At 64.9% G+C, this 115,343-nt stretch carries 99 protein-coding genes (2 of these 99 running past the window's edge); 58 read left to right on the plus strand and 41 right to left on the minus strand.

The annotated features are described in order from the left end of the window. The 6 genes from BJG93_RS01660 to kdsD all read right to left on the minus strand — a co-directional run. Positions 1-1,436, minus strand: the 5' portion of a protein-coding gene (locus BJG93_RS01660) for an RNA polymerase factor sigma-54 (protein ID WP_027199629.1). Its footprint begins 82 nt before the window's first position; 1,436 of the gene's 1,518 nt are visible here — the first part of the coding sequence; the start codon lies at positions 1,434-1,436; its stop codon lies beyond the left edge, outside the window. 194 nt (positions 1,437-1,630) lie between these two features. Continuing rightward, complete coding sequence (gene lptB, locus BJG93_RS01665) at positions 1,631-2,407, minus strand: LPS export ABC transporter ATP-binding protein (protein WP_154671894.1); 777 nt, start codon at positions 2,405-2,407, stop codon at positions 1,631-1,633. A gap of 17 nt (positions 2,408-2,424) precedes the next feature. Next, positions 2,425-3,096 (minus strand): lipopolysaccharide transport periplasmic protein LptA, encoded by a 672-nt coding sequence (lptA, locus tag BJG93_RS01670; RefSeq protein WP_027199631.1) that lies wholly within the window; start codon positions 3,094-3,096, stop codon positions 2,425-2,427. 38 nt (positions 3,097-3,134) lie between these two features. After that, positions 3,135-3,722: an LPS export ABC transporter periplasmic protein LptC gene (gene lptC / locus BJG93_RS01675; protein WP_027199632.1), complete on the minus strand. Its 588-nt coding sequence runs from the start codon at positions 3,720-3,722 to the stop codon at positions 3,135-3,137. Next, the gene (locus tag BJG93_RS01680) at positions 3,719-4,279 is read right to left on the minus strand and encodes a KdsC family phosphatase (protein WP_027199633.1); all 561 of its coding nucleotides are present in this window, start codon (positions 4,277-4,279) and stop codon (positions 3,719-3,721) included. Before BJG93_RS01680 ends, lptC begins: the two co-directional genes overlap by 4 nt. Further along, complete coding sequence (gene kdsD / locus BJG93_RS01685; RefSeq protein WP_034479831.1) at positions 4,279-5,262, minus strand: arabinose 5-phosphate isomerase KdsD; 984 nt, start codon at positions 5,260-5,262, stop codon at positions 4,279-4,281. Before kdsD ends, BJG93_RS01680 begins: the two co-directional genes overlap by 1 nt. A 205-nt stretch (positions 5,263-5,467) precedes the next feature. Here kdsD and BJG93_RS01690 point away from each other — a divergent pair, with 205 nt between their 5' ends. From BJG93_RS01690 to purU, 5 genes are all read left to right on the plus strand, one after another. Further along, the gene (locus BJG93_RS01690) at positions 5,468-7,465 is read left to right on the plus strand and encodes a cation:proton antiporter domain-containing protein (protein WP_027199636.1); all 1,998 of its coding nucleotides are present in this window, start codon (positions 5,468-5,470) and stop codon (positions 7,463-7,465) included. A gap of 82 nt (positions 7,466-7,547) precedes the next feature. Next, positions 7,548-8,114, plus strand: a complete 567-nt coding sequence (locus tag BJG93_RS01695) for an adenine phosphoribosyltransferase (protein WP_027199637.1) — start codon at positions 7,548-7,550, stop codon at positions 8,112-8,114. Between the two features lie 109 nt (positions 8,115-8,223). Then, a complete protein-coding gene (locus tag BJG93_RS01700; RefSeq protein WP_027199638.1) occupies positions 8,224-8,838 on the plus strand; it encodes a LysE family translocator in 615 nt (204 codons plus the stop codon). A gap of 72 nt (positions 8,839-8,910) precedes the next feature. Beyond that, a complete protein-coding gene (locus BJG93_RS01705; protein WP_027199639.1) occupies positions 8,911-9,777 on the plus strand; it encodes an NUDIX hydrolase in 867 nt (288 codons plus the stop codon). Positions 9,778-9,841: 64 nt separating this feature from the next. Next, positions 9,842-10,711 (plus strand): formyltetrahydrofolate deformylase, encoded by an 870-nt coding sequence (purU, locus tag BJG93_RS01710; RefSeq protein WP_027199640.1) that lies wholly within the window; start codon positions 9,842-9,844, stop codon positions 10,709-10,711. Positions 10,712-10,771: 60 nt separating this feature from the next. Here purU and BJG93_RS01715 read toward each other — a convergent pair whose 3' ends face one another. From BJG93_RS01715 to uvrA, 3 genes are all read right to left on the minus strand, one after another. Next, positions 10,772-11,998, minus strand: a complete 1,227-nt coding sequence (locus BJG93_RS01715; protein WP_027199641.1) for a PepSY-associated TM helix domain-containing protein — start codon at positions 11,996-11,998, stop codon at positions 10,772-10,774. Positions 11,999-12,167: 169 nt separating this feature from the next. Next, positions 12,168-13,253, minus strand: coding sequence for an AI-2E family transporter (locus BJG93_RS01720; RefSeq protein WP_027199642.1), 1,086 nt, complete (start codon positions 13,251-13,253; stop codon positions 12,168-12,170). Positions 13,254-13,287: 34 nt separating this feature from the next. Continuing rightward, positions 13,288-16,161 carry an excinuclease ABC subunit UvrA gene (uvrA, locus tag BJG93_RS01725; protein ID WP_027199643.1) on the minus strand — a complete coding sequence of 958 codons (2,874 nt, stop codon included), beginning with the start codon at positions 16,159-16,161 and terminating at the stop codon, positions 13,288-13,290. Between the two features lie 265 nt (positions 16,162-16,426). On the opposite strand from uvrA, the gene BJG93_RS01730 reads away from it, so the two are divergent. Further along, the gene (locus tag BJG93_RS01730) at positions 16,427-17,614 is read left to right on the plus strand and encodes an MFS transporter (RefSeq protein WP_154671881.1); all 1,188 of its coding nucleotides are present in this window, start codon (positions 16,427-16,429) and stop codon (positions 17,612-17,614) included. A 146-nt stretch (positions 17,615-17,760) separates the two neighbouring features. Next, positions 17,761-18,312 (plus strand): single-stranded DNA-binding protein, encoded by a 552-nt coding sequence (locus tag BJG93_RS01735; RefSeq protein WP_027199645.1) that lies wholly within the window; start codon positions 17,761-17,763, stop codon positions 18,310-18,312. Positions 18,313-18,425: 113 nt separating this feature from the next. Here the strand turns inward: BJG93_RS01735 and BJG93_RS01740 are convergent, their stop codons facing one another. Next, positions 18,426-19,226, minus strand: coding sequence for a bestrophin-like domain (locus BJG93_RS01740; RefSeq protein WP_027199646.1), 801 nt, complete (start codon positions 19,224-19,226; stop codon positions 18,426-18,428). A 266-nt stretch (positions 19,227-19,492) separates the two neighbouring features. Between BJG93_RS01740 and BJG93_RS01745 the strand changes: the two genes are divergently transcribed. Then, complete coding sequence (locus BJG93_RS01745) at positions 19,493-21,139, plus strand: methyl-accepting chemotaxis protein (RefSeq protein ID WP_027199647.1); 1,647 nt, start codon at positions 19,493-19,495, stop codon at positions 21,137-21,139. 159 nt (positions 21,140-21,298) lie between these two features. Here the strand turns inward: BJG93_RS01745 and BJG93_RS01750 are convergent, their stop codons facing one another. After that, a complete protein-coding gene (locus BJG93_RS01750) occupies positions 21,299-22,186 on the minus strand; it encodes a LysR family transcriptional regulator (protein ID WP_027199648.1) in 888 nt (295 codons plus the stop codon). Positions 22,187-22,281: 95 nt separating this feature from the next. Here BJG93_RS01750 and BJG93_RS01755 point away from each other — a divergent pair, with 95 nt between their 5' ends. The 8 genes from BJG93_RS01755 (at position 22,282) to BJG93_RS01790 (ending at position 33,614) form a co-directional block, all read left to right on the plus strand. Next, the gene (locus BJG93_RS01755; protein ID WP_027199649.1) at positions 22,282-23,634 is read left to right on the plus strand and encodes an MFS transporter; all 1,353 of its coding nucleotides are present in this window, start codon (positions 22,282-22,284) and stop codon (positions 23,632-23,634) included. 223 nt (positions 23,635-23,857) lie between these two features. After that, positions 23,858-24,526 (plus strand): response regulator transcription factor, encoded by a 669-nt coding sequence (locus tag BJG93_RS01760; RefSeq protein WP_027199650.1) that lies wholly within the window; start codon positions 23,858-23,860, stop codon positions 24,524-24,526. A gap of 132 nt (positions 24,527-24,658) precedes the next feature. Further along, positions 24,659-25,348: a response regulator transcription factor gene (locus tag BJG93_RS01765; RefSeq protein WP_027199651.1), complete on the plus strand. Its 690-nt coding sequence runs from the start codon at positions 24,659-24,661 to the stop codon at positions 25,346-25,348. A 108-nt stretch (positions 25,349-25,456) separates the two neighbouring features. Further along, complete coding sequence (locus tag BJG93_RS01770) at positions 25,457-26,101, plus strand: response regulator transcription factor (protein WP_027199652.1); 645 nt, start codon at positions 25,457-25,459, stop codon at positions 26,099-26,101. A 203-nt stretch (positions 26,102-26,304) separates the two neighbouring features. Beyond that, on the plus strand, positions 26,305-27,051 hold the full coding sequence (aqpZ, locus tag BJG93_RS01775; protein WP_027199653.1) for an aquaporin Z: 747 nt from the start codon (positions 26,305-26,307) through the stop codon (positions 27,049-27,051). A 116-nt stretch (positions 27,052-27,167) separates the two neighbouring features. Beyond that, a complete protein-coding gene (locus tag BJG93_RS01780) occupies positions 27,168-31,634 on the plus strand; it encodes an ATP-binding protein (RefSeq protein WP_174566107.1) in 4,467 nt (1,488 codons plus the stop codon). 443 nt (positions 31,635-32,077) lie between these two features. Then, positions 32,078-32,512, plus strand: a complete 435-nt coding sequence (locus BJG93_RS01785; RefSeq protein WP_027199655.1) for a CHRD domain-containing protein — start codon at positions 32,078-32,080, stop codon at positions 32,510-32,512. Between the two features lie 133 nt (positions 32,513-32,645). Next, a complete protein-coding gene (locus BJG93_RS01790) occupies positions 32,646-33,614 on the plus strand; it encodes an alpha/beta hydrolase (RefSeq protein ID WP_027199656.1) in 969 nt (322 codons plus the stop codon). Here BJG93_RS01790 and BJG93_RS01795 read toward each other — a convergent pair. After that, the gene (locus BJG93_RS01795; protein ID WP_027199657.1) at positions 33,581-34,420 is read right to left on the minus strand and encodes an EcsC family protein; all 840 of its coding nucleotides are present in this window, start codon (positions 34,418-34,420) and stop codon (positions 33,581-33,583) included. The two genes, BJG93_RS01790 and BJG93_RS01795, sit on opposite strands and share 34 nt — an antisense overlap. Positions 34,421-34,558: 138 nt before the next feature. Between BJG93_RS01795 and BJG93_RS01800 the strand changes: the two genes are divergently transcribed. After that, positions 34,559-36,154, plus strand: coding sequence for an MFS transporter (locus BJG93_RS01800; RefSeq protein ID WP_027199658.1), 1,596 nt, complete (start codon positions 34,559-34,561; stop codon positions 36,152-36,154). Between the two features lie 29 nt (positions 36,155-36,183). After that, positions 36,184-36,693, plus strand: a complete 510-nt coding sequence (locus BJG93_RS01805) for a MarR family winged helix-turn-helix transcriptional regulator (RefSeq protein WP_027199659.1) — start codon at positions 36,184-36,186, stop codon at positions 36,691-36,693. Between the two features lie 21 nt (positions 36,694-36,714). Here BJG93_RS01805 and BJG93_RS01810 read toward each other — a convergent pair whose 3' ends face one another. Next, positions 36,715-37,992 carry an amino acid deaminase gene (locus tag BJG93_RS01810; protein ID WP_027199660.1) on the minus strand — a complete coding sequence of 426 codons (1,278 nt, stop codon included), beginning with the start codon at positions 37,990-37,992 and terminating at the stop codon, positions 36,715-36,717. 156 nt (positions 37,993-38,148) lie between these two features. Between BJG93_RS01810 and BJG93_RS01815 the strand changes: the two genes are divergently transcribed. From BJG93_RS01815 to BJG93_RS01825, 3 genes are read left to right on the plus strand one after another with little or no spacing between them, the layout of a single operon-like run. Further along, positions 38,149-39,039, plus strand: coding sequence for a MurR/RpiR family transcriptional regulator (locus tag BJG93_RS01815; RefSeq protein WP_027199661.1), 891 nt, complete (start codon positions 38,149-38,151; stop codon positions 39,037-39,039). 3 nt (positions 39,040-39,042) lie between these two features. Next, the gene (locus tag BJG93_RS01820) at positions 39,043-40,524 is read left to right on the plus strand and encodes an N-acyl-D-amino-acid deacylase family protein (protein WP_027199662.1); all 1,482 of its coding nucleotides are present in this window, start codon (positions 39,043-39,045) and stop codon (positions 40,522-40,524) included. Positions 40,525-40,545: 21 nt separating this feature from the next. Continuing rightward, positions 40,546-40,932 (plus strand): RidA family protein, encoded by a 387-nt coding sequence (locus BJG93_RS01825; RefSeq protein WP_008923846.1) that lies wholly within the window; start codon positions 40,546-40,548, stop codon positions 40,930-40,932. Between the two features lie 92 nt (positions 40,933-41,024). Here the strand turns inward: BJG93_RS01825 and queF are convergent, their stop codons facing one another. Genes queF through ilvA form a run of 3 tightly spaced genes read right to left on the minus strand, consistent with a single transcriptional unit; the run spans position 41,025 to position 44,295 of the window. After that, positions 41,025-41,849: an NADPH-dependent 7-cyano-7-deazaguanine reductase QueF gene (gene queF, locus BJG93_RS01830; RefSeq protein WP_027199663.1), complete on the minus strand. Its 825-nt coding sequence runs from the start codon at positions 41,847-41,849 to the stop codon at positions 41,025-41,027. Further along, positions 41,846-42,748 carry a 5'-nucleotidase gene (locus BJG93_RS01835; protein ID WP_027199664.1) on the minus strand — a complete coding sequence of 301 codons (903 nt, stop codon included), beginning with the start codon at positions 42,746-42,748 and terminating at the stop codon, positions 41,846-41,848. Before BJG93_RS01835 ends, queF begins: the two co-directional genes overlap by 4 nt. Before the next feature lie 23 nt (positions 42,749-42,771). Next, entirely contained in the window at positions 42,772-44,295 is a 1,524-nt protein-coding gene (gene ilvA / locus BJG93_RS01840; RefSeq protein WP_027199665.1) for a threonine ammonia-lyase, biosynthetic, read from the minus strand. A gap of 545 nt (positions 44,296-44,840) precedes the next feature. Here ilvA and BJG93_RS01845 point away from each other — a divergent pair. From BJG93_RS01845 to BJG93_RS01930, 18 genes are all read left to right on the plus strand, one after another. After that, positions 44,841-48,947: a DUF3683 domain-containing protein gene (locus BJG93_RS01845; protein WP_027199666.1), complete on the plus strand. Its 4,107-nt coding sequence runs from the start codon at positions 44,841-44,843 to the stop codon at positions 48,945-48,947. Positions 48,948-48,980: 33 nt separating this feature from the next. Beyond that, positions 48,981-49,409, plus strand: a complete 429-nt coding sequence (locus BJG93_RS01850; protein WP_027199667.1) for an HIT family protein — start codon at positions 48,981-48,983, stop codon at positions 49,407-49,409. A 97-nt stretch (positions 49,410-49,506) separates the two neighbouring features. Then, the gene (locus tag BJG93_RS01855) at positions 49,507-49,920 is read left to right on the plus strand and encodes a gamma-butyrobetaine hydroxylase-like domain-containing protein (RefSeq protein WP_027199668.1); all 414 of its coding nucleotides are present in this window, start codon (positions 49,507-49,509) and stop codon (positions 49,918-49,920) included. 66 nt (positions 49,921-49,986) lie between these two features. Next, positions 49,987-50,718, plus strand: coding sequence for a bifunctional demethylmenaquinone methyltransferase/2-methoxy-6-polyprenyl-1,4-benzoquinol methylase UbiE (ubiE, locus tag BJG93_RS01860; protein WP_027199669.1), 732 nt, complete (start codon positions 49,987-49,989; stop codon positions 50,716-50,718). Positions 50,719-50,755: 37 nt separating this feature from the next. After that, complete coding sequence (locus BJG93_RS01865) at positions 50,756-51,754, plus strand: Tim44 domain-containing protein (RefSeq protein WP_027199670.1); 999 nt, start codon at positions 50,756-50,758, stop codon at positions 51,752-51,754. A 173-nt stretch (positions 51,755-51,927) separates the two neighbouring features. After that, on the plus strand, positions 51,928-52,572 hold the full coding sequence (locus BJG93_RS01870; protein ID WP_027199671.1) for a ubiquinone biosynthesis accessory factor UbiJ: 645 nt from the start codon (positions 51,928-51,930) through the stop codon (positions 52,570-52,572). 15 nt (positions 52,573-52,587) lie between these two features. Beyond that, positions 52,588-54,165 carry a ubiquinone biosynthesis regulatory protein kinase UbiB gene (gene ubiB / locus BJG93_RS01875; RefSeq protein ID WP_027199672.1) on the plus strand — a complete coding sequence of 526 codons (1,578 nt, stop codon included), beginning with the start codon at positions 52,588-52,590 and terminating at the stop codon, positions 54,163-54,165. 6 nt (positions 54,166-54,171) lie between these two features. Continuing rightward, on the plus strand, positions 54,172-54,795 hold the full coding sequence (locus BJG93_RS01880; protein ID WP_027199673.1) for a methyltransferase domain-containing protein: 624 nt from the start codon (positions 54,172-54,174) through the stop codon (positions 54,793-54,795). Positions 54,796-54,976: 181 nt separating this feature from the next. After that, a complete protein-coding gene (locus tag BJG93_RS01885; RefSeq protein WP_027199674.1) occupies positions 54,977-55,300 on the plus strand; it encodes an FmdB family zinc ribbon protein in 324 nt (107 codons plus the stop codon). A gap of 75 nt (positions 55,301-55,375) precedes the next feature. Further along, the gene (locus BJG93_RS01890) at positions 55,376-56,032 is read left to right on the plus strand and encodes a DUF502 domain-containing protein (RefSeq protein ID WP_027199675.1); all 657 of its coding nucleotides are present in this window, start codon (positions 55,376-55,378) and stop codon (positions 56,030-56,032) included. A gap of 75 nt (positions 56,033-56,107) precedes the next feature. Then, positions 56,108-57,907, plus strand: coding sequence for an aspartate--tRNA ligase (gene aspS, locus BJG93_RS01895; RefSeq protein WP_027199676.1), 1,800 nt, complete (start codon positions 56,108-56,110; stop codon positions 57,905-57,907). A 222-nt stretch (positions 57,908-58,129) separates the two neighbouring features. Then, a complete protein-coding gene (gene nudB / locus BJG93_RS01900; RefSeq protein WP_027199677.1) occupies positions 58,130-58,645 on the plus strand; it encodes a dihydroneopterin triphosphate diphosphatase in 516 nt (171 codons plus the stop codon). Then, a complete protein-coding gene (gene clsB / locus BJG93_RS01905) occupies positions 58,642-59,901 on the plus strand; it encodes a cardiolipin synthase ClsB (RefSeq protein WP_027199678.1) in 1,260 nt (419 codons plus the stop codon). The genes nudB and clsB overlap by 4 nt, the downstream gene beginning before the upstream one ends. Positions 59,902-60,112: 211 nt before the next feature. Then, positions 60,113-60,712 carry a TetR/AcrR family transcriptional regulator gene (locus BJG93_RS01910; protein WP_027199679.1) on the plus strand — a complete coding sequence of 200 codons (600 nt, stop codon included), beginning with the start codon at positions 60,113-60,115 and terminating at the stop codon, positions 60,710-60,712. A 98-nt stretch (positions 60,713-60,810) separates the two neighbouring features. After that, positions 60,811-62,598, plus strand: coding sequence for an acyl-CoA dehydrogenase C-terminal domain-containing protein (locus BJG93_RS01915; RefSeq protein WP_027199680.1), 1,788 nt, complete (start codon positions 60,811-60,813; stop codon positions 62,596-62,598). Positions 62,599-62,684: 86 nt separating this feature from the next. Further along, positions 62,685-65,120 carry a 3-hydroxyacyl-CoA dehydrogenase/enoyl-CoA hydratase family protein gene (locus BJG93_RS01920; RefSeq protein WP_027199681.1) on the plus strand — a complete coding sequence of 812 codons (2,436 nt, stop codon included), beginning with the start codon at positions 62,685-62,687 and terminating at the stop codon, positions 65,118-65,120. Between the two features lie 23 nt (positions 65,121-65,143). After that, positions 65,144-66,343 carry an acetyl-CoA C-acyltransferase gene (locus BJG93_RS01925; RefSeq protein ID WP_027199682.1) on the plus strand — a complete coding sequence of 400 codons (1,200 nt, stop codon included), beginning with the start codon at positions 65,144-65,146 and terminating at the stop codon, positions 66,341-66,343. 117 nt (positions 66,344-66,460) lie between these two features. Beyond that, the gene (locus BJG93_RS01930) at positions 66,461-67,231 is read left to right on the plus strand and encodes an enoyl-CoA hydratase (protein WP_027199683.1); all 771 of its coding nucleotides are present in this window, start codon (positions 66,461-66,463) and stop codon (positions 67,229-67,231) included. A gap of 68 nt (positions 67,232-67,299) precedes the next feature. Here BJG93_RS01930 and fdhD read toward each other — a convergent pair whose 3' ends face one another. Continuing rightward, a complete protein-coding gene (fdhD, locus tag BJG93_RS01935) occupies positions 67,300-68,184 on the minus strand; it encodes a formate dehydrogenase accessory sulfurtransferase FdhD (RefSeq protein ID WP_027199684.1) in 885 nt (294 codons plus the stop codon). Positions 68,185-68,342: 158 nt separating this feature from the next. On the opposite strand from fdhD, the gene BJG93_RS01940 reads away from it, so the two are divergent. Together BJG93_RS01940 and BJG93_RS01945 are read left to right on the plus strand one after the other, a co-directional pair. Next, positions 68,343-68,819: a nitrate reductase associated protein gene (locus tag BJG93_RS01940; protein WP_027199685.1), complete on the plus strand. Its 477-nt coding sequence runs from the start codon at positions 68,343-68,345 to the stop codon at positions 68,817-68,819. A gap of 266 nt (positions 68,820-69,085) precedes the next feature. Beyond that, entirely contained in the window at positions 69,086-72,241 is a 3,156-nt protein-coding gene (locus BJG93_RS01945; protein ID WP_027199686.1) for a sensor domain-containing protein, read from the plus strand. 64 nt (positions 72,242-72,305) lie between these two features. On the opposite strand, the gene BJG93_RS01950 is transcribed toward BJG93_RS01945, so the two are convergent. Continuing rightward, complete coding sequence (locus BJG93_RS01950; RefSeq protein WP_027199687.1) at positions 72,306-72,917, minus strand: glutathione S-transferase family protein; 612 nt, start codon at positions 72,915-72,917, stop codon at positions 72,306-72,308. Positions 72,918-72,989: 72 nt separating this feature from the next. Then, positions 72,990-73,385 carry an acyl-CoA thioesterase gene (locus BJG93_RS01955; RefSeq protein ID WP_027199688.1) on the minus strand — a complete coding sequence of 132 codons (396 nt, stop codon included), beginning with the start codon at positions 73,383-73,385 and terminating at the stop codon, positions 72,990-72,992. 208 nt (positions 73,386-73,593) lie between these two features. Between BJG93_RS01955 and BJG93_RS01960 the strand changes: the two genes are divergently transcribed. Then, positions 73,594-75,492, plus strand: a complete 1,899-nt coding sequence (locus tag BJG93_RS01960) for an ABCB family ABC transporter ATP-binding protein/permease (protein WP_027199689.1) — start codon at positions 73,594-73,596, stop codon at positions 75,490-75,492. Positions 75,493-75,495: 3 nt separating this feature from the next. Here BJG93_RS01960 and murU read toward each other — a convergent pair whose 3' ends face one another. Both murU and BJG93_RS01970 read right to left on the minus strand, forming a co-directional pair. Next, positions 75,496-76,209, minus strand: coding sequence for an N-acetylmuramate alpha-1-phosphate uridylyltransferase MurU (gene murU, locus BJG93_RS01965; RefSeq protein ID WP_027199690.1), 714 nt, complete (start codon positions 76,207-76,209; stop codon positions 75,496-75,498). Between the two features lie 3 nt (positions 76,210-76,212). Next, positions 76,213-77,292 (minus strand): aminoglycoside phosphotransferase family protein, encoded by a 1,080-nt coding sequence (locus BJG93_RS01970; RefSeq protein ID WP_027199691.1) that lies wholly within the window; start codon positions 77,290-77,292, stop codon positions 76,213-76,215. Between the two features lie 224 nt (positions 77,293-77,516). Here BJG93_RS01970 and BJG93_RS01975 point away from each other — a divergent pair, with 224 nt between their 5' ends. The 4 genes from BJG93_RS01975 to rsmA all read left to right on the plus strand — a co-directional run bounded on the left by BJG93_RS01975 (position 77,517) and on the right by rsmA (position 83,294). After that, the gene (locus BJG93_RS01975; protein ID WP_027199692.1) at positions 77,517-79,889 is read left to right on the plus strand and encodes an LPS-assembly protein LptD; all 2,373 of its coding nucleotides are present in this window, start codon (positions 77,517-77,519) and stop codon (positions 79,887-79,889) included. Positions 79,890-79,954: 65 nt separating this feature from the next. Beyond that, complete coding sequence (locus BJG93_RS01980; protein ID WP_027199693.1) at positions 79,955-81,319, plus strand: peptidylprolyl isomerase; 1,365 nt, start codon at positions 79,955-79,957, stop codon at positions 81,317-81,319. A 13-nt stretch (positions 81,320-81,332) separates the two neighbouring features. After that, on the plus strand, positions 81,333-82,343 hold the full coding sequence (pdxA, locus tag BJG93_RS01985) for a 4-hydroxythreonine-4-phosphate dehydrogenase PdxA (protein WP_027199694.1): 1,011 nt from the start codon (positions 81,333-81,335) through the stop codon (positions 82,341-82,343). 108 nt (positions 82,344-82,451) lie between these two features. Next, positions 82,452-83,294 carry a 16S rRNA (adenine(1518)-N(6)/adenine(1519)-N(6))-dimethyltransferase RsmA gene (gene rsmA / locus BJG93_RS01990; RefSeq protein WP_027199695.1) on the plus strand — a complete coding sequence of 281 codons (843 nt, stop codon included), beginning with the start codon at positions 82,452-82,454 and terminating at the stop codon, positions 83,292-83,294. A gap of 68 nt (positions 83,295-83,362) precedes the next feature. On the opposite strand, the gene BJG93_RS01995 is transcribed toward rsmA, so the two are convergent. Together BJG93_RS01995 and gloA are read right to left on the minus strand one after the other, a co-directional pair. Next, a complete protein-coding gene (locus BJG93_RS01995; protein WP_027199696.1) occupies positions 83,363-84,310 on the minus strand; it encodes a DMT family transporter in 948 nt (315 codons plus the stop codon). A gap of 130 nt (positions 84,311-84,440) precedes the next feature. Further along, positions 84,441-84,836, minus strand: a complete 396-nt coding sequence (gloA, locus tag BJG93_RS02000) for a lactoylglutathione lyase (protein ID WP_027199697.1) — start codon at positions 84,834-84,836, stop codon at positions 84,441-84,443. A 315-nt stretch (positions 84,837-85,151) separates the two neighbouring features. Between gloA and BJG93_RS02005 the strand changes: the two genes are divergently transcribed. The 5 genes from BJG93_RS02005 (at position 85,152) to BJG93_RS02025 (ending at position 89,018) form a co-directional block, all read left to right on the plus strand. Next, the gene (locus BJG93_RS02005; RefSeq protein ID WP_027199698.1) at positions 85,152-85,988 is read left to right on the plus strand and encodes an ABC transporter substrate-binding protein; all 837 of its coding nucleotides are present in this window, start codon (positions 85,152-85,154) and stop codon (positions 85,986-85,988) included. A gap of 51 nt (positions 85,989-86,039) precedes the next feature. Continuing rightward, complete coding sequence (locus tag BJG93_RS02010) at positions 86,040-86,756, plus strand: amino acid ABC transporter permease (RefSeq protein ID WP_027199699.1); 717 nt, start codon at positions 86,040-86,042, stop codon at positions 86,754-86,756. A gap of 21 nt (positions 86,757-86,777) precedes the next feature. Then, a complete protein-coding gene (locus BJG93_RS02015; RefSeq protein WP_027199700.1) occupies positions 86,778-87,422 on the plus strand; it encodes an amino acid ABC transporter permease in 645 nt (214 codons plus the stop codon). Next, on the plus strand, positions 87,419-88,171 hold the full coding sequence (locus BJG93_RS02020) for an amino acid ABC transporter ATP-binding protein (protein WP_027199701.1): 753 nt from the start codon (positions 87,419-87,421) through the stop codon (positions 88,169-88,171). The genes BJG93_RS02015 and BJG93_RS02020 overlap by 4 nt, the downstream gene beginning before the upstream one ends. Before the next feature lie 97 nt (positions 88,172-88,268). Next, a complete protein-coding gene (locus BJG93_RS02025; RefSeq protein WP_027199702.1) occupies positions 88,269-89,018 on the plus strand; it encodes an IclR family transcriptional regulator in 750 nt (249 codons plus the stop codon). Between the two features lie 9 nt (positions 89,019-89,027). On the opposite strand, the gene BJG93_RS02030 is transcribed toward BJG93_RS02025, so the two are convergent. The 8 genes from BJG93_RS02030 to BJG93_RS02065 form a co-directional block, all read right to left on the minus strand. Further along, on the minus strand, positions 89,028-89,921 hold the full coding sequence (locus tag BJG93_RS02030) for a M48 family metallopeptidase (protein ID WP_027199703.1): 894 nt from the start codon (positions 89,919-89,921) through the stop codon (positions 89,028-89,030). Positions 89,922-89,969: 48 nt separating this feature from the next. Beyond that, a complete protein-coding gene (locus BJG93_RS02035) occupies positions 89,970-90,728 on the minus strand; it encodes a lysophospholipid acyltransferase family protein (RefSeq protein ID WP_027199704.1) in 759 nt (252 codons plus the stop codon). A gap of 41 nt (positions 90,729-90,769) precedes the next feature. After that, positions 90,770-91,324 carry a D-glycero-beta-D-manno-heptose 1,7-bisphosphate 7-phosphatase gene (gmhB, locus tag BJG93_RS02040; protein ID WP_027199705.1) on the minus strand — a complete coding sequence of 185 codons (555 nt, stop codon included), beginning with the start codon at positions 91,322-91,324 and terminating at the stop codon, positions 90,770-90,772. Positions 91,325-91,334: 10 nt separating this feature from the next. Continuing rightward, positions 91,335-93,434, minus strand: coding sequence for a glycine--tRNA ligase subunit beta (gene glyS / locus BJG93_RS02045; RefSeq protein ID WP_027199706.1), 2,100 nt, complete (start codon positions 93,432-93,434; stop codon positions 91,335-91,337). A 15-nt stretch (positions 93,435-93,449) separates the two neighbouring features. Beyond that, the gene (gene glyQ / locus BJG93_RS02050; RefSeq protein WP_082194688.1) at positions 93,450-94,457 is read right to left on the minus strand and encodes a glycine--tRNA ligase subunit alpha; all 1,008 of its coding nucleotides are present in this window, start codon (positions 94,455-94,457) and stop codon (positions 93,450-93,452) included. Positions 94,458-94,637: 180 nt separating this feature from the next. Beyond that, positions 94,638-96,248 (minus strand): FMN-binding glutamate synthase family protein, encoded by a 1,611-nt coding sequence (locus tag BJG93_RS02055; protein WP_027199707.1) that lies wholly within the window; start codon positions 96,246-96,248, stop codon positions 94,638-94,640. A gap of 261 nt (positions 96,249-96,509) precedes the next feature. Beyond that, positions 96,510-97,763 (minus strand): tRNA 2-thiouridine(34) synthase MnmA, encoded by a 1,254-nt coding sequence (mnmA, locus tag BJG93_RS02060; protein ID WP_027199708.1) that lies wholly within the window; start codon positions 97,761-97,763, stop codon positions 96,510-96,512. Between the two features lie 58 nt (positions 97,764-97,821). Further along, complete coding sequence (locus tag BJG93_RS02065; RefSeq protein ID WP_027199709.1) at positions 97,822-98,301, minus strand: NUDIX hydrolase; 480 nt, start codon at positions 98,299-98,301, stop codon at positions 97,822-97,824. Positions 98,302-98,537: 236 nt separating this feature from the next. Between BJG93_RS02065 and BJG93_RS02070 the strand changes: the two genes are divergently transcribed. The 3 genes from BJG93_RS02070 to BJG93_RS02080 are packed head-to-tail and all read left to right on the plus strand — an operon-like array spanning position 98,538 to position 101,486. Then, positions 98,538-99,680 carry a Re/Si-specific NAD(P)(+) transhydrogenase subunit alpha gene (locus BJG93_RS02070; RefSeq protein WP_071336568.1) on the plus strand — a complete coding sequence of 381 codons (1,143 nt, stop codon included), beginning with the start codon at positions 98,538-98,540 and terminating at the stop codon, positions 99,678-99,680. A gap of 12 nt (positions 99,681-99,692) precedes the next feature. Continuing rightward, the gene (locus BJG93_RS02075) at positions 99,693-100,031 is read left to right on the plus strand and encodes an NAD(P) transhydrogenase subunit alpha (RefSeq protein ID WP_027194308.1); all 339 of its coding nucleotides are present in this window, start codon (positions 99,693-99,695) and stop codon (positions 100,029-100,031) included. Continuing rightward, the gene (locus BJG93_RS02080) at positions 100,032-101,486 is read left to right on the plus strand and encodes an NAD(P)(+) transhydrogenase (Re/Si-specific) subunit beta (RefSeq protein ID WP_071336567.1); all 1,455 of its coding nucleotides are present in this window, start codon (positions 100,032-100,034) and stop codon (positions 101,484-101,486) included. A gap of 55 nt (positions 101,487-101,541) precedes the next feature. Here BJG93_RS02080 and BJG93_RS02085 read toward each other — a convergent pair whose 3' ends face one another. The 7 genes from BJG93_RS02085 to BJG93_RS02115 form a co-directional block, all read right to left on the minus strand. Then, entirely contained in the window at positions 101,542-102,285 is a 744-nt protein-coding gene (locus BJG93_RS02085; protein ID WP_027199712.1) for a helix-turn-helix transcriptional regulator, read from the minus strand. Positions 102,286-102,323: 38 nt separating this feature from the next. Continuing rightward, positions 102,324-102,707, minus strand: coding sequence for a VOC family protein (locus BJG93_RS02090; RefSeq protein ID WP_027199713.1), 384 nt, complete (start codon positions 102,705-102,707; stop codon positions 102,324-102,326). Between the two features lie 153 nt (positions 102,708-102,860). Then, positions 102,861-104,147, minus strand: a complete 1,287-nt coding sequence (locus BJG93_RS02095) for a THUMP domain-containing class I SAM-dependent RNA methyltransferase (protein ID WP_027199714.1) — start codon at positions 104,145-104,147, stop codon at positions 102,861-102,863. Positions 104,148-104,293: 146 nt separating this feature from the next. Next, positions 104,294-105,067: a PqiC family protein gene (locus BJG93_RS02100; protein ID WP_071336566.1), complete on the minus strand. Its 774-nt coding sequence runs from the start codon at positions 105,065-105,067 to the stop codon at positions 104,294-104,296. Further along, positions 105,064-106,725, minus strand: a complete 1,662-nt coding sequence (locus BJG93_RS02105) for a PqiB family protein (RefSeq protein WP_027196721.1) — start codon at positions 106,723-106,725, stop codon at positions 105,064-105,066. Before BJG93_RS02105 ends, BJG93_RS02100 begins: the two co-directional genes overlap by 4 nt. Continuing rightward, the gene (locus BJG93_RS02110) at positions 106,718-107,368 is read right to left on the minus strand and encodes a paraquat-inducible protein A (RefSeq protein ID WP_027196722.1); all 651 of its coding nucleotides are present in this window, start codon (positions 107,366-107,368) and stop codon (positions 106,718-106,720) included. Before BJG93_RS02110 ends, BJG93_RS02105 begins: the two co-directional genes overlap by 8 nt. 7 nt (positions 107,369-107,375) lie before the next feature. Further along, positions 107,376-108,179: a paraquat-inducible protein A gene (locus tag BJG93_RS02115; RefSeq protein WP_027196723.1), complete on the minus strand. Its 804-nt coding sequence runs from the start codon at positions 108,177-108,179 to the stop codon at positions 107,376-107,378. Positions 108,180-108,595: 416 nt separating this feature from the next. Between BJG93_RS02115 and BJG93_RS02120 the strand changes: the two genes are divergently transcribed. The 4 genes from BJG93_RS02120 to BJG93_RS02135 all read left to right on the plus strand — a co-directional run bounded on the left by BJG93_RS02120 (position 108,596) and on the right by BJG93_RS02135 (position 111,842). Continuing rightward, positions 108,596-109,156 carry a cytochrome b gene (locus BJG93_RS02120; protein ID WP_027196724.1) on the plus strand — a complete coding sequence of 187 codons (561 nt, stop codon included), beginning with the start codon at positions 108,596-108,598 and terminating at the stop codon, positions 109,154-109,156. Between the two features lie 8 nt (positions 109,157-109,164). Then, the gene (locus tag BJG93_RS02125; protein ID WP_027196725.1) at positions 109,165-109,728 is read left to right on the plus strand and encodes a YceI family protein; all 564 of its coding nucleotides are present in this window, start codon (positions 109,165-109,167) and stop codon (positions 109,726-109,728) included. Between the two features lie 111 nt (positions 109,729-109,839). Further along, positions 109,840-110,409 carry a YceI family protein gene (locus BJG93_RS02130; protein WP_027196726.1) on the plus strand — a complete coding sequence of 190 codons (570 nt, stop codon included), beginning with the start codon at positions 109,840-109,842 and terminating at the stop codon, positions 110,407-110,409. A 155-nt stretch (positions 110,410-110,564) separates the two neighbouring features. After that, positions 110,565-111,842, plus strand: a complete 1,278-nt coding sequence (locus BJG93_RS02135; RefSeq protein WP_027196727.1) for an MFS transporter — start codon at positions 110,565-110,567, stop codon at positions 111,840-111,842. A 93-nt stretch (positions 111,843-111,935) separates the two neighbouring features. Here BJG93_RS02135 and secF read toward each other — a convergent pair whose 3' ends face one another. The 3 genes from secF to yajC all read right to left on the minus strand — a co-directional run. After that, positions 111,936-112,886, minus strand: coding sequence for a protein translocase subunit SecF (gene secF / locus BJG93_RS02140; RefSeq protein ID WP_027196728.1), 951 nt, complete (start codon positions 112,884-112,886; stop codon positions 111,936-111,938). An 18-nt stretch (positions 112,887-112,904) separates the two neighbouring features. Beyond that, positions 112,905-115,010, minus strand: a complete 2,106-nt coding sequence (secD, locus tag BJG93_RS02145) for a protein translocase subunit SecD (RefSeq protein ID WP_027196729.1) — start codon at positions 115,008-115,010, stop codon at positions 112,905-112,907. Positions 115,011-115,126: 116 nt separating this feature from the next. Beyond that, a protein-coding gene (yajC, locus tag BJG93_RS02150; protein ID WP_027196730.1) for a preprotein translocase subunit YajC crosses the window boundary here: on the minus strand, positions 115,127-115,343 show its 3' portion. The gene runs 113 nt beyond the window's last position; only the last 217 of its 330 coding nucleotides appear in the window; the start codon falls outside the window, past its right edge — the gene reads right to left on this strand; the stop codon is at positions 115,127-115,129.

The raw sequence follows: 115,343 nt of genomic DNA on the forward strand, positions 1-115,343 counted from the left end.
CCCTGTTCCGCCAGCAGTTCGGCTATGCGACTGTCTGAAAGTGGCGATTTGGGGTTTTCCGCTCCTATCAGTTGTTTGATCAGCGCGCGGATGGCCGTGGACGAGGCTGCGCCGCCGGTGTCCGTCGAAACGTGTGAGCCGAAAAAGTACTTGAATTCCAGCGTCCCGAATGGGGTCAGCATGTATTTACCGGTTGTCACACGCGAGACAGTCGACTCGTGTAGGCCCAGCGTATCAGCAATTTCCCGCAAAACCAAGGGGCGCATGGCGATTTCGCCGTGCACAAAAAAGCTCTTCTGACGCTCGACAATTGCCTGTGCAACTCGCAGGATCGTCTCGAAACGCTGCTGGATGTTTTTAATCAGCCAGCGTGCTTCCTGCAGTTGCTGGCGCAACGATCCGCTGCCGAGATCGCCGCGGTTATTGCGCAGAATGTTCGCGTATAAATGGTTAATCCGCAGCTTCGGCACCACCTCCGGATTGAGCTCCGCCTGCCAGCCCTGTGCCGTTTTGCGCACCATGATGTCCGGCACCACGTAGTCGGCTTCGGCTTTGCCGTAGGCGGCCCCCGGAAACGGTTCGAGCGAGCGGATCAGTAGATGCGCGTCGCGCAGATCGTCGTCGCAGGCCTTCAGATGTTTTCGCAGCCGCGTGAAATCGCGCGCTGCGAGCAGTTCCAGGTAGTGGCCGACAATGTCTAGCGCGAGTGTGCGCGTGGGCGATGGATCGAGCCGCAACAACTGCAGCTTCAGGCATTCCGACGCCGACCGCGCGCCGACGCCGGCCGGGTCGAAGCTATGCAGCAGCGCAAGCGCGGCGTTCAATTCGTCGAGGTCGACTTCGAGCTCTTCGGGCAGATCGGCCAGCACTTCTTCGAGGGTGGCGGCCAGATAGCCGTCGTCGTCCAGCGATTCGATCAGGAACGTGACGAGCGCGCGGTCGCGCTGGCTCGCCTGGGTGACGCGCAGTTGCGCCATCAGGTGGTCGCGCAGCGACGTGCTCGATTCGTGGATCTGCAGCGGGGGCAGGTCGTCGTCGTCCGATGCGTTGCCAGAGCGGCCGTAGTCGTCGAGGTTCCACTGCGACGTATCGCCGCCGCCGTCGCCCGACAGGCCGTTGTATTCGTCGACACCCTGTGGCTCGCCGCTTTCGGCGCGCTCGCCGTTGCCCTCGGACGATGTTGAACCGTTTCCGGCCATCGGATCGGCCGGCCCCGACGAACCCGGCGTCTGGGCGATCACGGAACCATCGGCTGCCACCCGCAACGGGCTCGCGATCCATTCATCTTCGTTTTCGAGGAGCGGATTCTGCGAGATCGCCATGGCGACTTCCTGCTGCAGTTCGAGCGTCGACAACTGAAGCAGCCGGATGGACTGTTGCAGTTGCGGCGTCAGCGCAAGATGCTGCGATAGGCGGAGTTGGAGGCTGGCTTTCATGGCAAGTTGAGATTCATTGTAGAGAGTTTGCCACGACCGCGATACCTTGCGGCACTCGCAATTTGCGGATACGCGCCAATTGGCGCGCCGCGTGCCTGCACCGCCTGCGCTGCCTGAGAAAGGATGTGCGGGTGCCACAAAAACGGCGTCCCGGGGCCGCGCGAGCTCGCGCGCCCCCGGGACGCCGTGTGTGCTTACATGCGGAAGTGCTCGCCCAGATAGACGCGCCGCACGCTTTCGTTTTCGATGATGTCGCTTGGCGCGCCGGCGGCCAGCACGCTGCCGTCGCTGATGATGTACGCGTGATCGCAAATACCGAGCGTTTCGCGCACGTTGTGATCGGTAATCAGGACGCCGATATTGCGCTGCTTCAGGAATTTGACGATTTTCTGGATTTCCAGCACCGCGATCGGGTCGACGCCGGCGAACGGTTCGTCGAGCAGAATGAAGCTGGGGTTGGTTGCCAGCGCGCGCGCAATTTCGACCCGACGACGCTCGCCGCCCGACAGCGACAACGCCGGATTTTCACGCAGATGCGCGATCTGCAATTCGTCGAGCAGCGCTTCGGTGCGCGATGTGATGGCGTCTTTGCCGAGGCGCTTGCCGTTTTCGTCGTGCTGCAGTTCCAGCACCGCGCGAATATTCTGCTCGACGCTCAACTTGCGGAACACCGACGCTTCCTGCGGCAGATAGGACAGGCCGAGCGACGCGCGCTTGTGAATGGGCAGCAGGCTGATCGACTTGCCGTCCAGATCGATTTCGCCGGCGTCGAGCGGCACGAGGCCCACGATCATATAGAAGGACGTGGTCTTGCCGGCGCCGTTCGGACCGAGCAGACCGACCACTTCGCCGCTTTTGACGTCGAGCGACACATCCTTGACGACCGTGCGCGAGCCATAGCGCTTTTTCAGATTACGCACGACCAGAGAACTGCTGGTCCCCGCCGGCTTACGATGGGGCAGAGGCGCGATAGTGCTGCTGATGGTGCTCACTGGTTCGGCGCTCCCTGGATCGAGTTGGACGGCGCGAGCGCGGCCGATGCACCGGTCAGCGGCGCGGCTCCGCCGTTGCGCGGCGACAGCATCGCGCGCACGCGGCCGGTCGGGTTGCCCGGGCCTGCGACGTCCTTGCCCGCCTTCGCGGTGTAGAAGTCGTTCTGGCCATCGTAGGTAATCACGCTGCCGTGCACCTGGTCGAGCAGCGTCGTCATGCTCAGCAGGCGGCGCACCGTCGCGTTGGTAGTCAGCGTGGTCAGATCCTGTTTGCCGTCGTAGTCGATACGGATGGCCGTACCTTCGATGTATTCGTCCAGCCCCTCACGCTTCTGGCGGAAATACGACAGATTGCCGCCGCTCGAGGTGCCGGTCGCGTACTGGTAGCCCTGCGGGTCTTGCGACACTTCGACGCGATCGGCCTTGATCAGGATCGTCCCTTTGGTCGCCACCACGTGGCCGGTGAAAATGCTGACCTGCCGCAGGTCGTCGTAGGTCATGTTGTCCGCTTCGATGTTCAGCGGCTTGTCCTTGTCGGCGCGGTCCGCGTGCGCGAGCGGCGCGAAGCCGACGAGCGGCAGCGCGATCAGGAGCGCGGCGAGTCTGGCGCGGCACGCCGACAGCGCACGTCTACGGCCGGTATCAAAACGGGGGAGCGATTCGTTCATGCAGTCACGCCTGGAATGGATTACCCGGTTTGCTGGAATTAGCTGCCGGAATCGGACGCGGCGATTGCGCCTCTTACATTGCCGAACAGCTGCATAAACCGGGTGACATTGTTGTATTTCATGCCGCTGGCAGTCATTACCGACATGCCGCGCTGAAGTTTAACTGGCTTTTCAGTCTCGATCACATCGTCGTTGACGAGGACCCTGAAATGCTCGGAATCGGCCTGCATCTGCGGATCGCCGCCGCCGGGCGCGCGCACGATGCGCGCATTCTGGTACAGATTGACGATCGACGCATCCGCGTTGACCGTGCCCGTGTCGCCGGTTGCGGTGACGATCGGCTTGCCGGGTTGGAACGCACGCATCGCCGGCTTGACGAGGTCGCTCACTTCGTCGTCCTCGTAATGGACCAGGGACTGCGCGGTCAACCGGTACTGCGTCGCGCCCGACTGATCGAGCTCGGATACCGAGAAGTTGTCGGCGAAATAATCCGGTGTGTGTTCCTTCGGCCGGACCTCGTCGTCGGTCTTGCGCGGCAAGGTGGCTTGCAGCAGCCACCACGTGATGCCGGCGAGCGCCGCCATCGCGATCAGCGGGATCAGTGAAGTCAGGCGAAACTGGTTCATCCGACGAGGCCTCGTTGCTCGCCGCTGCACGCCGCTGCAAGCATTGCTTCATATTTGTGTTGCGCACGCAGCAGCGTGTCGCACACTTCGCGCGCCGCGCCGTAGCCGCCGCGCGCCTCGCTGACCCAGTGAGCGCGCGCGATCACTTCAGGATGCGAATTGGCCGGCGCAGCCGCGAAGCCGACGCGCAGCATCACCGCCAGGTCGACCCAGTCGTCGCCCATGTAGCCGCAGTCCTCGGCGGCGAGGCCGGTTTGCCGCAGCAGGTCGGCAAACGCCTGCGGCTTGTCCTGCACGCCCTGGTAGACATGCGCGATATTCATTTCCTTCGCCCGAGCCGCCACGATGCCGGACTTGCGCCCGGTGATGAGCGCCGTTTCGATGCCGGCCTGGCGCAGCAGTTTCATGCCGTGGCCGTCCATCGAATTGAAGCCTTTCATCGTGTCGCCTTCCGCGGTGAACAGCAGGCCGCCGTCGGTCAGTACCCCATCGACGTCGAAAATCATCAGCTTCACGCGGCTTGCGCGTTCGGTAGCGGTAGGCGGGGCAACGGCCATCAGATCACCTTCTTCGAAAACAGGTCGTGCATGTTGAGCGCGCCGATCAGCTTGCCCGTGTCGTCGACGACCAGCATCTGATTGATGCGATAGCGCTCCATCAGTTCCACGGCTTCGACCGCGAGATGGTCCGGGCCGATCGTGCGCGGGCCGGCGGTCATCACCGAGTCGATCGGCAACTGGCGAAAATCGCCGTCGCGTTCGAGCACGCGGCGCAGGTCGCCGTCGGTGAAGATGCCCGTCACACGCGCCTCGTGGTCGACGATCGCGGTCATGCCCATACGCTTCGCGGTCAGTTGGAAGAGCGCATCGCTGACGGTCGCCTCGGGAGTGACGTGCGGCAACTGGTCGCCGGTGCGCATTACGTCGCGCACGTAGGTGAGCAGGCGTCGGCCGAGCGCGCCGCCCGGATGCGAGCGCGCGAAGTCGTCGCGTCCGAAGCCGCGCGCGTCGAGCACCGCGACCGCGAGCGCGTCGCCGAGCGCGAGCGCGGCGGTAGTGCTGGCGGTGGGCGCGAGATTCATCGGACAGGCTTCCTTCGCGACGGCGGAATTCAGATGCACGTCCGCGAGCTGCGCGAGGCTGGAGCCCGGACGGCCCGTCATCGCGATCAGCTTCGCGCCGATCCGCTTGATGAGCGGCAGGATCGCCATCAACTCCTCGGTTTCGCCTGAATTGGACAGCGCGAGGAATACGTCGTCGGCGGTGACCATGCCCAGGTCGCCGTGGCTCGCTTCCGCTGGATGCACGAAGAACGCGGGGGTGCCGGTGCTTGCCAGCGTGGCCGCGAGCTTGCGGGCCACATGGCCGGATTTACCGATGCCGGAGACGACCACGCGTCCACGGCAACCCAGGATGAAATCGACTGCGCCGACGAAACTGCCGTCGAGCTGATCGCGAAGCGCGCGCACGGCGTCCGCTTCGATGTCGAGTACGTCGCGAGCAAGCGTGAGTGCCCTGTCGCCATTGATTTTCGCTATCATTCGCGGAGTATAACAAAGGCGCCTGTTCGCCGCGCCGGGCCTGCTGTGCCGAGCCGCTGTCCGCATCGGCCTGTCGACAATCCCTGTTTCAACTGCTTTGCCGCCTTTTGGCCGCTTTTTACCGGCCCCATCAATCATGTCGCACGGCGTTCTCGTGCGCGGTTCCGCTGACGAACGAGGACGCTTCACCCATGCGTTTTTGCCGATGATTTCCCCGCTCGAAATGACGCTGTTTCTGCTGCTGGCATCGGTGGCGGGCGTGGTGATCTTTCGCTTCCTGAATTTGCCGCCGATGCTCGGCTACCTGACGGTCGGCATCATCGTGGGTCCGCACGCGTTGGGGTTGATTCCGGACTCGGTGGGCGCGCAGAATCTCGCGGAATTCGGTGTCGTGTTCCTGATGTTCTCGATCGGGCTCGAGTTTTCGCTAGCCAAGCTGCGCACGATGCGCCGGCTCGTGTTCGGACTCGGCTTGCTGCAGGTGATCGGCACGGTCGCGGTGGCGGTCTCGGTGGGCTTCCTGCTCGAGCGTTGGGTGCACATTACGTGGCAGGCGAGCGTCGCGCTGGGTGGCGCGCTGGCGATGTCGTCGACGGCGATCGTCAGCAAGATGCTCGCGGAGCGGCTCGAAATCGAAACCGAGCACGGCCGCAATATCTTCGGCGTGCTGCTGTTTCAGGATCTCGCGGTGGTGCCGCTTTTGATCATCATTTCGGCGCTCGGCGGCCGCTCGGAGAATCTGGTCAGCGCGCTCGGCGTCGCGGCGATCAAGATCGTCGTGGCCCTCGCGCTGCTGCTGATCGTCGGCCAGCGCTTCATGACGCGCTGGTTCAACGTGGTCGCGCGGCGCCGCTCGCAGGAGCTGTTCGTGCTCAATCTGTTGCTGGTGACGCTCGGCGCGGCGTTCATCACCGACAAATTCGGGCTGTCGCTCGCGCTCGGCGCGTTCATCGCCGGCATGCTGATCGCCGAGACGCCGTACCGGCATCAGGTCGAAGAGGACATCAAGCCGTTTCGCGACGTGCTGCTCGGGCTCTTCTTCGTGACCACCGGCATGCTGCTCAATCCGCGCGTGATCTGGGAGCATCCGCTCGTCGTGCTGGCCTTTTTCCTCGGCCCGGTGCTGCTGAAAGCGGTCATGATCACCGGCCTTGCGCGGCTCTTCGGCGCGACGCCGGGCGTCGCGATGCGCACCGGTATCGGTCTCGCGCAGGCGGGCGAGTTCGGCTTCGTGCTGCTGAACCTGATCCTCGACCGGCACCTGGTCGACGCGACGTTGTTGCAGGCGATTCTCGCCGCGATGCTGCTGTCGATGCTCGCCGCGCCGTTCATGATCCAGAACGCGGACCGCGTCGTGCTGCGGCTGTCGTCGACCGAATGGATGATGCAGTCGCTGCAGATGACGCGCATCGCCACGCAAAGCCTGAAACAGAGCGGCCACGTGATTATCTGCGGCTATGGCCGCGCCGGGCAGAACCTCGCGCGCATGCTCGAGCATGAAGGGCTCTCGTATGTCGCGCTCGACCTCGATCCCGACCGCGTCGCGGCGGCCGCGGCGGCCGGCGAGTCGGTCGTGTTCGGCGACGCCGGGCGGCGCGAGTCGCTGCTCGCCGCGGGCTTGCATCGCGCGGCCGCGATCGCGATCACCTACGCGAACACGCCGTCGGCATTGCGCGTGCTGCACAACATTCACGAGATGGAGCCGACGCTGCCGGTCATCGTGCGCACCGTCGACGACGCCGATCTCGAGAAATTGCTCGCCGCCGGCGCGACCGAGGTGATTCCGGAGATCGTCGAGGGCAGCCTGATGCTCGCGTCGCATACGCTGGTCGTGATGGGCGTGCCGATGCGGCGGGTGGTGCGGCGCGTCGAGGAGATGCGCGACGAACGCTACTCGCTGCTGCGCGGCTATTTCCACGGCGCCGACGACATCGACGACGACGACGGCCACGAGCAGGTGCGGCTACAATCGGTGCCGGTCGACGAGAGCGCCGACGCGGTGGGCCGCACGCTCGCCGAGCTGGGCCTGTTCGAGCTCGGTGTCGACGTGACCGCGATCCGCCGGCACGGCATCCGCGGCGTCGAACCGGACCCGTCGACGAAACTGCGCGCGAGCGACATCGTGGTGCTGCGGGGTCTGCCCGAGCAACTGGCGCAAGCCGAGGAGCGGCTGTCGAAGCATCGCCGCGCGGCCGCGGCCTGAACATGGGAAGGGAGTCCGCTCTGTCGTGCCACCCTGATTCAAGGCTTTTCACCGGACCTGTCGAGGTCCATCCGGAGACATCATGTCCAACGCGCTCGCGAGCGCGCCGCTCGATGCGGCCGACTACATCAGAAGTCGCATTCGCACGGTGCCCGACTGGCCGCAGCCGGGCGTGCAGTTCCGTGACATCACGCCGTTGCTGCGCGAGCCGAAGTCGCTGCGCGTGCTAATCGACCTGTTCGTGCAGCGCTATATCGACGCGAAGCTCGACTACATCGCCGGACTCGATGCGCGCGGCTTCATCATCGGGCCGATCGTCGCGCACGAGCTGAGTATCGGCTTCATCCCGATCCGCAAGGCGGGCAAGCTGCCGTACAAGCGGATCTCGCAATCGTATGAGCTCGAGTACGGCACCGCGACCGTCGAGATTCACGAGGACGCGTGCGAGCCGGGCGATCGCGTCGTGATCGTCGACGATCTGATCGCCACCGGCGGCACGATGATGGCCGGCAAGCTGCTGCTCGAGCGGCTCGGCGCGGTCGTCGTGGAAGGCGCGGCGATCGTCGATCTGCCGGAGCTGGGCGGCTCGAAGCTGCTGGGCGAGGGCGGCCTCGCGCTCTACACCGTGACGAGTTTCGACGGGCATTGAGGCGGGAGGCGGTCGCCGCGCGCGCCGTCAAGCGCGCTCAGGTTTCCCGCGCTACGAGCAGCCAAAGCCGCACAAGCCCCAACAGCCGCCCAACCAGAAGACCATTCCGATGCCCAACTTCCTGCTGTTTCTCGCCACCTCGATCGCGATCACCGTGGCGCCCGGCCCGGATAATTTGCAGGTGCTCGCGCGCGGCATCTCGCAGGGCCGCGCGGCCGGCTTCGTCGCCGCGCTCGGCTTTGCCGCCGGCATCACCTTTCACACGACGCTCGCCGCGCTCGGCGTCGCCGCGCTGCTGCGTTCGTCCCCGCTTGCGTTCGAAGCGATCAAACTCGCCGGCGCCGCGTATCTGGTGTGGATCGGCGTCAAGGCGCTGCGCAGCCAGGGACTGGCTGCCGCGCACGAACGCGCGCGGCAGCCGCTGTCGACGGTGTTTCGCCAAAGCGTGCTCGGCAATCTGATGAACCCGAAGGTCACACTGTTCTTTATCGTGTTTCTGCCGCAGTTCGTGCAGCCTCACGGCGCGCAAAGCGTGACCGTGCAGATGCTGGAGCTCGGCGCGCTGTTCATGCTGCAGACCGTCGTCGTGTTTTCGCTGTTCGGCGTTTGCGCGGGAGTCATCGGCGGCTGGCTCAGACGGCGGCCGCGCGTGGGCTTGTGGCTGGATCGCGTGGCCGGCGCGACCTTCATCGCGATCGGAATTCGCGTCGCGTTGCGCGACTGACACGCATCCACGCACCACGCCCGCTTCCGATTTGCCCGGTTCGCCGCCACGGCGGACAGTTTGGAGTTTTCGATGATTTTGCCTTGCATCGCCGCTGCGCGCCGCTTCGACGCGAACGCGCATCGGCCGTTTCTGATCGGCGCCGAACAGGTCGGCTGGATTCGCGAGCGCGACGTGCCGCTGCTCGCGCGCTGGCCCGACGTGTTCGAGATTGCGAACGACGGCGTGACGCTCGCCGCCATGTTCGATACCGTCGATCTGCGCAGCGCGGCGCTCGCCTCCGTGATCGGCGCGCTCGCAGCGGATGGCCGCATCCCGGGCTGGCGCAACGAAACCTATGCGATCCGCAATGCATTCGACGCGCCGCCGCTCGCGTATATCGAGCGCGCGGCGTCGCGCTTCTTCGGCACGATGACCTACGCGGTGCATCTGAACGGCGTCGTAGAATGTGCGGATGGCGGAGCGCCCTTTGGCGGAGCGCCGCAGTTGTGGATCGCGCGCCGCAGCCACACGAAGGCGACGGACCCCGGCATGCTCGACAATGTCGTCGCGGGTGGGATCGGCTGGGGCTTCGGCATCGCCGAGACGATCGTCAAGGAGTGCTGGGAAGAAGCGGGCATTCCGGCGCAGGTCGCGGCGAGCGCGGTCGCGGGGCGCACCGCGCACGTGCTGCAATCGCTGCCGGAAGGCACGCAGGCCGAGCAGGTTTTCATCTACGACCTCGCGCTGCCCGCCGACTTCGCGCCGCGCAACCAGGACGGCGAAGTGGGCGAACACCGGCTCGCGCGCATCGACGAGGTCGCGCGCTGGATCGAGGAAGGCGCGCTTACCGTCGACGCCAGTCTCGCGACGCTCGATTGCCTGCTGCGCCGCCGCTGGATCGACGAGGACGCGTGCGAGGGCATCGACACGCTGTTTGCGCCGCCCGCGCTGGGTTAGCCCGGTCCTTGCAGCCGCATCCACTGAAACAAACCACGAATTGAAGAAGGGAGTCACCGAGGTCATGTCGACCGATCACAGCTTTATCCTCAAACTGTCGTGCGCCGACCGGCCCGGCATCGTTCACGCCGTGTCGGGCTTCCTGTTCGAGCGCGGCAGCAATATTCTCGACTCCGCGCAGTTCGGCGACAGCCGCACCGGCGAGTTCTTCATGCGCGTGCATTTTCAGCAGGTGGGCGGCGATCCGGGGCTCGACGCGCTGCGCGCGTCGTTCGTGACACTTGCCGAACAGTTCGGCATGAACTGGGAGTTGCACGACGCGAACGTGAAGCCGCGGGTCGTGATCATGGTGTCGAAGATCGGCCACTGCCTGAACGATCTGCTGTTCCGCTACCGCACCGGCCAGCTGAACATCGACATCCCGGCGATCATCTCGAACCACAAGGAGTTCTACCAGCTCGCCGCGAGCTACGACATCCCGTTCCATCACTTCCCGCTGCTCGGCGGCACGCCCGAAGCGAAAACCGCGCAGGAAGCGCGCGTGCTCGAAGTGATCAACGAGCATCAGGCCGACCTCGTGGTGCTCGCGCGTTACATGCAGATCCTGTCGCCGACTCTGTGCGAAGCGCTTGCCGGCCGCGCGATCAACATCCATCACTCGTTCCTGCCGAGCTTCAAGGGCGCGAAGCCGTACTATCAGGCGTTCGACCGCGGCGTGAAGCTGATCGGCGCGACCGCTCACTACGTGACGACCGATCTCGACGAAGGTCCGATCATCGAGCAGGAAGTCGAGCGCGTGGACCACAGCATGACGCCGGAACAACTGACGGCGATCGGGCGCGACGTTGAGTGCGTGACGCTCGCGCGTGCGGTGAAATGGCACGTCGAGCATCGCGTCGTGCTGAACGGCAGCAAGACGGTGGTGTTCCGCTAAAGAAATGGCGCTGGTGAAGACCCCGCCGGTCGAGGCCGGCGCGGTCTTTGCCTGTTTGCGCTACCAGCGCGCCGTCGCGCCGCCCGCGCTTCTCGCGAGATTGGCGTTTTGCGCCGAACGACGGCGCGCGTTCAGCTTTTTCAGCCAGATCAGCAGGCCCGTTACGCTCAGCATGGCGACCGCGACGCCTACCGAGCTAATCAGAATCCTCCCGCCGAGACCGAGGATGCGCCCCGAGTGCAGTGGAAACTGCACCTGCATGAAGATGTCGCCGGCCGTACCCCGGCCTGGGATCTGCGCGGCGAGCCGCTTGCCAGTGACGGCGTCCCAATACATCCACGGATTGCCGAGGCCGGTGTCGCCGTGATCGTTGCCGGGCGTGTAGAAGCCGACGCCATATGCGTGCATGAATTCGGCGTAGTAGAGCCCGCCCGGCGGCGCGGCGACATGCATCTCCTGGCGGGCCTGCTCGGCGAGTTCGACGATGCGCTCGCGGCTCAGCATCCGCTCGCCCGGTTGCGGCGTGCGCAGGATCTCGGGGTTGTTTAACGGATCGGGCGTCAGCGTCGACAGCCGCGACACGATCGGCCGCACGACCTGCGACGACAGATTCATCGAGATAGACGTCAGCGCGACGATCGTCAGCAGACCCCAGATCCATACGCCGCCGGAGCGATGCAGATCGAAGGTCAACGCATGGCCGCCGCGTTTCAGGCGGAACGCGAACGACTTGCGCCAGGCCTTCCGGCTCGGAAACGACAGGCACAGCGCAATCACGCTATCCACGAGCCACACGATACCGACGATCCCCATCAGCCATGTGCCGATGTCGACGCCGCCGGTAAACGGCAGCTGCAGCGTGTAGTGCAGCTTGTAGATGAACGGAATCAGATTGAGCCGTGCGAGCGACACGGCGCCCCATTCGCGGCGTCCCTGGATCTCCCCGGTGACGGGATCGACGGCGATCTGGTTGAAGTCGAGCGGGTAGGGTCGTTTCGTCGCCGGATCGGTGCGCGGCAGCACCATCATCTGCAGCGTGTGGCCCGGTTCGACGGCAAGCGGCAGATACGTCACCTGAAAACGCGGGTCGGCGGCTTCGACGCGATTCGCCAGTTCGAGGCTGGACAGTGTCGGCCCGGCCGTGCGGGCTCGGTAAAACGACGGGTTCAACGCAGCATCGAGTTCGTGGTCCCAGGCGATGATCGCGCCAGTGAGGCCGGCGACGAACAGAAACAGCGCCGTTGCGACGCCGAACCAGCGGTGCAGGCGGACGAGCTGGCGCCTCATGCGCGAGCCGGCAACCAGTACCAGGGACTCGGGCGCAAACCGGAGCGGTAAGTCAGGCGAAACGTCACGATGCGAGTCAACTGCAAATAGGAATTGTTCGCATCTTAGAGGTTCGCGCGGTCTACCGCAAGCCAGTGAGTGCTGACTTTTGCTGCTCGAGCCGCTGCGCTTACACCAACCGCAAATAGATCAGCTCGCGCTTGATATATGCGTAGAAAATCGGCGCCGCGACGACTCCGGCGAGACCGAACGCCGCCTCCATGACCAGCATCGCGACCAGCAGTTCCCACGCGCGCGCCTCGATTTGACCACCGACGATGCGCGCGTTCAGGAAGTACTCGAGCTTGTGAATCAGTATCAGGAACACGAGCGACATGATCGCCGCCGGAAAACTCACCGACAGCGCGACCGCGACGATGATCGTGTTCGAGATCAGATTGCCGATCACGGGCAGCAGACCGACGATGAACGTGACGAGAACGAGCGTCTTCGACAGCGGCAGCCGGTCGTGGAAGATCGGCAGGATCACCAGCAGGAAGATCGCCGTGAATACCGAGTTGAGCGCGGAAATCTTCACTTGCGCGAATACGATGCGGCGAAACGCGTCGGCAAAACGCGTAACGCGCGTGACGAACGCGGTGGACAGCGGCAGCCGCTGGATCTGCTTCTGCGCGCCGACCGCGATGATTGCGCCGATGATCATACCGAGCAGCACGTGCGTGAACGCGCGCGCCGCGGTCGTGCCGCTTTGCTGCAGCATGTTCGCGTGCGCGTGCATCAGTTCCGTGGCCTTCGTCTTCATCTGCTCGGTGTCGACTGGCAGATAGTTCGCGACGAATTGCGGAATCCTGCCGCGGGCCTCGTCGATCAGCTGCATCGCCTGATCGAGTAGCGCTTGCACGCTCGGCACGTCGTTCTCGAAATGCGAGGTGATGCCGAGGGTGAGCGCGGTCAGCGCGCCGACGATCACCGTCGACAGGATCACCACCGCGAGCCAGCGTGCCCGCTTGCTCGACATGTGACGCTCGATGCGCGGCGCGATCGTATGCACGAGCTGAAACACCAGCAGCCCGGAGAGCAGCGCGCCGAGCAGCTTCAGTTCGATCACCGCCCACATGCCGAACAGCATCACCACGTAGCTGCCGATTTCGACGGCCGACAGCTTCGGCAGGCTCATGTCGCTGGTCAGCCTGACCGGGCGCGGGCGCAGGTCCTGCACCCGATCTTCTTCACGCGCCTGATTACGCTTGGTCATGGCTTATCCCGTCTCCAACCTCGGTAGTGCAGCGTTACTTTATGCTGGCGGCGCGCTTGAGCAGCGGCGCCAGATATTTGCCGGTAAAACTGGCCTTCGACTTCGCGACCTGCTCGGGCGTGCCTTGGGCGATGATCTGCCCGCCGCCGGCGCCGCCTTCGGGGCCGAGATCGATGACCCAGTCCGCAGTTTTGATTACATCGAGATTATGTTCGATGATCACGACGGTATTACCCTGGTCGCGCAACCGGTGAATGACTTCCAGCAGCAGCGCGATATCGTGAAAGTGCAGGCCGGTGGTCGGTTCGTCAAGGATGTATAGCGTGCGACCGGTATCACGCTTGCTCAGTTCCAGCGACAGTTTCACACGCTGCGCCTCGCCGCCCGACAGCGTGGTCGCCGACTGACCCAGGCGGATATAGCCGAGACCCACGTCCAGCAGGGTTTTCAGCTTGCGCGCGACGACCGGCACGGCCTTGAAAAACTCGTACGCGTGCTCGACCGTCATGTCGAGCACTTCGCTGATGTTGCTGCCCTTGTACTGGATGTCGAGCGTTTCGCGGTTGTAGCGCTTGCCGTGGCATACATCGCACGGCACGTACACGTCGGGCAGAAAGTGCATTTCGACCTTCAGCACGCCGTCGCCCTGGCACGATTCGCAGCGCCCGCCTTTCACGTTGAACGAGAAGCGGCCCGGGTCGTAGCCGCGCTCCTTGGCGGCCGGCACGCCGGCGAACAACTCGCGGATCGGCGTGAAAAGGCCCGTGTAGGTCGCCGGATTCGAGCGCGGCGTGCGGCCGATCGGCGACTGGTCGACGTTGATCACCTTGTCGAAGTGCTCGAGGCCCTCGATCGACTCGTACGGCGCCGGCTCCGTAGCCGAACCGTACAGATGATGCGCGACCGCGTGATAGAGCGTGTCGTTGATGAGCGTCGACTTGCCCGAGCCGGACACGCCGGTCACGCAGGTCAGCAGACCCACCGGCAGATCGAGTGTCACGTTGTGCAGATTGTTGCCGTACGCCTCGACGATGCGCAGGCGCCGCTCGTCGGGTTCCTTGCGCTCGTCGGGGTATTCGATCGTGCGCGCGCCGGACATGTACTGGCCGGTCAGTGACGCCGCGTTCTTCAGCACCTCTTTCGGCGTGCCCTCGGCGATCACCATGCCGCCGTGCTCGCCGGCGCCCGGACCCATGTCGACCACGTAGTCGGCCATGCGGATCATGTCTTCGTCGTGCTCGACGACGATCACCGAGTTGCCGAGGTCGCGCAGATGCTTGAGCGTCGAGATCAGCCGGTCGTTGTCGCGCTGATGCAGGCCGATCGACGGTTCGTCGAGCACGTACATCACGCCGGTCAGGCCCGAGCCGATCTGGGAGGCGAGGCGAATGCGCTGTGCCTCGCCGCCGGACAGCGTTTCCGCGCTGCGTTCGAGCGACAGGTAATCGAGCCCGACGTTGTTGAGGAACATCAGACGCGCGACGATTTCCTTGACGACCTTGTCGGCGATCTCTCGCTTCGAGCCTTCGAGGCGCAGGGTCTGGAAGTAGCCGAGCGCATCGCGCAGCGGCCAGCCGCTGATCTCGAAGATGCCGCGCGCGTCGCCGTCCGCGCCGATGCGCACGAAGCGCGCCTCGCGACGCAGCCGCGTGCCCGCGCAGGCCGGGCATGGCTGGTTGTTCTGGTATTTGGCGAGTTCTTCGCGCACCGCGGACGAGTCGGTTTCGCGGTAGCGCCGCTCCAGATTCGGGATGATCCCTTCGAACACGTGCTCGCGCACCGACGTGCGGCCGCGCTCGTTGATGTACGAGAACGGAATCTCCTGCTTGCCCGAACCGTACAGCAGGATCTTGCGGACTTTCTCCGGCAGGTCCTCGAACGCGGTGTCGATGTCGAAGTCGTAGAACGCCGCGAGGCTCTGCAGCATCTGGAAGTAGAACTGGTTGCGCCGGTCCCAGCCCTTCACCGCGCCCGCCGCGAGCGACAGCGACGGATGCGCGACCACCCGCTTCGGATCGAAGAACGTGATCTGGCCGAGGCCGTCGCATTCGGGGCACGCGCCCATCGGATTGTTGAACGAGAACAGGCGCGGCTCGAGTTCCTGCAGCGAATATGAGCAGATCGGACAGGCGAACTTCGAGCTGAACAGGTGCTCCTTGTCGGTATCCATTTCGAGCGCGATCGCGCGGCCGTCGGCGAGACGCAGCGCCGTTTCGAACGATTCGGCAAGGCGCTGCTTCACGTCCGGGCGCACGCGCAGACGGTCGATCACGACGTCGATCGTATGCTTGTCGTTTTTCTTCAGCTTCGGCAGCGACTCGACTTCGTAGATTTTCGCGGTGCCTTCGTTGGCGGTGCCGCCGCCCGAGCGCACGCGAAAGCGCACGAAGCCTTGCGCCTGCATGTCCTCGAACAGATCCGTGTGCTCGCCCTTACGATCGCTCACGACGGGCGCGAGGATCATCACGCGCGTTTCCTCGGGTAGCGCGAGCGCCGCGTCGACCATCTGCGACACGCTTTGCGCTTCGAGCGGAATCTCGTGATCGGGGCAGTAGGGCGTGCCGACGCGCGCGAACAGCAGGCGCAGATAGTCGTGGATTTCGGTGACGGTGCCGACCGTCGAGCGCGGATTGTGCGAAGTCGCCTTCTGTTCGATCGAAATGGCCGGCGACAACCCTTCGATCAGGTCGACGTCCGGCTTTTCCATCAGCTGCAGGAACTGCCGCGCATAGGCGGACAGACTTTCGACGTAGCGCCGCTGTCCTTCCGCATACAGCGTATCGAACGCCAGCGACGATTTGCCGGAGCCCGAAAGCCCCGTGATGACGACGAGCTTGTGACGCGGTAGGTCGAGATTGACGTTCTTCAGGTTGTGGGTGCGAGCCCCACGAATACGGATTTGTTCCACGGATCTATTCCATGAACTGCGGAAAGGGAAAGAGGCTAAACCTGCTACTATAACGACTTTTCCAGACCGCCGTTACGGCGTGCTGACAGCGGGAAAGAGGCTTGGCAGCGGCCGTTTTCCGTGAGTACAAGACACTGCAAGGGGCGAGCGTCGGCGGGGACGGTACGCATGGACTAGCCGCCCGCCCGTTCGTCGTGCTCCACCGTGCTGGCGGCCAGGACTGTCCCCACGGGCTCGCCGCCCGGTTCATTCAAACAACGCTTCGATGTCCAATCCGTCCGCCATCTCCACACGTATGAGCGCGCCCGAATTGCGCGCGACCGTATCGCTTGCCGCGATCTTCGCGCTGCGCATGCTGGGTCTGTTCATGATCATGCCGGTGTTCTCGGTCTACGCGAAGACCATTCCCGGCGGCGAAAACGTGCTGCTCGTCGGCATCGCGCTCGGCGCGTACGGCGTCACGCAGTCGATGCTCTACATCTTCTACGGCTGGGTCTCCGACAAGATCGGCCGCAAGCCGGTGATCGCGACGGGCCTCTTGATCTTCGCGATCGGCAGCTTCGTCGCGGCGTCCGCGCACGACATGACGTGGATCATCGTCGGGCGGGTGATTCAGGGGATGGGCGCGGTGTCGTCGGCGGTGATCGCCTTCATCGCCGATTTGACCTCGGAAGAACATCGCACCAAGGCGATGGCGATGGTCGGCGGCAGCATCGGCGTGTCGTTCGCGGTGGCGATCGTCGGCGCGCCGATCGTATTCCACTGGCTGGGCATGAGCGGGCTGTTCACCCTGGTCGGCGTTTTCGCGATTCTCGCGATCGGCATCGTGCTGTGGGTCGTGCCCGATGCGCCGAAGCCGGTGCACGTGCGCGCGCCGTTCGCCGAAGTCCTGCACAACGTCGAGCTGCTGCGTTTGAATTTCGGCGTGCTCGTACTGCACGCCACGCAAACCGCGCTGTTCCTCGTCGTGCCGCGCATTCTCGAAGCGGGCGGGCTGCCGGTCGCGTCGCACTGGAAGGTGTATCTGCCGGTGATGGGGCTGTCGTTCGTGATGATGGTGCCGGCGATCATCGCCGCCGAGAAGCGCGGCAAGATGAAGATCGTGCTGCTGTCGGCGATCGCTCTTATCCTGATCGGCCAGTTGTTATTGGGCCTTGCTGCGCATACGATTCTGACTGTGGCGGCGATCCTGTTCGTGTACTTTCTTGGCTTCAATATTCTCGAGGCCTCGCAGCCTTCGCTGGTGTCGAAGCTCGCGCCGGGCACCCGCAAAGGAGCCGCGGCCGGCGTGTACAACACCACGCAGTCGATCGGTCTGGCGCTGGGCGGGATGGTCGGCGGCTGGCTGCTGAAGGTGAACGGTCAGAGCGCGGTTTTCTTCGCTTGCTCCGGGCTGGTATTTTGCTGGCTTATAATCGCCGCAAAGATGAAACCGCCGCCGCGCAAGGCATAACACAGCGTACTCGGGGCATCTCCCGAATCATCCAGAACTCACCCGGCGGCGGGCAGAGGCGCTCTTCTGGTCTCGGGCCTGCCGGCCGCGAGACGCGAACCGCGTAGTGCCGCGCCGCCTGCAACAGGAATCAACAGGAGAAATTCATGGCATCCGTGAACAAGGTCATTCTCGTCGGCAACCTCGGCGCCGATCCGGAAGTCCGCTATCTTCCGAGCGGCGACGCAGTCGCGAACATCCGCCTTGCCACGACGGACCGCTACAAGGATAAGGCGTCGGGCGAGATGAAGGAGGCCACCGAGTGGCACCGCGTCGCGTTTTTCGGCCGTCTCGCGGAAATCGTGGCGGAATATCTGAAGAAGGGCTCGTCGGTGTACCTCGAAGGGCGCATCCGCACGCGCAAATGGCAGGCGCAGGACGGCACCGATCGTTACTCGACCGAGATTGTCGCGGAGCAGATGCAAATGCTCGGCGGCCGTGGCGGCGCGTCGATGGGTGGGGGCGATGAAGGCGGCTATAGCCGTGCAGAGTCGTCGGAGCGCAGCGGCGGCGGTGGCGGCGGCGGTGGCGGTGGCGGTGGTCGCGCGACGTCGTCGGGCGGCGGCTCGCGTGGCGGCAGCGGCGGTGGCGGCGCGAGCCGTCCGAGCGCGCCGGCTGGCGGCGGGTTTGATGAGATGGATGACGATATTCCGTTCTAACACTGACTAAGGCAGTTTTTTGTTGGTAGAGAGGCCCGCTTTCCGTGAGGAAAGCGGGCCTCTCCGTTTCCGGGCATTTCTTACGTCATCCGCGCGGAGCATTCCCCAGAAGCTCACCGCCTCAAATGCTCCAACGTATCCCGCAACGGCAAACTCGACACCACGATCGGCCCGGTAAACGGCGTATCGAGATCGACGATCACATAAATTGCCGAAGCAATCGATACCGCCCCCAGCGATATCGTCACCAGCGCCAACGCATTACGCGGCGCGATCAATCCGAAACTCAGAAAAATCACGCATAGCCAGAACGTCAGCATCTTGAAGAACGGCTGCGAAATCGAGCTGTGCGCTTCCTCGATGATTTTCCAGCGCGCATCGATGACGCGCCGGTACTGCGTCAACGCGTCATCGAGCGCGCGTTCCTGCAACGAATCGTGCGTGCGCAGTTGCCGCAACTCGCGACCCACCGCGCTCAGCATGTCGCCGAGCCGTACATTTTCCAGTTGCTGCGGATTGCTCGGCGGGCCGAGTTCGCGCGGATAGTCGCCGCTCGGCGCAGGCTCCTGCGGCCAGGTCGACGCGATCGCCGCCGCCGTGTACTGGCGCAACAGACGCCGCGATTCGTCGGCCGCGCTGCCGAGCTCGCGCAGCGTCGAGTCGAATTCGATCAGTTCGGCCGCATAGGTGCGCATATCGTTCGACGCGGTATCGAAGCCCGCTTTCGCCGATGCGGTCATCAAACCCAGCACCAGCGCGGCGAACGTCACCAGCATGCCGATCACGAGTTGCACCAGCTGCACGGTCTCATGCGCCTTGTGCTCTTCCGGCAGCAGCGGCCGCACCGCAACGCCGAGGCCGGTGGCGATCAGCAGCAGCACGAACACGAGTATGGCCGAACCGATTTCCGACATGGACGCGCTCCGGGCGGCGGGAAGGGGCTTCGACAGAAGCGCCTTCAGAAAACGGGCTTCGAGACTTTATTGATTTAACGCAAGCCGCGCGAGCGATCAACCATAAAGTTTTCGAACGATACGCCGTTGACCTTCAATGTGCTGTTTGCTTAATTTCCAGCCAAGTTGCGGACCGGGCCGATCGGCGTGGGCGCAGCCTGCGTGGCCGTGCGGATATCGTGAACGATACCGAATCGTCGGTCGGGCAGCCCAAGGAGACCAGTCCGATGTTGAAAAAGCTGTCGATTCGCACCAGCCTCACCCTGATGATCGTATTCTTCGGCATCGTGCTGCTGCTCGGCGCGGCCGCGGGATTGCTCTCGCTGCGTTCGTCGAACGCGTCGCTGCAGCAGATGTACACGATCGACACGCCGGCCGTCGCCGACCTCGAAGGCAGCGCCGGCCAGCTGTTGCGTCTGCGTCTGGCGCTCGCGACGTACGCGTCGCTCGTCGCGCTGAACGATCAGGACGGCGCGAACGCCGTGCTCCATCGCTTCGATCAGTACCGCAAATCCTCCGATGAACGACTTGCCCACTATCTGAGCCACGCGGGTGCGGATGCCGATGAGCAGCGTCTGATCGCCGACATGCAGCACAAGCGCGACACCTTCCTGCACGACGGCGTCGAACCGACGCTCGCCGCGCTCAAGTCGAGCGACACCAACGCCTTCGAACAATTACAGGCGCACAAGCTGCCGTCGCTGTACAGCGCGTACGAGAAGGCGATGCTCGCGCTCGAGCAGTTGCAGCTCGATCACGGCGCGCAGCGCTATCAGGATGCGCAGGACCTGTTCTACGCGATTAGTACGGCGGTGGCGATCGGCATTGCGCTGTCGCTGGCCGGCGGCTTTCTCGCCCGCTTCATGCTCGCGCGTGCGATCGTCGCGCCGGTCGATGCGACCATCGCGCAGTTCCAGCGCATCGCCAACGGCGACCTGAGTGGCCGCATCGAAGTGCTCGGCGACAACGAAATGGGCCGTCTCGCGGCCGCGCTGCGCAGGATGCAGGAATCGCTGATCACGACCGTGAACGCGGTTCGTCAAGGCACCGAATCGATCGACACCGGCGTCAGCGAGATCGCGGCCGGCAACGCCGATCTGTCGCAGCGCACCGAGGAGCAGGCGGCGGCGCTGGAGGAAACAGCCGCGAGCATCGAAGAGCTGACGTCGACGGTCAAGCAGACGGCCGACAACGCGAAAGAGGCGAGCTCGCTCGCGCAGGGCGCCTCGACGCTGGCCGCGCAAGGCGGCGAGCTGACCGAGCAGGTGGTCGGTACGATGCACGGCATCGTCGACGATTCGCGGCGGATTGCCGACATCGTCGGCGTGATCGAGGGGATCGCTTTCCAGACCAACATCCTCGCGCTGAATGCCGCAGTCGAGGCGGCGCGCGCCGGCGAGCAGGGACGCGGCTTCGCGGTCGTCGCGAGCGAAGTGCGCTCGCTCGCGCAACGCAGCGCGGCGGCGGCCAAGGAGATCAAAGGCTTGATCGATGCGTCGACCACGCGGGTGGAGCAGGGCTCGCAACTCGTCGAACGCTCGGGCACGACGATGAACGACATCGTCGGGGCGATCGCGCGCGTCAGTTCGATCATGAACGAGATCGCGGCGGCGGCGCTCGAACAGAGCACCGGCATCGATCAGGTCAATCTGGCGGTCGGTCAGATGGACGAGGTCACGCAACAGAATGCGGCGCTCGTCGAGCAGGCGGCCGCGGCGGCGAGTTCGCTCGAAGACCAGGCGCGGCGCTTGTCGGCGGCGGTGGCGGTGTTTCGGACTGGCAGCGAGTCGCGCGGCAGTGCTTCGGCGCTCGGCGCGAAGCCGGCCGGTGTTGCCGGCGAGCGGAGACTGGATAGCGAGTTCGTCGCGGTGTGACGCGAGCCATTGCGCTGCGTCACCGCGCGGCTTGTCGCTGTCCCGGCACTGGATGGCCGCGCAATACGTCGCGACGGCATCGAGCGCTAGCGACGCGCAGCGTGCGGCCATTCGTTGGACGCGTCAATGGACGATGCTTTGCGCCAACGCCGGTGCGGGTCATGCAAAGAGCCGCACCAGCGCATCACGGGCATTGCTGACCAGTTCGCTTTCGCCCGGACGCCCCGGCAGCAGATGAAACTCGATGGCGGGCAGCGGCGGCAGGCCGATGTTCGCGGCGCACGCGACCACGCCGCCGCCGAGCGAGGACTCGTTCAGACAGGAAATGCCGAGCCCCGCCTTCAATGCGAGTTGCAGTCCCGCGACGCCAGACGCCGAATGTGACACCACGTAGGGCACCTTGTGTTCGTCGAGCAATTTGACGACGAAGCGCTGCAACTGACATGTCGAGGGCAGTAGCACCAGCCGGTACGGCGCGGCGGGGCGAGTGCCGGCATCGGCGCAACTGGCCCACAACAGCTTTTCGCGCCGCACGACGATGCTCGCGGCACCGGCACTCGCGCCGCGCGCGCGCGTTTGGCCGGTGACGAGCCGCGCCGACAAACCGATGTCGAACGACGCGTGATCGTCCGCGCTGCTGTCGATCAACGCGCTGGGCTGCACCGTCACATGCAGCTTCAGCCGCGGATGCTGTTCCGAAAACGTCTTGAGGATGCGCGCGATGTCGTGCGGCCGGAAGTAATCGGTAATCGCGATGCGCAGTTCGCCGTCGAGCGAGCGACCTTGCAGGTCGTCGAACGCCGCTTCGCTCATCGCGATGATGCGCCGCGCGTGCTCGAGCAGACGCTCGCCGGCAGGCGTCGGGCTCACGCCCTGTCGACCGCGCACGAAGAGCGGCTGGCCGGCGCGCTCCTCGAGCTTCTTTAGCTGCTCGCTCACCGACGACTGCGACAGGAACACGCGCTCGGCGCCTGCCGACACCCCGCCCGATTCGGCGACTGCGACGAAGGTCCGCAACTGCGCGAGGTCGAAACCGCGTTGGCTCATGATTCGGTTTTTCCGATGATGACGATCTGAATTTCCGGCTTTTCCGATGGAATGCCCACCCGTAGCATACCTCCGAACGATATGCGGAGGGTGTGATGGTAAATGGATCTATGACAGCGTCGCGCGGCGCCGGGGCACGCGGCGCGGAGCATCGCTGGAAGGTGCTGGGCGTGGGCTTTGCCGCGAATGCGAGCTTTTCCGCGGCGTTTTCGGGTATCCCGACGACCGCGGTGTTCCTGCGCTCGGACTACCATCTGGCCAACCATGGGCTCGGCCTCGTGCTCGGTATGCTCGGACTCGGCATCGCGGTTAGCGAGTTGCCGTGGGGGCTTCTGACCGACCGCTGGGGCGATCGTCGTGTGCTGCTGCTCGGGTTGCTGTCGACCGCGGCGGCGCTCGCCGGTCTGGCGCTGTTCGTCTCGCCGGGCGGCGCGCGTGCGCCGGGCATCGTGCCGCTCGCGCTCGGCTTGCTGCTGGTCGGGTTGCTGGGCGGCAGCGTCAATGGATCGAGCGGCCGAGCGGTGATGGCGTGGTTTCGCGAAGGCGAGCGCGGCCTCGCGATGAGCATCCGCCAGACCGCCGTGCCGGCGGGCGGTGGACTCGGCGCATTGGTGCTGCCGGTGCTCGCCTCGCGCTTCGGTTTTGCAAGCGCCTATGCGGTGCTGGCGTTGGCGTGCGCGGTCACCGCATGGTTCGCATGGTGCTGGCTGCATGAGCCCGCGCACGCGGGCGATGCGTCGGCGGCCAACGGAGCGCTCGCGAGTGCGGCGGCGCCCAGCGCGCGGTGCGTAGACGCCGCCAAGGTCAGCACGCCGCCGCCGAGCATGTCTCCGTTGCGCCACATCGCGATCTGGCGCGTCGCGCTCGGCGCAGGCACGCTGTGCGTGCCACAGATTGCCGTGATCACGTTCGGCACGGTGTTCCTGAACGACTTCTGCCGCGCTGGCGTGTTCGCGATCAGCGCGACGATGGCCGCGGTCCAGACCGGCGCCGCGATCGCGCGGGTCTGGAGCGGTGCGTGGACCGATCGACGCGGTAACCGTCGCGCGTACATGCGGGCCTGCAGTTTGTTGACCGCCGGGTTGTTCGTGCTGCTGGCGCTCGCGACCGCGCTCGTCGGCATGCATCGCGCCGGGGCGGTTGCGCTGTTCGCGCTGATGATCGTGCTCGGCGGAGTCAGCGCGTCGGCGTGGCATGGCGTCGCGTTCACCGAACTCGCTACGCTCGCCGGTCCGTGCCGCGCGGGCACCGCGCTCGCGATGGGCAACACCTGCGTGTTCGTCACGCTGTTCCTGACGCCGCTCGCGATTCCGGCGCTGCTGTCGATCGGAGCATGGCCGCTGGTGTGGGCGGTGACGAGCGCCTGCGCGTTGCTCGCGTTGCCGGTGTTTCCGCGCGCCGCGCCGACGCATGCGATGCGCGCGCCGCGTGCTTGTGATGCCGCGTAAAAGACCGGAGAACAGCGTCGGTGCCCGCGCATTGTTTGGTAGAACTATGAATTGTTCCGATTCTTGAGCCGGATTAGGAACGCTCCGATTGTCGTGAATTTTCGAGAATGCTCAGATGCTTTACCGGCACGTCGCTCGAGTACCGCGACGCAGATCGACGCATGCCGCATGACAGTCATTCCTGCGCACATTCCGACCATTCTTATGACGAGCGAGACTAATCGTGGCGAATCTTCGAATCATTCTGGCGGATGACCATCCATTCGTCCTGCTTGGCCTGAAATCGACTCTGGAGAGGCGCGAAGGTCTGTCTGTCGTCGGTCAGGCGCAGACGCCGACCGAGTTGATTGCACTGCTGCAACACACGAAGTGCGACGTGCTCGTCGTCGATCTTTCGATGCCCGATCCCGCCGGCGAGATTGGCGACGGACCCGGCCTGATCCGGCGCATTCGCGGCGAGTGGCCGTCATTGCGCGTCGTCGTCGTGACCGCGCAGACGAATGCCGCGATGTTGCGTGTCATCGCCGCCGATGCCGCGGTCAGCGTGCTCGGCAAAACCGACTCGCTCGAAGAACTGCCGCAAGCCGTCTACGACAGCGCGCGCGGCACGCGTTACCTGGGCCACTCGGTGGTCGAAACGCTCGCGCGTTCGGAGCAGGACAACGGTCTGTTCGTTTCGGCCCTGCTGCTGTCGAAGCGGCAGACCGACATCCTGCGCAGGCTGGTGAGCGGCGAGTCCATCGCGCAGATCGCTGCGGCGCTCGGTTGCCATCGCCGCACGGTGAGCCGGCACAAGCGCGAAGCAATGGCGCGGCTTGGCGTCAACGACGATCCCGCGCTTTTCTCTTGTGTGCGCGCATGCGGCACGCTGCTGCTCGAACCGGGAACCTAGGCTTCGCGCGTGTTGATTGGTCCATTTCAGAGCGCTCTTATGTTTGTCGCAAAAGAAATGCTCGACCATTGCGTGAGCGCCGGTCACACAAAACAAGGTGTCGGAAAATGAAACATCGAGGAGCGCCAGACGATGAACCTCTTGGCTGCATCAGGCACGCCTGTTCGAACGATCATCGCGGACGATCATCCGCTGGTTCTGCTGGCTATAGAAAATCTGATTTGCAATTATCCCAACCTGAAGGTGGTTGGCCGTGCGGCGGACGTCGCCGAACTCTTCATCGAAGTCGATCGCAGTCCTTGCGATCTCGTGCTGATGGACCTTTACATGCCGGGAGGGCACCACGACAACCGGTTCGACGTCGTCAGGCAGTTCAAGGCGCGCTATCCCAACGTGGCGCTCGTCATTCTGACAATGGAAACGGAGGCGGCGACGCTGCGCAAGGTGATATCGCTCGGCGTGGATGGGCTGCTGAGCAAGCGCGATCGCATCGACCTCATTCATGTCGCGGTGGTGATGGCGCTGGCGCGCGAGTGTTATGTCGGTCCCGCGGTGCGCGCCATGCTGACCGACGTCGCGCTGACGCAACGTCTCGACTTCGTGCGCGCCAGGCTGTCTCGCCGCGAGCTCGAGGTTTTTACGCAGTATGCGTCAGGACTTGGCGTCACGGAAATCGCTACGCGGCTCGGACGTAGTGTGAAGACGATCAGCGCGCAGAAGTGCATGGCCATGCGCAAGCTGTCGTTGAATAGCGACGCCGAACTTTTCCGCTTCGCCGTCGAGCATGGAGTAGTACCGGAAACGTGTGGCAACAACCGCTAACTGAGCGGCAACATGCCGCGCAGGGGCGCGGCGAATATATCGGCATAACCGGGGAGACACGTTTCGTGCGGTATGCCGATCGACATCATAAGAAAGTCGCGGGAAACAATGACAAACAAGATTCACGTCGTCGTGGCGGACGATCACGACTCTATTCGTGCGGGCGTCCGATTTTTGCTGCGCGATAAGCCGAATATCGAAATTGTCGGCGAAGCGGCCGACACCTCGGGTCTCGCGAAGCTGCTCGATGCCTGCGCATGCGACGTCGTCGTGTCGGACATTGGCATGCCGGGACTCGACGGAGACACTAGCGCGGTGCCGCTATTGCGTCGGCTGTTACGGCGCATGCCGCATCCGCAGGTGGTCGTGCTGACCATGATCGAGCGTGCGCATATGTTGGCCGGCTTGCGCCATATCGGTGTGACCGGAATCGTCGACAAGCGCGACGCCGTTGGCGGATTGATCGATGCAATCGAAGCCGTTGCGGCCGGGGGGACCCATCTATCGGAGCAGGTTCGGGCCGCACTCGCGGCTGCGGAACCTGCTCCGCCCGGGCGCGGCGGTGCGATGAGCGCGCGCGAGTGGGAGGTGTTCCAACTCTATGTACGAGGCCTCGCGGTGCACGAGATCGCCACGCGCCTGCGACGTAGCGACAAAACCATCAGCACGCAAAAACGCAGCGCGATGCGCAAGCTCGGACTGGAAACAGAAGCCGACCTGATCAACTACGCCAGTCAAATCGGGCTGATATGAGGCCAGTATCAGATTTTTCCGATTGGTGCGGCGTGGGGCGCACTCAATAATCCTGCCCGCCGCCGTTCATCGCGCCTTGCGCCGCAAGTGTCGCAGTGGCTAGTTCGTGATCCGATTAGTGGTGGATCAGGGAAATCCGGTGCAGACCTCGTCGCGCGACGGGGTTCGGCGTCTGTGCCTCGTACTTGACGGATGGGATAGAGATGGTTGCACTAGGCAAGCGATTGTGGAGCGAGAGTGTGGGTACGGCATGGCTGGTGTTCGTCGGCTGCGGCAGTACGGTGCTGGACACTACGGGCGTGCTGCAGGCCAGTGGCGCCATGCAGATGTCGTTGGCATTCGGTCTTGCGCTCGCTACCGGCAGCTATGCCTTCGGCAAGATTTCCGGTGCGCATTTCAATCCCGCCGTTACCGTTGGCCTGGCAGTCGCGCAGCGCTTTCCGGTGCGCGATCTGTTGCCCTATATTGCCGCGCAAATCGCGGGCGCAATCGTCGCTGCGGCGTTGCTCGCCTACCTCGCGAGCGGCCGGCCGGGTTTCGAACTCGCCGCGAGTGAATTCGCGGCGAACGGCTTCGGCGCTCATTCGCCCGCCGACTATCCTTTGCATTCGGCGCTGGTCGTGGAGTTCGTGCTGTCGGTCGTGTTCGTCGGGGCCTGCCTACTGGTCGTCGTTCGAAAAGAGCTGGCAACGATTGCGCCGTTCGTCACCGGTGCATGTCTGATGCTCGTCTACCTCGTGTCCATTCCGGTCACCAATGGAGCGGTCAATCCCGCCCGCTCGACCGCGCAGGCGCTGTTCGTCGGCAACTGGGCGCTGGACCAGTTGTGGCTGTTCTGGGCTGCGCCGTTGGCCGGCGCGATCGCGGCTGGCGTGCTGTTTTCGTTGCTGGGCGGCCGAGCCGATTCGTCCCCCGTGTCGTTAGTGGACGGGCAGGGTGACGTTTCGTGAGCGAAGGAAGGTACTCATCACTTCCGGTCAATGCGAGTTCTCAATGCGAAGCGGCACTAACCTTAGGACTGCGGTGCTTATTGCGGCGTCTGTGGCCGCGCTCGCTGCGCCGTTCAATGATGCATTGGCTCGCACTATGTCTGCTGGCGGCTATGCACGCGGTCTGCATGGCTGCGCCTGCCGACGCTGCGTCAGAGTCGCCCTTAGTCTCCGCGGTGAGATCCGGCTCTGCCGCGTCGTCACACCTTGAATTTCCTGTCAGATTGACCGTCGGCATACTCGAAGGCGGCTGGCCGCCGTTCGACATCCCGCAGACCGGCCGGCTCGCCGGCGTCAGCGGCGACCTGTTGCGCGCGCTCGTGGGGCCGAACGTCGTCATCGAGACAAAGAGCTTTCCCGACATGACCAAACTGGTCGCCGCGGCTTGCGCCGGCGAAGTCGACTTGCTGACGAGCGTAGCGCGCACGCCGGAGCGTGAGCGCTGCCTCCGTTTCACAGTCCCCTACTTCCGCTCGTTCGCTTCGGCTGTCGTGCGTCGCGATGACGCGCGCTATGTCAACGCCTCCGGCCTCGCCGGCGCGCGGATAGCGATCGAGCGTGGTTTTGCTCGCGAGCGTTTGTTGCGCGCTGGTTTCCCGCGCACGAGGATCGTCACGTTCGCGAGCACGCATGAAGCGCTGAACGCGCTACTACGTGGCGATGCCGACCTTTATTTCGGCTTCACGCCGGTCGTGCAATACGAACTGGCGACCGACGCGTATCGCAGCCTGCGCGTCGCGTTCGAGCAGGGCGGCAAGGCGCTCGACCTGCGCTTTGCCGTTTCGCCGCGCCAGCTTGCCTTGCGCGATCAACTGAATCGCGCGCTCGTATCGATGAACCCCGCCGAGGCCGCCGCGATACGCGCGCGCTGGCTGTCGGGCCACTTCAACACGGCGCCCGCGCCGGATGCGCCGCCCTTTACGCTAACGCCGGAAGAAAAGAACTGGCTGCGTGCGCTACCGCCGTTACAGATCGGCTTCGACAGCGACTGGGCGCCGTTCAGCTATGTTGACGCCAACGGTCGCCCGGTCGGTCTGACCGCCGATTACCTCGCGTACCTGAGCAGCACGCTCGGTATCGTGTTCAAGCGCGCGCACACGGCCGACTGGGCCACCACCGTCGAAGCATTCCAGCGCGGCGACCTCGCGATGCTCTCCTCCACATCGAGTCGCAGTGCGCTTCTCGAAGGCGCCGAGCGCAGCCGCGTGTACGCGAGCGATCCGCTGGTGATCGTCGGGCGCAGCGGCGCGCCGCCCCCATGCTCGTTCGACGATATCGCGTCGTGCCGCGTCGTGATGTCGCCGCACGTAGCCGGTTCGGTGCCGCTCGCGTTGCAAGCGGTGCCGGTCGATCACATCGTCGTCGCGGCGAGCCTTGGCGATGCGCTGCGCATGGTCGCGAGCGGCGAGGCTGATGTGCTGGTCGGCAACGCTGCCGCGATCAACGTGCGGTTGCCGCCGCACTACGCCGGCGCGCTTAGGGTAATCGACTCGCTCGGCGAATCCGACGCGTTATATTTCGCTGTGCGCGAGGATCTGAGCCCTCTGGTCAAGCTGATCGATCGCGCGTTGCAAGCGATGCCCGCAGCCGAAAAGCAGCGCATCCGGCGCAAGTGGGTGGCTCCCGCCGCGCCGGAGCACCCGATATGGACCGTGACCGCGGTGCGGTTGCTGCCGGTGCTGATCGGTATCGGCGTCGTGCTGCTGGTCACGTTGCGCGCATACGTGCTGCTGCAACGCGAAGTCCGCCTGCGCAAGCAGACCGAGCGCGAACTTGCGCTGCAACTGAACTTCCAGCAAACGATGATGGAGACGGTGCCATATCCGCTCGTCGCGAAAGGCCTGGATGGGCGGTACATCGCGATCAACGAGGCCTACGAGAAAGCGTGCGGGCTCGAGCGGAAAGACGTGCTCGGGCGTACGACGGCCGCGATCGGCACATGGGGCGACGCAAACAGCCGCGCGCTCGACGACATGACGCGCGAGATCCTGCGCGGCGGCGGCATCGCGAAAGCCGAACTGCAGTTCCATGACGGCGCTGGCGAGTTGCGCCATGGGATTTTCTGGACGAGCGTCTGCGCTGGCAGCGATGGACAGCCGGCGTATGTGCTCGGCACGATGGTCGACGTCACGGACATCCGGCGCGCCGAAATGCGCGCGCGGGAAACCGAACAGCGCCTGTTCGACGTCACGCGCTCGTTGCCGGCCGTCGTGTTCCAGTTGCGGCGATCGCCGACCGGCGCATATTCGTTTCCGTACATCGGCGGGGACACGCGGCATCTGTTCGGCGAGCGTGATGCCTCACATGAGGGGGCGAGGGTCGATTTCCAGCGCGTGTCGGAGCTGGATCGGCCGCACGTGCTCGCCGAACTCGAGCGTTCCGCGAGCTGCGCCACGCCGGTGCATATGGAGTTCCGCCTCGAAAGCGCCGGCCAGCTGAAGTGGGTGCGGGCCGAGCTGGTGCCTCGGCGCGAAGCCGATGGCAGCGCCGTGTGGAGCGGTTATTGGGTAGATGCGAGCATCGAGCGCGCGCGTTCGGAGGAACTCGCGCGAGCACGCGATATGGCCGAGGCAGCCTCGCGCGCGAAGGACAACTTCCTCGCGATGATGAGCCACGAAATCCGCACGCCAATGAACGGCGTGCTGGGTCTCGTCGAAGTGCTCGAGCGCACGCCGCTCAGTACCGATCAGAGCGAAATGCTCGGCATGATCCACGAGTCGGCGGGTGCGCTGCTGCAGATTCTCGATGATTTGCTCGATTATTCGAAGATCGAGGCGGGGCGGCTCACGCTCGAAGCCGAGCCGATCGATCTGCGCGAGCTCGTCGATAACGCGGTCGGCCTGCTCGCGGGGCGCGCCCACGAAAATGGGCTGAGAGTGCGCGTCGACATCGCGGCCGACGTCGCTGCGACGCTGCGCGGCGATAGCGTGCGTCTGCGGCAGATTCTGTTCAACCTACTCGGCAATGCGATCAAATTCACGCCGAAGGGCGAGGTCGGTGTGAGCGTAGCGGTCGTCGAAGATCGCGCGGATTCGCAGATGTTGGAGCTGACCGTGCAGGACACCGGCATCGGCATCGCGCCGGATGTGCAGGCGAGTCTGTTCGAGCCGTTCGTGCAGGCGGAATCGTCCACCACGCGGCGCTTCGGCGGCACGGGTCTTGGGCTGACGATCTGCCGCAAGCTGATCGATCTGATGGACGGCACGCTCGCGCTGCGCAGCGAACCCGGCCACGGCACGAGCATGATCGTGCGGGTTACGATGCCGATCGTCGCGCAGCGCTACTCGGTCAACGGTCTGCGCGGCAAACTCGGTGTGGTGATTACGCGCGATCCGCGCATCAGTCGAGCCCTCGCACACTTCGCAGAGGCGCTCGGGCTCGAATTGTGCAGCCTCGCGCCGGTTGCTGCGACGCTGGGCAGAAGCGCTGCGCTGAACCGCGCCGATCTTCTGTTCGTCGGCGAGGACGTCACCTTGCCCGTACATATCGGCGCGAATGCGCGCGTCGTCACGCTGACCGAAAATCCGAAGCCCACGGGTTACAGCATCCTCGACGACAAGGTGCGCTTGAGCATCAATCCGATTTCGTGGCGCGGGCTCGGCGCCGCATGCGCGGCCGCGATGACGGGGCTGCCGCCGATGGCGCCGATGACATCGCGCGCGGTAGGCGCGCCGTTCACGACCGATGGCGTCGCGACGCCGCCGGATCGCGATCGCGCAATCGCTAGCGGGCGGCTGATTCTTGTCGCGGAGGATCATCCAGTCAATCAGGAACTGATGCGCCATCAGCTCGCGCTGCTGGGTTTCGCGTGCGACGTCGCGAACGACGGCGCCGAAGCGCTTGCCGCGCTGGGGCGCACGACCTATGGCTGCCTGATCACCGACTGTCACATGCCGAACCTGTCGGGCTACGAACTGGCCCGCCGTATCCGCGAGGGCGAGACACTGCGCGGCGGCGTGCAGCGCCTGCCGATACTCGGCATCACGGCCAATACCGCGCCCGACGACCTAAGTCTTTGCCGCGACGCCGGCATGGACGACAGTCTGATCAAGCCGACCCGGCTCGCCACGTTGCGCGACTATCTGAGCCGTTGGTTTGACACCGACGGTGAGCGGTGCGCCGCGCCGGCGGAAACATCCGGTCGCGATTCGTCTGCACGAGCCGGCGAGCGGCCGGCCACGCAGCGTCTCGGTCCGGAACCGTTCGTGCCGGTCGAACTCGCACACATGACGCAGTTATGGGGAAGCGAGTCGACGGTCAAGGCGTTGCTCGGTTCATTCGTCTCGTCGATGCGCGACGACATCAGGGCGCTTGAGACGTTACTCGAACGCGCGGATGTGCGGCGGGTGCACGAGTGGCTGCATCGGGTGACGGGAGCGGCGAGCGTACTGCAGTATCCGCCGCTCGTACAGTTACTCGAAGCGTACCGTCGCGACATGGTTGCGAAGTCGCCCGAGCAGTTGCGTGACGAGGGCCAGGTGCTAATCCGCCAATGCGAGGCGATGCTCGATGGCATCGAGCGACAGGCGCAATTGCTCACTTAACCAGCGGCGCGACGTGACCTCGCGCAAATACGCGAGCGATTCAAATGCCCGACCACAGTCGAGACGAAAAAAAACGCGGCCGAAGCCGCGTTAAAGATTTGGAGACATCCTTCGATGAAGGAGTCACTTCTCGCAGGCAGAAGCATACCAGGAACGACGTGATTTATTCATTACAAAACGCGCAATTAACTTTTCGATTAAATCGATTGAAACGGTTTCGCATTCCGCATTCACCTGCATTTCAAGACATCTGACGAACGCTTGTGCGCGTTGGGACTTGTGCCATTAGGCCTTGCGTTTGAATCACATTCCGGCTCGAGCCAACTCGGCCTCGCTAGCTACCATCCCAACCCCGCCGGCTCCGAGCGATTTGCACTAGTATGTGGAAGCTCCGCACGGCCGACACTGGTGCCGCGGCGGCGCGTCAATGTCCGGAGAAGACCATGATTTCGCTGCGAAAATTGAATCTGACCGTGGTGTTGTGGGCGCTTGCGTCGGGCGCTGCATTTGCAGATACGGTTGCACTAAAGGCGGATCTAGAGCCGTCGAGCGAAGTGCCGCCGCGTGTGAGTCACGGGCACGGCATGCTGAATGCGACCTTCGACACGTCCACCCAATCGCTGCAGTGGACCATTAGTTACGAAGGCTTGAGCGGTCCGGCCACCGCCGCGCATTTCCATGGTCCGGCGCCGGTCGGCCAGAACGCGAAGGTCCAGGTGCCGATCGAGAAGAAGGCGCTCGCGAGCCCAATCAAAGGCACGACGAAGCTGTCCGAGCAGCAGGTCACCGATCTGATGGCGGGGCAGTGGTACTTCAATATTCATACCGCGCAGAATCCGACGGGCGAAATTCGCGGGCAGGTGTTGCCGGCGAACTAGGCGGGGCACTCGCCGGAGCCGGCCACGCGTGCCGCGGTCCACTATCACCGCCACGCGGTTGGAGCCCGGCATCCAACGGCACTCCCGTCAACGCACTTACCATGACGGGACTTCAACGACGGAGCATGTCCCGATGAGCTGGCAAAGAGCGCTCGCGTGCTGGTACTTGCGTAGGCAGTTCCGGCCCGAAACCCTCAAACCGTTTATCGACGTCGAACGGGCGCGCGCGCTGACCTCGAAGCGCGTCTGGTCGCCGCGCGTGCCTCGCGGCTGGCATCTGCGCGAAACGTATGGCGTGAGCGACGCGCCGCTCGTCGGCGAATGGCTGGAGCGGGTGCACGGCGGCACGGCCGGCGGCGCGGAGCCCACGATACTGTTTTGCCACGGTGGCGGCTATTACTTCTGCTCGCCGCGCACGCATCGGTCGCTGACGTTTGCTCTCGCGACGCGCGCGGGCGCGCGGCTCTTTTCCCTCGACTACCGCCTTGCGCCCGAGCATCGCTTCCCGGCCGCGCTCGACGACGCCACCGCAGCTTATCGACAGTTGCTCGCGATCGGCATCCCGCCGAGCTCGATCGTGATCGCCGGCGACTCGGCCGGTGGCGGTCTCGCGCTCGCCACGCTGGTCGCGCTGCGCGACGCCGGCGCGCCGATGCCCGCCGGCGGCCTGCTGTTTTCGCCGTGGACCGATCTCGCGACGACCGGCGCGAGCCTGCGTACCAACGACAGCGTCGATCCGATGTTCTGCGGCGCCTCGATCGAGCGCGCGGCCAAGGTCTATCTCGGCGACGCACCGGCCACGCATCCGTACGCTTCGCCGGTCTACGCGGACTTGCGCGGTCTGCCGCCGCTGTTCGTCCAGGTGGGCAGCACCGAGGTGCTGCTCGACGACGCGCGCCGCGTCGCGGGCAACGCGCACGCGGCGGGTGTCGATTGCGAATGCGAGGTGTGGAAAAACGTGCCGCACGTCTGGCCGATCTTCGCGCCGTTCATGCCGGAGGCGAACCGCGCGCTCGACCATGCGGCCACGTTCGTGCGACGCGCGACGAGCCGCGCCGCGAATAGGGCTCAGCTGTCGAGTGTGACATCGAGCGTCCGATAGACGGCTTCGATCGTTTGCTGGCCGTATTGCCGTTCGAGCCGCCGCACGGTGAAATGCCCGTGCGCGACCTGCTGGAAGTGATCGATAAACACGGTGTTGACCATCGCGCCGAGCACCGCGCCGATCGCCGGAATCGACTTGGCCGCGATCTGTTCGCTGACCTGCACCGAAAAGCGCGCGGCGATCGCGTTGAGCAGCCGCAGCAGCGCCGCCGAGCCGTGTGCCGTGAAGCCCTTGCTGGCCACTTCGGACGACGCCTTCGACACCGCCTGCGCTAGCGCGCCACGCATGAAGAAGTAGCCGAGGTCGGCGTCGTCGTCCTCGCTCGATGTGCCGCCCATGCCGAGCACGGTCAGGCATTGCAGTTGCGTCTCGACCGAGCTCAGGTCCTCGCCCTCGCTGCGCGCGATATCGCAGATCGAGCGGAACATCAGCGTGGTCGTGACCGGCAGTTCGACCGGCAGCGCGACCAACCCGAATGCACCGCCGGCCGCGCCGGTCGTCGCGACCGCGAATTTGTGCAGCAGATTGCTCGGCTTGTCGGGCGCGAGCAGCTTTGCGTCGTCGCGCCGGCCAAGCGTGCGCAGCGCGATCGACAAACATTTGCGCAACGCGGCCTGAGTCGCATCGGACACCTTTGCATTGGCGAAGGCCGGGATGCGCGACAGCAGCTTCTCGATCGGCGCGCCGACGACGCTCGCGAGCTTCATCGCGAGCGCCGGGCTTTCGAGCTGGTGTTTCGCGCGTCGCAGCGCGGTGAGATCCTGTTCCGATAAGGATGGTGCTGCGAGCGAACTCGGCTGCATGAGCCTCCCTGGCAATGTCGTGTCGTGGGTACGTCGAGCCAGTCTACCGCGTTGCAAGACGTGTTCCGTCCCGCTTGGAGCATCGCGCCGTGGTAAGATTCCGAATCTTTTGACACGTCAACTGTTGCCAGATCAAAAATGGCTGTCCATACCGCCGCCCATCATTCGAGTGGGCAAGTTCTACCGTTCCGCGAATCTCTGCTGGCCATGCTCGGCATTTCGTTCGTCACGATGCTGGTCGCGCTCGACCAGACCGTGGTGGGTACCGCGCTGCCCACCATCGTGTCCGAACTCCGAGGCTTCGAGCTATATGCGTGGGTCGCCACGTCGTACCTGCTGACTTCGGTCATCACCGTGCCGATCTTTGGGCGGCTCGGCGATTACTACGGGCGCAAGCCATTTGTGATTGTGTCGATCGTCGTGTTCACCGGCGCGTCGGTGCTGTGCGGCGCCGCCAACGACATGATGAATCTGGTGCTCGCGCGCAGCTTGCAAGGCATCGGCGGCGGCATGCTGGTCGGCACCGCTTTCGCGTGCATTCCCGATCTGTTCCCCGATTCCGTCGTGCGGCTGCGCTGGCAGGTGCTGATGAGTTCGGCATTCGGCATCGCGAACGCAGTCGGGCCGTCGCTCGGCGGTTTTCTGACGCAGTACTACGGCTGGCGTTCGGTGTTCTACGTGAATCTGCCGGTCGGGCTGCTGTCGCTGTTTTTCGTGTGGCGTTTCCTGCCGCATCTGCGGCACGTCGAGCATACCGGCAAGATGCGCCTCGACTGGCCCGGTGCACTGCTGATCGCGATCGCGCTCGGCTCGTTGCAGCTGTTCGTCGAATTGCTGCCGAAGCACGGCATCACGCTGAGCGCGTTCGCGCTGCTCGGGCTCGCCGTCGCGTCGGCCATCTCGCTGTGGAAATGGGAACAGCGCTGCCCGACCGCCATCCTGCCTGTCGACATGTTCCGCAACCGCAGTCTCGCCGCGCTGTTCACGCTGGCCGTGCTAGGCGGTTTCACGATGTTCTCTCTGCTGTTCTACGCACCGCTGCTGTTTCAGGGCGGCTTCGGCATGTCGCCGAAGGAGGCGGGCATCGTGATCACGCCCCTCGTCGTGTTCATCACGATCGGCAGTATCGCGAACGGGCGCGTCGTGTCGCGGGTGAAGAATCCGAACCTGATGCTGTACATCGGCTTTGCGATGGTCGCGCTGTCATGCCTTGGCGTCGTCGTCGCGACCCGTTCGATGCAGCAATGGGTGCTGATGTCGTTCATGGTCGTCGGCGGCCTCGGGCTCGGCTTCGTGATGCCGAACCTGACGATCTTCGCGCAGCAGACCGCGGGCCGCGAACATCTCGGCATCGCGACCGCGCTGCTGCAGTCGCTACGGATGATCGGTGGCATGATCGGCACGGCGTTGACCGGCACGCTCGTGACCCACATGTACAAAAGCGGCGTGCGCAGTGCGCTCGAAGGTGCGGGCGCATCGCACTGGTTCGCCGATCTCGGCGATCCGCAGATCCTGATCAACCGCGATGCGCAGACCACGCTCGTCAACCAGTTGACGCACGCCGGCCACAATGGCGCGATGTTGCTCGAAAGCGCGCGCGAGGCGCTGGTCGCGGCGATTCATCTGGGTCTCGCGCTGGCCGCGGTGATCGCCGTCGTGTCGGTGTGGCAAACCCGCCGTGTGCCGCCGGTCAAGCTGCAGCGCAAGCTCGAGCCGGTGATTCACGCAGACTGATTGTGGACTTGGCGTTGAACAGGCAGATTATGGAAGAACAGGACCGCGTCGCCATCATGCAGCAATTCGGCCGCACCTATCGGACGTTCATGTCGGCATTCGAGGCCCAGGTGGGTCATCCGTTGCCACGCTGGCGCATTCTGCTCGCGCTGCATGAACAGGCCGGCGAATCGTCGCAGAAGCGGCTCGTCGAGCGGTTGCGCGTCGATCCGGGCGCGTTGACGCGGCAATTGAAGGCGCTCGAAGGCATGGGCTGGATCGCGCGCAGCATGGATACGCGCGATAACCGCGTGACCAACGTGCGCCTGACCGAAGCGGGCCGCGCCGCGACCGAAGCGAGCCTGCCGCGTCGCAATGCGTTTTTGCACGACACGATGGCCGGCTTGCCGGATGAGGCGCTCGGGGCGTTGTCGAGCGCGTTGAAACTGCTGGAGACGCGCATCGGCGAAGTGACGGGCAACGCCGGCGCCGGGAGCGTGGCCGCCGTGGCGGCGCAACAGGCCACTGGTGACGAGGCGACGCAACGCGCGCTTCCATGAGCGCGGCGCAATCCAGGCCAATCAGAAAAACGTCTCGATCACTTCCTTCACGCGATACTGCGGATCGACGACCAGCACCTGCTTCCACTTGTCGAATGTCAGGCACGGATGCGAGATGTCGAACGCGATCATGTCGCCCACTTTCAGATCGGCGCCAGCGGGAATCCGCAGGTACGCGTGCTGATCCATCAGGCCGAAGATTTCCCAGCCCTCGCTCGCGGCGATGTCGCGCGGCGCTGGCTGGCCCGGACGATAGTGGCGCGCGGGCTCCGGCATGCCCGCGTCGAACGCGGAGTCGCGCTTGCCGAGGCCGATGATCGCGCGATCCGGCTCGGGAATCGACTGCACGTACGCCCACAACTGCAGCGCCGGCAGCAGCCCTTCGCCCATTTTCTTCGCGACCGGATTGCGCTTGAAGATGTCGGTCTGCGCCTTGCGATAGATGCCGACGTCGTGCGTCAGATAACAGCCCGGGCGCAGCACGACCTCGACCTTGCCGGTTTGCGTCGCCTGCGCGAACTCTTCGGCGACCACGTCGTACCATGCCGAGCCCGCGCCCGATAGCACCGCCGGCGAGCGCGCGAAACGCCCTTGTTCGACCAGTTCGCGCGTGACCGCGACCGCGCCTTGCAGGAACGCGCGGACCTCGGCTTCTTCCTTCAGCACGCCTTCGTACAGCTCGACGCCCGCGAGCTTGAGCACGTCCGGATAGCGCGCGATCGCGTCGAGCACGGCGTTGCGCTGCGCTTCATCGCGCACGCCGGTGCGCCCGCCCGGCACGCCGAGTTCGAGCAGCACCTGCAGCGGCTTCTTCACCGACGTGAAGAATTCGCCGAGCTGCTCGACGCCTTCGACCGAATCGACGAGGCAGAAGAATTCGAAATCGGCATCGCTGAGCAATTCGGCGATCATCATCATGTTGCGGCGGCCGACCAGTTGGTTCGCCATCAGGATGCGCGACACTCCGCCGTGGTACGCGGCGCGCACCTGATGAGCGGTGGCGAGCGTGATGCCCCATGCGCCGGTTTCGAGCTGACGGCGAAACAGCTGCGGCGCCATCGTGGTCTTACCGTGGGGCGCGAGCTTGACGCCGTACTCGGCGACGAACGCCTGCATCCATTTCAGGTTGTGCTCGACGCGATCCGCGTACAGCACAGCGGCCGGCAGGCTGACGTCTTCGGCGAGCAGATTCCACTCGAGGCGCGCGGCGTCCGTCAGTTGGATGCTCGTGCCCGGAACCATGCCCAAGCCCTTGCTATAAGGATCAATCGTCGCGCCCTGATAGTTTGTAACTTTCATGTCTCCGTGCTCCATCGTCCGGTTAAATTCAGTCAGATTTGACTTTATCATGTTACCGAAAGTACGATGTCTGAAGGAATGTTATTTAGTACCATGGGTTTCGAAGGCCGCCGGACAAGGCCGCGAAAGCCGTGCCGCGAAACCCCACCCTCCGCCATGAACCGTAGCGCCGAACCGCTCGCTTTCGACATCGTCGCGCGCATCGCCGAATGCGCGCCGGAGTTGCGTTCGGCCGAACGCAAAGTCGCCGCGCTGATCCTGGACGATCTGACCGGCGCGTCGCGCGCGAGCATCGGCGCGCTCGCGCAGCAGGCCGAGGTCAGCATCGCGACCGTGACGCGCTTCGCGAAAGCGGTGGGCTGCCGCGACGTGCGCGAGCTGAAGCTGCGGCTCGCGCAGGCGGCCGCGGTCGGTCAGCGTTTTCTCGAGCGCGACGCAGCAAGCGACGCACCCGAGCCGATCGCCACGCGCGTCTTCGACGAGCTGCAAACCGCGCTCGCGCACAATCATCAACTGCTGCGCCAGGCGCCGTTCGCGGAAGCGGCCGCCGCGCTGCGCAATGCGCGCATGATCTACGTATTCGGCATGGGCGGCGGCTCCACCGCGCTCGCCGACGAAATGCGCTTCAGGCTCGTGCGCCTCGGCCGCCCGGTCGCGACCTATCAGGACGGGCTGTTGCAGCGCATGGTGGCGAGCACGGTGTCGCGGGAGTGCGTGGTGATCGCGCTGTCTACGACCGGTCGTGTGCCCGAGATGGTCGAGAACTGCAAAATAGCCCGCAGCTACGGCGCCAAGGTGGTCGCGCTGACCGCCCCCGCGTCGCCTTTGGCGAAGCTCGCCGACTGGCTGATCCCGATCGTCGCGTTCGAAACCGATTTCATTTACAAGCCGTCGTCATCCCGTTACGCGCTGATGATGGCGCTCGATGTGCTCGTCACCGAACTTGCCGTCAGTCAGGGCGACGAGAGCCGCGAATTGCTGCGCCGCATGAAGCACGCGCTCGACGCGCACCGCGGCGGCGGCGATCGACAACCGTTAGGAGATTGATCCATGCACTCGCATCCCGAAGCCGCCGATACGCTGATCGTCGGCGCGCAACTGTATGACGGCACGGGCGCGCCGCCCGTCGAGCGCGACGTGGCGATTCGCGACGGGCGCATCGCCGCGATCGGCAATCTGTCGAACTGGCTCGCCGAAGAGGTGATCGAGGCCGACGGGCGCGCGCTCGCGCCGGGCTTCATCGACGTGCACACGCACGACGACACGCACGTGATCCGCTCGCCGCAGATGCTGCCCAAGATCACCCAGGGCGTGACGACGGTGATCGTCGGCAATTGCGGCATCAGCGCGTCGCCGGTGTCACTGAAGGGCGATCCGCCCGATCCGATGAACCTGCTCGGCGAGCGCGACGCGTTCCAGTACCCGACCTTCGCCGACTATGTGAACGCGGTGAACGCCGCGCGGCCGGCGGTGAACGTCGGCGCGCTGATCGGGCACACGGCGTTGCGCAATAACCAGATGGACCGGCTCGATCGCGCGGCGACTGCACACGAAATCGAAGGCATGTGCGCGCAGCTCGAGGAAGCGCTCGCGCACGGCGCGCTCGGTCTCAGCTCGGGGCTCGCGTACGGTTCGGCGTTTGCCGCACCGACCGAGGAAGTGATGGCGCTCGCCGAGCCGCTCGCCGCCGCGGGCGCGCTGTACACGACCCACATGCGCACCGAGTTCGATGCGATTCTCGACGCGATGGACGAGGCCTATCGCGTCGGCCGTCATGCGCGCGTGCCGGTCGTGATCTCGCATCTGAAGTGCGCGGGGCCGTCGAACTGGGGACGCAGCATCGAGGTGCTGAAGTCGCTCGAAGGCGCTCGCGGCGCGCAACCAGTCGGTTGCGACTGCTACCCGTACAACCGCAGCTCGTCGACACTCGACCTGAAGCAGGTGACGGGCGACATCGACATCACGATCACGTGGTCCGAGCCGCATCCGGAAATGGCGGGCAAGCTGATCAAGGAAATCGCGGCCGAATGGGGCGTCTCGCAGCAGGAGGCGGGCAAGCGCCTGCAGCCGGCCGGCGCGGTCTATCACAACATGTCCGAAGACGACGTGCGACGCATCCTGTCGCATCCGGCGACGATGGTCGGCTCGGACGGGCTGCCGAACGATCCGCTGCCGCATCCGAGGCTGTGGGGTGCGTTTCCGCGCGTGCTCGGGCACTACGCGCGCGATGCCGCGTTGCTGCCGCTCGAGGAAGCGGTGCGCAAGATGACGGGCCTGTCCGCGCGCCGCTTCGGACTCGCGCAACGCGGCGAAGTGCATATCGGCTATCACGCCGATCTGGTGCTGTTCGATCCGGCGAAAGTCCACGACGTGGCAACGTTCGACAAGCCGCAGCAGCCCGCTGCCGGCATCGACGCGGTTTGGGTCAACGGCGTGCTGTCGTATCGCGACGGCGCGGTGACGGGCGAACGGGCCGGCCGGTTCGTCTCGCGCGGCGCGCCGTCGAAGGGCGATGCGCAGGGCGCGTTTTAATTTTTTCTAAGGAGTGTGACGATGAAGCGATATGGCGTGGAAGGCGGAAAGGGAACGGGCGGTCAGGTCATGCCGTTCGCGCGTGCAGTCGAAGCGGACGGCTGGTTGTTCGTGTCGGGCCAGACGCCGATGGAAAACGGCGAAGTGATCAACGGCGGCATCGTCGAGCAATCGCACAAGGCGATCCAGAACGTGTTCGCGATCCTGAAGGAAGCGGGCTATGGCGCCGAGCACGTGGTGCGCTGTGGCGTGTGGCTCGACGATCCGCGCGACTTCGCGTCGTTCAACAAGGTATTTCGCGAGTATTTTGGCGAGAATCCGCCGGCGCGCGCGTGCGTGGTGTCGTCGATGGTGATCGACTGCAAGGTCGAGGTGGACTGCGTCGCTTATAAGAAGCCGGCGGCCTGATTGCTTTGATGGCTTTCATGTGACGAGGGCGCCGCAGGCCGTGATGGCCTGCGGCGCCCTCGTCGCGTTCACCACTGTTTTTTGTGCTGCGGTTATTGCCGCGCAAGCCGCATGTTGTCCGGCATCGGCAGGTTGTAGTTGGTGCGGAACGGATTGATATCGAGCCCGCCGCGGCGCGTGTAGCGCGCGTACACCGCGAGCTTCAGCGGTTTGCACATCTTCATGATGTCGACGAAGATCCGCTCGACGCATTGCTCGTGAAAGCCGGTGTGATTGCGGTACGAGATGATGTAGCGCAACAGGCCCGCGTGATCGATCTGCGGGCCGGCGTAGTGGATCTGCACGCTGCCCCAGTCCGGCTGACCGGTCACCGGGCAGTTCGACTTCAGCAGGTTCGAGAACAGCGTTTCCTCGATCGGCGCTTCGTCGTGCGCCGCGCCGAGCAGCGACGCGTCCGGCTGATAGACGTTTGCCTCGAGTTCGAGCCGGTCGAGCGACAGGCCGTCGAATTCTTCCATTTTCAGCTTGCCGAATTCGTGCGGTGTGCTCAGATGTACCGACACCGTCGCGCCGCACGACGCGGAAACGTCGCGCTTGATCGTGTCGCGCACGCTCTCGGTCGATTCGAAAGCCGTCTGCGCGAACGAGCCCAGATACAGCTTGAACGATTTCGACTCGACGATGTTCGGCGAGTCGGCCGGCACGAAGAACGTCGCGACCGCGATCTGCGGCTTGCCGCGCGCGTTCAGCCACGACAGTTCGTAGGCGTTCCAGATATCGGTGCCGAAAAACGGCAGTCGCGCGCTGATGCCGATCGCCTCGCGGGCGTGGCTGCGCGCGATCGGAAACAGCAGCGTCGGATCGTATTGTTCGGTGTAAGTCGAGGACTTGCCGAGCGGAGATTGTTCGGGTGTCATGATGCGTTCACGATGCCACTGAGCACGTGCCCGGTCGCCGTGACGAGGCGGGCCGATTCGCAGTGGCCGATCTGGTCGTCGAAGAAAAAGTCGGGCTCGAACTCGCGCAAAAATGCGCTCTTGTCGAGGCCGCCGAGGAACATCGCTTCGTCGATTTCGATGTTCCATGCCATCAGCGTGCGGATCGCGCGCTCGTGCGCGGGCGCCGAGCGCGCGGTGACCAGCGCCGTGCGAATGCGCATCGGCGCGGCCGCGTCCGCGAGTTTTTGCAGCCGGTGCAATGCTTCGAGCAGCGGCTTGAGCGGACCGTCCGCGAGCGGTAGATGCTTGTTGTCGATCTCGTGACCGACGAAGGCACGCAGGCCGTCGGTCTGGAAGATGCGTTCCGCTTCGTCGGAAAACAAGACTGCGTCGCCGTCGAACGCAATGCGGATTTCGTCCGGGTACTTGCTCGCCATTTTCGCCGATTCCGGCAATACGCGTGCGGCCGGGAAGCCGGCGGCGAGCGCGTCGCGCACGTCCTGCTGATTCGCCGACAGAAACAGCGACGCGTTCAGCGGCTTCAGATAACCGAACGGCGCGCGGCCGCGCGTGAACACGCCGCGCTCGATCGCGAGGCCGTGTTCGCGGCACGAATGAAACGCGCGCAGACCGCTGATCGGATCGCTGCGCGACAGAATCACCACTTCGACGCGATGACCGCCGGCGTTCAGCGCGAGCAGCTTGCGGATCAGCGCGAACGCGACGCCCGGTTTCGCGGGCACGTTCAGGCGCTCGCGCTGCAATGTTTCATAGGCCTTCAGGTCGCCCGCCTCGTAGACGCGGTTTTCTTCCTCGAAGTCGAACAGCGCGCGCGACGAGATTGCGACCACCAGTTTGTCGACAAGCGAAAGCGCCATCGGTACGTTCCGGTCCGAAGAGATCAGGCGAGGAAGAGGCGATAGACGGGATTTTTCGTCTCTTCCCAGCACGGATAGCCGAGCGTTTCGATGAAGCGCTCGAACGCATGGTGGTCGCTCCCGGGCACCTGAATGCCGACCAGAATCGAGCTGTAGTCCGCGCCCTGGTTGCGGTAGTGGAACAGGCTGATGTTCCAGTTCGGCGCCATCGACGACAGGAATTTCATCAGCGCGCCTGGGCGCTCGGGAAACTCGAAGCGAAACAGCCGCTCATCGCGCGCGAGCGGCGAGCGGCCGCCGACCATGTAGCGGATGTGCTGCTTCGACAGTTCGTCGAAGGTCAGGTCGACGGTGGCGAAGCCGTGCGCCTCGAAGGCGCCGGCGATCTGCGCGGACTCGCTGCGATTGCGGATCTGCACGCCGACGAAGATATGCGCCGAGTCCGCGTCGGCGATCCGGTAGTTGAATTCGGTGACGCTGCGCGTGCCGACCAGCTCGCAGAACCGCCTGAAGCTGCCGCGCTCTTCGGGAATCGTCACCGCGAACACCGCTTCGCGTGCTTCGCCCACCTCAGCGCGCTCGGCGACGAAGCGCATGCGGTCGAAGTTCATGTTCGCGCCCGACGTGATCGCGATCAGCGTCTGGTTCTCGATGCCTTCGCGTTCGGCGTACTGCTTGGCGCCCGCCACCGCGAGCGAGCCGGCCGGTTCGAGCACGCTGCGGGTGTCCTGGAACACGTCCTTGATCGCCGCACACAGCGCATCGGTATTCACGAGCAGCACTTCGTCCAGATATTCGCTGCACAGGCGGAAGGTTTCTTCGCCGACGAGTTTCACCGCGGTGCCGTCGGAGAACAGACCGACCTCGTTCAGGGTCACGCGCTCGCCTGCCTTCAACGAGGCGGCCATCGCGCATGAATCGTCGGTCTGCACGCCGATCACCTTGATCTCCGGGCGCACCGATTTCACGTATGCGGCGACACCGGCCGCGAGACCGCCACCGCCGATCGGCACGAAGATCGCGTGAATCGGCCCCTGGTGCTGGCTGAGGATTTCCATCGCGACGGTGCCCTGGCCTGCGATCACGTACGGATCATCGAACGGATGCACGAAGGTCAGGCCGCGTTCTTCCTGCAGCTTGACCGCGTGACCATACGCGTCGCTATACGATTCGCCGAACTGCACGATCTCGACGGTCGGGCCGCCATGCGTGCGGATCGCGTCGACCTTGAGCTGCGGCGTCGTCACCGGCACGACGATGATCGCCTTCACACCCATGCGTGCCGCCGACAACGCCACGCCCTGCGCGTGATTGCCCGCCGATGCGGTGATCACGCCGCGTCCGAGCGCCTCGGCCGGAATATGCGCCATCTTGTTGTACGCGCCGCGCAGCTTGAACGAGAACACCGGCTGGTTGTCCTCGCGCTTCAGGTAGACCGGATTGCGCAGGCGTGCGGACAGGTTCGGCGCGCGTTCGAGTTCGGTCTCGCGCGCCACGTCGTAGACGCGCGCGGTCAGGGTCTTTTTCAGGTAGTCGTGGGAAGCCATGCGGGTGGCGCGGTGCGCTGTGTAAGACGGGAAAGGGTCAATGATAGCGCCAACGGTGCCCGCTCTGGCCGTTCGCGCACGGCGGGGCAGGGTGCCGCGCCGCCGACCCGGGCATTTCGGGACCGCGTGATCGCAGTTGGCCAAACCGTCCGGACGGTCAATCGGGCGGCAGGCGAATCGCCGCCGGATTCCCCCGCCAAAACCCCCGAATTGCCGCCGCCGCCTCGCTTCCCGCCGTCAACGCGTGGCGGAATGATGCGGTAGAATTCCGTTTTGGAATAAGGATCGGAAGATGCACTGGCAGCCTCGGATCGCCCACTTAATGCCCATTCCGCGCGAATCGTGCCCCGCGGCGGAGCGGCATGTCCGCCACGCGCGATCGTGTAGCTGTCTCTGAGTGCCGCGAAGCGACCGCCGTGAGTTGGCCGCCGGTCGTGTTCGCTCCCCTGGAAGCCCTAGAAGATTTCAAGCATTGCGCCCCACGCGCACTGTCGGCCGACGCCTCGTGACGAGCGCGTCAGGCTGACCTACCGAGTCGTCCAAACATGAACGCACCTCAAGTTTTCGATCCGCACGGCGCCGTCGCTGCGGTGGCCGCCGATCCCGAAGCGCGTCTGCGCGAAATTCCCTACAACTACACGTCGTTCTCCGACCGCGAAATCGTCATCCGGCTGCTCGGCAACGACGCTTGGAACGCACTCGCCGAACTGCGCGCCGAACGCCGTACCGGCCGCTCGGCGCGCATGTTGTATGAAGTGCTCGGCGACATCTGGGTCGTGCGCCGCAATCCGTATCTGCAAGATGACCTGCTCGACAATCCGAAGCGCCGCGCGCTGCTGATCGAGGCGCTCAATCACCGCCTCGCCGAAATCGAGAAGCGCCGCCGCGCCGATCTGCGCGAACACGGCGACGAAGCCGGCGTCGATCGCGCCGCGCGCGTCGAAAAGCTGGTGCAGGCCGCGCGCCGCGCGATCGACCAATTCGCCAGCGAATTCCAGCAGACCTACGACCTGCGCCGCCGCGCTACGCGCGTGCTCGGCAAGGTCACGCAGAAAGACAACATCAAGTTCGACGGCTTGTCGCGCGTCTCGCACGTGACCGACGCGACCGACTGGCGCGTCGAATACCCGTTTGTCGTGCTGACACCGGACTCCGAGGCCGAAATCGCCGGCATGATCAAGGCCTGTTTCGAGCTTGGCCTGACCGTGATTCCGCGCGGCGGCGGCACGGGCTACACGGGCGGCGCGGTGCCGCTCACGCCGTTCTCGGCCGTCATCAACACCGAAAAGCTCGAACAGCTCGGCCCGGTCGAAATGACCCAACTGCCGGGCGTCGATCGCAAGGTGGCGACGATCTTCTCGGGCGCGGGCGTCGTCACGCGCCGCGTGACCGAGGCGGCCGAGCAGGCCGGCTTCGTGTTCGCGGTCGACCCGACCTCGCTCGACGCGTCCTGCGTCGGCGGCAACGTCGCGATGAACGCGGGTGGCAAGAAAGCGGTGCTGTGGGGCACGGCGCTCGACAACCTCGCGTGGTGGCGCATGGTCGACCCGGAAGGGAACTGGCTCGAAGTCACGCGTCTCGAGCACAACATGGGCAAGATCCACGACATCGAAGTCGCGCGTTTCGAGCTCAAGTGGTTCGACGGCAACTATGCGCCGGGCGAGAAACTGCTGCGCACCGAAGCGCTGGACATCAAGGGGCGTGTGTTCCGCAAGGAGGGTCTCGGCAAGGACGTCACCGACAAATTCCTCGCCGGTCTGCCGGGCGTGCAGAAGGAAGGCTGCGACGGGCTCATCACGTCGGCGCGCTGGGTGCTGCACAAGATGCCCGCGCATACGCGCACCGTCTGTCTCGAGTTCTTCGGCCAGGCGCGCGAGGCGATTCCGAGCATCGTCGAAATCAAGGACTACCTGTTCGAGACGTCGCGCCAGGGCGGCGCGATTCTCGCGGGTCTCGAGCATCTGGATGAGCGCTATCTGCGCGCGGTCGGCTATGCGACCAAGAGCAAACGCAACGCATTTCCGAAGATGGTGCTGATCGGCGATATCGTCGGCAACGATGCGGACGCGGTCGCGCAGGCCACGTCGGAAGTCGTGCGCATGGCCAACGGCAAGAGCGGCGAAGGGTTCGTCGCGGTGAGCGCCGAGGCCCGCAAGCGCTTCTGGCTCGACCGCAGCCGCACCGCCGCGATCGCCAAGCACACCAATGCGTTCAAGATCAACGAAGACGTCGTGATTCCGCTCGACCGCATGGGCGAGTACACGGACGGCATCGAGCGCATCAACATCGAGCTGTCGCTGAAGAACAAGCTGCAACTGGTCGACGCGCTCGAAGCATTCTTCAAGGGCGGCAAGCTGCCGCTCGGCAAGAGCGACGACGCGAACGAAATCCCGAGCGCCGAGCTGCTCGAAGACCGCGTGCAGCAGGCGCTCGATCTACTCGCGCGCGTGCGCACGCGCTGGCAATTCGTGCGCGACAAGCTCGACCTGTCGCTGCGCGAGGCGCAGCACTATCTCGTCGGCCTCGGCTACGAATCGCTCGCCGAAAAGTTCGCCGATCGCGTCGACGCGCAAGCCGACGCAACCGTGTTCCACCTCGCGCAGGACCGCACCATTCGCGTGTCGTGGAAGCAGGAAATCCGCGCCGAATTGCGGCAGATTTTCAACGGCGGCGAGTTCAAGCCGATCCTCGACGAAGCCCAGGCGATCCACAAGCAGGTGCTGCGTGGCCGCGTGTTCGTCGCGCTGCACATGCACGCGGGCGACGGCAACGTCCACACGAACCTGCCGGTCAACTCCGACAACTACGAGATGCTGCAGGACGCGCATACGGCGGTCGCGCGCATCATGAAGCTCGCGCGTTCGCTCGACGGCGTGATCTCCGGCGAGCACGGCATCGGCATCACGAAGCTCGAGTTCCTGACCGACGACGAGATCGGCGAATTCCGCAAGTACAAGCAGCGCGTCGATCCGCATGGCCGCTTCAACGCGGGCAAGTTGCTCGAAGGCGCGGACCTGCGCAACGCGTACACGCCGAGTTTCGGCCTGATGGGCTACGAATCGCTGATCATGCAGCAGTCCGACATCGGTGCGATTTCGGAGTCGATCAAGGACTGCCTGCGCTGCGGCAAGTGCAAGCCCGTCTGCGCGACGCACGTGCCGCGCGCGAACCTGCTGTACAGCCCGCGCAACAAGATTCTCGCCACGTCCTTGCTGGTCGAGGCGTTCCTGTACGAAGAGCAGACGCGCCGCGGCGTGTCGATCAAGCACTGGGACGAATTCAACGACGTCGCGGATCACTGCACCGTGTGCCACAAGTGCGTGACACCGTGCCCGGTGAAGATCGACTTCGGCGACGTCTCGATGAACATGCGCAACCTGCTGCGCAAGATGGGCAAGAAGAAGTTCAACGCGGGCAATGCGGCGGGCATGTTCTTCCTGAACGCGACCAATCCGCAGACCATCAACCTCGCGCGCACCGCGATGATGGGCGTCGGCTACAAGGCGCAGCGTCTGGGCAACGAGGTGTTGAAGAAGTTCGCGAAGAAGCAGACCGCGCATCCGCCCGCCACGGTCGGCAAGCCGGTGATCACGCAGCAGGTGATCCACTTCATGAACAAGAAGATGCCGGGCAATCTGCCGAAAAAGACCGCGCGCGCGTTGCTCGATATCGAGGACAACAAGATCGTCCCGATCATCCGCAATCCGAAGACGACCACCGCCGACACCGAAGCGGTGTTCTATTTCCCGGGCTGCGGCTCCGAGCGGCTGTTCTCGCAGGTCGGTCTGGCGACCCAGGCGATGCTGTGGGAGGCGGGCGTGCAAACCGTGCTGCCGCCGGGCTACCTGTGCTGCGGCTATCCGCAGCGCGGCTCGGGCCAGTACGACAAGGCCGAGCAGATCGTCACCGACAACCGCGTGCTGTTTCACCGTGTGGCCAATACGCTGAACTATCTCGACATCAAGACGGTGGTGGTGTCGTGCGGCACGTGTTACGACCAGCTCGCCGGTTACGAATTCGAAAAGATCTTCCCGGGCTGCCGGATCATCGACATCCACGAGTATCTGCTGGAAAAAGGCATCAAGCTCGATGGCGTGAACGGCGTGCGCTACATGTACCACGACCCGTGCCATTCGCCGATCAAGACGATCGACCCGGTCAAGCTGGTCAACCAGCTGATGGGCTCGGAGAACGACGGCTACAAGATCGAGAAGAACGATCGCTGCTGCGGCGAATCGGGCACGCTCGCGGTCACGCGTCCCGACATCTCGACCCAGGTGCGCTTCCGCAAGGAAGAAGAAATTCGCAAGGGTGCGGCCAAGCTGCGCGGTATTCCACTCCTCGCCGAAGCGGGCGCGAACGCGATCAATCCGGCCAATGCATCGGCCGGCGCCGCGGGCGCGCCGAACGGTTCCGTGCTGAAGGCCGGCGACGGTCCGCAGCCCAATCACGGGAACGCGGGCGCGACCGACGTGAAGATCCTCACGAGCTGCCCGTCGTGCCTGCAAGGGCTGTCCCGCTACAACGAAGACGCGGGTACCGAGGCCGACTACATCGTCGTCGAAATGGCACGCCACGTGCTAGGCGAGAACTGGATGGCGGATTACGTTCAACGGGCGAACAATGGCGGAATCGAGCGCGTGCTGGTTTAATGGCACGACCAACGATTTTTGCCGAGGACGACGATGGACTGCGTTTTTTGCCGTGAAGACGGCGGCGATGTGCTGTGGCAGGACGACTCGTTGCGGGTCGTCCTCGCCGACGAACACGACTACCCGGGCTTTTGCCGGGTCATCTGGAATGCCCACGTCGCCGAGTTTTCGGATCTTTCGGTCGACGAGCGCGATCACGTGATGAAGGCCGTGTACGCGGTCGAGCGAGCGCAGCGACGCGTGATGCAGCCCGCGAAGATCAATCTCGCGAGCCTCGGCAACCAGGTGCCGCACGTGCACTGGCACGTGATTCCGCGTTTTTCGAACGACGCCCACTTCCCACTGCCGATCTGGGCGCCGCGCCAGCGCACGGTGTCCGAGGCGATGCTGTCGTCGCGCCGCGCGCAAGCCACGCTGCTGCGCGAAGCCGTGCGGCACGAAATCGAACAGGCGCTGGGCTGAGCGCTGCTGAAAGCCGTCGCCGCGCACCGCCGGGCTTCCGTCGGCGTGTGGGCGGCCGACCCGCCGTTATCACCCGCCGTTATCTGATGAGGCCAACATGAGCGGATTGACTCCCGAGACGCCGGTGCCGACCGGCGTGGTCGTGCATTCGAAGTCGCGCGTTCTCGAACTGCAGTATGCGAACGGCGAAGCGTATCGGCTGCCGTTCGAGCTGCTGCGCGTGTATTCGCCGTCGGCGGAGGTACAGGGCCACGGGCCCGGCCAGGAAACGCTGCAAACCGGCAAGCGCGACGTGACCATCACGATGATCGAAGGCGTCGGCAATTACGCGCTGCAGCCGACCTTCTCCGACGGACACGCCACCGGCATCTACTCGTGGGACTTGCTGTACGACATGGCGGTGCGTCAGGATGAACTGTGGCGCGCGTATCTCGGCAAGCTCGCAGCGGCCGGCATCGACCGCGACACGCCGATGGTGCCAGCCGCCGCTACACACGGGCACTGTCACTGATACGATTCGCCCCCGAACGCCGCTCGAGCGGCGCAACATTCAAGAACACGCGAAAGGACGAGCGCGATGAGCAAAACCCACTTCGGCTTTCAATCGGTCGACGAACAGGACAAGGCGCAGAAAGTGGCGGGGGTGTTCCACTCGGTGGCCGCCAACTACGACCTGATGAACGACCTGATGTCGGGCGGATTGCACCGGGCGTGGAAGGTGTTCACGATCGCCCAGGCGAACGTGCGGCCGGGCTACAAGGTGCTCGACATCGCGGGCGGCACCGGCGACCTGTCGAAGGTGTTCGCGAAACAGGCGGGCGAGACGGGCGAGGTCTGGCATACCGACATCAATGAATCGATGCTGCGCGTGGGCCGCGACCGGCTGCTCGACAGGGGCATCATCACCCCGACGCTACTCTGCGATGCCGAGAAAATCCCGTTTCCGGACAACTACTTCGACGTCGTGACCGTGGCGTTCGGGCTGCGCAACATGACGCATAAAGACATCGCGCTCGCCGAGATGCGTCGCGTGCTGAAGCCGGCCGGGCGGCTGCTCGTGCTGGAGTTCTCGAAGGTCTGGGATCCGCTGAAGAAGGTCTACGATGTGTATTCGTTCAAGGTGCTGCCATGGCTCGGCCAGCGTTTCGCCAAGGACGCTGAAAGCTACCAGTACCTGGCGGAGTCGATCCGCATGCATCCGGACCAGGAAACCTTGAAAACGATGATGGAACAAGCTGGTCTCGACGGCGTCAAATATTACAATTTGTCAGCTGGCGTGGTAGCTTTGCATATGGGAACCAAGTACTAGGTTTCCTAACCCATCGTTTTTTAAAGGAAAGTGTGAAATGTCCGATTCAAATTTGTTATCTACTCGTAAGGTCAAGGGGTCGCTGGCGAGAAGAATCGGACTGATCGCGATGGTCGGTCTGCTGATGGCCGGCACGCTTGCCTCCCTCGACGCCGAGGCGCGCCGCATGGGCGGGGGTCGCAGCTTCGGCCGTCAATCGAATAGTTTGCAGCAGCGCCAGACAACCCCGCCGACCCAGCCGGCGCAGAACAATCAGGCCACGCAGCAGCGCGCGCAACCGGCACCCGCGACTACGCCCACACCGCCCGCCGCGCCGAACCGTAATCGCTGGCTCGGGCCGATCGCCGGCATTGCGGCGGGCCTCGGCATCGCCGCGTTGCTGTCGCATTTCGGGCTCGGCGACGCATTCGCCGGCATGTTCGCCAATGTGATCGTGATCGCGTTGATCGCGATCGTGGTGATCTGGCTGATCCGCCGCTTCACCGCCCGCAAGCGCAATGCGGCACAGCCGGCCTACGCGGGCACGGCGCCATCGCTGAACGCCAACAGCACCGGGTATATGCAGGAGCCGCAGTACACCGCGCCGCCCACCGGCTCGTATCTCGAGCCGCAAGGCAATCCGTTGACCACGCCGTCGGTCGGCGCGACGCCGTCGGTGCCGGCCGGCTTCGATTCCGAAGCGTTCCTGCGTAACGCGAAGGTGTACTTCGTGCGCCTGCAGGCCGCATGGGACGTCGGCAACGTCGAAGACATCCGCGAATTCACGACGCCGGAGATGTTCGCCGAAGTGCGCGTCGATCTGGCGTCACGCGGTACGCAGCCGAATCAGACCGATGTCGTGCAACTGAACGCAGAGCTGCTCGGCGTCGAGGAGCGCGCGAACGAGCACTTCGCGAGCGTGCGCTTCTCCGGTTTGATCCGCGAGGAGCCGGGCGCGGCGGCCGAGCCGTTCGTCGAAATCTGGAATCTGTCGAAGGCGAACCGCGCTGGCGAAGGCTGGCTGCTTGCCGGCATTCAGCAGGTCGAGCAGCACTGACATGCCTATGCATCGAGTCGCGCCTGCTCGTGAAAAAGCCGTCGCGGCGGGGCGATGCCTAGCCTCGCGCATGGCTTAGGCCGTTCGGCATAGCAGGCCGCGAAGCGAACGGACGCTACAATGGGAACCCGCGCAAGCACCTCGCTCGCGCGGGTTTTTTCTTGCCACTTTCGATGACCCTCGCCGCCAAGCCCTTCGCTGCTGCTGTCAATCATCTGCTCGCCCGCGAATCGTGGGCCCGCGAGCGCCTCGCCCCGTACGCGGGCAAGACCGCTCACCTGTCATGTCCGCCGGTCGTCCTCGCGCTGCTCGTGCAGCCCGACGGTTACCTCGGCACGCTCGACGAAGCCGATGCGCGACAGTTCGACGTGACGATTTCGGTGCCGTCCGACGCACTGCCGGCCTTCCTGCAAGGTGGCCAGGCCGCGGTGATGAAGCACGTGAAGATCGAGGGCGACGCCGAGTTCGCGACCGTGATCGCGAAGCTCGCCGAGCATCTGCGCTGGGAGCCGGAGGAAGATCTCGCGAAGCTGATCGGTGATGGGCCCGCGTGGCGCGTCACGGCGCTCGTGCGCTCGATCGGCGAGCATGTGCAGCGCACCGGCCGCAACCTGCTCGACACCGCCGCCGAGTATCTGCTCGACGAAAATCCACAGCTGGTACGCCGCACCGCGCTCTCGGACTTCAACATCGAGCTGGCGCGCGCACGCGATTCGCTCGCGCGCGTCGAAAAGCGCATCGAGCGTCTCGAACAGAAGGTCGTAGCCCGCGGCGCGCAAGCGCCGGGCGGCCCCGCCACGTCGCGCGGCACGCGCTAGTCAACGGGCCCAGCCATGCGTTTCCTGCGTTTCCTCAAGATATTCTTTACGGTCATCCGCTTCGGCCTCGACGAAATGATGTTGAGCCGCATCAACGACCGGCGCGTGCGTCTGCTGCTGCGTATCACGACGCTCGGCCGCAAGTTCGACGCGCCGCCGGGCGTGCGTCTGCGGCTCGCGCTCGAAAGCCTCGGGCCGATCTTCGTCAAGTTCGGCCAGGTACTGTCGACGCGCCGCGATCTGCTGCCGGTCGACATCGCCAACGAACTCGCCAAGCTGCAGGACCAGGTCCCGCCGTTCGATTCGGCCGTCGCGATCGCGCTCGTCGAGAAGTCGCTCGGCGCGCCGGTCGACGTGCTGTTCGACGATTTCGAGCGGGTGCCGGTCGCGAGCGCATCGATCGCGCAGGTGCATTTCGCGAAGGTGAAGGCCGGCCAGCATGCGGGCAAGGCGGTCGCGGTCAAGGTGCTGCGCCCGAACATGCTGCCGGTGATCGATTCGGACCTCGCGCTATTGCGTGACATCGCTGTATGGGCCGAGCGTCTGTGGGCCGACGGCAAGCGCCTGAAGCCGCGCGAGGTGGTCGCCGAATTCGACAAATACCTGCACGACGAGCTCGATCTCATGCGCGAGGCCGCCAACGGCAGCCAGTTGCGGCGCAACTTCCAGGGGCTCGACCTGCTGCTCGTGCCCGAGATGTACTGGGAGTTCTGCACGCCCACGGTGCTCGTGATGGAGCGCATGGTCGGCGTGCCGATCAGCCAGGTCGATACGTTGCGCGCGGCCGGCGTCGATATCCCGAAGCTCGCGCGCGAGGGCGTGGAGATCTTCTTCACGCAGGTGTTTCGCGACGGCTTTTTTCACGCCGACATGCATCCCGGCAATATCCAGGTGAGCCTCGATCCCGCGCACTTCGGCCGCTATATCGCGCTCGACTTCGGCATCATCGGCGCGCTGTCGGACTTCGATAAAAACTACCTTGCGCAGAACTTCCTCGCGTTCTTCAAGCGCGACTACCATCGCGTCGCGACGCTGCATCTGGAATCGGGCTGGGTGCCGCCGACCACGCGTGTCGAGGAGCTCGAAAGCGCGATCCGCGCGGTCTGCGAACCGTACTTCGATCGCGCGCTGAAGGACATCTCTCTGGGCCAGGTGCTGATGCGCCTGTTCTCGACGTCGCGGCGCTTCAACGTCGAGATCCAGCCGCAGCTCGTGTTGCTGCAAAAGACGATGCTGAACGTCGAAGGCCTCGGCCGTTCGCTCGATCCCGAACTGGATCTGTGGAAGACGGCGAAGCCTTACCTCGAGCGTTGGATGAACGAGCAGATTGGCTTGCGAGGCTGGTACGAGCGTCTGAAGATCGAGGCGCCGCAGTGGAGCAAGACGCTGCCGCAACTGCCCCGCCTCGTCCATCACATGCTGGCCGAGCGTCACCATCCGATGGGCGGCGCGAACGACGACGTGATCCGCCAGATCCTGCTCGAGCAGAAGCGCACCAACCGTCTGCTGCAAGGCCTGCTGCTGTTCGGCGTGGCGGTCGGCATCGGCGCGATGCTCGCGCGTGCGTTCCTGGCGCTGGCTTATGGTGGATAGAATCCGATGAGCGATCCAACCCAACCCTCGGCGCCCGATTTCGCCACCCGCGACCCCAACTCGCCCGAGTTCTGGGACGAACGCTTCGAGCGCCGTTTCACGCCGTGGGATCAGGCGGGCGTGCCGTCCGCGTTTCGCGCGTTCGCTGAACGACACCGCGACGCCGCCGTGCTGATCCCGGGCTGCGGCAGCGCGCACGAAGCGGTATGGCTTGCGCGCCAGGGCAACCCGGTACGCGCGATCGATTTCTCGCCGGCCGCTGTCGCGGCGGCGCGAGAGCAGCTCGGCGCGCAGCATGCGTCGCTCGTCGAGCAGGCGGATTTTTTCACTTATGCGCCGCCGTTCGCACCGGCGTGGATCTACGAGCGCGCGTTCTTCTGCGCACTTTCGCCGACGCGCCGCGCCGACTACGCACAGCGCATGGCCGCACTGCTGCCGGCCGGCGGGTTGCTCGCGGGCTTGTTTTTTATCGGTGCGACACCGAAAGGGCCGCCGTTCGGCATCGAACGCGGCGAACTCGACGCGCTGCTCACGCCACACTTCGAACTGCTCGAAGACGAAGCGGTCGACGACTCGATCGCCGTCTTCGCCGGACGCGAGCGCTGGCTCACCTGGCGGCGTCGCGCATAACGACACGCGCGCCGCGCGCCTCTCTTGACAAGTCCGTGGGGCGTCCCCATCTGGCGCGGTGGCGGGCGCGGCACGCGCCCGCTCCCCGAAATCCGGGGGAACGGACATCGTTTGCGGCTATAATTCAAGGCTTTGCGAGCGTTTACAAGATTTCAGTAGGGATTTGGAGTAGGAAAGGATCATGCCGATCTACGCTTATCGTTGCGGGTCATGCGGCTTCGGGAAGGACGTGCTACAGAAGATGAGCGACCCCCAGTTGACGCAGTGTCCCGAGTGCGGAAAAGACACCTTTAGCAAACAACTCACCGCCGCCGGCTTCCAGTTGAAAGGCTCTGGCTGGTACGTGACCGATTTCCGCGGCGGCACGAGCGCGCCGGCCGCGTCGGAAGCGAAGTCCGAGCCGGCGGCAGCCGCTGCGCAAGCAGCGCCGGCTGCCCCGGCCGCGCCTGCGGCCCCTGCCGCTGCGCCTGCCGCCACGAGCCCGAGCGGTTCCCGCAGCGCCTAGTGGGACTGCCGCCCCGCGCGGGCGGCGTATCTACCGCGCATGGGCCTCGCCCCGCGCAGCTTTCTGGCGGTACAGATGACGACGAAGAAATTCACGCTCAAATCGGTGTTTCTAACTGGCCTGCTGGTGCTGGTGCCTCTGGCCATCACGTTGTGGGTGCTCGGCCTGGTCATCGGCACGATGGACCAGACACTGTTGCTGCTGCCCACCTCATGGCAGCCGGAACGGACGATCGGCTATCGTCTGCCAGGCCTCGGCGCGGTGCTCACGCTCGCGTTCATCTTCGTCGTCGGGCTGTTGACGCAGAACTTCGTAGGGCAGAAGCTCGTGAAGTGGTGGGAACTGCTGGTCGCGCATATTCCGGTGGTCGGTCCGCTTTACACCAGCGTCAAGCAGGTGTCAGACACGCTGCTGTCGAGCAGCGGCAATGCATTCCGAAAGGCTCTGCTGATCGAGTACCCGCGCCGTGGTTCCTATACGATCGCGTTTCTGACCGGCATGCCCGGCGGTGACGTGGTCAACCATCTGAAGGAAGACTACGTCAGCGTCTACGTGCCGACCACGCCGAACCCGACCTCCGGCTTCTTCCTGATGGTGCCGAAAAGCGAAGTGATCGAACTCGACATGACGGTCGACGCTGCGCTCAAGTACATCGTGTCGATGGGCGTCGTGGCGCCGTCCGCGCCGCCGGCGGCGCCGGTGCGCCGCACCGCCGTCGAGCCTCCGCTGTAATGCCTGCGCGCAACGCTTCATTTGGGATCGTCTGCGGCGCGCCGTTCAACTAATGCAAAACGAAAGACAAACATCATGTCCATGAGATCTGAATACTGCGGTCTGGTTACCGAAGAACTGCTGGGCCAATCCGTCTCGCTGTGCGGCTGGGTAAGCCGCCGCCGCGACCACGGCGGCGTCATCTTCATCGACCTGCGCGATCGCGAAGGACTCGTTCAGGTCGTCTGCGATCCGGATCGCGCGGACATGTTCAAGGTCGCCGAAGGCGTGCGCAACGAGTTCTGCGTGCAAGTCAAGGGCGTCGTGCGCGGGCGTCCCGAAGGCACGACCAATGCCTCGCTGAAGAGCGGCAAGATCGAAGTCCTGTGCCACGAGCTGATCGTGCTGAACGCGTCGGTCACGCCGCCGTTCCAGCTCGACGACGACAACCTGTCGGAAACCACGCGCCTCACGCATCGCGTGCTCGACCTGCGCCGTCCGCAGATGCAGCACAACCTGCGGCTGCGCTACCGCGTCGCGATCGAAGTGCGCAAGTACCTCGACGAGCAGGGTTTCATCGACATCGAAACGCCGATGCTCACGAAGAGCACGCCGGAAGGCGCGCGCGACTACCTCGTGCCGTCGCGCACGAACCCGGGTCAGTTCTTCGCGCTGCCGCAGTCGCCGCAGTTGTTCAAGCAGCTGCTGATGGTCGCGAACTTCGACCGTTACTACCAGATCACCAAGTGCTTCCGCGACGAAGACCTGCGCGCCGACCGTCAGCCGGAATTCACGCAGATCGACTGCGAAACCTCGTTCCTGTCGGAACAGGAAATCCGCGATCTGTTCGAGGCGATGATCCGTCACGTGTTCAAGACGACGATCGGCGTCGAACTCGACGAGACATTCCCGGTCATGGAATACGCGGAAGCGATGCGCCGCTTCGGTTCGGACAAGCCGGACCTGCGCGTGAAGCTCGAATTTACCGAGCTCACCGACGCAATGCGCGACGTCGACTTCAAGGTGTTCAGCACCCCGGCCAACACGAAGGACGGCCGCGTCGCGGCGCTGCGCGTGCCGAAGGGCAGCGAGCTGTCGCGTGGCGACATCGACAGCTACACCGAATTCGTGCGCATCTACGGCGCGAAGGGTCTCGCATGGATTAAGGTCAACGAAGCGGCGAAGGGCCGTGACGGCCTGCAAAGCCCGATCGTCAAGAACCTGCACGACGAAGCGCTGAAGGCGATCATCGAGCGCACCGGCGCACAAGACGGCGACATCATCTTTTTCGCGGCGGATCGCGCGAAGGTCGTCAACGACAGCCTCGGCGCGCTGCGTCTGAAGATCGGTCATTCGGAATTCGGCAAGGCCAACGGTCTCGTCGAGTCCGGCTGGAAGCCGCTGTGGGTCGTCGACTTCCCGATGTTCGAATACGACGAGGAAGACAACCGCTACGTCGCCGCGCACCACCCGTTCACGAGCCCGAAGGACGAGCATCTCGAGTATCTTGAATCGGACCCGGCACGCTGCCTCGCGAAGGCCTACGACATGGTGCTGAACGGCTGGGAAATCGGCGGCGGCTCGGTGCGTATCCATCGTGAGGAAGTACAGAGCAAGGTGTTCCGCGCGCTGAAGATCAACGCGGAAGAAGCGCAGGCCAAGTTCGGCTTCCTGCTCGACGCGCTGCAATACGGCGCGCCGCCGCACGGTGGCATCGCGTTCGGTCTGGACCGCATCGTCACGATGATGGCCGGCGCCGACTCGATCCGCGACGTGATCGCGTTCCCGAAGACCCAACGTGCGCAGGATCTGCTCACGCAGGCGCCGAGTGAAGTCGACGAGCGTCAGCTGCGCGAGCTGCATATCCGTCTGCGTACGCCGGAACCGAAGGCGTAAAACCGCGAACGCTTCGCACGGCCGGCAAGCGCTCTCGCGCCTGTGCCGGCCATCGGCGGGCGGCGGCAAAAATGCCACACGAGCGCAACGAAAAGGCGTTGAGGTGATCTCCACCTCAGCGCCTTTTTCATTTTTTGCGTTACAGTGAAGCCACCGCTTTGCAGAGCCTTTCGACCGTCATCCGACATGTACCGCGCGTATCGTCGCGCCCAGTTCTGAGCCATGCCGAAACCGCCGAAAATTCCGCAGTCCGTCCTCGTCATCATTCATACGCCCGCGCTCGACGTGCTGCTGCTCGAGCGCGCCGATCATGCGCAGTTCTGGCAGTCGGTGACGGGTTCGAAGGACCGGCTCGACGAACCGCTCGCCGACACGGCGGTGCGCGAAGTCGGCGAGGAAACCGGCATCATGATCGGCGGCGCGCTGGTGCCGCGTAGTGCATTGTTCGACTGGCAGTACTCGATCGACTACGAGATCTACCCGGAATTTCGTTACCGCTACGAAGCGGGCGTGCTCTACAACACCGAGCACTGGTTCAGCCTGCGAGTGCCCGAGCGCATCGACGTGACGCTCGCGCCGCGCGAACACACCGCCTATATGTGGCTGCCGTATGAAGAGGCCGCATCGCGCTGCTTTTCGGCGTCGAATGCCGATGCGATCCTGCAATTGCCACGCCGGCTCGCCGCGCGCCCCTACGATCTCGAATCCGGCCCGCTGGCCGGGGAGCGTGGCCAGTGAGCGCAGGCGGCTCGGGCCGCTTCGCGCGTCTGCGGCACACGTTGCTCGGCCGTCGCTACTGGCAGCGCTACCGCTTCACCAGTAACAACGAGGTCGAGCTGCTGCGCTCCGGCGACGATTTCTTCGACGCACTGATCGAGCGCATCGACGCCGCCGAGCACGATGTCGCGCTCGAAACCTACATCTTCTGCGACGACGAAGCCGGCCACGCGGTCAGCGAGGCGTTGTTGCGCGCTGCCGCGCGCGGCGTCAGGGTGCGCGTGATCACCGACGGCGTCGGCACCGCGCGTCTCAAGATGTTCGAGCAATGGCCGGCTGGCGGCATCGAGCATCGCATCTATAACCCGCACCTATTCGGCCGTTTCGGCTTTTCGCGCACGCATCGCAAGCTCGCGGTGATCGACGATCAGATCGCGTATTGCGGCGGCATCAATATCGTCGACGATTACGAGAACAACGGCGAAAAGCTGCCGTACCGGCGCTGGGACTTCGCGGTCGAGCTGCGCGGGCCAGTAGTCGCCGACGTGCGCGACGCCATCGAGGTGCAATGGCGGCGGATTCGCCTGGGCCATCGGCCGCTCGATTCGATGAAGCCCGACTTGTCGCCGCAGGACGCCAACTCGCTCGGCAGCCTGCGCAGGCGCCGGCGGCGCCGCAACGAAGAGCTGTGGGCCGGTGGCGAGCCGTGCGTCGCGTTCGTCGCGCGCGATAACCTGATCAACCGCCGCGCGATCGAAAAAGCCTATCTGGCCGCGATTGGCCGGGCGCGCCACGAGGTCCTGCTTGCCAATCCGTACTTCATGCCGGGGCGCAAGCTGCGTCGCGCGTTGGTGTTCGCGGCGCGGCGCGGCGTGGTCGTGAAGCTGATCATCGGGCGCAAGGAGTTCAAGGCGCTCGATTACGCGGTACCGTTCCTGTATCACGCGCTGCTGCGCGCGGGCGTGCAGATCGCCGAATACGAGAAGACGTTGCTGCACGGCAAGGTCGCGGTGGTCGATTCGAGCTGGGGCACGGTCGGTTCGTCGAATCTCGATGCGCTCAGCCTGATGCTCAACAACGAAGCGAACGTCTTACTCGTGAACGATCCATCGATCGCCGAACTCCGCGACGCGATTCTCGGCGCGTTCACGGACGCGCGCCCGATCGATGAAGCGCACTACGAATCGCGACCGGCGCGCGTGCGCGCGCTCAGCTGGATCGCATACACAAGCTACCGGGTCGCGATGAAGCTGCTGACGGTCGGCGGCTACGACTAACACGACTCGCACGCGAGCCCGCGCTTCGGCCACCCTCGATTCAAGGCAAACGCCTCTAAAAATCTGATTGATCCGATGGTCGAAAGCCGCAAAATTAGGAACCGGTTAGAAACCGGTTTCTAATAAAGTCCTTGTTTCGCGGACGGCACGCACTCAATAATAGTACGGCCGTTCGATTTTGATTCGGTCACATTAGAACGGTAAACCAGCTATGCGAAAAGGCGAGCAAACCCGCGCCGCGATTCTCGACGCAGCACTCGATCTGGCAGGCCGAGATGGACTGGAAGGTCTGACCATTGGCCTGCTGGCCGAGCGCATGCAGATGAGCAAGAGCGGTGTGTTCGCGCATTTCGGGTCGCGCGAGGATCTGCAGGTCGAGGCCGTGCGCGAATATCACCGCCGTTTCGAGCAGGAGGTGTTTTTCCCGAGCTTGCGTGAGCCGCGCGGTCTGCCACGCTTGCGCGCGATGATTTCCCGCTGGATCGACAAGCGCATTCAGGAAGTCACGACCGGATGCATCTATATCAGCGGTGCCGTCGAATACGACGATCGCCCGGACAGCCAGGTGCGCGAGCAACTGGTGTCGAGCGTGACGATCTGGCGGGCGGCGCTCACGCGCGCGATTTCGCAGGCAATGGATGAAGGGCACCTGCGTGCCGATACCGATCCGCAGCTGATGCTGTTCGAGCTGTACAGCGTCACGCTCGGCCTGCATCACGACGCGCGCTTCCTGCATCTGCCGGATGCCGTGCGTCTCACGTGGGCCGCGCTGGAGAAACTGATTAATTCGTATCAGAGCGAAAGCCGTTAGCGGCGTCGCCGGAACCTACCGGAAGCGCGCGGCGCAGAAGGTCCGACCACGGACACGGGCAACGGCCTGGCTTTTCGTCAAACTAGGGAGAGAGAGTCATGGGACAGTACGCCGCGCCGCTGCGCGACATGCAATTCGTGTTGCACGAACTGCTCAACGTCGAGGCCGAACTTCGGCACATGCCGAAGCACGCCGAACTCGACGCCGACACGATCAACGCGGTGCTCGAGGAAGCCGGCAAGTTCTGCTCCGAAGTGCTGTTCCCGCTCAATCACAGCGGCGACCAGCAAGGCTGCACGTATGCCGGCGATGGCGTCGTGACCACGCCGAAAGGCTTCAAGGAGGCCTATCGGCAATACGTCGAAGCCGGCTGGCCGGCGCTCGGCTGCGACCCGGAATACGGCGGCCAGGGACTGCCCGCGTTCGTCAACAACGCGCTCTACGAAATGCTGAACTCGGCGAATCAGGCGTGGACGATGTATCCGGGCCTGTCGCACGGCGCGTATGAGTGCCTGCGCGCGCACGGCACCCCGGAGCTGCAGCAGCGCTATCTGCCGAAGCTCGTCGCGGGCGTCTGGACCGGCACGATGTGTCTGACCGAGCCGCATTGCGGCACCGACCTGGGCATTCTGCGTACCAAGGCCGAGCCGAACGGCGACGGCTCGTACTCGATCAGCGGCACGAAGATCTTCATCTCGAGCGGCGAGCACGATCTGGCGGAGAACATCATTCACCTCGTGCTCGCGCGTCTGCCGGATGCGCCGAAGGGCACCAAGGGCATTTCGCTGTTCATCGTGCCGAAGTTCGTTCCGAACGAAGCGGGCGAGCCCGGCGAGCGCAACGGCGTGAAGTGCGGCTCGATCGAGCACAAGATGGGCATCCACGGCAACGCGACCTGCGTGATCAATCTCGACAACGCGAAGGGCTGGATGGTCGGCGAGCCGAACAAAGGCCTGAACGCGATGTTCGTGATGATGAACGCCGCGCGTCTCGGCGTCGGCATGCAGAGCCTCGGTCTCACCGAAGTCGCGTATCAGAACTCGCTCACGTACGCGAAAGAGCGTCTGCAGATGCGTTCGCTGACCGGTCCGAAGGCGCCGGAGAAGGCCGCCGATCCGATCATCGTGCATCCGGACGTGCGCCGCATGCTGCTCACGCAGAAGGCCTACGCCGAGGCCGGCCGCGCATTCTCGTACTGGGCGGCGCTCCATATCGACAAGGAGCTGTCGCACGCCGACGAAGCCGAGCGCAAGGAAGCCGCCGACCTGGTCGCGCTGCTCACGCCGATCCTGAAGGCGTTCCTGTCGGACAACGCGTTCGAAGGCACGAATCACGCGATGCAGATTTATGGCGGTCACGGCTTCATCGCGGAATGGGGCATGGAACAGTACGTGCGCGACGCGCGCATCAACATGATCTACGAAGGCACCAACGGCATCCAGTCGCTCGACCTGCTCGGCCGCAAGGTGCTCGGCGACATGGGCGCGAAGATGAAGAAGTTCGGCAAGCTCGTCGCCGAATTCGTCGAAGCCGAAGGGATTAAGCCGGAGATGCAGGAGTTCGTGAACCCGCTCGCCGACATCGGCGAAAAGGTCCAGAAGCTGACGATGGAAATCGGCATGAAGGCAATGCAGAACCCGGACGAAGTCGGCGCTGCGGCCGTGCCGTATCTGCGCACGGTGGGCCATCTGGTGTTCTCGTACTTCTGGGCGCGCATGGCGCGTATCGCGCTCGACAAACAGGCATCAGGCGATCCGTTCTACAAGGCGAAGCTCGCGACCGCGCGTTTCTATTTTGCGAAGCTGTTGCCCGAAACGGCGATGACGATCCGCCAGGCGCGCGCCGGTTCGAAGCCGATGATGGACGTCGAAGAAGCGTTGTTCTGACGCTCACCCATCGAGCGAGGCCACACACATCGCGCGAAGCACGGCTGACGCTTCGCGCCACCGCACAAACTCTCCGGAGAAACGACGTGAGCAATCTGATCATTCGCAAGGTAGCGGTGCTCGGCGCCGGCGTGATGGGCGCGCAGATCGCCGCGCACCTGATCAACGCCAAGGTGCCCGTGCTGCTGTTCGACCTGCCCGCCAAGGAAGGCCCGAAAAACGGAATCGCGCTGAAGGCGATCGAGAATCTGAAAAAGCTGTCGCCGGCGCCATTCGGCGTGAAGGAAGACGCGCAATACATCCAGCCCGCGAACTACGACGACGACATCGCGAAGCTCGCCGAATGCGACCTCGTGATCGAAGCGATCGCCGAACGCATGGACTGGAAGCACGACCTGTACAGGAAGGTCGCACCGCACCTCGGCCCGAATGCGATCTTCGCGACCAACACCTCGGGTCTGTCCATCACGGCACTGTCGGAAGGTTTCGCGGACGACTTGAAGGCGCGTTTCTGCGGCGTGCACTTCTTCAATCCGCCGCGCTACATGCATCTGGTCGAACTAATCCCGACCGCGACGACGCGCCCGGAAATTCTCGATCAGCTCGAAACCTTCCTGACCAGCGTGGTCGGCAAGGGCGTCGTGCGCGCGAAGGACACGCCGAACTTCATCGCGAACCGCGTTGGCATTTTCTCGATCCTCGCGGTCATTGCCGAGGCCGCGAAGCTCGGCCTGCGCTTCGACGAAGTGGACGACCTGACCGGCGCGCGCCTCGGCCGCGCGAAGTCGGCGACGTTCCGCACCGCCGATGTGGTCGGTCTCGACACGATGGCGCACGTGATCAAGACGATGCAGGACACGTTGCCGGACGACCCGTTCTTCCCGGTCTACGAAACGCCGGCCGTGCTCGCCGAGCTGGTCAGGAAGGGCGCGCTCGGCCAGAAGACCGGCGGCGGCTTCTACAGGAAGGAAGGCAAGGCGATCAAGGTGCTCGACCCGCAGACGGGCGAGTACGTTGACGGCGGCGCGAAGGCCGATGAAATCGTCGGCCGCATCCTGAAGCGTCCGGCCGCCGAGCGTCTGAAGCTGTTGCGCGAAACGCAGCATCCGCAGGCACAGTTCCTGTGGGCGATCTTCCGCGACGTCTATCACTACATCGCCGTGCATCTCGAATCGATCGCCGACAATGCGCGCGACGTCGATCTCGCGATCCGCTGGGGCTTCGGCTGGAACGAAGGCCCGTTCGAAGGCTGGCAGACGGCCGGCTGGAAGGAGGTCGCCGAGTGGGTGCAGGAAGACATCGCCGCGGGCAAGGCGCTCGCCAACGTGCCGCTGCCGTCGTGGGTGTTCGAAGGCGCGGTCGGCGAGAAGGGCGGCGTGCACACGGCCGAAGGCTCGTGGTCGCCGGCCGCCAGGACCTTCGTGCCGCGCTCGTCGCTCGACGTGTACGACAAGCAGGTGTTCCGCGCGCCGCTCGTCGGCGAAACCGGCGCCGATCCGAAGACCTACGGCAAGACGCTGTTCGAGACCGAGGCGGTGCGCGCATGGGTCGACGATCGCGCGGGCGAGAACGACGTGTTGATCGTGTCGTTCAAGAGCAAGATGAACACGATCGGACCGGCGGTGATCGACGGTCTGACGCAGGCGATCGAACTGGCCGAAAAGGACTACAAGGGCCTCGTCGTATGGCAGCCGACGTCGCTGAAGCTCGGCACGCCGGGCGGGCCGTTCTCGGCGGGCGCGAACCTCGAAGAAGCGATGCCCGCGTTCATGATGGGCGGCGCGAAGGGCATCGAGCCGTTCGTGAAGAAATTCCAGCAGGGCATGCTGCGCGTGAAGTACGCGAACGTGCCGGTGATTTCGGCGATCTCGGGCATTGCGCTCGGCGGTGGCTGCGAGCTGGCGTTGCATAGCGCGAAGCGCGTCGCGCACATCGAGAGCTACCTCGGTCTCGTCGAAGTCGGCGTGGGTCTGGTGCCGGCGGGCGGCGGCCTGAAGGAAGCGGCGCTGCGCGCGGCCGAAACTGCAAGCCAGGTCGGCGCGACGAGCGATCTGCTGAAGTTCCTGCAGAAGTCGTTCGAGAACGCGGCGATGGCCAAGGTGTCGGCCTCCGCGCTCGACGCCCGCGCGATGGGCTACCTGAAGCCGTCCGACACGATCGTCTTCAACGTGTTCGAACTGCTCGACGTCGCGAAGAAGGAAGCGCGCGCGCTCGCCGCCGCGGGCTACCGTGCGCCGCTGCGCGCGACGCAGGTGCCGGTCGCGGGCCGCTCGGCGATCTCGACGATCAAGGCGTCGCTCGTCAACATGCGCGACGGCCGTTTCATCAGCGATCACGATTTCCTGATCGCGAGCCGCATCGCGGAAGCGGTGTGCGGCGGTGACGTCGAAGCGGGCAGTCTCGTCGACGAAGAGTGGCTGCTGCAACTCGAGCGTCGTGCGTTCGTCGAGTTGCTCGGCACGCAGAAGACGCAGGAACGGATCATGGGCATGCTGCAGACCGGCAAGCCGGTGCGCAACTAAGCGGCGAGAGAGAGGAACTCGAAATGACAAAGCAATTGCAAGACGCATATATCGTCGCCGCGAGCCGTACGCCGATCGGCAAGGCGCCGCGCGGCGTGTTCAGGAACACGCGTCCGGATGAGCTGCTGGTTCACGCGATCAGGTCGGCCGTCGCTCAGGTGCCCGGCCTCGACACCGGCGTGATCGAAGACGCGATCGTCGGTTGCGCGATTCCGGAAGCGGAGCAGGGTCTGAACGTCGCGCGGATCGGCGCGCTGCTCGCCGGTCTGCCGAACACGGTCGGCGGTGTCACGGTGAACCGCTTCTGCGCGTCGGGACTGACCGCGCTCGCGATGGCCGCGGACCGCATCCGCGTCGGCGAAGCGGACGCGATGATCGCGGGTGGTTGCGAATCGATGAGCATGGTGCCGATGATGGGCAACAAGCCGTCGCTGTCGCCGCATATCTTCGATCGCAACGAAGACGTCGGCATTGCGTACGGCATGGGCCTGACCGCGGAGAAGGTCGCCGAGCGCTGGAAGATCAGCCGCGACGCGCAGGACGCGTTCTCGGTCGAATCGCACCGCCGCGCGATCGCCGCGCAGCAAGCCGGCGAATTCAACGACGAAATCGCCGCCTACACGGTCACCGAGCGTTTCCCCGATCTCGCGACCGGTGAAGTCAGCGTGAAGGCGCGCGAGGTGAGGCTCGACGAAGGTCCGCGCGCGGACACGTCGATGGAAGGCCTCGCGAAGCTGCGTACGGTGTTCGCGAACAAAGGCTCGGTCACGGCCGGCAACAGCTCGCAGACCTCGGACGGCGCGGGCGCGTTGATCGTCGTATCGGAAAAAATCCTCAAGCAGTTCAACCTGACGCCGCTCGCGCGCTTCGTCAGCTTCGCGGTGCGCGGCGTGCCGCCGGAAATCATGGGCATCGGCCCGAAGGAAGCGATCCCGGCCGCGCTGAAAGCCGCCGGCCTGAAGCAGGACGACCTCGACTGGATCGAACTGAACGAGGCGTTCGCCGCGCAGTCGCTCGCGGTGATCCAGGACCTCGGCCTCCATGCGTCGAAGATCAACCCGCTCGGCGGCGCGATCGCGCTGGGCCATCCGCTCGGCGCGACGGGCGCGATTCGTGCGGCGACCGTGGTGCACGGCCTGCGCCGCCGCAACTACAAGTACGGCATGGTGACGATGTGCGTCGGTACGGGCATGGGTGCGGCGGGCATTATCGAACGCCTGTGAGCCGGTGATCGACCCGGGGATCCTTCCGTGATCCACTAAGGACCGCGCAACGGTTCGCAGGCCGCCCCGCTTGCGAACCGTTTCTTCATTCAGCAGGAGCACAAGGAGATGAACGGGATGACGACGGATATTCTGGTCGAGCGCGCCGACGCGGTGCTGACCATCGGTTTCAACCGACCCGGCAGGAAAAACGCGATCACGGCCGCGATGTATCAGACGATGGCCGACGCGCTCGTCGAGGCCCAGAGCGATGCGTCGGTGCGCGCGATCCTGATTCGCGGCAGCGCGGGCATTTTCAGCGCGGGCAACGATCTCGAAGACTTCATGAAGTCGCCGCCGGTCGGCGAAACGCCGCCGGTGTTCCAGTTCCTGCGGGCGCTCAGCTCGGCGGAAAAACCGGTGGTGGCGGCGGTCGCGGGGCCGGCGGTCGGCATCGGCACGACCCTGCTGCTGCATTGCGACCTCGTCTACGCGGCCGATACCGCGAGCTTTTCGCTGCCGTTCACGCAGCTCGGGCTGTGCCCCGAGGCAGCGTCGAGCCTGCTGCTGCAGCGCGCGGGCGGCTATCAGGCGGCGGCGGAAAAACTGCTGCTCGGCGAGGCGTTCGACGCGGCGGAAGCGCACCGCATGGGCTTCGTGAATCGCGTGCTGCCGGCGAGCGAAGTCGACGCGTTCGCGGCGGCGCAGGCTGCGAAGCTGGCGGCGCTGCCGGCGTCGTCGTTGCGCGTGACGAAGAGCCTGATGAAGCGCGCGAGCCAGCAGGAACTGCAGACGCAGATGACCGAGGAAGCGGTGCACTTCGGCAAGATGCTGCTTGCGCCCGAAGCGCGCGAGGCGTTCAAGGCATTCTTCGAGAAGCGCAAGCCGGATTTCCGGCAGTTCGATTGAGGGGCGCGCGGCGCCAGGCGGGCTTCGGATGCGTTGGCCGCGCATCGTCGCCGCGCTGCTTCAAGCGCTCAGGCCTCGCGCTGCCAGGTGTCGTAGTCGACGTAGCTGCCTTCGCGGCAGAAGCTCACCAGCCGCACGCCCGCCTCGCGCGCGATCGCAATCGCGAGAGACGACGGCGCCGAGATCGTCGCGACCATCGGCACGTCGACACGCGCGGCCTTGCGCACCAGCTCGTAGCTCGCGCGGCTCGAGAGAAACACGAAACCGTCGCGCGTATCGGCACGGTCGAGCACGAGTTGGCCGATCAGCTTGTCGAGCGCGTTATGGCGGCCGACGTCCTCGAACGCGTAGCGGATCACGCCTTGCGCATCACACCACGCGGCCGCATGCAGGCCGCCTGTCAAACGCGTGAGCGCCTGGTGCTCGGGCAGCGCGCGCGCCGCGTGCGCGATCGCATCCGGCGCGAGCCGCTGCAAGAAGCCGGTGTCCGGCACACGCTGCGGTTTCAGATCGAGCAGATCGATGCTTTCGATGCCGCACACGCCGCAGCCGGTGCGCCCGGCGAGCGCCCGGCGCCTTTCCTTCAAACCGGCGAACGCCTGCTGCACGACCTGCAACTGCACCTCGGCATGCGGCAGCGCGCCGTGGTCGTGCAGTTCGACCTCGATATCCTGGATGTCGCTGCCGCGCTCGACGATCCCCTCCGAAATCGCAAAGCCGACCGCGAACGCTTCGAGATCGCGTGGCGTGCACATCATCACCGCGTGCGAGATGCCGTTGAACACGAGCGCGACCGGCCACTCCTGGCCGACGTGGTCGGTGGCGGTTTCGACCGCCGCGCCGCGATGGCGGCGTACTTCGAATTGCACCGCTCCGGGTTGTTCGTCGGTGTCGAGGGCATGGGGCCGGCCGTTTGCCGGCCCGGTTTCCCGCCCGTTTTCCTGTCCGTTCAAGCTGCTTCACTCCTGTACCATGCCGCGCGTTCATCGGTCCGCTGGGCTCGCCGGTTGCTTCGCGCCGGCCGCCGCGCGGGCCGCCGGCGCGCGAATAAGGTTCTAAAATACCTCAAGCGACGCCCGCACGCTGCCCGCCACCGACAAGGAGCACTGACATGGGACTCAACGAAGCACCGCTTCTGTTCGACTTCGAAGTCGCGTCTTCGGAGAATTTCACTTACATGCCGATGTCGGTGCGCTTCAATCTCGACCGTTTCGGGCTGCGCATCACGCTCGCGCAGTGGCAGCAGCTGCCGCTCGAAGACCGCAAGCTGCTCGCGCGTTTCCCGGTCGAAGAAGACACGCAGATCGAACCGAATTTCGATCACGCGCTGTTCGAGATGCTGCGCACGCACGCGAACGTCGAACCCGAGTGGTTCACGCCGGAGGAGTCGCCGGTTTGGCGTCGAACCGACAGCGTGCCCGACGCTGTCGCGCATCAGGCGGGGCTGGCCGGTCTCGCCGCGCCGAGCGTCGCGCGCTGGGCCGAGCTCGATCCATTCAAGCGCTACGTGCTCGCGAAGCTGTCGCGCAAGGCCGACGCGAATCACGATTTCGTGCCGGCGATGAAGGAGTTTGGAGCGGCCGGCTAGGTGCGGCCGGCTAGGCGCGGCCGGCTGGGCGCCCCCGGCTAGGCGCCCCCGGCTGGGCGCCCCCGGCTGGGCGCCCCCGGCTAGGCGCCCCCATCCAAACCCAGCTTTTCCCCGATCCGCAGATTTTTTTCTCGCCGACCCTCAACCCGCTTCCGATTGCTGCCGATATCCAAAGGTTGGCACGTAAAGGACTTGCATCGATGCGGCCCGACGCACCGATAGCGAGCGCGCGCTCCCGCCCTCGGAACGATTGACGTTCGGAACCCATGATTCCTTATTTATCGAAGCGGCTGCTGATCAATATCGCGGTCGTGGTCGTCGCGGTCGGTGCGAACGCGTTCGTCGCGTACACGCAGATTGGCGGGCAGCGCGACGCTGATGCGCGCCTGCAGCGCTCGACCAGCGTGCGCCAGAACCTCGATGCGTATCGCGCCGCGCTCGATAGCGCGCTCGCCGCGCTGCACGGCCTGAAAGGATCGGGCAAGCCGGTGCCGCCCGAGCTGGCCGCTTCGATGACGAAAACACTCACGAGCCGCGAGCACGCACTGCACGACGAGCTCGCGAGCGAGCCGGACATGTCCGGGGCGCTAGACAACCTGAGCGCGGCTCGGCACGCGTTGCAGGACGACGTCGAGGACACGCTGCGCAACGACGCGAGCGACCCGCGCGGCGCTGGCAGCGCGGCCCCTCTGGACGCACCATTCGACCCATCCCTCGAACGCTCCGCTGACACCGCGCCGTCAAACTCGCATCTTGTTCTCGCGCTCGAGCGTGTCGAAGCCGCGCTCGCCACCTTGCGCCGCGAGGAAAGCCGTTCGTTGCAGACTTCGCTCGCGGCATCGGCGAACGACAGCGAGCGCGCGATGTTCGTGCTGCTCGTGACGATGCTCACCGGCAGCGCGCTGCTGATGCTCACGTTCGGCGCGCGCGAGAACAGCGCGCGCGAAAAGCTGCACAGCGCCCGCGCGCGGGTGCGCAACGACGAGCGCTTTCGCAGCCTGTTCGACGATCACACGGTGCCGATGTACATCTTCGATCGCGACTCGCTGTGCTTTCTCGCCGTCAACGCGGCCGCGATCCAGCAATACGGCTACACGGAAAGCGAGTTTCTGGGGATGACGATTCGCGCGATCCGCCCGAACTCCGAAATCAGCCGCCTGGAGAAGCATCTGCAACGGAGCGCCGACCTGCGCCAGAACCACACGATGGCGGGTATCTGGCGGCATCGGCGTAAGGACGGCTCGATCATCAGCGTGAACGTGTCGTGTCACGCGCTGAACTTCATGGGCCGCGACGCCGCCTTCGTGCTGGCGGACGACGTGACCGACCAGATCAACGCCGAAGCCGAAGCGCAGCGCTCGAACCAGATGCTCGAAGCGGTGATCGACAACATACCGCAGCGCATCTTCTGGAAGGATCTGAACTCGCGCTATCTCGGCTGCAACATGGCGTTCGCGCGCGACGCGGGGCTCGCGTATCCCGAACAGGTGGTCGGCAAGAGCGACACCGACCTGGCGTGGCGCGCGTTCGCCGATCTGCTCAACGAGCAGGATCGCCAAGTCGTGAGCACCGGCGTGCCGAAGATGAATGTCGAGGTCGACTTCGTGATCGACGGCGTGCATCGCACGACGGTCACGAGCAAGCTGCCGTTCACCGACGGCAACGGCCAGGTGATCGGCGTGCTCGGCTCGTACACCGACATCACCGAGCGCAAGCGCGCCGATCTCGCGCTGCGTCTGCAAAGCCGTGCGCTCGACGCGAGCGTCAACGCCATCTTGATCACCGCGCCGTCGCCGTCGGGCAATCTGATCGAATACGTGAATCCGGCGTTCATGCGCATCACCGGCTACGATCCCGCCGAAGTGATCGGCCAAGACTGCCGCGTGCTGCAACGTGACGACCGCGACCAGGAGGGCGTCGCGTTGATCCGCGAAGCGCTCGCGGCGAACCGCGAGGTCAGCGCGGTGGTGCGCAACTATCGCAAGGACGGCGCGCTGTTCTGGAATCAGCTGTTCATCGCGCCGGTGCCGAACGCGGAAGGCGTGATCACGCATCATATCGGCGTCATCAACGACGTGACTGAGCTGATTCGCTATCAGGAGCAGCTCGAATACCAGGCCAACTACGACGGCCTCACGCGGTTGCCGAATCGCAACCTGCTGCGCGACCGGCTCGAACATGCGCTCGTCGTCGCGCAGCGGCACCATACGGGCGTCGCGGTGGTGTTCCTCGATCTCGACGGCTTCAAGAACGTCAACGACAGCCTCGGCCATAGCGTCGGCGACCGCCTGCTGAGTGTGGTCGCCGAACGGCTCGCGCGCTGCTCGCGCACGAGCGACACGGTTGCGCGCCACGGCGGCGACGAGTTCGTGATCGTGATGACCGACACCGTCGACGAGCAATCGCTGATCACGTGGATGGAGCGCGTGCGGGCGTCGATCGCCGAGCCGGTGTGGCTCGACGGCACCGAACTGTACGTCGGCTGCAGTATGGGCGCGAGCCTGTTCCCGCAGGACGGCGAGGATGCCGAAACGCTGATGAAGAAGGCCGACGTCGCGATGTACCGCGCGAAGGACCTGGGGCGCAACACGTTCCAGTTCTACCAGCCGGAGATGAACGCGAGCGCCGGCGCGCGCCTGAATCTCGAACGACGCCTGCGCCGCGCACTGCGCGACAAGGAGTTCCTGCTGCACTACCAGCCGCAGGTCGAGATCGGCAGCGGACAGATCGTCGGTATCGAGGCGCTGGTGCGCTGGCACGATCCCGAGGTCGGGCTGGTGCCGCCGTCGTCGTTCATTCCGCTGGCCGAGGAAAGCGGGCTGATCGGGCCGCTGTCGGAGTGGGTGCTGCGCGAGGCGTGTCGCCAGAACAAGGCGTGGCAGGATCAGGGCTTGCCGCCGGCACGCGTGTCGGTGAATCTGTCCGCGCGCGTGTTCCAGCAGCGTGACATCGCCAAGCTCGTCACCCAGGTGCTCGACGAGACCGGGCTCGAACCGAAGTATCTCGAACTCGAGCTGACCGAAAGCACGATCATGCGCAACGCGGAAGAAGCGGTGTCGATGCTCAACGAACTGCACGCACTCGGCATCGGTCTCGCGATCGACGACTTCGGCACCGGCTATTCGAGCCTCAGCTACCTGAAGCGCTTTCCGGTGGACCGCTTGAAGATCGATCGCTCGTTCGTGTCGGATATCGGCATGTCGGGTGACGACGAGACGATCACGTCGGCGATCATCGCGCTCGCGCATTCGCTGAAGCTGCAGGTGATCGCCGAGGGCGTGGAAACGTCCGCGCAACTCGACTTCCTGAAGGAACGCGCGTGCGACGAAATGCAGGGCTTCTATTTCGCCAGGCCGCTAACGACGGAAGCGATTTCCGAGTTGCTGCACGGCGGTTTGGAGCGGGAGCTGGAGCCAGCGTGAGGGAGTGCGAGCAGCCTGACACGCGGCGCCCGGTGTCGCCGCGTGTCGCGTCAACAAACGCCGCTCACTCCGCCGGCGTGTCCTTGAACACGGGCAGGTTTTCCGCGAATGCGGAAAACTCCTCGAGCCGCGGATGATCGGCCTTGCTGACGGCCTGCGGCAGCATCATGTGCGTGAATTGCCATGCGACGGCGACGGCGACGTCCGCCGCGCTGAATTGCTCCTGCGTATCGGGCAGCGGCCCTTCACCCAACTCGTGTTCGAGTCCTGCATAGGCGGCGAGCAGTTGCGCGCGCACGCGCTCGACCCACGGTTCGTGCTGCTTCTCCTGAGGCCGCAGATTGCGCTCGTAGACGATCTGCACGCTCTTTTCGCACGCGGCGAGCGCGAGACCCGTCAGACCCGCGGCGCGCAACGCCGCATCGGCTTGCGTCGGGAACAGCGGGGTGGGACCCGCTAGCGTCGCCAGATACTGCAGGATCACCGTCGAATCCATCAGGATCGTGCCATTGTCGGCGACGAGCGTCGGCGCCTTCACGACCGGGTTGATCTTCGCGAACTGGTCGTAGGTGCGGAATACCGAAATCGACTCGTGTCCGAAGTCGAGTGCGAGGAGCTTCATGCAGATGGCGACGCGCCGCACGTAGGGCGAGTCGAGCATTCCGATCAGTTTCATCTCGTTTCCATTAGAAGAGCGGCTATGGAGCGCCCGGGCCTCATGCGCTGATCCGCGCTGATCCGCGCTGGCTCAGTCCAGCACGGGCAGCGCGCGCGGACGGCGGTCGCTGTCGGTGGCGACGTAGGTGAGAATCGCTTCGGTGACCTTGACGACTTCCTGCGCGAGCCTCATGCGCTGCGCGTAGACTTCGACCGACACCGTCACCGAGGTATTGCCGGTCTTCACGATATCCGCGTAAAAGCTGAGCAGATCGCCGACGAACACCGGCTGCTTAAACAGGAAAGAATTGACCGCGATCGTCGCGACCCGCCCATTCGCGCGACGGCTTGCCGGAATCGAGCCGGCGATGTCGACCTGCGCCATGATCCAGCCGCCGAACACGTCGCCGTGAATGTTCGCATCCGATGGCTGCGGCATCACGCGCAGCGCGCACGGCTTGGACGGAAGTTGAAGAAGATCGGTCATCGGGACATCCTTGGGAAACGTATTCACGCGTATTGACGCGCATGATGTATTGGCTGGACCGGCGCGCGAGTCGCGGACCATGAAAAGCGGCGCCAGCCGGCTTCTGCGACAATACGAAGATCAGGAATTGTACGGGAAAGCGCCCAGTGAAGCGCGCAAGCTGCGCGCCGCTGCGAACTCCGGCAGGTCCACACTCTCCCCACGATTTATGCGCCGCACGCCTTCCTCCGAACCCTCGCCGATTTCCACCCAACCTCGCAACGATTGGCAGACTATCCTGTCGCTGCTGCCGTACCTCGCGACCTACAAATGGCGGGTCGGCTTCGCGCTCAGCTGCCTGATCGGCGCGAAGGTCGCGAACCTCGGCGTGCCGATCGTGATGAAGCGCATCGTCGATAGCCTCGCGTCGGTCCGGCATCTGACCGCGCTCGGCCGCGCGCAGGATGCGCCCGGCATCGTGCTGCTCGGCGGGGTCGGCTTGCTGGTGGTCGCGTATGCGGTGGTGCGGCTATCGACGTCGCTCTTCACCGAATTGCGCGAAATGCTGTTTTCGAAAGTGACGGAAAGCGCGGTGCGCCAACTCGCGCTGAAGGTGTTCCGCCATCTGCACGGGCTGTCGCTGCGCTTTCATCTGGAGCGGCAGACGGGCGGCATGTCGCGCGATATCGAACGCGGCACGCGCGGCATCACGCAACTGATTTCCTATTCGCTGTACAGCATCCTGCCGACGCTCGTCGAAGTCGGTCTCGTGCTGGGCTTTTTCGTCGTCAAATACGAGGCCTATTACGCGATCGTCACGTTCGTCGCGCTCGCGGTGTACATCGTGTTCACGGTGAAGGTCACCGAGTGGCGCACGCACTTTCGCCGCACGATGAACGAACTCGATTCGAAAGCGAATTCGCGCGCGATCGACTCGCTGCTCAACTACGAGACCGTCAAGTACTTCGGCAACGAGGAGTGGGAGGCGAGCCGTTACGACGAAAATCTGAAGCGCTACCGCGCGGCGGCGATCAAGTCGCAGCGCTCGTTGTCGGCGCTGAACTTCGGGCAGCAGGCGATCATCGGCACCGGGCTCGTGTTCATCCTGTGGCGCGCGACCCAGGGCGTGATGGCCGGACGCTTGACGCTGGGCGACCTGGTGCTGATCAACACGTTCATGCTACAGCTGTATATTCCGCTGAATTTTCTCGGTGTGGTCTATCGCGAGCTGAAGCAGAGCTTGACCGACATGGACCGCATGTTCTCGCTGCTCGGCGCGCCGCAGGAAGTGCCCGACGCGCCCGATGCGGTGGCCCTGCAGGTAAGCGGCGCGCAGGTGCGCTTCGACAACGTGAGATTCGCGTACGAGCCTGCGCGGCAGATTCTGCACGACGTCAGCTTCACGATCGCGGCCGGCACGACGACGGCGGTGGTCGGCCACAGCGGCTCGGGCAAGTCGACGCTCGCGCGGCTGCTATTTCGTTTCTACGATCTGGACCGCGCGGCGGGCGGCGCGATCCGGATCGACGGGCAGGACATCCGCGACGTCGCGCAGGATTCGCTGCGCGCGTCGATCGGCATCGTGCCGCAGGACACGGTATTGTTCAACGACTCGATCTACTACAACATCGCGTACGGGCGGCCGTCGGCCACGCGCGACGAAGTGATCGCGGCGGCGCGCGCCGCACATATCCACGAGTTCATCGAAAGTCTGCCGAAGGGCTACGACACGCCGGTCGGCGAGCGCGGGCTCAAGCTCTCCGGCGGTGAAAAACAGCGCGTCGCGATTGCGCGAACCATCCTGAAGAATCCGCCGATCCTGCTGTTCGACGAAGCGACGTCCGCGCTCGATTCGCGCTCCGAGCGCGCGATCCAGCACGAGCTCGACCTGATCGCGCGCGAACGTACGACGCTGATCATCGCGCACCGGCTGTCGACGGTCGTGCACGCGCAGCAGATCATCGTGATGGACAAGGGGCGCATCGTCGAGCGCGGCACGCACGCTGAGCTATTGCGCGCGAACGGTCTGTTCGCGCAGATGTGGGCGTTGCAGCAGCGCGCCGCGCAGACACCGGAGGCGGTGGAAGGGGCGGAAACCGTCGGCGCGAGCGAGAGCCCGGCGAAGTAAAGCTCAGCGCGAGCGCAACAGCCGATCGAGCGCTTCCAGCTGCGCCTGCGTGCCGACGTTCTCCCACACGCCCTCATACAGCTCGCCGCTCGCCAGCCCACGCGCGATCGTGTCACGGTAATACGGGCGCAGCGCGCGCCGCGTGCCGCGCGGCAGATCGCGGAACATGCGCGTGTCGTAGAGCCCGAAACTGCCGAACGTGACGCGCGGCTGCGCCTCGAGCGACAGCAGGCCGTCGACGAGACCGAAGTCGCCGTTCGGATGAAACGTTGGATTCGGCACCATCACCAGATGCATGCCGGCCTCGGGCAGCGCCTTCAGCTCGCCGGCGCGTGCATGCAGCGCGGCGTAGTCGTATTCGGTATATACATCGCCGGCCACCGCGACGAACACGTGGTCCGCGCCGTCATCGGTCAGTAGCGGCAGCGCCTGGGCGATGCCGCCCGCGGTCTCGAGCGCCTCATGCTCGGGCGAGTAGCGTAGCTCCACCTGCCAGCGCGAACCGTCGCCGAGCGCGGCTTCGAGCTGCGCGCCGAGCCACGCATGATTGATCACGATGCTGCGGATGCCGGCGCGTGCGAGCCGTTCGATCTGCCACACGATCAGCGGCTTGCCGCCCACTTCGAGTAAGGGCTTCGGGCATGCGTCCGTCAACGGACGCATGCGCTCGCCGCGGCCCGCGGCGAAAATCATCGCTTTCTTCACGGACATCGTCATCGGTCAGAAGGTGTAGCCGATTTCCTGCGCGCGGCCTTCCAGGTCGTCGAGCAGTTTCGCGAACCCGCGCAGCGGCGCATAGCGCTCCGCCACCTTGCGTGCATAGCCGATGAAGCGCGGCAGGTCGTTCATGTAGTGCGCCTTGCCGTCGCGGTAGTTGATGCGGCAGAACAACCCGAGCACCTTGATGTGCCGCTGCAGCCCCATCCATTCGAGCTGGCGGTAGAACTCGCCGAAATCGGCATCGACCGGCAGGCCGGCTTTTTTCGCGCGCTCCCAGTAGTACGCGAAGCAGTCGAGCTCGAACGCCTCGTCCCAGCTGAGGAACGCGTCGCGCAGCAGCGACACGACGTCGTACGTGATCGGTCCGTACACCGCGTCCTGGAAGTCGAGCACGCCGGGGTTCACCGGGTTGGGCGCCGAGGCGATCATCAGATTACGCGGCATGAAATCGCGCAGCATGAAGCTTTGCGGCTGGGCGCGCGCGCTCGCGATCAGCAGCGCGAACGTGCGATCGAGCAGTGTGCGCGTGGCGGCGTCGAGCTCGCGGCCGAGGTGCCGGCCGATGAACCACTCGGGCATCAGTTCCAGCTCGCGGTGCAGGAACGCTTCGTCGAACGGCGGCAGCACGTCTTCGCGCGAGGCGAGCTGCCAGCGGATCAGCGCGTCGAGCGCGTCGCGCATCAGCGTGCGGGCCGCGCGGGTGTCGCCCGCGGCCTGCGCGTCGGTCAGTGCGCCGAGGTACGACGCGGTGCCGAGATCGGTGACGAGCATGAAGCCCGCGTCGAAGTCGGCTTCGAGCACGCGCGGCACGTGCACGCCGGCAGCCTCGAGCAGTTGCGCGATCTGCGCGAATTCGCGGCATTTTTCAGGCGGCGGCGCGTCGACGGCAATCAGCGTGGCCGCGCCATTGCCTTGCGCAGCCTTACCGGCAAGCCGGAAATAACGGCGGAAACTGGCGTCGGACGATGCCGGAACGAGGGTGTCTGGCTCGAGCGCATGGCGCGCCGCGTGGCCTTGCAGCCAGGCCTTGAGCAGGGAGAGACGGGTGTCGGTGAAGTCTTGGATGGCAGGCAGCGTCATGAAAAGCGGCGGCAAATTCTGGGGGGCAACGTCTTGCCATATAATACCCCACGACTTTTTTGACGCGGCTCACACGCCAGCTTTCGCGTGCTCCGTTTTACCGCCCGCCTTATCATTCGGCAAATTGGCAATCCAGACGTGCAGCCGACTCTCCCGGTCGCGGTGTGCAGGCGGTGGATCGTGACGACGGAAACTTGCGCACGGGTCGACTCGCCAAACGATACATGCCGCCCAGACAGCTTTCCGATACCACTCCTTCCTGTGCAGTAGTGCCGCGCAAAAGGCGGCTCGTTGCGGCGTTGATCGCCGTTCCGGGCCTGATGCCCGCGCTTGCGCACGCCCAGCTGGTGGGGGAAGCTGCGCAACCGCAAGCGGTCTACCCGCCGTGGGGCATGCAGCTTGCCCCGCAGCTCGAAGAGCATCCGTTGCAAACGGGCCAGCGGCCGGCCACCTTCGTGCTCGGCGACCACACGAGCGGCACGATCGACCAGGACCTGGCCGCCAAGGGCTCGGCGGAAGTGCGCCACAACACGGCCGTGATCAAGGCCGACGCGCTGCACTACGACCAGGACACGGACATGGCCGATGCATACGGCAATGTGCACGTGATCAATACCGGCAATACCTTCATCGGACCCGAAGCGCATCTGCGCGTCGATTCGACCGAAGGCTTCATGAACGCGCCGAAGTACCACTTCACGCTGACGGGCGGCTCGGGCAGCGCGCAGCGCGTCGACCTGCTCGACGCCGAGCGCTCGGTGTTCACGCAGGGCACCTACACGGCGTGCGCGTGCACGGACAATCCGGCCTGGTACATCAAGGGCAGCGAGTTCGATTTCGACACCGGCGCGGACGAAGGCGTCGCCTACAACAGCGTGCTGTTCTTCCAGGGCGTGCCGGTGTTCGCGTCGCCATGGCTGTCGTTCCCGCTATCGGGCGATCGGCGCAGCGGCCTGTTGCCGCCCACGTTCTCGCTGAGCTCGACGAACGGTTTCGAGCTCTCGGTACCGTATTACTTCAATATCGCGCCGAATCGCGATCTGACGGTCACGCCGCGTCTGATCTCGAAGCGCGGTGTGCAGTTGCAAAGCACGTTTCGCTATTTGTCGCCGACGTATTCCGGATCGATCACCGGTGAATTTCTGCCCGACGATCGTCTGACGAAGACCAACCGCTACGCGGTGTACATCCAGCACAACCAGAATTTCGGTAACGGCTTCGGCGGCTACATTTATTACAACCGGGTGTCGGACAACACGTACCCGGAAGACCTGTCGTCGTCGGTCAACCAGTTCATGAACGGCACCCAGCTTCTGTATCAGCAGGAAGCCGGGCTGACCTACAACAACGGACCGTGGTCCGTGCTCGCGCGTGAGCAGCACTGGCAGACGCTGCAGCCGTCGGTCGCGCCGTACGGCCGCGAGCCGCAGTTGAACGTCAAGTACGCGAAGTACAACATCGGCGGCTTCGATTTCGGCGCCGAGGCCGACTACACGAACTTCCGTATCACCACCGCGGATCTGAGCGAAGGCCAGCGGGTGGTGTTCAACCCGTACCTGTCGTACTCGGTGGTGGGGCCGGGCTACTTCGTCACGCCAAAGGTGCAGTGGCACTTTGCGTCGTACAACCTGAACAACATCGGCACCGATCTGGCGAACGTGCCGGGGGCGCAGAAGAATTTCACCGAGTCGATTCCGACCTTCACGTTCGACACGGGACTGACGTTCGAGCGCTCGGTGCGCATTTTCGGCGCGGACTATATCCAGACGCTGGAACCGCGCCTGTACTACGTGTACACGCCGTACCGCAACCAGAACAACGCGCCGCTGTTCGATACCGCTGAATCCGACTTCGGTCTCGCGGAAATCTTCACGCCGAATACCTTCGTCGGTAACGACCGCATCGCCGACGCGAACCGCGTGACTGTCGGTCTCACCACGCGCTTCATCAACGCGTCCACCGGCGACGAACGCGCGCGCTTCGTGATCGCGCAGCAGTACTACTTCCGGGATCAGCGCGTTACGCTGACGCCGACCCAGACCAGTACCCAGGCCACGCACTCGGACCTGATCGCGGGTGCGTCGATCAAGCTGGGCGCCGGTTTCGCTTCGGAAACGGCGTTCCAATATAATGCGGACAATAACCAGCTCACGAAGACGAGTGTCGGCTTCGGGTTCAGTCCGGAGAGCGGCAAGGTCATCAACGTCGCCTACCGCTATACGCGTGCCAACACCACGCTCGACAACCAGCCGATCAATCAGGTGCTGATTTCGGGCCAATGGCCGCTGTCGCATCGGATGTACGGGGTCGGCCGGTTCAATTACGACGTGGGTGGCCACCGCATCGTCGACGGCCTGGTCGGCCTGCAATACGACGCGGACTGCTGGACGCTCGGCGCCGGCATCCAGCGCTATGCGAACGGCCTGAACACGTCGGGACAGAACCAGTCGAGCACGCGGTTCCTGGCGCAGTTGACGTTCAAGGGCTTGTCGAGCGTCGACAATGGGCTGATGACCGCGTTCCGCAGCAGCGTGGCCGGCTATACGCCGTTGCCGCCGCCGCCGCCGCCGGAGTCGCGGTTCACCAACTACGAATGACGGTCGCCCGGTCATTCACGGCTTGCGAAAAGACGGGCGAAGCGCCCGACATCATTGGAGTATCTGTGGCAATCATGAAACAGCTTCGCTTGGCAGTACTCGCGGCGGGTCTCGTCGCCGCGGCGTCCTTCGTTCCAGTTGCGTCGGTACAGGCGCAGGCATTGGGCGGCAATAGCGGCCAGACGGTCGACACGATCGCCGCGGTGGTCAACAACGGTGTCATCACGCAGCGCGAACTCGACGAGCGGGCCGGCCTGATCGCGCACCGGCTGAACCAGCAGAACGCTCCGGTCCCGCCGATGGACCAGCTGCGCCAGCAGGTGCTCACGCAGATGGTGCTCGAGCGCATCCAGCTGCAAAAGGCCAAGGAAGACGGCATCACCATCGACGACGCAGCCGTGCAGCGCACGCTCGAGCGTCTCGCGCAAGCGAACAACATGTCGCTCGAAATGTACCGCGCACGCATCGAGGCGCAAGGCGTGCCCTGGACCACTTTCTCGAACGACGCGCGCACGGAACTGACGCTGTCGCGTCTGCGCGAGAAGGAAGTGGACAGCAAGATCACGGTGACGGACGCCGAGGTCGCCAACTACATCGCCAGCCAGCGCGGCCCGGGCGCCGGCCAGACGAACGACCTGCACATCCAGCACATTTTCGTCAAGGCGCCGTTGAACGCGTCGGAGACCGACATCGAAGCAGCGCAAAAGAAGGCCGAGGGATTGCTCGCCGAAGCGAAGGGCGGCGCGGATTTCGAAAAGCTCGCGAAAGCCAATTCGCAGGCGCCGGATGCGTCGAAAAACGGCGGCGATCTCGGCTTCCTCGCGCCGTCGAAGTTGCCGCCCGAGTTCGTGAAGGCCGCGTCGGCGCTGCGTCCGGGCGAGGTCAATCCGGATCTGGTCCGCACCAACGACGGCTTCGAGATCGTGCGTCTGGTCGAGCGCCGCGCCGGCCAGGGCACCAGCTCGGACGCGCCGAAGCTCGTACAGACGCACGTGCGCCACATTCTGCTGCGCGTCGGCGATGGTCTGTCCGAACCGCAGGCACGTCAGAAGCTGCTCGATATCCGCAACCAGATCGCCGCAGGCGGCGACTTCGCGAAGTTCGCGCGCACCTACTCGCAGGACGGCTCCGCATCGCAAGGCGGCGATCTCGGCTGGATCAGCCCGGGCGAGACGGTGCCCGAATTCGAGCGCGCGATGAACTCGCTGCAGGACAATCAGATTAGCGAGCCGGTGCGCAGCGAATACGGCTACCACCTGATCCAGGTGCTCGGCCGCCGCGATGCGGAAGGCTCGGTTGCTCAGCAGATGGATCTCGCACGCCAGGCCATCGGCCAGCGCAAGGCGGAACAGGCCTACGCCGACTGGCTGCGCGAGTTGCGCGACACCGCGTACGTCGAAATCAAGCCGACTACGGCGAGCGTGCAGTAATAGAGCCAAGGCCATGACAAGCGCTGCCCAGTCCGCCCACCGCCCGCTGCAGATCGCGATCACGACCGGCGAGCCTGCCGGCGTCGGTCCCGAACTGACCGCGCAGGCGCTGGCCGGCGCGGCGGCGCACTGGCCTCACGCGCAATTCACTGTGCTGAGCGACGCGCAGCTGATCGCCGAGCGGGCCCGCGCGGTCGGCGTCGATTGGGCCGCGCTGCTCGCTCAGGGCCCGCGCGTGCGGCTCGAGCATCACGTGCTTGGCGCACCGGCGCAGGCGGGCAAGCTCGACGCCTCGAACGGCCGCTATGTGCTCGATCTGCTCGATGCGGCGATCGACGGCGCGGTGGCCGGCACGTTCGACGCGATCGTCACCGCGCCGCTGCAAAAAAGCACGATCAACGACGCAGGCGTGCCGTTCACCGGCCACACCGAATATCTGGCCGAGCGCACCCATACGCCGCGCGTCGTGATGATGCTCGCGGGCACCGGCAAACGCCCGCTGCGGGTGGCGCTCGCGACCACGCATCTGCCGTTGAAGGACGTGCCGGCCGCTTTGACGATCGACAGCCTCGTCGCGACCCTGCGCATCATCGATCACGACCTGCGCCACCACTTCGGCTTACCCGCGCCGCGCATCCTCGTGACGGGGCTCAATCCGCACGCGGGCGAAAACGGCTATCTGGGCCGCGAGGAAATCGACGTGATCACGCCGGCGTTGCGGCAAGCGAACGGCGAGGGTATCGACGCGCCCGGTCCCTATCCGGCCGACACGCTGTTTCAGCCGCGCTATCTCGACGAAGCCGATTGCGTGCTCGCGATGTTCCACGACCAGGGCCTGCCGGTGCTGAAATTCGCGACGTTCGGCGAAGGGATCAACGTGACGCTCGGCCTGCCGATCATCCGCACGTCGGTCGATCATGGCACCGCGCTCGATCTGGCCGGCACCGGCCGCGCCGACGCGGGCAGCCTGATGGCCGCGATCGACACCGCGGTGTCGATGGCGCAGCATCGTCGCGCGGGCTGACCCGCGCGTGACGTGAGCGGTTGCGGTGCGCGTGACGCGCCGCGCGGCGACGTATTTCCACCGCGACGCCTTTCATTCTCAAGCAGTTTCTTTTCTAGCGTTTCTCCGATGTCCACCAGCAGACAGCAAGGCCGGCACCAGGGCCATTTCGCGCGCAAGCGTTTCGGTCAGAACTTTCTGGTCGATATGGGCGTGATCGATTCGATCGTCGACGTGATCCGGCCGCAGCGCGGCGAGCGCATGGTCGAAATCGGTCCAGGCCTCGGCGCGCTGACCGAGCCGCTGATCGAGCGGCTCGCAACCCCCGAGGCGCCGCTGCACGCGGTAGAACTCGACCGCGATCTGATCGGTCGTCTCAAAACGAAATTCGGCGACCTGCTCGAACTGCACGCGGGCGACGCGCTCGAGTTCGACTTCGGCTCGCTTGCGGCACCTGGCGAGAAGGCGTCGCTGCGCATCGTCGGCAATCTGCCGTACAACATTTCGAGCCCGCTGCTGTTTCATCTCGCGACATTCGCGGAGCGCGTGATCGATCAGCACTTCATGCTGCAGAACGAGGTGGTCGAGCGGATGGTCGCGGAGCCGGGCACGAAGGCGTTCGGTCGACTGTCGGTGATGCTGCAATACCGCTACGTGATCGACAAGCAGCTCGATGTGCCGCCCGAGTCATTCCAACCGCCGCCGAAGGTCGATTCAGCGATCGTGCGGATGATCCCGTACGAGCGGCACGAATTGCCGGCGGTCGACGAAAGCGTGCTCGGCGAGGTGGTCACGGCGGCGTTCTCGCAGCGTCGCAAGATGCTGCGCAACACGCTTGCCGCGCTGCGCGATACCGTCGATTTCGACGCGCTCAGCTTCGATTTGCAACGCCGCGCGGAGGACGTACCGGTTGCCGAATACGTGAGCGTTGCGCAGGCGGTGGCGGCCCGCTCCGCGGCTGCGCCGGAATGATCGCAGCGCAAGCGGCGAGGTGCCGTCGCAAAGTGGCATGGCGCTTCGACAGCGGCCAGCCGCCGCTGTCAAACCGCTTGCCGCTTTGCCGGCGCGTTGACGAGCGCGATGCCGATCAGCACCAGCAGCGCGGCGATCAGAAAGCCCGCGCTGAACGATTCGCGTAGAAGCAGCACGCCGAAGCTCACGCCAAAGAGCGGCGTCAGAAACGAAAACACCGACAGACGCGACGCGATATAACGCGTGAGCAGCCAGAACCACAGCAGATAGCTGACGAACGCGACGATCACTGCCTGATACGCGAGACTCGCGAGCGCTAGCGGCGTCACGTTTTCCACGCGCGCCTGGCCGAGTCCGAGCGCCAGTGCGAGCAATACCACGGCCGACACCATCAGCTGATAGAGCAGAGTCTTGCTCGCGCTCGTATGCGCGAGCCGCGAACCGCGCACTACCACGGTAGTCGCGGCCCATGTGATGCCGGCGAGCACACCGAGCGCATCCCCGGCGGCGCCCGCGAGCGTCGAGCCCTGAGCCCCGCTCGCGCCCGGACCGGCATGCACGAAGCCGTCCGCGAACGCGAGCGCCATCCCGGCGAACGCGACGATAATGCCGAGCCACTGAATGCGGCGCATCCGTTCGCCGTCGACGAACCAGTGCAGGCCGAGCGCCGTGAAACACGGCGCTGTGTACAGAAAGACCGCCATGCGCGACGCGCTCGTCAGCGTCAGGCCGAGAAAGATGCAGATGAATTCGGCTGCGAACAGCACGCCCGCAAGCAGGCCGGCGCCAAGCGTGCCGTCATCGCGAAAGAGCGGCGTACCGCGCGAGCGCGCCCAAGCCCACACGAGCACCGATGCGATCGCCGAGCGCAGCCCCGCCTGAAAGACCGGCGGCACCGCCGCGTTGGTGCTCTTGATCGCCACCTGCTGAAGTCCCCAGATCGCGCAGAGACCGACCATCAGCAGGATCGCGAAACGATCCGGCGCGCGGCGCGTGGGCAGGGCGGTGGTGCTCATGGACGATGGCGTGGCGTTGCGGCGAGGTTGAGAGCGCGCGGCGAGCCGGCGGCTTCGCTGCGCGACGAAGGCCATGCGGTGGCAAACCTGGCTGGGCGATCCGACGCCCGGTGCCGCGCGCCACCGTGCATCAGTCGACGCGTCCCTTCTTCTGGATCAGCTCGATCTTGTAGCCGTCCGGATCGGCGACGAACGCGATGACCGTCGTGCCGTGTTTCATGGGTCCCGCCTCGCGAGTTACCACACCCCCGCGTTTTTTCACTTCATCACACGCTGCGTAGGCGTCGTCGACCTCGAGGGCGATGTGGCCGTACCCGGTTCCGAGGTCGTACTGGCTCGTGTCCCAGTTATGGGTCAGTTCGATGGCCGCGCCTTCGGATTCGTCCTCGTAACCAACGAATGCGAGCGTGAACTTGCCGTCCGGGTAGTCGCTCCTACGAAGCAGGCGCATGCCGAGAACTTCCGTGTAGAAACGGATCGACGCGTCCAGATCACCGACGCGAAGCATGGTATGCAAGATGCGCATGAATAGTCCTTTGGTGGTTTGTCGATAAATGCGTTGAGTTGTGGCAATTGTAAATGATTGCCTCATACCTCGAGCGCCATGCTCGCCACGCCTCATCGATCCGGCGTATTCGGCCAAAAAAGAGACCGCAATAGGGGTTGTGTCCAGTTGCCCGATCGATATTAGCGCCCAACACTCTTCCTCAATCCGATTCGTCAGATCGTCGTCTGATATATCGGACAGACATGCGCGACCGGCGAGTTTCGAGCGTGCCGAAAGGCGCTGAAGCCGATTCGTCCGCTCCGGAATACTCCTCCCCGCTTAGGACCCCTGCACATGAAACTTGCCCAACGAGGCGCCAAAGCCGCCTTTCTATTCGCGGTCGCTGGTTTGCTGGCCATCACAGGCTGCACCAAGGTCGCCACGCCCGCTCAGAGCGCAGCAGCATCGCCGTCGACGCTTCAGGCCGTGTTGCAGCGGGGCACGCTGCGCGTCGGCGACTGCCTGACGTTCGCACCCTTCGGCTTCTATAACAAGGACGGCCAACCGGACGGCTATGACGTCGACCTCGCGAAGGAACTCGCGAAGCAGATGGGCGTGAAGCTCGAGGTCGTGAATACGACGAGCGCGAACCGGATTCCGAATTTGCAGACCAGCAAAGTGGATGTCGTGTTCTGCAATTTCACCCGCAATCTGGAGCGCGCGAAGGTGATCGAATTCACGGCCCCGTACGTGGTGGCCAGCGAAGCGCTGCTGGTCAGAAAAAATAGCGGCATTCAGTCGGTCAAGGACATGGGCGGTCGCACGATCGCGACGGTCAAGGGCTCGACCAATGGCGACGAAGTTCGCTCGCTGAATATCCCGATCAAGATCCAGGAATACGACAGCTCGCAGGCCGCGATTCTCGCGGTCAAGCAGGGGCAGGCCGACGCGATGATCGAGGACAACAACTTCCTTGCGTATCAGGCCAAGCTCGACCCGGAACTCGCGGTCACCAACGAAGCGCTGGTGCCGCTCGAATACAACGGCTTCGGCGTCAAGGCCGGTGATCAGGAATGGCTCAATTACCTGAATCTGTTCCTCTTCAACATCAATGCATCGAAGCTCAACGCGCAGCTCTACAACAAGTGGTTCGGCACCGATCCGCGTTACCCGCTCAATCCGCAATTTTGACGAGCGGCAGATGCCGGTATCTGACGAAGCCCGAACGGTGGGGAGTACGCGATGAGTTACGAATGGCTGACTTTATGGGGCTACGTGCCCGAGTTCCTGAGCGCGAGCTGGCTGACGTTGCAGGTGACCGTGCTGGCGTTCGTGCTGGCGGTACTGCTTGGTTTGCTGACCGCGCTCGCCAGTGCTTCTCCGCTCGCGCTGATTCGGTGGATTGCTCGTGGCTACGTCGAGATCATCCGCAATACGCCCGTGCTCCTGCAGATCTTCATCGTTTTCTTCGGTTTGCCATCGGCGGGCATTTCGCTCGACGCGTATTGGGCGGGCGTCATTGCACTCGGCGTGAACGTGGGTGCTTACCTGTCGGAAGTGTTCCGCGCCGGCATACAGTCGGTGCCGCGCGGCCAACTCGAGGCGGCCGGCCTGCTCGGACTCGAGCCCGCGCAGATCTTCGCCGAGGTCGTGCTGCCGCAGGCAACCCGCGCGGTCTATCCAGCCATCGTCAACTACCTGATCCAGCTGCTGCTCGGTACGTCGCTGCTGTCCGCCATTGCGTTGCCGGAGTTGACCGGCACCGCGACCGTGATCAACTCGCGCACGCTTTTGTACCTTCAGACGTTCAGCGTGACGCTCGTCGCGTATCTCGTGCTCAGTAACGCGCTGTCCTGGCTTGCCGGCCAGCTCGGAGCGCGGATTTTTCATCCTCCCCTCGCGATGCCGGCGCGCACCGGTTTCGGCAGAGGTTTCATGCGCCGGACGAAGCGGGCCTGATTCCCGGATTGGAGTTGGATCATGTCAGTCGAATTGCTGAAAACCAGTTTCTCCATCCTGCTGCAAGGTCTGGTGACGACGCTGCTGCTCTCGGTTGCGGCCATCGTGGGCAGCACGCTGATCGGTCTTTTCGCCGCAGTGTTGCGCACGTTCGGGCCGTGGGGCACGTCCCGCATCGCCAGACTCTATACGGAGCTGTTTCGCGGCACGCCGGTACTGATCACGCTGATGTTCATCTATTTCGGCGTGTCGTATTTCGGTTATGCGATCGACGTGTTCGCCGCCGGCGCGATCGGTTTGAGCGTGTACCAGGGGGCCTACATCGCCGAAATCTTCCGCTCGGGCATCGAGTCGGTACCCAAAGGGCAATGGGAGGTATCCCAGATCCTTGGCCTCACGCGGGCTCAGGCGTTCTCGTTCGTCGTGCTGCCGCAGACCGGCAAGATCGTGCTGCCGCCGCTCGTCGGTCAGTATCTGTCGCTCATCAAGGACACGTCGATCGTCAGCATGATCGGCATGTCCGAGTTGATGCACGGTGGTCAGGCCATCGTCGACCGGATCGGAAAGCCCGTCGAAATCTACGGACTCGTCGCGCTCATTTACTTCGTCGTGTGCTTCCCGCTCTCGCAATGGGTACGCCACCATGACCGCAGGAGATTGTCGTGAGTAACGAAAGTCAACCCAGGCCCATCATTTCACTGACGGGCGTCAGTAAAGCATTCGGTTCGACCCGCGTGTTGAACGAAATCAATCTCGAGGTCCGCTCGGGTGAAGTGCTGGTACTGATCGGCGCGTCCGGCTCGGGCAAGAGCACCGTCCTGCGCATCATGGCGGGACTGGAGACGACCGATTCCGGCGAGGTCTGGGTCAACGAGGTGCCGTTGCATGATCCGCGGCGGGCACGAGAGATTCGTGGCCACGTCGGCATGGTCTTCCAGCAGTTCAATCTGTTTCCGCACAAGACCGCGCTCGGCAATGTCACGCTCGCGCTGATCAAGGCGCGCCGCATGAGTCCGGCCGACGCGCGTAAGCGCGCGATGGACGCGCTCGACCGTGTCGGGCTCGCGGACCGCGCGGAACATTATCCGAGCCAGCTGTCGGGCGGTCAGCAGCAGCGCGTGGCGATTGCGCGGGCGCTCGCGGTCGAGCCCGGCATCATGTTCTTCGACGAGGCGACGTCCGCGCTGGACCCGGAACTGGTCGGCGAGGTCACCGAGGTGATGCGTGGACTCGCGCGCGACGGCATGACGATGGTCGTCGTCACGCATGAAATGGGCTTTGCCCGCAAGACCGCCGACCGTGTCGTGTTCATGGACAAAGGCGTCATCGCCGAGCAGGGCGATCCGGAGCAAATCTTCGTCGATCCGGCGAACGAACGCACCCGGCAGTTTCTGCATAGAGTTCTCGACCATTGACCAGCGCGGTGTGCAAGTCGCTGTCGGGTCTGCCGCGCGACGATCTCGCGCCGCTTGAAAGACAACCGCTCGGATGAACGCTTGACGGAGTGAATGCATGGCTGATACAGAATCGTCACGGGCGAGAGGCGTGGACCGCGTCATCGCGATGTTCAGGCAATTGCATATTGCCCAACGCCCACTGACGATGCGCGAGTTAATCGAGGCAACCGGCGCACCGCGTTCGAGCATTTACGAGCTGGTTGCGATTCTCGCGGAGGTGGGCTGGCTCGAAACGGCTGCGGATGGGAGCGTGTTCTTCGGACGCGAGATGCACTACTACGGGTCCGACTATGCAACGCACAACGATCTGATCAGCCGCGCGCATCAATCCATTCTCGCATTGGTGAGGAAGTACGACGAGACCACGCAGCTGTGCATGCTGGAAGGCAACAAGTACACGGTCGTGTTGTCCGAGAACAGTGCCCGGCCATTCAACATCAGTTCGGACATCGGCGTGAGAGTGCCGATTCCATGGACCGCCACCGGACGTCTGCTGCTAGGTCACCTGAACGCCGACGAGATTCGCGCGCTCATTCCGGCCGAAGATTTCATCCTCGACAACGGCGTGAAGATCGAATTCGACGACTTCCTGAAGGATGTGCAGGGCGCCAAAGAACAGGGCTATTGCTGCACCGAAGGACTCTCGAATGCGTTCAGGCTTTGCATGGCCGCGCCGATTCGCGATCGCGCCGGCCTGCCGATCGCAGCGCTGTGTTTCATGACCGGCCGCGACACGAGTCCGGACAGACGCGGCGCGATGCTCGACGATCTTTTGCAGTCCGCGAAGGCACTCTCGCAGAGATAGCGCCCGGCTTCAAAGCGTCGGCAACAACTCCGGCGGATGCGACTTCAGTGTCTGCCGCGCCTCGCGGAATTCCGGAAAAATCGATTCGACCGTCTGCCAGAAACGCGGACTGTGATTCATCTCGCGCAGATGTGACAGTTCGTGCGCGACGACGTAATCGATGATCGACAGCGGAAAGTGAATCAGCCGCCAGTTCAGGCGGATCTTGCCGTCGCTGGAACAACTGCCCCAGCGCGTCGCCGCCGAAGACAACCCATACGCGCGATAGTTGACGCCGAGCTTTTGCGCGTAAATCGCGAGACGCTCGCCGAACAGCCGCTTCGCTTCGCCTTGCAGCCAGCCCTGTACACGATCCTTGATCTGCTGCGGGTCGGCTTGCGACGGCAGCGGCAATTGCAGCGCGCCATGTTCGGCGCTGAACGCCAACATGCCTTGCGGCGCGCCGAGCGTCACGCGCACCGGCTGACCGAGGTAAGGCACTTCAGCGCCGTCTTTCCAGTCGATCTTCGGCAGCGCGCGCTGCTCGACGCGCGTTTGCCATTCGATCAGCTTCGTAAAGATCCAGCGCTGTTTTTCGGTGATCGCGGTTTCGATATCGGCGAGCGTGACCCAGCGCGGCGCGGTGATCGTGAGACCGCTGCTGTCGATCGCAAAGCCGATCGAGCGGCGGGCGGAACGCTTGAGCGCGTAATGCAGCGTGCGTGAACCGATGGTGAGACTGCGCAGCTTGCTGCCGTCCGGCGCGAGCCGCGCGGTGGGCGGCAGGGCCGGCGCGGAGCCCGGTGAACCCGGCGCGGAAGGCGAAGGAGACGACGACGTCGACCCCGGCTCGGCGAAGAGCGGGAGATCGAGCTGCCGGTTTTCGAGCGCCGCGGCGGGGTGCGGCGTGGGAGACTTCTGCATCGGCTTCGCTTCGCGCAATACGCCTTCGGGCTTCGAGGGCGTGGCGCGTCAGATGGGAGCAGCGGCGGAACCGTTGGCCGCCGCGCTGTAGGCAGTCGGATCGATGCGGCGCATTTCGGCTTCGATCCACTGTTCGACGCGCGTGTTCACTTCGTCGGGCGTGAGCCCCGTCGTGTCGATCGGCTTGCCAATCGACACCGTGACTATACCCGGATATTTAAGAAACGAGTTGCGCGGCCACACGCGACCCGCGTTGTGCGCGATCGGCACGACGGGCGCACCGGTCGCGATCGCGAAGCGCGCGCCGCCGGTCTTGTACTTGCCCTGCTTGCCGGTCGGCGTGCGCGTGCCTTCCGGAAACATGATGACCCATGCGCCTTCGGCCATGCGGGCCTTGCCCTGGTTCGTGACCGATACGAACGCGTATTTGCCTGCCTTGCGGTTGATGTGAACCATCTTCAGCATGCCGAGCGCCCAGCCGAAGAACGGCACATACAAAAGCTCGCGCTTGAACACGTAGCACAGCGGGCGCGGCATGATCGCCGGAAACGCGAGCGTTTCCCACGCCGACTGATGCTTCGACAGCAGCACGGCCGGCCCGTTGGGCAGGTTCTCGAAACCTTCGATACGGTAGCGGATGCCATTGAGGTAGCGCACGGCCCACAGCGTGAGGCGACACCAGCCGGCCGCCATCCAGTAGCGGTTTTCCGCGCGCAGGAACGGGAATGCGATGAAGCACGCGGTCGCGTACGGCACCGTGACCACAACGAAATAGATCAGCAGCAGCAGGGAGCGGATAAAGCGCATCGGCGTGGTCGGTGAGGGTTGGGAGCGCGCGGTGCGCGCGTTTATTCCTGAACGTCGGCGAGAAAGTCGAGCGCGAACGCGCGCAGGTCGTCGTGAACGATCGTGCCTTCGGGCAGGCCGCCCGCGGCGAGGGTCTTGCGGCCCTTGCCGGTCAACACCAGATGCACCGGGTGACCGAGCGCGGCGCCCGCTTGCAGATCGCGCAGCGAATCGCCGACCGTCGGCGTATGCGCCGGATCGATCTCGAAACGCTCGGTGATCATCTTCAGCATGCCGGGTTTCGGTTTACGGCATTCGCAGTGATCTTCCGCCGTATGCGGGCAGAAGAACACCGCTTCGATGCGCGCGCCGACCGCTGCCGCCATCCGGTGCATCTTGAGATGCATCGCGTTCAACGCGTCCATGTCGAATAGGCCGCGACCGATGCCTGACTGGTTCGTCGCGATCGCGACGCGATAGCCCGCCTGGTTCAGGCGCGCGATCGCTTCCAGCGCGCCTGGCAGCGCGACCCATTCGTCGGGCGACTTGATGAACGCGTCGGAGTCGGCGTTGATCACGCCGTCGCGGTCGAGGATCACCACTTTCTTGATCGGCATGGCGCGGTGCTCAGGCGGCGAGTCGGGAAATATCGGCGACGCAGTTCATCTGCTGATGCAGAGCGCCGAGCAGAGCCAGGCGGTTCGCGCGCAACGCCGGGTCTTCGGCGTTGACCATCACGTCATTGAAGAACTTATCGACCGGCTCGCGCAGCGCGGCCAGTGCCGTCAGCGCGCCGGTGTAGTCGCGCACGGCCAGTTGCGATTGCACGCGCGGCGTCACCTGTTCGAGCTGCGCGTTGAGCGCCTGCTCCGCTGCTTCGGTGAGCAATCCGGGCTGCACGCCGCCGTTCGTCACGCCTTCCGACTTCTTCAGGATGTTCGAGATACGCTTATTGGCCGCCGCTAGCGATGCGGCTTCCGCGAGCGACGCGAATTCGCGCACCGCATCGAGGCGCGCGACGATGTCGTCGAGCCGCGTCGGGTTCAGCGCGAGCACCGCGTCGATTTCGCCGGCTGCATAGCCGCGTTCACGCAGCAGGCCGCGCAGGCGATCCATGCTGAACACGTAGATCGCGTCGGTCGAATCGGCCACGTTCGGCACGCTGGCGAATTGCGCATAAGCGGCGCGCAGCAGCTCGACGAAGTCGACGTTCAACTGCTTCTCGACCAGAATGCGCAGCACGCCGAGCGCATGACGGCGCAGCGCGAACGGGTCTTTCTCGCCGGTGGGCTGCAGGCCGATGCCCCAGATGCCGACCAGCGTTTCGAGCTTGTCCGCGAGCGCGACGACGGTGCCGGTCGCGGTGGTGGGCAAAGCGTCGCCGGAGAAGCGCGGCAGGTAGTGTTCCGAACACGCCAGCGCCACTTCTTCCGGCTCGCCGTCGTGGCGCGCGTAGTACGTGCCCATCGTGCCTTGCAGCTCGGGGAATTCGCCGACCATGTCGGTGATCAGGTCGGCCTTCGCGAGGCGCGCGGCGCGCTTGGCCAGCGCGACGTCGGCGCCGGTCAGTGTCGCGATCGCGCCGGCCAGTCCTTCGAGCCGCTCCACGCGTTGCAGCGCCGAGCCGAGCTTGTTGTGATAGACCACGTTCGCGAGCAGCGGCACGCGAGCCGCGAGCGGCTTCTTCTTGTCCTGCGTGAAGAAGAACTTCGCGTCGGCGAGGCGCGGGCGCACCACGCGCTCATTGCCTTCGACGATCTCGACCGGCGTCGCCGTCTCGATGTTCGAGACGATCAGAAAGCGCGAGCGCAGCTTGCCGTTCGCATCGGTCAGCGCGAAGTACTTCTGATTCGTCTGCATCGTCAGGATCAGGCATTCCTGCGGCACTTGCAGGAATTCGTCCTCAAAGCGGCACGCATAGACGACCGGCCATTCGACCAGCGATGTGACCTCGTCGAGCAGCGCTTCGGGCATCACGACCTCGTCTTCACCGGCCTGCTCGAGCAGTTGCGAGCGGATCGCTTGCTTGCGCTTCGCGAAGCTCGCGATCACGCGGCCCTTGTGTTCGAGCGTTTCGGCATACGACTGCGCGTGCTGGATCTGCACGAAGCCTTCGGACAGGAAGCGGTGGCCGAGCGTGGTGTCGTCGGCGTCGATGCCGAGCGCGCTCACCGGCACGATCTCTTCGCCGTGCAACGCGGTCAGCCGATGCGCCGGGCGCACGAACTGCACGCTCGAACCGTCCGGACGCTGATAGGTCATCGGCTTTGCGATCGGCAGCTTCGCGAGCGTCTCGTCGAGCGCGCCTTGCAGGCCATCGGCGAGCGTCGCGCCCGGGGCCGCGTAGCGCAGGAAGAACGCTTCGGCCTTGCCGTCCGGCGCGCGTTCGAGCTCGCTCACGGTGAAGTCGGGGAAGCCGAGCGCGGCGAGCTTCTTCGCGAGCGGCGCGGTGGGCTGGCCGTCTTTGTCGAGCGCGACGGACACGGGCAACACTTTTTCGCGCACGTGTTTTTCCGGCGCGAGCGCGCGCACGTTGTGAATCGTCACCGCGAGGCGACGCGGCGTCGCAAATCGTTCGAACGACGGCTCGCCGTCGATCAGGTCGCGCGCCGCGAGGCGCTGCGCAATGCCTTCGGCAAAGGCGTCGCCGAGACGCGCGAGCGCCTTCGGCGGCAGTTCTTCGGTCAGCAGCTCGACGAGCAGGGTTGCGGGTTGAGATTGAGTCATTGGTTGAAGTTCTCGTCAGTCCTGATCGATCTTGCGTTCGACTTTCAGCGGCGGCGCCCACGCGGGCATCGCGGCTTCCTGCGCGTCGGTCGTGAGGCCGGGCACGCCGTGCACCGGATTGCCGAGCATCGGGAAGCCGAGCTTTTCGCGCGAGTCGTAATAGGCCTGCGCGACCAGACGCGACAGCGCGCGAATCCGGCCGATGTACGCCGCGCGTTCGGTGACCGAAATCGCGCCGCGCGCGTCGAGCAGGTTGAACGTGTGGCCGGCCTTCAGCACGAGTTCATAGGCGGGCAGCGCGATCTGCGCATCGATCATGCGCTTCGCTTCCGCTTCGTAGCTGTTGAAGAAGGTGAACAACAGATCGACGTTCGCGTGCTCGAAGTTATACGTGGACTGCTCGACCTCGTTCTGGTGATACACGTCGCCGTAGGTCAGGCGGCGCAGTTCGGGGCCGTTCGGGCCTTGTTCTTCCCACTCGGTCCAGACGAGGTCGTAGACGTTCTCGACCTTCTGCAGATACATCGCGAGGCGCTCGAGACCGTAGGTGATTTCGCCGAGCACCGGCTTGCAGTCGAGACCGCCGACCTGCTGGAAGTACGTGAACTGCGTCACTTCCATGCCGTTGAGCCACACTTCCCAGCCGAGACCCCACGCACCGAGCGTCGGATTTTCCCAGTCGTCCTCGACGAAACGCACGTCGTTCTGCTTCAGGTCGAAGCCGAGCGCTTCGAGCGAGCCGAGGTACAGGTCGAGAATGTTTTCCGGTGCGGGCTTGAGCACCACCTGGTACTGGTAGTAGTGCTGCAGACGGTTCGGGTTCTCGCCGTAGCGGCCGTCCTTCGGGCGGCGCGACGGCTGCACGTAGGCGGCGCGCCACGGCTCGGGGCCGATTGCGCGCAGGAACGTGTGGACGTGGGAGGTGCCCGCGCCGACTTCCATGTCGATCGGCTGGAGCAACGCGCAGCCCTGCTTGTCCCAGTAGGACTGCAAGGTCAGGATGATTTGCTGAAACGTGAGCATGAAGTGCCTTTCGGGCATGGGGCCGTGCCGCGTGCGCCTAAGCGCGCGAGGGGGCCGTGGAGCGAAGTGCTAAACCCGAGATTTTAACGGAAAGGAAGGTGCGCGGCCCGTTTTGCGGGCCAGACGGGCCGCGCTGCGGCTTTTTTGGCGACGGGCGGCGCAGCAAGGCTCCGCGCGCGCTCAGCTCGCCGCCAACTCCGCCTTCGGCGAGAACGAATCGCTTTGCGCGATCGGCCAGTAGGTCTCGAACAACGTATAGCGATAGTTACCGTTGAGCAGATCGTTCGGTTCGAGATACTTGAGCAGATCGGACATCAGCCGCACCTCATGCGACGAGACGCGCCGCACGATGTGATGCGCGCGCAGTTCCGCCGGATGCCGGAGCCCGGCGGCCTGGATGATTTCCTGTAGCGCGTGCAGCGTGTTGTGGTGGAAGTTGAACACGCGATCGGCCTTGTCGGGCACGACGAGCGCGCGCTGGCGCACCGGATCCTGGGTCGCGACGCCGGTCGGGCAACGGCCGGTGTGGCAGGTCTGCGCCTGGATGCAGCCGACCGCGAACATGAAGCCGCGCGCTGCGTTGACCCAATCCGCGCCGATCGCGAGCGTCTTCGCGATATCGAACGCGGTGATCATCTTGCCGCTCGCGCCGATGCGGATGCGCTGGCGCAGACCGATGCCGACCAGCGTGTTGTGCACGAGCAGCAGCCCTTCCTGCAACGGCACGCCGACGTGATCGGTGAATTCGAGCGGCGCCGCGCCGGTGCCGCCTTCCGCGCCGTCGACGACGATGAAGTCCGGCAGGATGCCCGTTTCCAGCATCGCCTTCGCGATCCCGAAAAATTCCCATGGATGCCCGATGCACAGCTTGAAGCCAGTCGGTTTGCCGCCCGACAGCGTGCGCAGCCGCTCGACGAATTCGAGCAGCTCGCGCGGCGTCGAGAACTCGGAGTGCGTCGCCGGAGAAATGCAGTCGCGGCCCATCGGCACGCCGCGCGTCTCGGCGATTTCGGGCGTGATCTTCGCGGCCGGCAGCACGCCGCCGTGGCCGGGCTTCGCGCCTTGCGACAGCTTCACCTCGATCATCTTCACCTGCGGTTCGGCGGCCTGCCTGGCGAATTTTTGGGCGTTGAAGGTGCCGTCGTCGTTACGGCATCCGAAGTAGCCGGAGGCGATCTCCCAGATGATGTCGCCGCCATGTTCGCGGTGATATGTCGACATCGAGCCTTCGCCGGTGTCGTGCGCGAAGTTGCCTTTCTTCGCGCCGAGATTCAGCGCCATGATCGCGTTGGCCGACAACGAGCCGAAGCTCATCGCCGATACGTTGAAGATCGACATCGAATAGGGCTGCGCGCGATCCGCTCCGACGACGATGCGAAAGTCGTGACCGTCGAGCGTGGTCGGCGCGAGCGAGTGGCTGATCCATTCGTGCGCGACCGCCTTCACGTCGATCCGCGTGCCGTACGGCCGGCTGTCGACGTCGTTCTTCGCGCGCTGATAGACGATGCTGCGTTGCGCACGCGAGAACGGCTTCTCGTCGGTATCGTCTTCGACGAAATACTGACGGATCTCGGGGCGGATGAATTCGAAAACGAAACGCAGGTGGCCCCACAGCGGGTAGTTGCGCAGGATCGCGTGGCGTTGCTGGGTCAGGTCGAACACGCCGAGTGCGACGAGCGCGGCCGGCACGATGATCCAGAACCACGACAGGCGATGCGTCGCGGCGAGCGCGGCACATCCCGCGGTGAGCGCGATTGCGCACCAGATGGCCAGATAGCGTCGAGAAAACATGGGGACTCCAGGGCGGTGAAGATCATTGCGGCGGGAGCGTTTGCGCGGGGGCGCGGGCGGTATCCGTCGCGAAGGAAAACTGGCTGTGGGTCACGGCGCGGCGCGGACCGGGGAAGCCCGAAGATAAGGCCTGCGAATGGAGGCCAAGCGTCGCACGCGAAGGTGAAGCGTATGTGACTGCGTCGAGTGGGTGTGAGGTGAATGGCGTGCAGCGCGCGGGTCGGCGTGGTGCGACCCGCCGCGCTCGCCGTGGTGCACCGATCAACGCGCGCCGAGCAGCGCCGCTTTCTGCCGCGGGGCTTGCGGTTCGTCGTGCGATGGAGCTGGCGGCTGCTTTGGCTGATGCGCCTGCTTGCGGCGCTGCGCGCGTGTCTGTTTCGGCGCCTGATCCGGCGGCAGCTCGGCCGGCTGCCCCGTCATCGCGCGTTCGATGATGCCGCCGCCGAGGCACACGTCGCCGTCGTACAGCACCGCCGATTGCCCCGGCGTGACGGCCCATTGCGCGGCGTCGAAGGTCAGCTCGAACAGGCCTTCGCCGGAGCCGCCTGTCGTCGCCGCGTTGAACGTGCACCGCGCGTCGGCCTGCCGGTAGCGCGTCTTTGCACCGCACGCGAAGCCGTCGGCCGGCGGCTCGCCCGCGACCCAGCTCGTGTTGCCCGCCGACAGCGTATGGCACAGCAGCCACGGATGATCGTGCCCCTGCGCGACGTACAGCGTATTGGTCGGAATGTCCTTGCCCGCGGCGAACCACGGCTCGCCGCTGCCGTCCTTGCTGCCGCCGAGGCCGATGCCCTTGCGCTGGCCGAACGTGTAGAACGCGAGGCCGATGTGCTCGCCGACGGTTTTGCCGTCGGTGGTCTTCATCGGGCCGGGTCGGGTCGGCAGATAGCGGTTCAGGAAGTCGCGGAACGGTCGCTCGCCGATGAAGCAGATGCCGGTCGAATCCTTCTTCTTCGCGTTCGGCAAACCGATCTGCGCGGCGATCTCGCGCACTTTCGTCTTGGGAATTTCGCCGAGCGGGAACAGCGTTTTCGACAGCTGCGCCTGGTTCAGCCGATGCAGGAAGTACGACTGATCTTTCGTATGGTCGAGCGCCTTGAGCAGCTCGAAGCGGCCGTCATTCTCGCGCACGCGCGCATAGTGGCCGGTCGCAATGGTTTGCGCGCCGAGCGACATCGCGTGATCGAGGAACGCCTTGAACTTGATTTCGGCGTTGCACAGCACGTCCGGGTTCGGCGTGCGGCCGGCCGAATACTCGCGCAGGAATTCGGCGAACACGCGGTCCTTATACTCGGCCGCGAAGTTGACCGCCTCCACGTCGATGCCGATCAGGTCCGCCACCGACACCACGTCGATCCAGTCCTGGCGGGTCGAGCAGTATTCGCTGTCGTCGTCGTCTTCCCAGTTCTTCATGAACAGGCCGACCACGTCGTAGCCCTGTTCCTTCAGGAGCCACGCGGTGACCGACGAATCGACGCCGCCCGACATGCCTACTACGACTTTGCGCTTGCTCATAAGGTGCTCACTGGGTGCTGCATGACTGCATGGATCTTGGGTGCCGCTCGTGACGGCCTTATCGCTTCGGTCCGACCGAATGCGTGTGAACGAAGTCGAGCGGGAAACGTCGGCCGGCCAGGTAGTCGTCGATGCACCGCATCACGAGGGGCGTGCGATGCCGCTCGGGGCATGCGCGCAACTCTTCGGCGCTCATCCACAGCGTGCGGACGATGTCGGGGTCGAGCGAACTCGCCGGGTCGGGCTCGCCGCCCGCGCCGCAATAGGTGAAGCGCAGGTAGGTGATGCCCGCGCGGTCCGGCCGCTCGAAGTGGGCCATGTACATACCGACGAGCGCCTCGGGCGCGAACGGATGGCCGGTTTCCTCGAGCGTTTCGCGGATCACCGCTTCCAGCAGCGTTTCGCCCGCCTCGAGGTGGCCGGCAGGCTGGTTCAGGCGCAGGCCGGCGGCGGTGTGTTCCTCGACCAGCAGGAAACGCCCGTCACGCTCGACGATCGCCGCGACGCTTACGTGCGGCAGCCAGGTTTCCGGTTTCATGGGTGCGCATTTTACCGGTTATGCGCGCCGGCTGCCGGGCGGCGGGCGGCACTCGACCGCGGCGGATCAGCGACCGATTGAGCAGTTTGGTCATCCGCCGCGCATTCGCATCGGCCCCGATATTTGCGATGTGGCGGTTTCGGTTACAGTGGGGCCTGCGTTAGCCGTTGCATGTGCAAGCCGGCGAGCCTCGTCGGCAGCTCTGTCGTCCAACAGGAAGTCGAGGAGGAACAACGATGCACATCGGAGTGCCAGCCGAGACGCGCGCGCATGAAACCCGCGTTGCCGCGACGCCCGAAACGGTCAGGAAGTACGTGGCGCAAGGCCACCGGGTCACGCTGCAGAGCGGCGCGGGCGCCGGCGCGAGCTTTCCCGATCACGCCTATGCGGACGTGGGCGCGGACATCGTCGATGCCGCCACCGCGTTCGGCGCCGAGCTCGTCCTCAAGGTCCAATCCCCCACCGATGCCGAACTGCCGCTGCTCAGGCGCGGCGCGACGCTCGTCGGCATGCTCGATCCGTTCGACACCGCCAATGCGGGCAAGCTCGCCGCGGCCGGCGTCACCGCGTTCGCGCTCGAAGCCGCGCCGCGCACGACGCGCGCGCAGAGCCTCGACGTGCTGTCGTCGCAGGCGAATATCGCCGGTTACAAGGCGGTGCTGCTCGCGGCGACGCTGTATCCCCGCTTCATGCCAATGCTGATGACCGCGGCCGGCACCGTGAAGGCCGCGCGCGTGCTGATTCTGGGCGCGGGCGTGGCCGGCCTGCAGGCGATCGCGACCGCGAAGCGCCTGGGCGCGGTGCTGGAGGCGTCCGACGTGCGCCCGGCCGTCAAGGAGCAGATCGAATCGCTCGGCGCGAAGTTTCTCGACGTGCCCTACGAAACCGACGAGGAGCGCGAGGCCGCGCAGGGCGTCGGCGGCTACGCGCGGCCGATGCCGCCGTCGTGGCTCGCGCGCCAGTCGGCGCTCGTGCACGAGCGCGCGAAGCAGGCCGACGTGGTGATCTCGACCGCGCTGATTCCGGGCCGCGCGGCGCCGACGCTGCTGTCGGTCGACACCGTGCAGGCAATGAAACCGGGCTCCGTAATCGTCGACCTCGCGGCCGGCCGCGGCGCCGAGGTCGATGGCCGGCGCGGTGGCAACTGTCCGCTGACCGAGGCGGATCAGGTGGTGGTGCGCCATGGCGTGCAGATCGTCGGCTATACGAATCTCGCCGCGATGGTGCCGGCCGACGCGTCGTCGCTGTACGCGCGCAACCTGCTCGACTTCCTGAAGCTGATCGTCACGAAGGAAGGCACGCTGCATATCGATCTCGCGGACGATATCGTCGCGGCCACGCTGCTGGCCCGCGACGGCCAGCTCACGCGCAACGCCTAGGAGGCAACGGCGATGGAAGTCATCAATCACACGGTGATCAATCTGATCATCTTCGTGCTGGCGATCTACGTCGGCTATCACGTGGTCTGGAACGTCACGCCCGCGCTGCATACGCCGCTGATGGCCGTGACCAACGCGATCTCGGCGATCGTGATCGTCGGGGCGATGCTCGCGGCGGGGCTGACGGTCGGCGGCGCGGGCAAGATCTTCGGCACGGTCGCGGTCGCGCTCGCGGCGGTCAACGTGTTCGGCGGCTTTCTCGTCACCCGGCGCATGCTGGAGATGTTCAGGAAGAAGGAACCGAAGAAGCTGGAATCCAAACCCCTGGCGGGCGGCAAGGAGGGTACCTAAATGAGCCTGAACGTCGTCACGCTGCTGTATCTGGTCGCGTCGGTCTGCTTCATCCAGGCGCTCAAGGGGCTATCGAATCCGAAGACCGCGCGCGTCGGCAATACCTTCGGCATGGTCGGCATGGCGATCGCGATTCTGACCACCCTCGCGCTGATCTCGCGCCAGGCCGAGGTGCTCGGCTCCAATCTCGGCCTCGGTCTCGGCCTGCTGCTGTTCGGGCTCGTGATCGGCGGCGCGATCGGCGCGTTCGTCGCCGCGCGCGTCGAGATGACCAGGATGCCCGAACTGGTCGCGGCCATGCACTCGCTGATCGGTCTCGCGGCGGTGTGCATCGCCTATGCGGTGGTGTCGGAGCCGGCCGCGTTCGGCCTCGTCGATCCCGACGTGCCGATCGAGGGCTTCCTGCCGTACGGCAACCGCATCGAGCTGTTCATCGGCACGTTCGTCGGCGCGATCACGTTCTCGGGCTCGGTGATCGCGTTCGGCAAGCTGTCGGGCAAGTACCGGTTCCGCCTGTTTCAGGGCGCGCCGGTCGTCTACGGCGGCCAGCATCTGATCAACCTGATGCTCGCGCTCGCGATGTTCGGCTTCGGCATCCTGTTCTTCCTCACGCAGTCATGGCTGCCGTTCATCATCATGACGATCATCGCGTTCGTGCTCGGCGTGCTGATCATCATTCCGATCGGCGGCGCGGACATGCCGGTCGTCGTGTCGATGCTGAACTCGTACTCGGGCTGGGCGGCGGCGGGCATCGGCTTCTCGCTGAACAATCCGATGCTGATCATCGCCGGCTCACTGGTTGGGTCATCCGGTGCGATCCTCTCGTACATCATGTGCCGCGCGATGAACCGCTCGTTCTTCAACGTGCTTCTCGGCGGCTTCGGCAACGAGCCGGGCGCGGCGGCCGCAGGTGGCGCGGCGGAGCAGCGTCCGGTGAAATCGGGTTCGGCCGACGACGCGTCGTTCATGCTCGGCAACGCCGAATCGGTGGTGATCGTGCCGGGCTACGGGCTGGCGGTGGCGCGCGCGCAGCATGCGCTCAAGGAGCTGACCGACAAGCTGGTCGAGAAGGGCATCGAGGTGAAGTACGCGATTCACCCGGTGGCCGGGCGCATGCCGGGGCACATGAACGTGCTGCTTGCCGAGGCCGAAGTGCCGTACGACATGGTGTTCGAAATGGACGACATCAACGGCGAGTTCGGCCAGGTCGACGTGGTGCTGGTGCTCGGTGCGAACGACGTGGTGAATCCGGCCGCGAAGAACGATCCGAAGTCGCCGATCGCCGGCATGCCGATCATCGAGGCGTACAAGGCGCGCACGGTGATCGTCAACAAGCGCTCGATGGCGGCGGGCTACGCTGGGCTCGACAACGACCTGTTCTACATGGACAAGACGATGATGGTGTTCGGCGATGCGAAGAAGGTGATCGAGGAGATGGTGAAGGCGGTCGACTAGATCGTTAGCGCTGAACCGGCCCGAGGATCGCGGTGCGTCGCCGCCGCGATCCTTCTCATCTTTTCGGCCTCGCGTCTACATGCCGCAGTAAATCCGCGAGCCGCCTGCCTTCCTGATCCGGATAAGTCTCGAGCACTTCGAGATCGCGCATCTTCTCCAGCCCGAAGTTGCGGAAATCGCCGCGCAGTTCGCACCATGCGCCGAGCGTCCAGCGCGCGCCCCAGTACGCGAGCGCGAGCGGCCAGACGCGGCGCTCGGTGTCGGCGTCGTTCGCATCGGTGTAGGCGAAGCGCACTACCTGGCGCGTATCGATCGCCCGATGCAGCGTATCGAGCTGCGTCGAAAAATCCCCCTTGATGTGAAACGACGGCGCGAAGACCGCGAGCCGTTCGAGCGCCGCGCGCTTGTCGGCGGGCATTGCCGATGCGATTTTGGCCAGCGCGCCACGCGCGCCGCTCGCGAAGCCCGCGCCGCCCCACGACTCGAGCATGCGCGCGCCGGCGGCGAGCGCGGCGAGTTCGTCGGCGGTGAAAGTGAGCGGCGGCAGACTCGCCGAGCGCGACAGCCGATAACCGATGCCCGCTTCGCCTTCGATCGGCACCCCTGACAATTGCAGATCGCGCACGTCGCGATAGACCGTGCGCGGCGAGATATTCAGCCAGTCGGCCAGTTGCTGCGCGGTGGTCAGGCGCCGGCCACGCAGCAGTTCGGCGATCTGGAACAGGCGGTCGGCGCGGCGCGTCATCGTGGGCGTCGGGTAGAGGAGGAGGGGGACGGTCCCGCGATGATAGCGCCGCATGGCGGCCTTCGGTTGGGGCGCGGCGGCTTCGGGCGGGCTTAGCCGTTGGTGCGCGAATGCAGACCGACGCGGTTGCCTTCGGTATCGGTGAAGAAAGCGATATAGCCGATGTCCTGCGGCAGCTTGATCACCGGGCCGTCGGTCTTGCCGCCCGCACGTTCGATGCGCGCAAGCGCCGCGTCGACGTTGGGCAGCGCGTTCAGGTAGACGGTGACGCCGTTGGCGCCGGGGGGCATCGACGGATTGTGGACGATCGCGCCGCCGGTCGCGGGCTCCTCGTAGCTGAACACGGCGATCGGCTGGCCGCCGATCTCCTGGCGATTCAGCGGGGCGTCGAGCGCGGCTTCGTAAAAGCGCACCGCGCGATCGAAATCGATCGACGGGATCTCGAACCAGGCAACGAGTTGGGGCGATGTGGACATGACATTCTCCTTCGGTTGGCGGTAGGCCGTTCAAGCGCCGGATGGCGTGAGAAGGAGTGTGCGGGGGTGCTGCTGACAGCGTGGTGGCAGTAGGGTGGGAAGCAGCGACCGCTTCGCCGGCGAGCGCCGCTTCGGCGCCCGCTGGAAACAGCCTCAAGCCGCCGGCGTATCGCCCTGCGGACGCTGCCGCACGCTGCCCGCAATCAGATCGAAGCGGAACAGCCGGCATTCGAGCGCGCCGTTGAAGAGCGGCGTCTTCGTCGATTCGCGCAGCCGCAGTTGACCCGGCAGCTTGCGATCCGATGTCAGGATAAACGCATGCCATCCGGTAAAGCGCTGCTTCATCGCATTGCCGAGCAACTGGAAAAATTCGCTGTCCGGCGCTTCTTCCTGAACGCGGCGGAAGCCGTCGTCGTCGCGATTGCCGCGGCCTTCGCGAAGCTCGCCGCGCGCATTGCGGCCGCGCACTTCGATCCGCTCCCCATACGGCGGATTCGCGACGAGAATGCCCGGCGCCGATGTCGGCGGCGTCATGTCACGCGCGTCGAGCTGCTTGAGCGCAATGGCCGGCAAGCCGGCGCGCTCGAGGTTCGCGCGTGCTTTTTCGAGCATGTCGCCGGAGATGTCGCTGCCGAAAATCTGCAGATCCGCGCCGCGCGAGCCGCGTGCCGCGTTTTTCGCTTCGAGCGCGGCGCCCTTCAGCGCTTGCCAGGTCCGCGCGTCGAACTGTTTGAGCTTTTCGAAGCCGAAGCGCCGCTCGACGCCCGGCGCGATCTTCAGTGCGACCTGCGCTGCTTCCGCGAGAAACGTGCCGCTGCCGCACATCGGATCATAAAGCGGCGTGCCGGCCTGCCAGCCGGTCAGTCGCAGGATGCCCGCCGCGAGATTTTCGCGCAGCGGTGCCGCGCCCTTGTCCAGACGCCAGCCGCGCTTGAACAGCGGATCGCCCGAGGTATCGAGGTATAGCGTGCAGTCGGTTGCGGTCAGGAACGCGAACACGCGCACGTCGGGCATGGCGGTGTCGATGTTCGGCCGCGCGCCGCTCTTCTCGCGCAGCCGATCGCAGATCGCGTCCTTCACGCGCAGCGTCGCGAACTCGAGGCTGCGCAGCGGCGACTTGATCGCGGTGACGTCGACGCGCAGCGTCTCGTGTGCGGAGAACCACTGTTCCCAGCGCTGTTCGAGCGCCAGCGCGTAGATGTCCTGCTCGCCACGATAGGGCCGCTGCGCGATTTTCAGCAGCACGCGGCTCGCGAGACGCGAGTGCAGATTGGCCGCCATGCCGGCGGCCCAGCCGCCGCTGAAATGCACGCCGCCCGGCACCTGGGCGCCGGCGGTGAACGCGGCGCCGTTCAGATGTTCGGCGGCAATTTCGGCGAGTTCGGCCGCGAGCGGAGCTTCGAGCCCGCGCGGGCAAGGAAGGAAGAAATCGAAGGACATTGAGGTTGCCGCAAGGCGTTGGATAACGCGCTATTGTACGCGGTCGGGTCGGCGGGCCGGCGCGATTGGCGCGCTCGGCCCACGACGCGCGACCCGTATGGACACCTCGGTGCACGCGCGCACCGGATTCGCGCCAGCCAGGCCTGTCAGGCGCCCGCGCCCGCGGCCGTTTGCCCGCCAGGGCAGGGCGGCACGACCACGGCGGCGGCCGCTCTGGCCGAAGACGAAGTCCGCCCCGTCGTGGCCGTGGTAGCGACGGCCGCTGCCGCCATTGCGCGCACCCCTATCGCGATCTGCGTCGACACTGCCGCGAGCGCGCGCCGATGTCCGTCGACGAGCGCGTCGTAGCCGCCGCCGACCGTCTCGCTGACCACACTGCGACAGGTCATCACCGCATTGCTGCGCAGGGCCCGCACGCTCCATACCGCATCGATCAACGCATGCGAGCCGGGCCACGACTCGAAGCGCTGCACGTTCATCGCGATCCGGTAGACGGCCACGTCGTCGGGGCGCGCGGTGCCGAACGCATCGATGGTGCCGAGCTGCTGCGTGAGATTCGTCGACAGCGCGCGGCGGATTTCATCGCCGGGCAGCGACGCCCAGCGTTCCTGTTCGAGCAGCTGCACCTGAGTCGGCCCGCTCTGCACGACCAGCTGATTTCTCGCCACCTGCGGCGGCACGTTGACCGGCGCGACTTCGATCAGCCAGGCGGGCGCGGCGCCCGTGCGCGCGACGGCCGGCGCGGTGCCGTTCGCGCCGGCCGCTGCGCTGTCGGCGCCGCCCAGCGTATAGAAACGGCTCGACGGCGACGAGCACGCCGCGATGGCGAGCGCCGCAGCGAGCGCGGTGCCGTACACGACACCGCGCACGGCACCGCGCACGAGCGCGCGCGGCGGACGGGAGAACCGGACAAGCATCATGGTTTATCTCCTGCTTTACCGCGCAACAGCGATTCGGGATGACGCTCCAGGTAGTCCGACAGCGCGTTCAGCGACTGCAAGGTGCGCGTCAGTTCCTGCAACGCCTGATGAACGTCGGACTGCATCGGCGAATCCTGCTGCAAGGTGGCCTGGGCCGAACTGAAGGTCTGCTTCGCTGCCGTCAGCGTGTCGCGGGCCTGCGGCACGACTTCCTTGTCGAGACGCGAGAACAGCTGGTCGGCGTTCTTCAGCGCGGTGTTCAGATTCGCGCCGATCTGGTCGAACGGCACCTTGTCGAGCTTCTTCGCGATATCGGCGACTTGCAGCTGCAATTCGTCGAGCGTGTTCGGAATGGTCGGCAGCTCGAGCGGATCGCTCGTCACATCGACCTTGGCCGGCGCCGCTTTCGGGAAGATATCGAGTGCCACGTACAGCTGGCTCGTAATCAGGTTGCCGGTGCGTAGCTGACCGCGCAGGCCGTGCTTGACGAGCTCCTGCATCATGTTCTGGCCGGCGAGCGTGCCCGGCTGCGGCGCGGTCTCGCGGAAGCGCTTGCCGAGGCGATCCGGATACAGGTTCATCGTGACCGGCATCGTGAAGCTCTGCGTCTTGGGGTCGTAGTCGATGCCGATATTGGTCACCTGGCCGAGCACGATGCCGCGGAAGTCGACCGGCGCGCCGATCGACAGCCCGCGCAGCGACTGGTTGAAGTTCATCACGACGCGCAAGGGGACGCCGTCCGGTTCGCGCATCGCGTCCCCTTCGTCCGAGCCGAGGCGAAACGTCTGGTTGTTCGGCGCCTGCGGGCCCATGTTTTGGCCCGGCGGCGACTGGAACGACAGGCCGCCGACGATCACCGTCGCGAGCGACTGCGTATTCAGCTTGAAGCCGCTCGAATCGAGCCGCAGATCGACGCCGCTCGCATGCCACCAGCGTGTGTTGGTGCCGACGTACTGGTCGAACGGCGCGGACACGAACACCTGCATCGTCACGCCGGTGCCGTCCTTGTCGAGCGAGAAGCCGACCACCTGACCGACCTGCACACGCCGATAGAAGATCGGCGAGCCGATGTCGATCGAGCCGAGCGAATCGCCGTGCAGCGTGTACTGACGGCCTTTCTGGTCGCCGGTAATGGGCGGCGGCGTTTCGAGGCCGACGAAATCGCTCTCGCTGTCGGTCGAGCGGCCCGCGTCGGCGCCGATGTACGAGCCCGACAGCAGCGTGGTCAGACCCGACACGCCGCTCGCGCCGATGCGCGGACGCACCACCCAGAAGCGCGAGTCCTTGACCGCGAACTTTCCGCCTTCCTTGGTGAGCTGGACCTGCACGAGCACGTGCGACAGATCTTGCGACAGCGTGATCGTCTTCACCGCGCCGACATCGACGTCCTTGTACTTGACCTTGGTCTTGCCCGGCTCGAGCCCTTCCGCGCTGATAAAGCTGATCGTGATCACCGGCCCGCGCTCGGTCACCGACTTGATCACGAGCGCGATACCGATCAGCGCGGCGATCAGCGGAATCACCCAGACGAGCGACGGCAGCCAGCGGCTGCGCGGTTCGATGTCGGGGTCGGGCAGTTGGGGCGGCAGTCTGGGTCCGTTCGAATCGTTGCGCGGCGCGTCATCGGAAGCGGGCGTCGGTCCTTGCGGGCTAGTCATGGTCGAGATCCTGAGGTGTTGAGGTACTGCTTTGCACGGGGTCCCAGATGAGTCGTGGATCGAATTGCATGGACGCCAGCATTGTCAGGATCACGACCGAGCCGAACGCGATCGCGCCCGGCCCGGCCGTGATCACGGCCAGCGATTTGAAACGCACGAGCGCCACGGTGAGCGTGACGACGAAGATGTCGAGCATCGACCAGCGGCCGATCCGCTCGACCATCCGGTACAGCGTCGTGCGCTGTTGCGGACGCCAGCGCGAGCGGCGCTGCGCGGTGACAGTGAGCAGCACGAGCACCGAGAGCTTCAGCATCGGCACCATGATGCTGGCGATGAACACGATCATCGCGAGCGGCCAGTCGCCGGAGGTCCAGAAATAGACGACGCCGCTCATGATGGTGTCGTCCTCGGAGCCGAGCAGCGAGGACGTGTGCATCACCGGCAGCAGGTTCGCCGGAATATACAGCAGTGCCGCGGCGATCAGCAGCGCCCACGTGCGCATCACGCTGTCGGGGTTGCGCGAGTGCAGACGCGCGCCGCAGCGGCTGCAGTGCTGCGGCGTGACCGAGCGGATGCGCGGTTCGACGCGCCCGCACGAATGGCAGGACAGCAGGCCCGCGCGTTTCGCGGTGACGTATTTCATCGCGGGCTCATCCTTCGCGCGGAGCGGGCGGCAAGCCGGGCGCGGCGCCGCCCGCTGGGCTGCGGGTTATGCCAGCAGCGGTGTCGCCAGCGGTGTGGCCGTTCGAGCCCGCGACGCTAGCGGACGGCGCCGGCGGGCCGGCGAGCGAGCCGACCGCAACCGCCGCGCTGTCGGCCGACGTGCGCGGCAAAGGCCGATCGCCGCGCGTGTCCATCTCGTCGGCGAGATCCCACAGCACACGTGGATCGAACGTGACGACGACCGCGAACATCAGCGTCAGCGCGCCGAACGCGAACAGCGCCGCCTCGGGAATCACGCGCGCGAGGCTCACCATCTTCACGATCGTGATCAGCACGCCGAGCATGAACACTTCGATCATGCCCCACGGCCGCACGAACTGGATCGCGCGCAGCACGCGATTGAAGTGCGCGGGCACGTAGCCGGCGCGCAGCGGCACCAGCACGTACAGCAGCGCGACGAGTTCGGTGAGCGGAAAGAGGATGGTCGAACAGAACACCATCACGGCGACGATCTCCATGTCCTCGCCCCACAGCGCGACGAGCGCGCCGAATAGCGTGGTCTGCGACGTGATGCCGTTGGTTTCGAGTTCGACGATTGGAAAACCCTGGGCGATCAGGAACGTGATCAGCGCGGCGAGCGTCAGCGCGCAGATCGCGTCGAGCTTGCGCGAGACGCCGCGATAGAGCGTCGCGCCGCAGCGCGGACAGCGCGCGGCGACGCGTCCGACAAGCCGTGGCTTGCGGAACAGCGTATCGCATTCATGGCACGCGATCAGGTTGTCATGTTCCATGAGGCAGATGGGCTAACGACGTAGTGGGACGTGCAGGGCTTGCTCTGTACGACGGGTCGGGCGGAGGTGAGCAGCAATAGTACCAAACGCAGCCTCGCGACCGAGTCGAACCCCGCGCTTGGTCTGGCCTGGCATGGCGCCGCTCCGAAAGCTTTCCGTCGCCGCTTTGATCAACGCAACGGCGCCCGCCCGGCGCCCGCGGGCTGTTGCGGTGCAAAATTCGGGCCCATGGCGCCGATGCGCTACAGCCAGCTTCTCGCGCTTGGGGTAGCATGGCGGCCTTGGCACGTCCGGCGGCCTGTTCCGGCGATGATCTCCGGCTATCGGCCGCGTGCGCCGTGCCGATGCGCGGCGGTTGTCGCGGAATAGCTGGCCGCGGCGCGCCGTTAACTTCCAACAGCCTGCGCAGACCTGTCATGACACTCAATCCATCGTTCGGTACCCGGGAGTCGTATACGCGGACCGCCATCGCTTTTCACTGGCTGATCGCACTGCTGATCGTCTGCGGCTTTGCGCTCGGCTGGGTGATGACCGACATCCCGGGCTTCACGCCCACCAAGCTGCGCTACTTCTCATGGCACAAATGGATCGGCGTGACCGTGTTCGCGCTCGCGATCCTGCGCATCCTGTGGCGCGCTGCGCACGGCGCGCCGCCGATGCCGCGCCGCATGCCCAGCTGGCAGCGCGGCGCCGCGCATCTGACGCATCTGTTGCTGTACGCGCTGATGATCCTGATTCCCGCGTCCGGCTATCTGTATAGCTCGGCGGCGAACGTGCCGGTCGTCTACCTCGGCCTGATTCCGCTGCCGCGTCTCATCGCGCCCGATCCGCAGTTAAAGGAAGTACTGAAGAACGTGCACATCGCGTTGAATTACACGATGCTCGCGCTGGTCGCGCTGCATGTCGCGGCGGCGCTCAAGCATCAATGGCTCGATCGCGACGGCCTGCTGTCGCGCATGCTTCCTTTCCTCAAATAAGGACAACCATGAAGGTTTCGTTTTATCGCTACATGCTCGCCGCGTTCGCGGCGGCGTCGCTCAGCGCGGCGGGCGCGGCGCTCGCGCAGGTCGACGTCGCGAAGAGCTCGGTGACGGCCACCTCCAAGCAGATGAACGTGCCGGTCGAAGGCAAATTCAACAAGTTCACCGCGCAGGTCAGCTTCGATCCGGCCAAGCCGGCAGCCGGCAGCGCGCAGCTCAACATCGACGTCGCGAGCTACGATCTCGGCGACGAGAGCTATAACGAGCAGGTGCGCGGCAAGGAATGGTTCGACGCGAAGGCCTGGCCGAGCGCGACGTTCGTGTCGAGCGCGATCGCGCCGGCCGGCGGCAACCAGTTCAAGGTGACCGGCAAGCTGACCATCAAGGGCAAGTCGGAGACGGTCGTGGTGCCGGTCACGGTGAGCCAGCAGGGCGCGACGCAGACCTTCGACGGCGCGTTGCCGATCAAGCGCTCGCAGTTCGACATCGGCACCGGCGAATGGAAGGACACGTCGGTCGTTGCCGACGAGGTCGTGATCAAGTTTCATATCGTCGCCGCGCGCAAGTAACGCGCGCGGCATTCCCGAGGTCCGCCGCGCCACGTGGGGCGCGGCCGTTTTCCCACCGCAGGTTGCACCGCGATTTTCAACGCAAAACAGGAGCACGAATTGAAAACGTCCATGTTGATCGCCGTTGGCGCGCTGGCTTCGTCGCTGTCGCTCGGCGCCTTCGCCGCCGATACCTATACGCTCGATCCGATGCACACGTTTCCGAGCTTCGAGGCCGACCACTTCGGCGGTCTGTCGATCTGGCGCGGCAAGTTCACGAAGACCACGGGAACGGTGACGCTCGATCGCGCGGCGAAAACCGGCACCGTCGAGGTCACCGTCGATCCGGCCTCGGTGCAGACCGGCAACCCGAAGCTCGACGATCATCTGAAGGCCGCCGAGTTCTTCGACACCGACAAGTATCCGGCCGTGACTTACAAGGGCACTCAGATCAGGTTCGACGGTGACAAGCCGGTCGAAGTGATCGGCACCTTGACGATTCGCGGCATCACGAAGCCGGTGAATCTGAAGATCGATTCGTTCAAGTGCATGCAGCATCCGGTGCTCAAGCGCGAAGTGTGCGGCGTCGAGGCGAGCACCGAATTCAATCGCGCCGATTACGGCATGGATTTCGGCGCGAAGTACGGCTTCAGCATGCAGACGCGCCTGCATATTCAGTCGGAAGGTATCAAGCAGCAGTAAGCGCGCTCGCGCCTTCGCACCCGGTGGCGCGCGGGAGCCGCTTTTGCGATTCGATTCGCGCCGCGCCGCAACCCGAAAACCGCTTCGCCCGTTCACCGACGAAGCGGTTTTTTGTCGCTGTACGATCAATATTTCGCGCGGGACAGGAGGTCTGGATGAATGCAACGACAGCAGCAAGCGTCGCGGGAAGCCGGCAGAATGCGTGGCGCGCGGTGGCGGCCGCCTCGATCGGCAACGCGCTCGAATGGTTCGACTTGGTGGTGTACGGCTTCTTCGCCGTGACCATCTCGAAGCTGTTTTTTCCGGCGGGCAACGAGACGGTGTCGCTGCTGCTCACGCTCGGCACGTTCGGCGTGTCGTTTTTCATGCGCCCGCTCGGTGCGATCGTGATCGGTGCGTATGCGGATCGCGCCGGGCGCAAGGCGGCGCTCACGCTTTCCATCTTGCTGATGATGAGCGGCACGCTGATCATCGCGATTTTGCCGACCTATCAGAGCATCGGCCTAGCCGCGCCGCTGATCCTCGTGCTCGCCCGGCTGATGCAGGGCTTCTCGGCGGGCGGCGAGTTCGGCAGCGCGACTGCGTTTCTCGCCGAGCACGTGCCGGGGCGGCGCGGCTTCTACGCGAGCTGGCAGATGGCGAGCCAAGGTCTGACGACGCTGCTCGCGGCCGGCTTCGGCGCGTTGCTGACTGGCCAACTGTCGCCACAGCAAATGGCGTCGTGGGGCTGGCGCGTGCCGTTCTTCTTCGGTCTGCTGATCGGGCCGGTCGCGTTCTATATCCGCACCAAGCTCGACGAGACGCCCGAATTTCTCGCCGCGGAAACGACGCAGACGCCGCTGCGCGACACGTTTGCGACGCAGAAGCTGCGGCTCGTGATCGCGATCGGCGTGGTGATCCTCGGGACCGTGTCCGCTTATCTGATGCTGTTCATGCCGACCTATGGCGTGCGGCAACTGGGGCTGGCGCCGTCGGTCGCGTTCTCGGCGATCGCCGTGACGGGTCTGATCCAGATGGTGTTCTCGCCGGTGGTCGGGCATCTGTCGGATCTGCATGGACGCACCCGCATCATGCTGAGCGCGGCGGTACTGCTGTTCGTGCTGGTCTATCCGGCGTTCGCGTTCCTGATCGCGCATCCGAGCTTCGGCACGCTGATCGTGTGGCAGATCGTATTCGGCTTTCTGGTCAGCGGGTATTTCGGCGCGACGCCGGGCCTGCTGTCGGAGATTTTCCCGGTGCAAACGCGCACGACCGGCATGTCGCTCGCGTATAACATCGCGGTGACGATCTTCGGCGGCTTCGGGCCGTTCATCATCGCGTGGCTGATCAGCGCGACCGGTTCGAAGGCCGCGCCGAGCTATTACGTGATGTTTGCCGCGTTGCTGAGCATCGCGGCCCTGATTGGCGCGCGGCGCAAGCTGGGGTTCCGCTAGTAATCAGGCGGTAACGACGGTGTACGCAAACGCAAAGGCCGGTTCCTGGGAACCGGCCTTTCTTATTTGCGCAATCCTCCGACTACGCGCGCATCAAACCTGCGCACCCGCGTTCGGATCGTCCGGGTCGAGGCGTTCCTTCTTGTCCTTCAGCAGGTCTTCGCGCTTGACGCCGAACCACATCGCGAGCGCCGCGGCGACGAACACCGACGAGTAGATGCCGAACAGAATACCGACCGTCAGCGCGAGCGCGAAGTAGTGCAGCGTCGGGCCGCCGAACAGGAACATCGACAGCACCATCATCTGCGTACAGCCGTGCGTGATGACGGTTCGCGACATCGTGCTGGTGATCGCGTGATTGATCACTTCGATCACGCTCATCTTGCGTTCGCGGCGGAAGGTTTCGCGAATCCGGTCGAAGATAACGACCGACTCGTTGACCGAATAGCCGAGCACCGCGAGCACCGCGGCCAGCACCGACAGCGAGAACTCCCATTGGAAGAACGCGAAGAAGCCGAGAATGATCACGACGTCGTGCAGGTTGGCGATCACGCCGGCCACCGCGTACTTCCATTCGAAGCGGAACGACAGGTAGATCACGATACCGGCCACCACGCACGCGAGCGCGAGCAGACCGTCGGTGGCGAGTTCCTTGCCGACCTGCGGACCGACGAACTCGACGCGCTGCAACTGCACTTGCGGCGTGTCGGCTTTCAGCGCGCCCATCACCTGCTCGCTCTGCTGCGCGGACGTGTAGCCCGACTTCAGCGGCAGACGGATCAGCACGTCGCGCGAGGAGCCGAAGTTCTGCACCTGCGCGTCGGCATAGCCGAGCTTGCCGAGCGTGTTACGCACCGGGTCGAGCGGAACCACGCCCGGATACTGAACCTCGATCACGGTACCGCCGGTGAATTCCACCGACAGGTGCAGCCCGCGATGCACGAGGAAGAACACGGCGGCGAGGAAGGTAATCAGCGAGATCGCGTTGAAGATCAACGCGCGCTGCATGAACGGAATGTCTTTACGGAAACGGAAAAATTCCATGGTCTTCTTCTCCGGGACTCAGCGGGACGAACCCGGTTTCTGCGGCGTCGAGTCGTTCGACGTCGGCGTACCCGGCGTATTGCGGCGGCGCACGGTCGGCTTCGCGCGACCCTGCGCGCCGGCCGCGGCCGGTGCCTTCGCGCTTGCCTTGGCGCTCGCCTTCGCAGTGGCGATGGCCTGCGCGGTGTCGGTCGCGGCGTCGCTGCTGGCGAGGCTATTGCCAACGCTGTTGCCAACATAGGCGGCCGAGCCTGCCGCCGCCGCTTGCGGACGCCACACCTGGCCGATGGACAGCGACTTCAGCTTCTTCTTGCCGCCGTACCAGAAGTTGACCAGGCCGCGCGAGAAGAACACCGCCGAGAACATCGACGTCAGTATGCCGATACAGTGGACGATCGCGAAGCCGCGCACCGGACCGGAGCCGAAAGCGAGCAGCGCGAGGCCGGCGATCAGCGTGGTCACGTTCGAGTCGAGAATCGTCGCCCATGCATGCGCGTAGCCGTTCTGGATGGCCAGTTGCGGCGGCGCGCCGTGGCGCAGTTCCTCGCGCACGCGCTCGTTGATCAGCACGTTCGAGTCGATCGCCATACCGAGCGCGAGCGCGATAGCGGCGATACCCGGCAGCGTGAGCGTGGCCTGCAGCATCGACAGCACCGCGACCAGCAGCAACAGGTTCACGGACAGGCCGATCGTCGAGATCACGCCGAACAGCATGTAGTACGCGATCATGAACACGGCGATCGCCGCGAAGCCCCACACGACCGAGTGGAAGCCCTTCTTGATGTTGTCGGCGCCGAGGCTCGGGCCGATCGTGCGTTCCTCGATGATTTCCATCGGCGCGGCGAGCGAACCGGCGCGCAGCAGCAGCGCGAGGTCGGCGGCCGCTTGCGGGGTCGGCTGGCCGGTGATCTGGAAGCGGTCGCCCAGTTCCGACTGAATGGTCGCGACCGTCAGCACTTCGCCCTTGCCGCGTTCGAACAGCACCATCGCCATCGGCTTGCCGATGTTGTCGCGCGACACTGCGCGCACCGCGCGGCCGCCTGCCGAATCGAGACGGATGTTGACCGACGGACGCTGATGCTCGTCGAAGCCCGCTGATGCGTCGATGATGCGGTCGCCGGTGAAGATCACCTGCTTGCGCAGCAGCACCGGCGCCTGGTTGCCTTGCGTGAAGAGTTCATCGCCCGGCGGCACCGGGTCGTTCGGGTTCGGATGCGTGTTGACCGGGTCGGCGAGGCGCGCTTCGAGCGTCGCCGTGCGGCCGATGATGTCCTTCGCCTTCGCGGTGTCCTGCACGCCCGGCAGTTCGACCACGATACGGTCCGAGCCCTGTTGCTGGATCACCGGCTCGGCCACGCCGAGTTCGTTCACACGGTTATGCAGCGTCGTGATGTTCTGCTTGAGCGCGGCGTCCTGCACGGTGCGTTGCACGGCCGGCGTGAAGGTGCCGACGAGTTGCACGCCGCCGTCCGCACCGGGGTTCGGCTGCGACACCCACTGCAGTTCGCTGACGCTGCGACCGAGCAGCTTGAGCGCCGCGTCCGCCGTGGCCTGGTCGGCCAGATTCACCACCACCGACTGGTTCACGCGATTCACGCCGCCGTCGCGGACGTTGTTGTCGCGCAGCAGCGTGCGCACGTCCGAGGCGTCCGAATCGAGTTTCTTGTTCAGGGCGCCGGCCATGTCGACCTGCAGCAGGAAATGCACGCCGCCGCGCAGGTCCAGACCCAGGTACATCGGCAGTGCGCGCAGCGCGGTCATCCAGGTCGGCGACGCGCTTTGCAGGTTCAGTGCGACGATGTACTGCGGATCGTTCGGGTCGCTGTTGAGCGACTTCTGCAGCAGATCTTTGACGCGCAGCTGCGTGTCCGTGTCCGTCAGGCGCACGCGGATGTTCGCGTTGTTCTGCGAGTTGTCGAACGTAATCGCGGTCGGCTTGATCTGATTGCCGGCGAGCGCCGCTTCGACTGACGCAAGCGTGGTGGCGTCGAGCTTGACCGTTGCCTTGCCGCTCGACACTTGCACCGCCGGCGCTTCGCCGTACAGATTGGGCAGCGTGTACACGAGGCCGATGACCAGAGCCACCAGCATCACGGCGTATTTCCAGAGGGGGTAGCGATTCATGAGTGGTCCAACGGGAAGGTTGGCTTGGATGCGATGCGTCCGGCGATGAGCGCGGGCTGTTCAGCGAAGTGCATGAACTGCCGGCGAGGCCGCACCGGACGCGAGGAGTGCAGGCCTTACAGCGACTTGATCGTGCCCTTCGGAAGAATTGTCGTGACCGACGCCTTTTGCACGGTGATTTCCGTGCCTTCCGAAATTTCGATGCCGACGTAGGCTTCGCCCACCTTCGTGACCTTGCCGACGATGCCGCCGTTCGTCACGACTTCGTCGCCCCTGGCCATCGCTGCGAGCATGCTGCGATGTTCCTTCTGGCGCTTCATTTGCGGGCGAATC

It is taken from the genome of Paraburkholderia sprentiae WSM5005 (genome assembly GCF_001865575.2).
Lineage (GTDB): Bacteria > Pseudomonadota > Gammaproteobacteria > Burkholderiales > Burkholderiaceae > Paraburkholderia > Paraburkholderia sprentiae.

Coding starts and splice junctions, on each gene's coding strand:
- lptA (WP_027199631.1), bottom strand. CDS start 3,096: ATGAACGAATCGCTCCCCCGTTTTGATACCGGCCGTAGACGTGCGCTG.
- lptC (WP_027199632.1), bottom strand. CDS start 3,722: ATGAACCAGTTTCGCCTGACTTCACTGATCCCGCTGATCGCGATGGCG.
- BJG93_RS01680 (WP_027199633.1), bottom strand. CDS start 4,279: ATGGCCGTTGCCCCGCCTACCGCTACCGAACGCGCAAGCCGCGTGAAG.
- kdsD (WP_034479831.1), bottom strand. CDS start 5,262: ATGATAGCGAAAATCAATGGCGACAGGGCACTCACGCTTGCTCGCGAC.
- BJG93_RS01690 (WP_027199636.1), top strand. CDS start 5,468: ATGATTTCCCCGCTCGAAATGACGCTGTTTCTGCTGCTGGCATCGGTG.
- BJG93_RS01695 (WP_027199637.1), top strand. CDS start 7,548: ATGTCCAACGCGCTCGCGAGCGCGCCGCTCGATGCGGCCGACTACATC.
- BJG93_RS01700 (WP_027199638.1), top strand. CDS start 8,224: ATGCCCAACTTCCTGCTGTTTCTCGCCACCTCGATCGCGATCACCGTG.
- BJG93_RS01705 (WP_027199639.1), top strand. CDS start 8,911: ATGATTTTGCCTTGCATCGCCGCTGCGCGCCGCTTCGACGCGAACGCG.
- purU (WP_027199640.1), top strand. CDS start 9,842: ATGTCGACCGATCACAGCTTTATCCTCAAACTGTCGTGCGCCGACCGG.
- BJG93_RS01715 (WP_027199641.1), bottom strand. CDS start 11,998: ATGAGGCGCCAGCTCGTCCGCCTGCACCGCTGGTTCGGCGTCGCAACG.
- BJG93_RS01720 (WP_027199642.1), bottom strand. CDS start 13,253: ATGACCAAGCGTAATCAGGCGCGTGAAGAAGATCGGGTGCAGGACCTG.
- BJG93_RS01730 (WP_154671881.1), top strand. CDS start 16,427: ATGTCCAATCCGTCCGCCATCTCCACACGTATGAGCGCGCCCGAATTG.
- BJG93_RS01735 (WP_027199645.1), top strand. CDS start 17,761: ATGGCATCCGTGAACAAGGTCATTCTCGTCGGCAACCTCGGCGCCGAT.
- BJG93_RS01740 (WP_027199646.1), bottom strand. CDS start 19,226: ATGTCGGAAATCGGTTCGGCCATACTCGTGTTCGTGCTGCTGCTGATC.
- BJG93_RS01745 (WP_027199647.1), top strand. CDS start 19,493: ATGTTGAAAAAGCTGTCGATTCGCACCAGCCTCACCCTGATGATCGTA.
- BJG93_RS01750 (WP_027199648.1), bottom strand. CDS start 22,186: ATGAGCCAACGCGGTTTCGACCTCGCGCAGTTGCGGACCTTCGTCGCA.
- BJG93_RS01755 (WP_027199649.1), top strand. CDS start 22,282: ATGGTAAATGGATCTATGACAGCGTCGCGCGGCGCCGGGGCACGCGGC.
- BJG93_RS01765 (WP_027199651.1), top strand. CDS start 24,659: ATGAACCTCTTGGCTGCATCAGGCACGCCTGTTCGAACGATCATCGCG.
- BJG93_RS01770 (WP_027199652.1), top strand. CDS start 25,457: ATGACAAACAAGATTCACGTCGTCGTGGCGGACGATCACGACTCTATT.
- aqpZ (WP_027199653.1), top strand. CDS start 26,305: ATGGTTGCACTAGGCAAGCGATTGTGGAGCGAGAGTGTGGGTACGGCA.
- BJG93_RS01780 (WP_174566107.1), top strand. CDS start 27,168: ATGATGCATTGGCTCGCACTATGTCTGCTGGCGGCTATGCACGCGGTC.
- BJG93_RS01785 (WP_027199655.1), top strand. CDS start 32,078: ATGATTTCGCTGCGAAAATTGAATCTGACCGTGGTGTTGTGGGCGCTT.
- BJG93_RS01790 (WP_027199656.1), top strand. CDS start 32,646: ATGAGCTGGCAAAGAGCGCTCGCGTGCTGGTACTTGCGTAGGCAGTTC.
- BJG93_RS01795 (WP_027199657.1), bottom strand. CDS start 34,420: ATGCAGCCGAGTTCGCTCGCAGCACCATCCTTATCGGAACAGGATCTC.
- BJG93_RS01800 (WP_027199658.1), top strand. CDS start 34,559: ATGGCTGTCCATACCGCCGCCCATCATTCGAGTGGGCAAGTTCTACCG.
- BJG93_RS01805 (WP_027199659.1), top strand. CDS start 36,184: ATGGAAGAACAGGACCGCGTCGCCATCATGCAGCAATTCGGCCGCACC.
- BJG93_RS01810 (WP_027199660.1), bottom strand. CDS start 37,992: ATGAAAGTTACAAACTATCAGGGCGCGACGATTGATCCTTATAGCAAG.
- BJG93_RS01815 (WP_027199661.1), top strand. CDS start 38,149: ATGAACCGTAGCGCCGAACCGCTCGCTTTCGACATCGTCGCGCGCATC.
- BJG93_RS01820 (WP_027199662.1), top strand. CDS start 39,043: ATGCACTCGCATCCCGAAGCCGCCGATACGCTGATCGTCGGCGCGCAA.
- BJG93_RS01825 (WP_008923846.1), top strand. CDS start 40,546: ATGAAGCGATATGGCGTGGAAGGCGGAAAGGGAACGGGCGGTCAGGTC.
- queF (WP_027199663.1), bottom strand. CDS start 41,849: ATGACACCCGAACAATCTCCGCTCGGCAAGTCCTCGACTTACACCGAA.
- BJG93_RS01835 (WP_027199664.1), bottom strand. CDS start 42,748: ATGGCGCTTTCGCTTGTCGACAAACTGGTGGTCGCAATCTCGTCGCGC.
- ilvA (WP_027199665.1), bottom strand. CDS start 44,295: ATGGCTTCCCACGACTACCTGAAAAAGACCCTGACCGCGCGCGTCTAC.
- BJG93_RS01845 (WP_027199666.1), top strand. CDS start 44,841: ATGAACGCACCTCAAGTTTTCGATCCGCACGGCGCCGTCGCTGCGGTG.
- BJG93_RS01850 (WP_027199667.1), top strand. CDS start 48,981: ATGGACTGCGTTTTTTGCCGTGAAGACGGCGGCGATGTGCTGTGGCAG.
- BJG93_RS01855 (WP_027199668.1), top strand. CDS start 49,507: ATGAGCGGATTGACTCCCGAGACGCCGGTGCCGACCGGCGTGGTCGTG.
- ubiE (WP_027199669.1), top strand. CDS start 49,987: ATGAGCAAAACCCACTTCGGCTTTCAATCGGTCGACGAACAGGACAAG.
- BJG93_RS01865 (WP_027199670.1), top strand. CDS start 50,756: ATGTCCGATTCAAATTTGTTATCTACTCGTAAGGTCAAGGGGTCGCTG.
- BJG93_RS01870 (WP_027199671.1), top strand. CDS start 51,928: ATGACCCTCGCCGCCAAGCCCTTCGCTGCTGCTGTCAATCATCTGCTC.
- ubiB (WP_027199672.1), top strand. CDS start 52,588: ATGCGTTTCCTGCGTTTCCTCAAGATATTCTTTACGGTCATCCGCTTC.
- BJG93_RS01880 (WP_027199673.1), top strand. CDS start 54,172: ATGAGCGATCCAACCCAACCCTCGGCGCCCGATTTCGCCACCCGCGAC.
- BJG93_RS01885 (WP_027199674.1), top strand. CDS start 54,977: ATGCCGATCTACGCTTATCGTTGCGGGTCATGCGGCTTCGGGAAGGAC.
- BJG93_RS01890 (WP_027199675.1), top strand. CDS start 55,376: ATGACGACGAAGAAATTCACGCTCAAATCGGTGTTTCTAACTGGCCTG.
- aspS (WP_027199676.1), top strand. CDS start 56,108: ATGTCCATGAGATCTGAATACTGCGGTCTGGTTACCGAAGAACTGCTG.
- nudB (WP_027199677.1), top strand. CDS start 58,130: ATGCCGAAACCGCCGAAAATTCCGCAGTCCGTCCTCGTCATCATTCAT.
- BJG93_RS01910 (WP_027199679.1), top strand. CDS start 60,113: ATGCGAAAAGGCGAGCAAACCCGCGCCGCGATTCTCGACGCAGCACTC.
- BJG93_RS01915 (WP_027199680.1), top strand. CDS start 60,811: ATGGGACAGTACGCCGCGCCGCTGCGCGACATGCAATTCGTGTTGCAC.
- BJG93_RS01925 (WP_027199682.1), top strand. CDS start 65,144: ATGACAAAGCAATTGCAAGACGCATATATCGTCGCCGCGAGCCGTACG.
- BJG93_RS01930 (WP_027199683.1), top strand. CDS start 66,461: ATGACGACGGATATTCTGGTCGAGCGCGCCGACGCGGTGCTGACCATC.
- BJG93_RS01940 (WP_027199685.1), top strand. CDS start 68,343: ATGGGACTCAACGAAGCACCGCTTCTGTTCGACTTCGAAGTCGCGTCT.
- BJG93_RS01945 (WP_027199686.1), top strand. CDS start 69,086: ATGATTCCTTATTTATCGAAGCGGCTGCTGATCAATATCGCGGTCGTG.
- BJG93_RS01950 (WP_027199687.1), bottom strand. CDS start 72,917: ATGAAACTGATCGGAATGCTCGACTCGCCCTACGTGCGGCGCGTCGCC.
- BJG93_RS01955 (WP_027199688.1), bottom strand. CDS start 73,385: ATGACCGATCTTCTTCAACTTCCGTCCAAGCCGTGCGCGCTGCGCGTG.
- BJG93_RS01960 (WP_027199689.1), top strand. CDS start 73,594: ATGCGCCGCACGCCTTCCTCCGAACCCTCGCCGATTTCCACCCAACCT.
- murU (WP_027199690.1), bottom strand. CDS start 76,209: ATGACGATGTCCGTGAAGAAAGCGATGATTTTCGCCGCGGGCCGCGGC.
- BJG93_RS01970 (WP_027199691.1), bottom strand. CDS start 77,292: ATGACGCTGCCTGCCATCCAAGACTTCACCGACACCCGTCTCTCCCTG.
- BJG93_RS01975 (WP_027199692.1), top strand. CDS start 77,517: ATGCCGCCCAGACAGCTTTCCGATACCACTCCTTCCTGTGCAGTAGTG.
- pdxA (WP_027199694.1), top strand. CDS start 81,333: ATGACAAGCGCTGCCCAGTCCGCCCACCGCCCGCTGCAGATCGCGATC.
- rsmA (WP_027199695.1), top strand. CDS start 82,452: ATGTCCACCAGCAGACAGCAAGGCCGGCACCAGGGCCATTTCGCGCGC.
- BJG93_RS01995 (WP_027199696.1), bottom strand. CDS start 84,310: ATGAGCACCACCGCCCTGCCCACGCGCCGCGCGCCGGATCGTTTCGCG.
- gloA (WP_027199697.1), bottom strand. CDS start 84,836: ATGCGCATCTTGCATACCATGCTTCGCGTCGGTGATCTGGACGCGTCG.
- BJG93_RS02005 (WP_027199698.1), top strand. CDS start 85,152: ATGAAACTTGCCCAACGAGGCGCCAAAGCCGCCTTTCTATTCGCGGTC.
- BJG93_RS02010 (WP_027199699.1), top strand. CDS start 86,040: ATGAGTTACGAATGGCTGACTTTATGGGGCTACGTGCCCGAGTTCCTG.
- BJG93_RS02015 (WP_027199700.1), top strand. CDS start 86,778: ATGTCAGTCGAATTGCTGAAAACCAGTTTCTCCATCCTGCTGCAAGGT.
- BJG93_RS02025 (WP_027199702.1), top strand. CDS start 88,269: ATGGCTGATACAGAATCGTCACGGGCGAGAGGCGTGGACCGCGTCATC.
- BJG93_RS02030 (WP_027199703.1), bottom strand. CDS start 89,921: ATGCAGAAGTCTCCCACGCCGCACCCCGCCGCGGCGCTCGAAAACCGG.
- BJG93_RS02035 (WP_027199704.1), bottom strand. CDS start 90,728: ATGCGCTTTATCCGCTCCCTGCTGCTGCTGATCTATTTCGTTGTGGTC.
- gmhB (WP_027199705.1), bottom strand. CDS start 91,324: ATGCCGATCAAGAAAGTGGTGATCCTCGACCGCGACGGCGTGATCAAC.
- glyS (WP_027199706.1), bottom strand. CDS start 93,434: ATGACTCAATCTCAACCCGCAACCCTGCTCGTCGAGCTGCTGACCGAA.
- glyQ (WP_082194688.1), bottom strand. CDS start 94,457: ATGCTCACGTTTCAGCAAATCATCCTGACCTTGCAGTCCTACTGGGAC.
- BJG93_RS02055 (WP_027199707.1), bottom strand. CDS start 96,248: ATGTTTTCTCGACGCTATCTGGCCATCTGGTGCGCAATCGCGCTCACC.
- mnmA (WP_027199708.1), bottom strand. CDS start 97,763: ATGAGCAAGCGCAAAGTCGTAGTAGGCATGTCGGGCGGCGTCGATTCG.
- BJG93_RS02065 (WP_027199709.1), bottom strand. CDS start 98,301: ATGAAACCGGAAACCTGGCTGCCGCACGTAAGCGTCGCGGCGATCGTC.
- BJG93_RS02070 (WP_071336568.1), top strand. CDS start 98,538: ATGCACATCGGAGTGCCAGCCGAGACGCGCGCGCATGAAACCCGCGTT.
- BJG93_RS02075 (WP_027194308.1), top strand. CDS start 99,693: ATGGAAGTCATCAATCACACGGTGATCAATCTGATCATCTTCGTGCTG.
- BJG93_RS02080 (WP_071336567.1), top strand. CDS start 100,032: ATGAGCCTGAACGTCGTCACGCTGCTGTATCTGGTCGCGTCGGTCTGC.
- BJG93_RS02085 (WP_027199712.1), bottom strand. CDS start 102,285: ATGCGGCGCTATCATCGCGGGACCGTCCCCCTCCTCCTCTACCCGACG.
- BJG93_RS02090 (WP_027199713.1), bottom strand. CDS start 102,707: ATGTCCACATCGCCCCAACTCGTTGCCTGGTTCGAGATCCCGTCGATC.
- BJG93_RS02095 (WP_027199714.1), bottom strand. CDS start 104,147: ATGTCCTTCGATTTCTTCCTTCCTTGCCCGCGCGGGCTCGAAGCTCCG.
- BJG93_RS02100 (WP_071336566.1), bottom strand. CDS start 105,067: ATGATGCTTGTCCGGTTCTCCCGTCCGCCGCGCGCGCTCGTGCGCGGT.
- BJG93_RS02105 (WP_027196721.1), bottom strand. CDS start 106,725: ATGACTAGCCCGCAAGGACCGACGCCCGCTTCCGATGACGCGCCGCGC.
- BJG93_RS02110 (WP_027196722.1), bottom strand. CDS start 107,368: ATGAAATACGTCACCGCGAAACGCGCGGGCCTGCTGTCCTGCCATTCG.
- BJG93_RS02115 (WP_027196723.1), bottom strand. CDS start 108,179: ATGGAACATGACAACCTGATCGCGTGCCATGAATGCGATACGCTGTTC.
- BJG93_RS02120 (WP_027196724.1), top strand. CDS start 108,596: ATGACACTCAATCCATCGTTCGGTACCCGGGAGTCGTATACGCGGACC.
- BJG93_RS02125 (WP_027196725.1), top strand. CDS start 109,165: ATGAAGGTTTCGTTTTATCGCTACATGCTCGCCGCGTTCGCGGCGGCG.
- BJG93_RS02130 (WP_027196726.1), top strand. CDS start 109,840: ATGTTGATCGCCGTTGGCGCGCTGGCTTCGTCGCTGTCGCTCGGCGCC.
- BJG93_RS02135 (WP_027196727.1), top strand. CDS start 110,565: ATGAATGCAACGACAGCAGCAAGCGTCGCGGGAAGCCGGCAGAATGCG.
- secF (WP_027196728.1), bottom strand. CDS start 112,886: ATGGAATTTTTCCGTTTCCGTAAAGACATTCCGTTCATGCAGCGCGCG.
- secD (WP_027196729.1), bottom strand. CDS start 115,010: ATGAATCGCTACCCCCTCTGGAAATACGCCGTGATGCTGGTGGCTCTG.